Below are 112,461 nucleotides of genomic sequence, written 5' to 3'. Positions count from 1 at the left end.
GCCATGTGTGCACCATCAACGAGCCCAACATGATCGCCGTCATGGCGGGCCTCGCCAAGCGCGGCGAGCAGGGCTTCCCGCCCGCCGGGCTGCCGTTCCCCGACCTGGAGACCACCGAAGCGGTGATCGCCGCACACCACGCCGCGGTCAAGGTGGTGCGGGCCGTCAACGCGGACATCCAGGTCGGCTGGACCATCGCCAACCAGGTCTACCAGGCGCTGCCCGGCGCCGAGGAGGTCACCGCCGCCTATCGCCGCCCCCGCGAGGACGTCTTCATCGAGGCGGCCCGCGGCGACGACTTCATCGGCGTCCAGTCCTACACGCGCACCAAGGTCGGCCAGGACGGTCCGGTCACCGCGCCCGAGGACGCCGAGCGCACCCTGACGCAGTGGGAGTACTACCCGGCCGCCGTGGGCGAGGCGCTGCGCCACACCGCCGACGTCATCGGCCGCGACATGCCCCTGATCGTGACCGAGAACGGCATCGCGACCGACGACGACACACGTCGTATCGACTACTACACGGGTGCACTCGCGGCCGTCGCCTCCGCCGTCGAGGACGGCCTCGACGTCCATGGCTATCTGGCCTGGAGCGCCCTGGACAACTACGAATGGGGCTCCTACACCCCCACGTTCGGCCTCATCGCCGTCGACCCCGTGACCTTCGAGCGCACGCCCAAGCCGTCCGCCGAGTGGCTCGGCGGCCTCGGCCGCACCCGCCTGCTCCCGCGTACCGCCTCCTGACCGCGCCACCCCGCCCGACGCGCCTCCGCGTCTCCCCCGTGCCCGGGAGCCGGTGGGCCCCTGACACCCACCGGCTCCCGTTCCGTCGTCCCCCTTCGAGGAGTTGATCCCGTATGAACCGTCGCCGGTTCCTCACGGCCGCCACCGCATCGGCAGCGGCCGTCTGCGCCACCGGACCCTCCGCCTTCGCCGCCACCGCCTCCCGTGCCCGCACCCCCTCGGACACCCAGCTGCTGCGCACCTGGTTCGAGGCGACCTACCGTTCGATCACGGCGATGACCACGGAACTCGGTCTGGCCGCCGACAAGATCGACGTCAGCGGCGCCAGCACGCCCGTCCCCTCGCCGCAGACCTCCCCGACCAACATCGGCTGCGGCTTGTGGTCCACGGTGGCCGCCGCCGGCCTCGGGGTCATCTCCGGCTCGCTCATGCACGAGCGGCTCGGCCGCGCGGTGGCGGCGGTGGAGAGACTGGAGCGCGCGCACGGCTTCTGGTTCAACTGGTACGACGCCCACGACGGTTCGGTGTTGACGACGTGGCCGGAGAGCGGGGACGCCGTCCGGCCCTTCCTGTCCACCGTCGACAACGCCTGGCTGGTCACCGGCCTCAGGATCGCGGCCGACGCCGACCCCGCACTGCGCCCGCGCATCGCCCGGCTGCTGGCGGGAGTCGACTGGTCGTACTTCTACACCCCCTACGACGCGGCCGACCCGGTCGCAGGGCCCGGTCAACTCCTCGGCGGCTACTGGCCCGACAAGCCCGGCAAGGGCGAACCCACCGGATTCCACTACGGAGCCCTCAACACCGAGCCGCGCATGGCCAGTTACCACGGCATCGCCGACGGCACCCTGCCCACCGACCACTACTGGCACCTCTTCCGCACCCTTCTGCCTGGCATGGGGCAGGAGCAGGAGCCCGAGGGCGGATACGTCACCGTGGACGGCGTACGGGTCTGGCAGGGCCACTACACCTACCGCGGCCGTAAACTCGTCCCCACCTGGGGCGGCTCGATGTTCGAGGCCCTGATGGTCCCCCTGTTCGTGCCCGAACCGGAGTGGTCGCCGCACTCGTGGGGCACCTCGCACCGGCGCTACATCCGCAGCCAGATCGAGCACGGCCTGATCGAGGAGAAGTACGGGTATTGGGGCTTCTCCCCCGCGAGCATCCCCGAAGGCGGCTACCGCGAGTACGGCGTCGACGGGATCGGCATGCAGGAGGACGGCTACAACAGCCTGGGCGTGGTCACGCCCCACGCCTCATTCCTGGCCCTGCCTCTCGTGCCGGACGAGGCCGTCGCCAACCTCAAGGCGCTCGACCGGAACCTCGGCGCGTACGACGACCGCTACGGCTTCCGTGACTCCGTCGACGTCACGACGGGCCGCGTCAGTGATGTCGTCCTCGCCCTGGACCAGGGAATGATCACCGCCGCCCTGGCCCAGCACCTGTCCCCCGGACTGCTCCAACGCCCCTTCCGCACCGGCGGGTTCCGCTCCCGGGTGCGTCCGCTGCTGGGCAAGGAGCGCTTCAGCATCTGACCGGTCGGCGTGCACGGTCGCACGGGTCCCGTCCCTTGCCCGGTTCAGGGGGCGGGACCTAAAATGAATGCGCTTACAGTCGTATGCCTGTGCATACCCGTCGCTTCGGGAGTCCCTTTTCGTGAGCACTGCCCCCACGGTGTACGACGTCGCCGAGCGGTCCGGGGTCTCCATCGCGACCGTGTCCCGGGTCTACCGCAATCCCGACTCCGTCCGCGCCGAGACGCGTGAACGCGTGCTGGCGGCGGCGCGTGAGCTCGGGTACGTGCCGAGCGGCAACGCCCGCGGGCTCGCCAGCCGTTCCACGGGCGTCCTCGGTCTCTGCTTCCCCGACTACTCCGACCCGGACGCCGAGGCGGAGGCGACCGAGGCCGAGGAGGAGGACGCGGCGACGCTCTACGCGGACCAGATCATCCGCGGCATGGAACGGGCCGCACGCCGCCACGGCTACGCCCTGCTGATCGCCGCGTCCCTCAAGGGCGGGCCGGAGAGCCTGGTGGCCAAGGTCGCCGGGCGCGTCGACGGCTTCGCCGTGCTGGCCCGGACCGTGCCGACACAGGAGTTGGAGGTGATCTCCCGCCGGCAGCCCGTGGTGATGCTCGCAGGACCCCGCGAGGGCACCGATCACCTGGACCATCTGGACCACATCGAGGTCGCCAACTTCGACGGCCAGCACGAACTGACCCGGCATCTCATCGAGGACCACGGCCTGCGTCGCCTCGCCTACATCGGGTCCGCGGAGGAGTCACCGGACGTGGAGGCCCGTTTTCGCGGATATCTCGCCGCGTGCCGTACGGGCGGGGTGCGCGTGAGCGACGAGCCCGATCTGCGGGTGGCGATGATGACCCAGGCCGAGGGGGAACGCGCCGTGGACGTCCTGCTCGCGCGGGAGGGCGAGCGCCCCGACGCCCTGGTGTTCGCCAACGACCAGCTGGCCGTCGGCGCGCTGCACGCGCTGCAGCAGCAGGGGCTGCGCGTCCCGGACGACGTGGTGGTGACGGGCTTCGACGGCATTCCGCTCAGCCGCCTGGTGCGCCCGGCGCTGACCACCGTGCGCCAGCCGATGCTGCGCATGGGAGAGGAGGCGGTCGAGCTGCTGATCAAACGCCTGACCGGCACCCGCGACACCGAGCCCGTGTCCCTGATGCTCCCCGTGACGGTCGTGCGCCGGGCCAGCTGCGGGTGCGGCAAGGCGGACGACGCGGGGCCGGAGCGCCGCTGAGCCCTCTCCCCCGTCCATTCCCCGGTCCGTGCTCGCCCGCTGCAGGTTTGACGCATGCCCATATAGGCATATGATGGAGCCATGGCACGAGCGGCGACGACCTCGGACACGTTCAACGCGATCGCCGAGCTGCAGCGGCGGGAGATCCTGGTGCTGCTGCGGAGCGGCGAGCGGCCGGTGACCGAACTGGCCCGGGACCTGGGCATGACCCAGCCGCAGGCGTCCAAGCACCTGCGGGTCCTCCGCGAGGTGGGACTGGTGCAGGTCCGCGGAATGGGCAAGCAGCGGCTGTACGCCCTGGACGCCCGCGGGCTGCGGCCGGTCCACGAATGGCTGGGCGGCTTCGAGCAGTTCTGGAACGAGAGCTTCGACCGACTGGACGAGTACGTGCAGGAGTTGAAGCGGACAAGGCAGACGGGACCACGCGATGGCGACGAGCAGTAGCGGCAGCACTCCTGCACACACGACCACGGACCGCGAGATCGTGATCTCCCGGCTGATCGACGCCGAGCCGTCGGTGGTGTTCGAGGCGTTCACACGGGTCCGGCATCTGTCGCGGTGGTGGGGCCCGGAAGGGTTCACGACCACGACACGGTCCTTCGACTTCCGCATCGGCGGCACATGGGACTTCGTGATGCACGGGCCGGACGGGACCGACTACCAGGAGTGGATCACCTGGCAGGAGATCGTTCCGCCGGAGCGGATCGCGCTGCTGCACGGCGAGCACCGCGACGACCCCAACGCCTTCGAGTCCGTCCTGACCTTCGAGCCCACGGGCGAGCAGACCCGGATCGTGATGCGCACGGTGTTCCCCACGAAGGAACTCCGCGACGAGGCAGTCGAGAAGTACCACGCGGTCGAGGGCGGCGAGCAGACACTGCGCAACCTGGCCGACTACGTCGCCGAACTCACCCGGGACGACGCCGGCCGGAACGGGACCACGCCGAAGGAGGCGAAGAACTGATGGCCGGGAAGGTGTTCTTCAGTGTGACGATGTCGCTCGACGGCTTCATGGCCCCCGAGGCGGTTTCTGTCGAGTACGCCTTCTCGTCCGAGGGCCGCAACGACCCGAGGGCCCGGCGCTGGATGACGCAATGGATGGAGCTGCAGGCGTGGCTGTTCCCGCAGCGGTTCTTCAGGGAGAACCTCAAGCTCGGCGAGGGCGGCGAGGAAGGGCTCGACAACGACATCGCCCGAGCGACGTACGAGCGCACCGGCGCGAGCGTCATGGGCAAGCGGATGTTCGACGGCGGCGAGCTGTCATGGCCGGAGGACGCGCCGTTCCACACCCCGGTGTTCGTCGTCACCCACACCGAGCGTGAGCCGTGGGAGCGGCCGGGCGGCACCGTTTTCCACTTCGTGAACGACGGGATCGAGAGCGCTCTGCTCCAGGCCCGTGAGGCCGCCGGCGACCGCGACGTCCGTATCGGGGGCGGCGCCGAGACGATCCAGCAGTACCTGGACAGCGGCCTGATCGACGAGTTCTCGATCACCCTCGCGCCGGTGCTGTTCGGGAACGGCATCCGCCTGTTCGACTGCGTGGACCCCGACCGACTCGCACTGGACCAGGTCCGCTCGGACGCATCATCCCGCGTGACCCACCTGACCTACACCGTCGCGAAGCGCTAGCTGCGGCGGATCCTGGCTGTGGGTGGCCGACAGCCGCCTGCGTCACGGCTCCGTGGTCTCGGCTTCGAGCGACGCGCGGGTCGCCACCCCGTAGACGCCCGACTCGTCCTTGAGGATGACGCGGGTGAGCTGGTAGCCGCGGACCGCGCTCTCCACGTCGCGGTCGTAGTCGCCGTCGGCGTCCCCGCGGTAGTAGCCGATCTGCCGCAGCCGCAGCTGGAGTTCGACGACTTCGGGTCCCTTGTCGCCGTAGCGGAGGACCGGGTCCCGGCCGCCCGAGGCGCTGGGTACCGGCGCACCGGGGGCAGTGGTGGTGGCCGTGGCCGCGGGTGCGCTGCCGCTCGGTCCGTCGGTCCCTGTCGGGGCGCCGCGGTCGTCGGCCGAGGTCGCGCCGGGTGAGGAGGACGTGGTCGCGGACGACTGCGCCGAGGACGACGGGGTGAGGGACGCGCCGCTGGACGACGGGTCATGTCCTGAGGGCCGCGTCTGTGGCAGCCCGGCCCGGACGCCGCCCGACACGGACCCCTCCCGCGATGGACCGTCGTACCAGAACAGGCCCCCGACGATGCCGCCCGCCACCACAACGGCCGCGGCGGCTGCGGCGCCGGTCACCAGCAGCGCCCGGGGCCGCCGCCGCCGGACGGACGTGCCGTCGGCCCGGGGAGGCGTGAGTAGGTCACCGTCGGATAAGGAGGCAGGGCCGTCCTGTACGACGGTCGTCGGCGCGTCCGCCAACTCCCCTGCGCCGTCCGGCTGTTGTGGCTCGTCGGCGTCCTTCGCCGCACCGGCATCCGTACCGGCCGCTTCGGTTTCCGCAGCTGCGCCCTCGGCCTCGGCGCTGGGCGTGGAGCCCTCCTCCGCACCGGCGTTGGCATCGATGTCGACGAACGGCCGTATGCGCACCGGATCGAAGTCCTCCGCGGCCGCCGCCTCGGCCGTACGGGACTGCCGGTGGACGTCGGACGCGCGGCGCGCGCAGGAGCAGGTCGGGGTGCCGTCCGCCCCTCGGGGCTTGCCGCACTCCGGACAGCTGGGGCCTGCCAGTTCACTCACGCGCGCTCCTCTCCGTACAGAATCCAGATCTTAAACATCTTTTCCGCACAGGATCTTCATGATCCCTGGGAATTCGGAACTGGAACGTCCGGAGGGTGTGGAGGAGGGTGGGAAGCAGTCATCGCGCGTAGGGAACCGGCCAGCAGTTACGGCCTCGAACCCGTGAGGCGGAACACCGTGTCGCTCAGGCCGCCCCGGCCGGCTGCCGCAAGTACCGTGGCCGCAGCGCCCGTTCCGAGGACGGCGCCCGCGATGACGTCGCCCGGATAGTGCACGCCGGTGTGGACCCGTGAGTAGCCCACGGCACAGGCCAGCAGGCCGAGGGGCACCGTGGCGGCCGGGAAGGCGGGGCCGACGGCGGCGGCGAAGGCCACCGCCGACGCCGTATGGCCCGAGGGGAAGGAGGCCGACTGCGGCATGGGCACATGCCGTCCGGGGAAGGGCGAGTCGACATCGCGGCGCGGGCGTGGGCGTCGTACGAGACGCTTGCCGAGCAGATTGGCCGTCGCCGAGGCCACACCGATCGCCGCGACCCCGAGAGCCGCCGCGCGGCGTGATCGCCCCGGCCACACCGCCAGGGCACCGGCGACCGCGAACGAGATCTTCGAGTGGTCCGCCGCCGCGGACAGCCGTCGCAGCGCGGAGTCCAGCGTGGGCGTACTGGTGACCGTCACGGCCTCGTACAGCGCCTGGTCGAGGGCGACGAGGTCGCGCATCAGACCTCGAGGTACTCGCTGGTTGCGAGGCGTGGCGTCAGTCATCGCTCTGCTCCTGGTTGCTCGCCGGGGTGCGGTCGTTCTCGCTGGAGTGCGGTCGTTCTAGCTGGAGGCCTGGTCGTTCGGGGTGGAGGACTAATCGTTCTCGCTCAGGGCCTGGTGGTTCTCGTCGGAAGCCTGGTTCTTCTTGTGCAGGCCGGGTGTTCGGGCGAAGGCGAGCCGGACGATGCGCCGCCAGTCGACCGACGGCGCCACATACGGCGCACCCGGACGGTGTTTGGGCACCCGTACCCGCAGCACACCCGGCCGTACCGTGCAGACGACGGGTGTGGGAAGGGTGAGCGCCTCACCATCCACGGCCACGGGTATCTGCTCCTCCTCCGACTCGACCACGACCCGACGGCACGTCAACGACGTGATGCCACTGGCCCGTTCGCCCAGCAGCGCGAGTTCGGCCGCCTGCGCCGCGCCGCCCACCTTGACCCCGATCACGCCGAGCCTGCCGGTGTCCAGCCGCGGCCGCCGCCCGCCGCCGAGCGGGTCCGCCCGCGCGTAGGGGTTGTTGCTCACCAGCAGCGTCTGCGGCTCCTCCAGGGGCTCCTCGTCGGCCCGCGCGGTCAGCGGGGCGCCCGCGTCGCCCGCCAGCAGGTCCGGCAGCTGGTCCAGGGTCGTGGCCGCTTTGGCGTCCCGGTACTCGGGGCTCTGGACTATCTCCGCGTACGCCCCGAAGGACGCCGTGTTGACGAACGGCCGGCCGCCCACCTCACCGAGGTCGACGCGGAGTTCCACTCCGTCGGTGAGGGCGTCCAGGCTCCGCGCAGGATCGTCGCGGTCCAGGCCGAGATCCATGGCGAAGTGGTTGCGGGTTCCGGCGGTCACGACCATGAACGGCAGACCGTGCTCGGCGGCCACCTGCGCCACCAGCGCCTGTGTGCCGTCGCCACCGGCCACCCCCAGCAGATCCGCGCCCTCGGCCACGGCCTGGCGGGCCAGCGCCACCGGGTCGGGATCGGCGTCCAGGTCGAGCAGGATCACCCGCGCGCCCAGCTTCTCGGCCTTCTCCACCAGCCCGTGTTCGACCACCTTGCCGCCGCCCGACCGCGGATTCATGATCAGTACGGCCCGGCGGGGCGGCCTGGTCGAGCGTGAGCGCATGCCGCGCGGCTTGCGCAGTCGCCGCAGCGCGCTGCGGGCACAGGCCAGCGCGACGGTCCACGACGCGAGCGCGGCCACCGCCACGACCCACAGGCCCGAGGCCGCGTACAGCACCAGCACTCCGACGGGCGCGGCGACGGCCAGCAGAGCGCCGAGGAGACGGGTGACCCCCCGGTGCGCCAGTGCCCACCAGATGCCCGCACCGGCCAGGGCGAACCCCGCCAGGCCCAGCAGCAGGAACAGCCACTGGCCGGCGCCCGCCGCCACGGCCGCGACGCCTCCGGCGACGCAGAGCAGGGACAGGCGGGCCATTGCCCGCGCCGGCCGCACACCTGTGCCGGAGCCCTCCGGCTCCGCCGCGCTCGTCGTTCGCGTCGAGTTCAATGTCGGGTCCCCGGTCACAGTCGTAGCGGACAGAACAGTTTTGACGGCGTTGCGGATGTGCGTGTCCGGAGCGCGTGCGCTGTCTGCCGGCTACCGAATTTTAGAGCGAGGACGTGCCACCACCGTCCCCCTGCCTCGGCCGTTTTCAATACCTCGGAAGCGCTCATGAAGAGGCGCCGATAGGCTGATGCCCGCTCGGCGCGTTTTCGTGCACCCGCTCGCACCCCCTGCACTCAGCCGGAACCCCAGCGATCACAGCACGGGAGGAATCGTGTCCGGTCAGTTCGAGGCGACAGCCGAGATCAACCGTCCCATCGAGGAGGTCTTCGCCTTCCTCGCCGAGGGGACGAACGACTCCAAGTTCAGCCCGAGGGTCCAGGCCATCACGAAGACCCCGGAAGGGCCGACGGTGGTGGGCACGGTCTTCACGAGCACGGTCAAGGACGCCGGCATGAAGACCGGCCGCAAGTTCCGGATCACCGAACTCGAAGCTCCGCACCGCATCCGCTGGGCGGAGATCTCCAAGAACACCGTGACGGCGGACGAAGGCGGCTACGACCTGGAGTCCACCGGCCCGGGCACCACCAAGGTACGGATCTTCAATGTGCTCGAAGGCCACGGCATCGGAAAGCTGCTGGTGGGGCTCGCGCTGCGTGCGGCACGCAAGGATGCGCCCGCCTTCGGACAACGGATCAAGACGGCCGTCGAGGCGTCCTGAGCGGCCGAACCCGCGCCCCCACCCTTCACCCGCAGGCCATGAGCCCGTTCGGGGCGTTGCACGCGTGAACAGTGCTCTGCTGGGCATCCGTTGTTTCACGCATCGGTCGTCCGTCCGCCACCGGAGGCGGACGACCGGATGTGCGGCGATACGACCGATCGAGCAAGGTGGCGCTGGTAGTGAATGCGAGCCCCAGGGATCCACGGTCCGGCTCTCCCGGCGGAGAGCGGCCGCGGGAGCGCGTGGCGGACCTGCCGCGGCAGGTCCGCGACGAACTGACCCGCCGACTCCGCCGCAGCAGGCGTGCCCTGCGGAAGGAGGACGTCCAGGTCGTCGAGCCGCCGCTGCTGCGGCGCGCGGTCGGCGCCTCCGCGCTCGGCAACTGCATGGAATGGTTCGACTTCGGCGTCTACAGCTATCTCGCCGCCACGATCGGCAAGGTGTTCTTCCCCGGAGCCTCACCCGCGGCCCAGGTCATCTCCTCCTTCGCGACGTTCGCCGCCGCATTCGTGGTGCGCCCGCTCGGCGGCCTGGTCTTCGGGCCGCTCGGTGACCGTCTGGGCCGGCAGAAGGTGCTCGCCACCACCATGATCCTGATGGCGATCGGCACCTTCGCCATCGGTCTGATCCCCAGTTACGCGACCATCGGCATCGCCGCGCCGATCCTCCTGCTGCTCGCCCGCATGCTGCAGGGCTTCTCCACCGGCGGGGAGTACGGCGGTGCCACCACCTTCGTGGCCGAGTACTCCCCCGACCGCCGCCGCGGCTTCCTCTCCAGCTGGCTCGACTTCGGCACGTTCGTCGGCTACGCGCTCGGTTCCGCCCTGGTCACCCTGCTGAACCTCGCGCTGAGCGACGACCAGATGCTCGCGTGGGGCTGGCGCATCCCGTTCCTGATCGCGGGGCCGCTGGGCGCCATCGGCCTGTACATGCGGCTGAAGCTGGAGGAGTCGCCCGCCTTCCAGCAGCAGCTCGACGAGCACGAGAAGAGCCTCGCCCAGACGTCGGCCGGCAGCGAGTTCAGGACCATCGTCAAGGACCACTGGCCCGCCCTGCTGATCTGCATGGGGCTCGTGCTGCTGTACAACGTCACCAACTACATGGTGACCGGCTATCTGCCCACCTATCAGACCGAGACCCTGAACCGCTCCAGCGCCTCCGCCGATGTGCTGGTCCTCATCGGCATGGTGTGGATCGTGCTGCTGATCACCTTCATCGGCCGCCTCAGCGACCATGTGGGACGGCGGCCCGTCTACGCCGTGTCGGCGGCGGCGATGATCGTCCTGGCGGTCCCGTCCTTCCAGCTGATCAAGATGCACGGCACCTGGCCGCCGATCTTCGGCGTGCTGATCCTGTCGACGCTGCTGGCGTGCTTCGCCGCACCGAGTGCCGCCACACTGCCCGCGCTCTTCCCCACCGCCGTGCGCTACGCGGCCATGGGCATCGGCTTCAACTTCGCCGTGGCCGCGTTCGGCGGCACCACTCCACTGGTCACCGCCGCCCTGGTGAGCGTCACCGGCGACGATCTGATGCCCGCCTACTACCTCATGCTGGCCGGAGTCATCGGGCTGATCACGGTCAAGTTCCTGCCGGAGAGCGCACAGGTGCCCCTCAACGGCTCGCAGCCGATGGTGGGTTCGGAGGAGGAGCAGCGCGAACTGCTCTCCACCTCCGAAGAGCTGTACCGCTCGGCCCGGCAGAAGGTCTGAGCGGTACGGGGCGTCCCTGAACGATCCGCGTCCACGATGCAGCGCGCCCCGATGGTGGTCAGCGCACGAGGACCGGCTCGGCGACCGCCTGCTGCGGCGTCCGGCGGTGGGCCGCCCGCCGCGCCACCGGCCCCATCGCATACGCCGCGACCGCCATCAGCACGCCCAGCACCAGCCAGCCTGCCGTTCCCCACCCCAACAGCAGCCAGATCACCACCAGGGGTCCCGCAGTGCGGGCGACGGTCACGCCGGTGCCGAACAGTCCCTGGTACTCCCCCATGCGGTCGGCGGGCGCCAGGTCGAACGACAGCTGCCACGACCCGGCCGACTGCTGCATCTCCGCCACGACCTGAAGTACCGCACCGGCGACCATGATCGCTGCCGCGAGCCAGGCCGACCGCCCCGCCGACAGGGCGAAGACCGCGCAGGAGGCGAGCATCACGAGCCCGGAACGGCGCACGATCCGGACGGCACTGCCGAGCCCGGTCACCGCCCTGGCCGTCCGCACCTGCAACATCGTCACCGCGAGCGTGTTGAGCACGAACAGCCCCGACGCCAGCCAGGCCGGTGCTCCGGTGCGCTCGGTGATCCACAGTGGCAGCGCGAGACTGAGCAGCGGCAGGCGCAACAACAGCACGGCGTTGAGCAGCGCGAGGAGGGCGTACGGCCGGTCACGGAGCACCGCGATCCGCCGGTCGCCGCCGGTCGTGCCGATGTCGGCGGGCATGGTCGCCCTCACGGCGGGCAGTCGCAGCAGGAGCAGCGCGCAGACCAGGAAGCACAGCGCGTCGAGCACGAGCACGGCACGGTAGGCGGACGCCGTCCCCACGCTCAGCGCGGCGCCGCCGAGGGCCGCGCCCACCGCCAGTCCGCCGTTCAGCGTCGACTGCAGGCGCGCCAGCAGCCGTGTGCGTTCCCCGGCCGGCACCAGCCCTGCCAGCAGCGCCTGGCGGGCCGCTGCCAGCCCCGACTGGGCGGCGGCGTAGAGGCAGGCTGTGAGCACGAACGCCGCGAAGTCCCGGACGAGGAGGAACGAGGCGATCGCCGTGGCGGTCCCGAGTGCCAGCAGCACCGATGTGCCGCGTGGTCCGCGCCGGTCCGCGAGCCGTCCGAGCGGCACCCCTACCAGCGAGCCGACACCCCAGGCGAGGGTCAGCCCGAGCCCCACGCGTGCGGGGGCGAGGTGGGCGACCTGGGTGAAGTACAGCGCCGAGGTCACGTAATAGGTGCCGTCACCAACGGAGTTGGCGAGCTGCGCGAGAGCCAGATGACGTGCCGGTCGATGGGTCATGACAGTGACGGTACGGAGTCAATGGACCGCTCATCAGACCCAATCACCATCGATAATGCTGGCCCAATTCTTAGGTGCGTGGCACGAGCCACGACGGAGCGTCGGCTGTTCCGTACCCTTGCGGCATGCGCATGCGCCCCACTCTGAGCTGGACCCCCACCGAGGATCTGCCTGAGGGCACCACGGATCTGGAGCCGGTCGCCGATGCGCTGAGCGCCGGTGGTGTGCTGGTCCTCAGCGGGGCCGGTATCTCGACGGAGTCCGGTATCCCCGACTACCGGGGCGAGGGCGGGAGCCTGAGCCGGCACACGCCGATGACCTACCAGGACTTCACCGCGAGTGCCGAGGCCCGCCGTCGGTACTGGGCGCGCAGCCATCTCGGCTGGCGCACCTTCGGCCGCGCCCGCCCCAACGCCGGGCACCGGGCCGTGGCCGCGTTCGAGCGTCACGGTCTGCTCGCGGGGGTGATCACCCAGAACGTGGACGGACTGCACCAGGCCGCCGGCAGCGAGGACGTCGTGGAGCTGCACGGCAGCCTCGACCGGGTCGGCTGTCTCTCCTGCGGCGACTCCCTCCCGCGCCGTGAACTCGCGCGCCGGCTGGAGGAGGCCAACCTGGGCTTCGAGCCGGTGGCCGCGGGCATCAACCCCGACGGCGATGCCGACCTCACCGACGAGCAGGTCGGCGACTTCCACGTGGTGCCCTGCACCATCTGCGGCGGCGTCCTCAAACCGGACGTGGTGTTCTTCGGCGAGACCGTTCCGCCGCCGCGGGTCGAGCACTGCCGCAGGCTCGTCGACGAGGCCACTTCCCTGCTGGTGCTGGGCTCCTCGCTGACGGTGATGTCCGGGCTCCGGTTCGTCCGCCAAGCCACCCAATCGGGCAAACCGGTGCTGATCATCAACCGGGACGCCACCCGCGGCGACCGGCACGCTCTCACCCGGGTCGCGCTCCCGTTGGGTACGGCCCTCACCACCGTGGCCGGTCGGCTGGGGATCCCGGTCGACGGTCACGCTACGGCCTGACGGTACGGGGGACGGCAGGTGGGGATGCATGTGGGGGCGCGCGGGGGACGCACGTGGGGGCGCGAGCGGGGAGTCGCGTCCCGTTGCCTGGCGGCCTCCCGGCTATCTGAGGGTCTCGCGGATCATCGCCAAGGTGCGCTCCTCGAGCTGCCGGCGTTCGGCCTCGGGCACGTCGCGCAACGGTCCCTGCCCGGCCAGGACCGCCATGCCGTGCACCGTGGACCAGATGGGGTATTCGAGCCCCGGCCTGCGCTTCGGATCGAGCACGCCCGCCTCGACCAACTCGTCCAGAGCGGACCGGAGTTGGCCCAGGGGGGAGCGGTCCGGGTCGGCCGTGCCGTCCGGGATCGGGTACGTGTGCTGCTGCGGCAGTGCGAACGCCACGGCGAACAGGCCCGGCTCGTCACGGGCGAACGCGAAGTAGGCCGCACCGATCGCCCGTAGCCGCTCGCCGGCGGCTGCGGGATCGCCGAAGCGGCCGGGCACGCTCGCCACGCCGTTCGCCATCCGGTCGGCCAGCTCACCGATCGCGGCGGAACACACCGCGGCAAGGAGCTCGTCGCGATTGGCGAAGTGGCGGTAGGCGGCGTTGGGCACGACACCCACGATCCGCGTCGCCTCGCGCAGCACCACGGCGTCCGGACCACCGCTCCGGGCGAGTTCGAGACCGGCGGCGACCAGCCCGTCACGTACCGCGCCGCGCGGCCTTCGCTTCGTCGCCCGTGGAGAGGCTTCCGCTGCTGGTCGGCTGGGAGTCACAGGGGCAGGATAGCAATAGTGGACGGTGTCCACTTACGTCGGTTAACGTGGACGGTGTCCACCAAAGCGTCGCGAGGCCCTGTCGGACCACAGCGCGACCGTCGTCGGCCGGAGAAGTCCCATGACCAGGTTGAGTCCCCTCCTCGAACGCAACGAGCGGTTCGCTCGTGACTACGCCCCTGTCGCGCTCGGCGTGCCCACGGCTCAGGTCGTTGTCGTCACCTGCCTCGACCACCGGATCGACCCCGCGGCCGTCCTCGGCCTGCAGCCGGGCGAGGCGCCCGTCATACGCAACGCGGGCGGACGTGTCACCGAGTCGGTGATCAACGACCTCGCGTACCTCGCCTTCCTGGCCGACGCGCTGTTCGGCGCGAGTGGACCGCTCTTCGAGGTGGCGGTCCTCCACCACACGCAGTGCGGAACAGGGTTCCTCGCCGACACCGGGTTCCTCGGTCGAGCCGTACAGGCCACCGGTATCGAGGAGACGACGCTGAAGGCCTCCGAGGTCGCCGAACCGCACAGGACGGTCCGCGAGGATGTCGCGCACCTGCTCGCCTCGCCGCTACTGTCACCCAGGATCTCCGTCTCCGGGCATGTGTATGCCATCGATACAGGGCGGGTGACGACAGTGGTCGATGTCTCGTAGCGGACTCGCCTCCGGCTGCCCGCCACGGCGCGTGTCACATACGGCGCCGCACCGTCGTCGTATCCAGAAAACTGTGAGCACAGCGGAAACGAGGAGGACGTCGTGCCGGACGAGGACAGAAAGCGAGCAGCGCACCGGGCCCTGGTGGATCGCCTGCTGAACGGCGACGGCGAGGCATCCGCGCAGGATCGGGCGCGCGCCTTCCACAACAACGGCCTCACCCCGCCACTGGACGCTCTGATCGCGAAGGTCGCCGACAGCCCGACGCAGGTCACCGCGTCCGACCTGGCCGCGGCGAAGACCTCGGGCCGCACCGAGGACCAGGTGTTCGAGCTGGTGGTCTGCGCCGCCGTCGGCAAGTCGACCCGGCTGTACGAGGCCGGACTGACGGCTCTGGCGGAAGCGATGCTCAAGGAGGGCCCCGGTCATGCGACTTGAGATCCTCAACCACGGCTACGGCCCGGGTACCAAGCTGCTGTTCGCACTCATCCGGCTGTTCTCCCGGCATCCGGTACCGGACGCGGCCAAGCTGGTCTTCTACCGCCCCGACTTCTACGGCACGCGCGCCAAGGAATTCACCCACGAGGCCATGCGCGGGCCCTCCGCCTGGTCGGTCGGCGACCGCGAGCTGATGGCGGCCCATGTGTCCAAGGTGAACGGCACGGCCTTCTGCATCGGTGCACACACCGCGACCGCGAGCCAGGCCTATCAGAACCCGTCAAAGGTCGCGGCGGTGCTGGACGACCTGGAGACGGCGTCCGTCCCGGAGACACTGCGGGCCACGCTGCGCATGCTCGGCACGCTGACCCGGGAGGGGACGGTCGGCGTGGAGGACATGCGCGAGGTGCTGGCCGCCGGCGTCACGCCTGAGCAGGTCGAGGACGCGCTGGCGGTCTGCGCCGCCTTCAACACCACCGATCGACTCGCCGACGCCTTCGGCTTCGAACTCCTCAGCGCCGAAGGCTACGCGGCGGGAGCGAAGTATCTCCTCAAACGGGGCTACCGGTAGGCGGTGGCTCACCCCGGGGTACGCTGCCGCTTCGGGCTGCACAAGGACCTGACGGAGACCCGGTGGAACGACGCCAGCTGGAATACTTCATCGCAGTGGTCGAACACGGTGGATTCACGGCCGCGGCCAATTCGCTCCATGTCGCCCAGCCTTCGCTGTCGCACGCCATCCGGTCCCTTGAACGGGAATTCGGCGGAAAGCTCTTCCACCGTCTCCCCCACGGCGTCACGCTCACCGCGGCGGGCGAGGCGCTGGTCCGCCCGGCCCAGCAGGTCCTGCGCGATCTGTCCACGGCGAGTTCGCTGGTGCGGGAGGTCCTCGGACTCAGCGGCGGCCGGCTCGACATCGTGTCGCAGACGACGCTCTCAGTCGACCCCCTGGCCGACATGCTCGGAGCCTTCCACCGCGCGTACCCGAAGGTCTCGGTGCGGGTGGTCGACCCCGAACGAGGACCCGTGGTGGCGCAGATGGTGGCGACCGGCCAGTGCGAACTCGGCCTGGTGGACGCCTCGGTGACCACGGCGGATCTGCAGGGCATCGATCTGCCCGAGCACGAGATGCATGTCGTGCTGCCCGCGGACCACCCGCACCCGGCGAAAGACACCATCACCTCGGCCGAACTCGCCGCTCTGGAACTGATCGTGACCCCACCGGGCACCGAGACGCGGACGGCGGTCGACGACGTGTGCCGGGCGCTCGGCCTCGCACCGCGGATCACGGTGGAGACGGCGCACCGCGCGATGATCGTGCCGCTCGTGCTCTCCGGCGTCGGCGCCGCCCTGCTGCCCACGGCCATGGCCCGGGACGCCGCGCTGCGCGGCGCGCGGATGCTCTCCCACAGCCCCCGGCTGCTGCGCCACGGCCGGCTGGTGTGGCGCTCGGGACCGCTCTCCCCCGCCGCCCAGGCGTTCGTGGACCTGGCCCTGCAGGTATAGAAGGCATCTATCGCCTTCATTCAAAACCGGTTCGCGGGAATGCAGGACGGCTTGTTGACCGCGCTTCGGCGCGGCTGTCATTTTTACTGCAGCGCACGCCGGTTCATTCTGGATCTCCTCAAGTCCAGCCGTATTCCTCGGCAATTAGGCCGCGCCAACAAGGTGCCCATTTCCTTCCGCATTTCCGCCGGGCTCCGAATCGGAGAATTTACATGACTGAGTTCGATGCCGGACGGCACATCCTGCCGCGGCCGGACACCCGCCGGCCCCTGACGACCGCGATGGACGTCCACGACCAGGAGACCGCCTTCACGCCCGTCGGTCCGGTGCCACCGCCCGAGGGCGCCCCGAACGTGGTGATCGTGCTCGTCGACGACCTCGGGTTCGGCACCTCCAGCGCGTTCGGCGGACCCTGCGAGATGCCGGCCGCGGAGCGGCTCGCGGACAACGGGCTGCGCTACACCCGCTTCCATGTGACGGCGCTGTGCTCGCCGACCCGGCAGGCCCTGCTGACCGGCCGCAACCACCACTCGGTCGGCATGGGCGGCACCACCGAGATGACCACCGCGGCCCCCGGCTACAACGGCTTCCGGCCGCGCAGCGCGGCCACCATCGCCCAGATCCTGCAGGGCAACGGCTACAGCACGGCCGCCTTCGGCAAGTGGCATCAGACCCCACCGCGGGAGATCAGCGCGGTCGGCCCCTTCGACCGCTGGCCGACCGGCGAGGGCTTCGACACCTTCTACGGGTTCATGGGTGCCGAGATGAACCACTGGTACCCCCTGCTCTACGACGGCACCACCCCCGTCGAGCCGGACCGCAGGCCCGAGGACGGCTACCACCTGTCCGAGGACCTCGTCGACCACGCCATCGACTGGGTGCGCACCCAGCGCACCCTCAGTCCCGACCGGCCCTTCTTCACCTACCTCGCGCTCGGAGCCGCGCACGCACCTCTGCATGTGGGCCGCGAGTGGCAGGAGAAGTACCGCGGACGGTTCGACCAAGGCTGGGACCGGCAGCGTGAGTCGACCCTTCAGCGGCAGAAGGAACTGGGCGTCGTACCGCCGGAAGCGGAGCTCGCACCCTGGGCCGAGGGCGTGCCCCACTGGGACGAACTCAGCGACAACCAGCGCCGGTTGGCGGCCAGGTTCATGGAGACGTTCGCCGCCTTCACCGAACACGCCGACGTCCAGGTCGACCGCTTCGTCGACGCCCTGCAGGAACTCGGCGAGCTGGACAACACCCTCTTCATCTACATCCTGGGGGACAACGGTGCCTCGGGCGAGGGCGGCATCGAAGGGACCGTCGTCGAGCACCGGCTGGGGCACGGCCTGGTGGACGACCCGGACGAGATGATCGACCACCTCGACGAGATCGGCGGCCCGCTCAGCTACCCGATCGCCCCGGCGGGCTGGGCGCTGGCCCTGAACACGCCCTACCAGTGGACCAAGCAGGTCGCCTCGCACTTCGGCGGCACCCGCGACGGGATGATCCTGCACTGGCCGCGGGGAGTTCCCGAACGAGGCGGTCTGCGGCACCAGTTCGCGCACGTGATCGACGTACTGCCGACGGTCCTGGACTGCGTGGGGGTCCCGGCGCCGTTCAGCGTGGACGGTGTGCCGCAGCAGCCGATCGAGGGCACCAGCATGCAGCGCACGCTCACCGACCCCCGGGCACCCGAACACCGCCGCACCCAGTACTTCGAGATGTGCGGCAACCGCGGCATCTACCACGACGGTTGGATGGCGGTCACCCGGCACGGCACCCCCTGGGAGATGGTGCCCGACAAGGACCGCCGGTTCGCCGACGACGTCTGGGAGCTGTACGACCTGCACCACGACTGGAGTCAGGCCCATGACCTGGCCGCCCAACACCCGGCGAAACTGCGCCAGTTGCAGGACCTGTTCCTGATCGAGGCGGCCAAGTACCAGGTGTTCCCCCTCGACGACCGGGTCACCGAACGGGAGAACCCCGCCATGGCCGGCCGTATCGATCTGCTCGGCGACCGCACGTCCATCACCTACCGCGCGGGCATGCGGCGGTTCACCGAGGAGACCACCCTCAACGTCAAGAACCGCTCGCACAGCATCAGTGCCGAGGTCGACCTGCCGCAGACGGCGGCCGAGGGCGTGATCATCGCGCAGGGCGGCCGGTTCGGCGGCTGGACCCTGTACTTCACCGAGGGCAGGCCGGCGTACGCGTACAACTACTTCGGCCTGAATCTGTACACCGTGCGCGGCAGGCCCCTGGCACCGGGACGGCACGAGATCCGCGTCGAGTTCGACTACGACGGCGGCGGACTCGGCAAGGGCGGCACGGCCACGCTGCTGGTGGACGGCGAGAAGCACGCGAGCGGACGGGTCGAGCGGACCATCGCGTACTACTTCTCCTTCGACGAGACCCTCGATGTCGGCGTGGACCTGAGCACGCCGGTGAGCGACGACTATCCGGCGCTCGACAACGAGTTCACCGGCACCATCCGCACGGTGCGCATCGATCTCGGTGGCCGGAGCGTCGACTCCTCCGAGTTGGACGGCGGGCTGCACCGGCGTGTGATGGGGGCCCAGTGAGCTGCTGCACGCCCTCCGGTGGACGGACCGCCGCCCGGCACGAACTCCAGTCGTCGGCCGTCGCCCAGGCGACACCCGAGGGCATGGTCACCGTCCCCGCCGGCGAGTTCCTCATGGGCAGCGAGGATCCTCACGCCTACCCCGCCGACGGCGAAGGCCCACAACGCACGGTGTACGTCGACGCGTTCCGGATCGACGCCTGCACCGTGTCCAACGCGCAGTTCGCACGCTTTGCCGCCGAGACCGGATACCGCACCTCCACCGAACGGATCGGCTGGTCGTTCGTGTTCGCCGGTCTGCTCCCGGACCACTTCCCGCCGACCCGGGGCGTGCTGAACGCGCCCTGGTGGCGGCAGGTCGAGGGCGCCGACTGGCGCCGGCCCCACGGGCCGCACTCCAGTTGGGAGGACCTGCCGGATCATCCCGTCGTCCATGTCGACTGGGACGACGCCCGCGCGTACTGCGCCTGGGCCGGCAAGCGTCTGCCCACCGAGGCGGAATGGGAACGCGCCGCCCGCGGCGGACTGCACGGCAAGGTGTTCCCCTGGGGCGACGAGTTCGAGCCGGACGGCCGCCCCCGCATGAACGTCTGGCAGGGCGACTTCCCCGACCGGCACCCGACCGCCGACGGCTGGTACGGCACCTGTCCGGTCGACGCCTACGAACCCAACGGCTTCGGCCTGTACAACACCACCGGCAACGTCTGGGAATGGTGCGAGGACGCCTTCTCGCCCTCCCGGGCCCCCGGCGGACAGGAGCGCGTCACCAAGGGTGGCTCCTATCTGTGCCACGCGTCCTACTGCCGCCGCTACCGGGTCGCCGCGCGACAGGCGCTCTTCCCGGATTCGGCGACCGGCAACGTCGGCTTCCGGTGCGCCATGGACGCCACATGACCTCGCACGCATCGATCCACGACTCGATCCACGACGGGATGCAGGACTCGACCACTCGGACCACGGCGTGCCCCGCGGTGCGCCCAAGGAGCAGGACCATGGCAGAGCGAACAGCAGTGTGGCGTCACAGCGCGGCCGCAACGGCCGTACTCGGTCTCACCCTCACGGCCTGCGGCGGCGCGAAGGTCGGCGAGGAGTCAGCGGCGGGGAGCGGTGGTTCGGGCAAGTGCGGCACGTTCAATGTGGCGGTGAGTCCGTGGGTCGGCTACGAGGCGGACGCGGCGGTCGTCGGCTATGTCGCGGAGCACGAGCTCGGCTGCAAGGTCGTCAAGAAGGATCTCAAGGCGGAGATCGGCTGGCAGGGGTTCGAGACGGGCGAGGTCGACGCCATCCTGGAGAACTGGGGCCACGACAACCTGAGAAAGAAGTACATCACCGAGCAGAAGACCGCCGTCGATCTCGGGCCGACCGGCAACAAGGGCATCATCGGCTGGTATCTGCCCCCGTGGATCGTGAAGAAGTACCCGGACATCACCGACTGGAAGAACCTCAACAAGTACGCCTCGCACTTCAGGACCTCGGAGTCGGGCGACAAGGGCCAACTCCTCGACGGTGACGCCTCGTACCAGACCAACGACGAGGCGCTGGTGAAGAACCTGAAGCTGAACTTCACCGTGGTGTACGCGGGCAGCGAGACCGCGCTCATCCAGGCCTTCCGCGACGCCGAGAAGCACAAGAAGTGGGTGATCGGCTACTTCTACGAGCCGCAGTGGTTCCTGTCCGAGGTACCGCTGAAGAAGGTGTCCCTGCCCGAGCACACCGCGGGATGTGACGCCGAAGCCGCCAAGGTGGCCTGCGACTATCCCGTGTTCGACCTGGACAAGATCGTCAGCAGCAGGTTCGCGAAGTCCGGCAGCCCGGCCTACGACCTGGTGAAGAACTTCAAGTGGACCAACGCCGACCAGAACACGGTCGCCAGATACATCGCGCTCGACAAGATGGCACCGGAGGCGGCGGCGGAGAAGTGGGTCAAGGCCCATCCCGACAAGGTCGCGGCCTGGCTCGGGTAGGTGCAGGTCACTCATGGGGATTGCTGTGCGGCAGTAACCGACATCTAACATGTACCACCAGCCGGTAAGGCGACTACGTTAGATTTCGCATACGCCGCGGGCGCGCAGCTCGCCGACGGTGACCTCAAGGAAGGGCGTGAGCACCGTGTCCGAAACGACTGCCGACACCACAGAGTTGACCTCGCAGTACAGCGCCCAGGTGGCCGGCGACCTCGAGCGCAACCTGAAGGAACAGGAGCGCCTGAGCGGTGAAATCGAGGCGCTGCAGGCGCAGTTGGCCGCCGTGCGCCACGACCACACGGTCCTGGTGAACATCCAGCAGGCCCTGGGCATCACCGCCGAACCTGTCGCCGCACCCGCCGCGACCGTCCCGTCCCCCCGCAAGAAGGCGGCCGCAACGGGCACGGGCAAGCAGACGGCGACCAAGAAGACCACGACAACAGGACGCAAGCGCACCACCAAGAAGACCGCCGCCAAGGCGCCGGCCACGTCGTCCCCCCGACCCACGCTCGTCGAACTGGTCCGCGAACACCTCGCAGCCCAGACCGAACCCCGCTCCGCCGCAGAAGTCACCACCGCCCTCGCGGAACAACACCCCGACCGCGCCATCAAAACAACCGTCGTACGCACCACCCTCGAAGGCCTGGTGGCCAAGAACCACGCCCAACGCACCAAGCAGGGCTCGTCCGTCTTCTACACCGCCCCTGACGCAGAGGAGCAACCCACCTCCGGCGAGCAGCCTGCTTGACCACGCCACGACGGCGCGCGGCACCGGTCGGTCAACGCTCCATGGGCTGATGGGGATTCAACTCCTCACGGTAAGCCGTGGATCCCTCGCGAGGTGACCTTCTCGTCCACGATGTCGAGGGGACACAGGCTCCAGCGCCGGGCGATGTCCATGACGTGGCGTTCACTGGGCATGGCGCCGTGCCAGGCCTCCCATTCGGCGTCCTCCCTTCCGTCTTCGAGCCAGCGCTGTCCGACACCGAGTTCCCTCTCCACTGCTGTGGGCTCGCCGTGGTGGAGAGGTACGTCGCCGAGCGTTCCGCTGTAGTAGTAGGCGCGGGTCAGCACACCGCCTTCGGCCCTGGCCCAGGCGTGGTCCTCACCGATGCGGTCGCTCTTGAAGAACTGCAGGTCACCGAGTCGCGTGCTCATGCTTTCGAGCCATGCGGGAAAGCGCGGGTCGGTGAGGTCGATCTCCGGCGGAAGATGGATCCTGCCGTGCGCGATCGTCCAGGCGGGTACCGGTCGGATGACGAAGACCCCCGACCGATAGGCGGCATGCGTGCCGCTCGTCCAGTCCATGTACTGCCGCTGCCGCAGGCCGAGGGCGTCACAGACGTCCTCAGGCGTCGCGTCCTGCACCGCAAGCCATGATGTCTTGTAACCGATGCCCATGACCCCTCCCGGTGTGGTGACCGAGGGATCATTGCAGAAGGCACTGACACGGTCCTCGGTCTGCGGCCGTGGGCGGTGATCGGCCAGTTGCCCCCACATCCGTGCACTCCCCGACAAGCGGTGTGCACGCGTTGCCGAGGATTCAGCCTGCCGTCGCAGGCGATCGTCGTGTCGTGACGTCCTCCCGGACGGTCCCCCTTGGGAAGGGAAGGGCATGACCGAGACCACACAACCCGCTACCAGCCCGTTCGTCGCCGGCCCGCAGGACGGCCTGGCCCTCTGGTATCTCGACGTCCTGAAGCTGGTCAAAGCGCCGGCGGCGCGCACCGGAGGGAAGATGTCTGTGGCCGAGGAGGTGCTCCCCGAGGGTTCGTCGCCGCCTCTGCATGTCCATCGCAGGGAGGACGAGGCCCTCTACCTGCTCGAAGGCCGGCTCACCTGCCAGGTGGACGACCAGGTTCTCGCGGCAACCGCGGGGTCCTTCGTGTGGTTGCCAAGGAACATCCCTCACACGTTCCGCGTGGATTCCCCTACGGCCAGGGTTCTCGTCCTGTGCGTGCCCGGCGGCTTCGAGGCGTTCTTCAGCGACATCGGTCGGCCGGCAGCTCGGCACACGCCCCCACCCCCGTCCGAGGAACCCCCCGACCCGGCGGCCATGGCCCGCCACGCCCGCACCTACGGGGTCGAGCTCCTCGGCCCGCCGATGGCCTGACGCGCTCGCAGGCCCATACCCACCCCTCGTCCTCCCGCCGGCGGGACACCCGTCCGGCCGCCCGGCCCTTGACCGGGCGGCCTAGGCTTGCATGTGCAGCCACATTCCCGCGACGAGCAACGGAGGGAGACGGCGGTGAGCGTTTCATTCAGCACCGACGACGTGTCCCCCGCGGAGCGAGACGACTACTGGCAGCACATCGCCCGCCGGTACCACGGCCACGACATCAGATTCCCGCACAGCGGCCACGACTGGTTCCGGGCGCGCTCGGTCACGAGGGATCTCGGCACAGCCACGATCACCACCGCCTCCATCACCGCCGACCCCGCCTGGACCACGCTCGAGGCCCACCGGACGCCCCGCCGCCTCCACTGGGCCGACACGGACGCCTACGAAGTCAAGCTTCTCCGCCACGGCGTGCTGTACGTCGTGGCGCAGGACGGACGCGAAGCCGCCCTGCGGCCGGGTGACTTCGCCCTCGCCGACATGGAGAGGCCGAGGGACGTGGCGATGGCCGCCGGCGGGCACCAAGAGGTGCTGACCCTGTTGGTGCCTCGTACGCAGCTTCCGTTGCCATCGTCCGAACTCGCGCTGCTGACGGCCGTACGACTGTCGGGGCAGGAGGGGTCCGGCTCGCTGATATCGGCGCTGCTACGAGGCATAGCCGCCGAACAGGACACCTATGACCCGGCGGAGTCAGTGCGTATCTCGTCCGCCGTGCTCGACCTGCTCACCGCCGCCTTGGCGGGGCGGCTCGACCGGCGCGCCTCGATACCGGACAAGGTGCATCACCGGGCGCTGGTGCAGCGGATCTATGCCTTCATGGAGAGCCACCTGGGCAACTCCGCCCTCTCGCCCCGCGCCGTCGCCGACGCCCACCACATCTCGCTGCGCTATCTGCACAAGCTGTTCGAGGCCGAGGAGTGCACGGTCGCCGAATGGATCCGCCTACGCCGGCTGGAACAGTGCCGGCGCGACCTGACCGACGTGACGCTGCTCAACCGCCCGGTGAGCGCCATCGCCGCGCGTTGGGGCTTCGCCGACACCGCACACTTCACCCGGCTCTTCCGCACCACCCACGGGATGGCACCAGGCGCGTACCGGATGCTGCACACGAGGTCGTAGCCGGAAGCCACATTGACGATCAACTGCCCTCGTCCCACCGTCCGTTGGGAGTTGCTGTCAGCCGTGGTCGTAGCGCTTTCCCAGGTCGAGTACGTCCGGTAGGCCCACGGTCGCGAAGAAGTCGTTCAGGGCGGGCATGGGCTGTACGGCGTCCGTCGGCGTACCCGCTTCGGCCAGTTCGGCGAGGACCTTTTGCACGGCGGAGGTGGCGGCGAGGAGGGTGGAGACGGGGAAGATGACGAGGCGGTAGCCGAGTTCGGTGAGGCGGGCCAGGCTGGTGGGTGGGGTCTTGCCGCCCTCGACCCAGTTGAAGAGCAGTGGGGTGTCCGGGAAGGCGGCTGCTGCCGCCTCGATCTCGGCGTCGGTCCTGAGGGCCTCCAGGAAGAGCATGTCGGCGCCGGCGTCACGGTAGCGGCGGGCCCGCTCCAGTGCGGCGTCGAAACCCTCCACGGCGCGGGCGTCGGTGCGCGCGATGATCACGAAGTCGGGGTCTTCCCGGGCTGCTACGGCCGCCTCGACCTTGCCGGCCATGGTGCCCGCCGGGATGACCTCCTTGCCCTCCATATGACCGCAGCGCTTGGGGGACGTCTGGTCCTCCAGGTGGATCGCGGCGACACCGGCGGCCTCGTACTCGCGGACGGTCCGCATGACGTTGATCGCGTTGCCGTACCCGTTGTCGGCGTCGGCGATCACCGGGATGTCGACCGCCGAGACGATGCGACGGGCGGCAGCCGTCATCTCACTCATGGTGAGCAGACCGATGTCGGGCCGGCCAAGCAGCGAGGCGGTCGTACCGAACCCAGTCATGTACACGGCCGGGAAGCCCGCCTGCTCCACGAGCAGCGCACTCATCGCGTCGTAGGCCCCCGGCGCGAGGACCGGTCCCGCCCCAAGAAGCATCTCCCGCAGCCGCCGCGCCCCACCCTCACGCCTTCCCAGCAACCCAGCCATGACCTTCCCCATCCGCCGCGCGTCCCGAGCGCCGACGGACCGCGTACCCATGACCGGCATGGACGACTCACCCGACGGCCTCCGGCCGATCACGTGCCCGGCCCGCCACCCCTGAATCGTGGCGGGCCGGGCCTCGCGCTCAGCCGGTGTGCCGAGCGGTGAAGGTGTACGTTCCCGGCGCGAGTCCCGGGATCGTGACGCGCCCGTCGACGATGCTCGCCCTGCCGTCCGAGGCGTGGCGTCCGTCCCACAGCAGGCGGTTGCGGGACCGTACCGTCATCCGGTGCCCGTTCACCGGCAGGGCGACCGTTGCCCGCGTGCCGTCGGGGACGTCGACGTCGAGCCGGAAGGTGTTCCCTGTGTTCTGCCAGGAGACGCGCAAGGCACCGTGCGGGGTGGGGAGTTGGCCCTGTGCCCAGGCGACGTCGCCGGGGTTCGGCCGCACCTCCCAGGTGGCGTAGCCGGGTGATGTCGGCCTGGCGCCCAGGAGTTGGTGGGTCAGCGCAGGCAGGACTCCGGTGGACCAGCCGTGGGCCATGCTGGTGTAGGCGTCCTCGTAGAGCGATCCGTCGGGGCCGATGCCCTCCCAGTTGGTGATGCCAGGGTCGTGGCTGTCCATCCAGCCGTACGTGCGCCGGATCTGGTCGAGCGCGGAGTCGGCGCGCCCGGCGATGAAGCGGGCCTCGATCTCGGGGTACGAGGTGAAGGCGTACACGCGCTCGGAGGCGCCGTCGAAGAGGGTGTCGTTGTCCATGAACGCGTTGCCGTACGGGAGTTGGGTGGTCCCGTCGAGATGGGCGAGGGCTGACGCCGAGCGGTCCGCGTCGGCGATGCCCGCGGTGACGGCGAGCGCGTTGCCGTCCTGTGCGTGGCGAGCGGGCCCGGTGGCGGAGTCGAGGTAGGCGCCCGCGGCGGCGTCCCACAGATGGGTGTTGATGGCCTCCGTGACCGTGTCGGCCCGTTGTGCCCAGCGTGTCGCGTCCGCCGAGTGCCCGAGCAGCCGGGCGAGTTGGGCCGCGTCCTTGAGTGCCTGGACGTACAGGGCGTTGTAGTAGGTGATTCTCCCGGTGCGCCCCAGGAAGGCGTAGTCGCCGTATCCCCCGGTGTTGTTGAGCCCCTTGCTCAGCAGCCCCGCCTCGTCCGTGACGCTCGGGTACCAGGTGTCCAGCACCTTGAGCAGGTTGGGGTAGTACTGGGCGGCGTAGGCCCGGTCCCCGGTGTAGAGCACGTAGTCCCAGCTGCAGGTCACCCACCACAGGGGGTAGTCGAACAGCGGGAGTGTGTAGGAGGAGATGGAGGCCGGTGGTATCCAGCCGTCGGCGCGCTGGTGGTCGGCGAGGTCGGCGAGCACGTTGCGCGCGGCGGCCGCCGTGTCGTCGTGGGTGAGGTACAACGTCCTTGCGGAGACGGCGAGATCGCCCACGTACGGGTCCCGGTCGCGCTTCGCCCCGTCATGCAGGACGAGCTTGCCTTCCAGTGAGGCGCTCCAGGCGTTCCTCGGGTCGACGTCGTCCTGACGGAAGGTGTCGGTGACGAGTTCGTTGGTGTAAGCGGCGCCGTACCAGTAGCGGTTGAGGTCGTCGTCGGAGCAGAGGAACCAACCGCGGTAGGTGCCGGGCGTACCCACGTACGCGGTGAAGTCCAGGCTGACGGAGTCGATCGCGACCGTCCCCCAGGGCTGGGCCGCCGGGGCGTCGGAGTCGAGGGCGTCGAGGGCGATGCGCAGATAGCGAAAGCCGTGGAGTCCGTCGGCGTAGACCTTGTCGCCTGCCTGGAAGCCCTTGTGGTCGGTCCAGTCGGCGCCCTTGGCCGGTACGGCGAACTGGTCGGTTCCCCGGCCCGCGCCGCCGGACTGGTCGGAGCGGGTGAAGTCGGAGCGTTCGGTGAGGAACTGCTGCGTCTCGGAGAACGCCACGCGCACACCGGGCGAGTTGTCCGAGGCGGAGGTGAAGCGGATGCGCGGGTAGCCCACGACGACCTTGCCGAAGTCGACCGTGACGCTGGGCGCCACGACCGGTTCGACCGGCTCGGGCCACACCTCGTTGATCCGGGTGAACGCCCCGCGCGAGGTGTCCTGCACGGCGGTCACGGTGATGCGCACCCTGTTCGTCGTCACCGATGCGGCAAAGGGCACGGCCCGTTGGATGACATCGTTGTCGGTGACTGTTGCGACGGTCTTCCAGGCGTCATTGACCCAGGCGTCGACCGTGAAGGCGGTGGGCACTCCGTCACTGTTGGAGATCACCGTGATCCCGGACAGCTGCCGGGCGTCCGGCATGGTGATGGTCAGGACGTCCGGGAAGGCGGCCAGGGTGTCGTCGTTCCAGAAGGTGTCGGGGTTGCCGTCGATGGCGTTGGCGGCGTCGTAGGTGCGCGGCTGCCCGTCATTGCCGTTGTTGCCGGCGTGGGTCGAGGACGCCTCGGCCGTGGTGCCCTCCGGCCAGCGCGGCGCGGGACTCGGCTGCGGACGTCGCAGCGTGGTTGCGGCGCCGCCGGGCTTCAGCAGCGCCGGCGGATTGCGTACGTCGCCGGTCGAGCCGAGAACTCGTACGGGCCGCACCGTCCGGGACGCGGGCCCCTGGACGTAGCGCTGCCAGCCGGTGCCCGGGCGCGGCGGTCTGGAAACGGCCGCCGCTTCGGCGTCCGCGCTCGTCACCGCGGCGGCGGGGCTTGTTCCGGGCGAACCGACGGACAGGGCCACGGCTCCGGCCCCGGCGGCCGCCATGACCGTACGGCGGCGGGGGCCAGGTTGTGCGGCACTCTGCGATGCGCTGCTCGATGTCATGGCACCTCGTTCCTGGTGATTCGTCGTGGGGATTCATGGTGGGGTTCGTCGTGACGGGTTGAAACGATTCAATGTGTTGAGGCAGGGCGACGTTATCCCAAGTCCCGGAGCGCGTACAGGGATCGCGCAATGCCCTCTGGGGCGACGAGGTCGTGCGCATTCGAGCCGGCGCCCGGTGTGCGCCATGTCACGACGGACTGGCGGACGTACGCGGAACAACTCCCAGCGGTTGACCGTTCACCTATACGTGGCTGCGGAGGGGACAGTGTCCCCGGGCCTCACCTATAGCCCGTGGGGAAGATCGTTCGGCTGAAGCCCCACGGAGCCTTTCGCCGAGAGGCGACCGCCCTCCGCACGTCACACCACAACGGCCCCGGCTGGCCTCCCCCGTCCAGTCGGGGCTCCGTGCGTTCCGGGCCGTCACTCCGAGCCCACGATGACGGCCTCGGGGTGATCGGCCAGATACTCCCGCACCACGGCCAGGAAGCTCGGATCGGGCTGGAGCGCCAGGGCGGCGGCGCGCCGGTTGTCGAAGACGGCCGGCCATGAGCCGACGATGGCCTCGACGGCGGGATCAGGTGCGACGGTCACCAGGTCGGCGGCCGTGTCACCGGCCACCTGGCGGAGTGTGGCGAGCATGTCGGCCACGGAGACGGTGAGGGCGGGCAGGTTGACGGGCAGGGGGCTGTCGAGACGCCCAAGCCCCGTCCCGCGCTCGGCCTCGGCAACGCGGATGATGCCGCGCACGGTGCGCCGTGGCGAGGACAGTGCCACCTTCAGGCCGGCGTCGACCGGGCAGATGGCGGGCAGCCCTGCCAGTGGCTCGCGGATGATGCCGGACAGGAAGCCCGAGGCGGCCGCGTTCGGCGGGCCCGGCCGCACTGCGACGGTCATCAGCCGGGCCACGCGTCCGTCGATGAAGCCGCGGCGGCTCAAGTCCGCGATCAGGTGCTCGCACATGAGCTTCTGCGTGCCGTAACTCGACCGCGGCACAGGCAGCGTCGTCTCACTGATCACAGGCGGCAGAGGAAGCGCCGGATGGGATCCGTAGACCGCGAGACTGCTGGCGAACACCACCCGCGCCACCGGTCCGCCGGCCACCGACTGCCCCTTGGCCGCCTCCAGTACGGTGCGGGTGCTGTCCACATTCGAGCGCATCCCAAGGTCGAAATCGGCCTCGCACTCGGCCGACACGGCGGCAGCCAGATGAAACAGCACATCCACCGGCTCCGCGAACACCGCCTCGACACGGTCGATCAGGTCGCCGTGCACCCACTCCACCAGCGCACCGGACGCCTGCGGCATCTCGGGCGCAACAACGCGGTCGGCGAGCACGAGCCGGGTGATCGGTCCTCCTGCGAACGTCCGCGTGTGCAGCAGACGTTCGGCCAGCAGGCGTCCCAGGAAGCCGGACGCGCCCGTGATGACGATCCTCACCGCTGTCTCCTCACCCTCGACCGGTCGGGCCCGGGGCACGATCGCACCGTGTCGCAACCCTGGTCGCCCGTCCAGTGCTCGGCCGGTTGCGACACGCGGGTCGGTCCGACAGGCAGGTCAGCGGGGCAATCCGACGGGCAGGTCAGCGGAGCAGTCCGACGGGTCGGTCAGAGAGCGGTGGTCACCGAGCCGCCTCCCACGGCTGTTCCCCGCGCACAAGAGCCGGCCCCCGGCGCCGGAGACCGTACGCCTTCGCGTCGCCGCGCCCGTCCGTCCGTCCCGCCGTTCTCCAGGTTCCGCAGCCAACGGCAGGCCATCACCAGCAGACCGGCGAAGACTGCAAGGAGCAGCAGGGACGTCCACATGGGCCGACTGCCGGGAGAGTCCCACCCCGTCCAGGCGGTCGACGCGGTCCACAACGTGACGCCTGCCGCGTAAAAGGCCCGCATACGGCGTAGTTGCCGCACGGCCGGCAGGGGCGTGGGGTGATCGGTGTGCAGTGTCATGCGGCCCTGGGTACCCCGATTCACGTCGTCAACCGGCCCGGAACGGTCCGGGGCTCCGTGGTGGGCGGGATCGCTCCGGGAGGTGGGGTTCACCGCCCGGAGCGGTTGCAGCCGCTGGAGACTTATACGGGTTGACGGGCCGTCAGCCCGTATAGGCCGCGAAGATCTTCGCGAACTCGTACGGGGACTGGGGAATGTTGGTGCACTGGTAGAGCGCGCCGGTGCAGGCGTTGCGGTCCCGGGTGGCCTCCCAGAAGGCGAGCTCCCCGAGGTGCTTGCCCTGGGCGAAGGAGACCAACTGGCGGGCGTCCGCCTGGTCGTAGATGTGGCCGTCGTCGTTCTGCCCGAGCATCGGCGTCACGCCGACCATTGCCCAGACCTGGGCGTCGGTCTTGCCGGGGTAGAGCGACTTGAGCTGCGCGAAGGTGCTCTGCGCGGCCTGGACGGCCGCGTCGCCGTAGTCGACGCTCCGGTAGTAGTCCATGGCCATCACGTTCACCACGTCCAGGTCGACCCCGGCGTCTCGCGCCGACGTCACCACGTTCAGGCCGTCCGAGGTCAGCCCCTCCGGGAGGACGGGCAGGGTCAGTGAGATCTTCAGGTCCGGGTGCGCCTGCTGCAGTCGCGCCAGGGCCTGGGAGCGCCGGGCGACGGACGTCGGGTCGGCAGAGGCCGCGCCCTCGATGTCGAAGTCGGCGTACTTCAGGTCGTAGGCGGTGACGACCGCGTTGTACTCGGCGTACAGCGCGTCCACCGAACCGCAGGCCTGGGCCAGTTCGATGCCGCTGGCGCCACCGAAGGAGATTTTGACGTCTCCCCCGCCGGCCCTGATGGCGTCGATCTGGTCCTTGGCCCAACCGTCGCGCGGGTCATAGGCGTTGAACCACATCGCCTTGCACGCGGAGGCGGTGATGAAGGCCATCGTGTAGTTCTTCAGCCCGCTCGCCGAGGCCATGTCGGGCATGCTCGGCGTGGGCCACGCCCCCATGTCGATGTACGGCGCGGTGGACAGGCCGCCACTCGGCTGCTGGCCGCCGCCGGTGGTGGTCGTACCGCTGACGGCCGTGGAGTACGCGGATACGTTGCCCGCGGCGTCGCGGGCCCGTACGCGGAACGAGTAACTGGTGCCGGACTGCAGCCCGGTGGCCGTGTACGAGGTTCCGGTCACCGTTGCCGGGGTACCCCCGTCGCGCGAGATCTCGTACCCGGCGACGAACCCCGAGTCGTCCGTCGAGGCACTCCACCGCACCGTCAGGGAGGAGCCGGTCGCGGAGCCGACGGTCACTGCGGACGGGGCGCTGGGCGGCGTGGTGTCGGTACCCGAACCTCCCGTACAGGGACCGCCGTTGAGCTTGCAGCCGGTGGGGGTGCCGGTGCCGTTGGACACCCAGCCGAAGGAGGCGGATGCGCCCGGGGCCAAACTGCCGTTGTACTCACGGTTCTTGAAGGTGTAGTGGTTGCCGCTCTGGGTGAGCAGTGCGTCCCAGTACGAGCCGACGGTGCTGCCGGAGGGCAGGTCGAACTCGACGCTCCAGCTCGACAGGCTGGTGCTTCCGCCGTTCGTGACGGTGTACGAACCCTGGTAACCGGCCTCCCACGTCGACGTCTTGGCGAAGGCGGCGCTCGGTGTGCCCGCGGCGGTCGCGGGTGGAGCCAGAACGAGCAGAAGCAGAGCGGCGAACAGGGTGAGAAGTGCCGACGGTCTTCGCATGTGCTGCCTCCACTGGGGGGTGGGCGCCGGAGCGGCGCGTGAAGCCGCGGAGTTGGTCCATACCAATCCTCTGGCATGTACATACTTAGCAGCGGCCCGGCCGTCAAGCCCCACGCCAGGAAGCCGTATCAAGCCGTATCGCCTCAAGCCGTATCGCCGAGGCTCTCCAGTACCTGCCGCAGACCCTCGGCCGTCTGCTCCACCAGCCGGCGGTCCACACCGGCGAGCAGTTCCGCGTAGGCCGCAAGATGGTCGGCGAGAGCGACCCGGATGACCTCGTGCCCATGCTCGGTGAGCCGGATCTTGACGGTGCGGCGGTCAGCCCCTTCCCGCACCCGCTCGACGAGACCCTTGGCCTCCATCCTGTCGATGCGGTTGGTGATGGCACCGGAGGTCACCATGGACGCCTTGAGGAGAGCCCCGGCCGGGAGCATGTAGGGCGGACCCGAGCGCTGCAGGATGGTGAGGACGTCGAACTCACCGTGCTCGATTCCATGAGCGGCGGCCGTGGTCTTGACGGATTTGTCGACCACCCTGGCCAGGCGCTGGACCCGGGCAAGGAGCTCGACCGGCCAGAAGTCCTCCACCACATCGGGGCGCTCCTTGGCCCACTGCCCGACGATCGCGTCCACCACATCGCCCATCTCCGCCACTCCCGTCATTGCGCATCTTCTCAGCGTGCGTCTTCTCAGCGCACATCTTCTCAACGTGCATCTTCTCAAAGTTAAGACACTTGACGCCGAGAGAACCCTGCTGCTTTTATTTCAACGTTGAGATTATCAAGGCTGAACGAAAGGGGGCGCCCGCCATGCCCGAACTCGCACCCCGCCCCGCCTTGCACACGCCCGCGACCGTTTCCGGGCAGGAGGCACGCCAAGTCCCTGTCGTATGGCTCGCGTTGCTGGCCACTCCGGTCGCGGCGAGCGCCAACGGCCCGGTCCTGATCCTCCCCGACATGGCCGGCTCGCTGGGCATCCGTACCGCGACGGCGACCTGGCTCGTCACAGCCTTCGCGTGGGCCATGGCCGTCGGCACCCCGGTGATGGCGAGCTTGCTGCGCCGTCGCGGGCTGGGCAGTGTGCTCAGGCTGTGCACGGCCCTGATCGTGGCCGGCACCGCGGTCCTCTGCGTGGCGCCCTGGTTGCCACTGGCGATGGCGGGCCGGGCGGCCCAGGCCATGGGCGGCGCGGGCCTGATCACGGCGGCGATGAGTCTCGCGGGCTCCGTCCGCCGGATGGGCGTGATCACGGCGGGCTTCGGCACGCTCGGCGCTGCCGGGCCGCTGCTCGGCTCGACGATCGCGGATGTGACCTCATGGCGGGTGTCCCTCGGCGTCGGGGCGGTCGCACTGCTCGCCCTTCCGGCGGTCGTGCGCCGTGCGGACCTGTCCGCGCCGCGGCACAACACCCCCTTCGACGGCCGCGGTTGCGTCCTTCTGGTGCTGACGGCGACGGCCTTGGTCCTCGTACCGCGTTACCCACTCCCTGCCGTCGCCGCCTCCCTGGCGGCGGCCGCGCTGCTGGCCCTGCACATCAGGTACAGGCCCGCGGGCTTCGTCCCTGCGTCGCTGCTGCGCACCCGGACGTTTGTCCTCTCCGCCCTGCTCGCCTGCACGCTCGCGACCTCGTACTTCACACTGCTCTTCACCGTCCCGCAGCTGCTGGGCGACCGTACCGGCTGGTCGACCTCCACGATCGGCACCGGCCAGCTGATCGCCCTCCTCGCAGGCTCGGCACTTTCCATGGGTCTGGCCGCGGCCTCCGCCCGTATGAGCCGTCCGCGAGTCCTGACGCTCCTGATCGCGGCCGGGGCAGCGGCCCCGCTCACCGCGGCACTGACCCCCTGGGCCCCGCTGCTCCTGCTGGTCGCGACGGTGGCCGTGTTCGCGACGAGCGGTGGCCAGGCGACGCTCGCGGTGTACGCCATCCAGGCCTCGCCGACCGCCCAACGCCCCACGGCCATCGGTCTGTTCAGCCTTTGCTACCAGCTCGGCGGAGCCTTCGGACCGGCGATCGCGGCCTTGCTCACGCTGGGCGGCTGAAGCGCCCGGCCCCCTCGCCCCACCTCGCGCCGCGCCGCGCCGCGGCAATGCATCCCCCGTACGGAATCCGCTCATTGACCCAGGAGCAACATCATGAACGAGCAGACACCCGCCGCCCCCGCACCCACCACCTCGCCCGTGCTGACCCGCCACACCGATGCCGAGACCTGCGCCGACCCGAGCAGCGTGATCACCCTGCTGGCCGAGTCGGGCGCGACCGCGGACGGTTTCACGAGCTACCGCTCCCACTTCGCGAAGGGCGGGGCGGGAGCCCCGGCCCACTTCCACACCCGCGCCACGGAATTGTTCTTCGTCATCAGCGGGTCTCTTCAGGTCCTGATCGGCGAGGAAGTCACCATCCTGAACGAAGGAGACTTCCTCGCGGTGCCTCCCCACACCCCGCACGCCTTCGCAGCCGCTCCGGGCTGCGAAGCGGACGTCCTGTTCGTCTTCACCCCCGGCATGGGCCGGTTCGACTACCTACGGCTGCTCGGCCGCGTCACGCGCGGCGAGGCAGACCCCAAGGAGATCGCCGAGTCCTCGGAGCGGTTCGACAATCACTATGTCGACAGCCCCGCGTGGCGGGCTGCGCTGGAGCGGCCTGCGTGATCGGCTCGCTGCAGTGTCACCAGTGCTTTGCACGAGCGGGGCGTTGGCCTCGAGGTCGCCGAGCAGCGAGCCGGTCTCGGTGCGCGGCAGTGACTGCTCGGTCATGTCCGTCAGCAGGTCGAGCACGAGGCTGGTGACCGTTCCTCAGCGCCGGTAGACGGTCATCTTTCCCACGTCGTCGCGGCGCGCGTGGTCAGTGAGATCCAGGTGGGCAAAGCTCTGCTCCGCCGAGGCGTCCCCAGGCGGCCTGCAGCACTGCCGCGCGCACTCGTGCCGTACGCCCTCCCGGCCGGACCACTACTCCCCGCTCGGCTGGGGGCAGCTCACCGGCAAGATCCGTCGGGTTCGGCCCCCCGGAGCCGTCGGCTGGACCCTGACCCCTGCTCGACGACACCACAGGTGCCCTCCTGCATGCCCCCGAATGGCGTCGCTCCAGGACCCTGACCTGTCATCACGATGGCGGCGGCTCAGTGTTGAGTCTGTCGGCAGGCACTCGCTCGATGCGCGTCCAGCCCTTCCAGCCCCGCTCCTCCAGAATCGCCAACAGCCGCGCGGCGTGCGGTGAGGACTCGACCATGGCCGAGTCCAGCAGGTCGACGAACTGATCGTCGATACCGTCATCGGCACCCACCTCGCCGGCCTCCATGGCGCGCACCATCAAGCGTTCCATGATGTCGGCGACCTCGACGATCCGCGGATCGTCGGCCGGCCAGTCGAGTGCCCCGCTGAGCAGGCTGTAGAGCCTCACCGTGTCGGGGTCGTCCAGCTCCTCGTGCTTCTTGGCGATCACGGCGTCGATCGAATGCGGCACCTGGGCGGCGATCATGATCCAGGCGTCCCGCTCCATCTCGATGTACCGCTCCTCAACGCCGAGACCGCGCAGCCGGTCGAGATAGTCCACAACGCTCTGCGGAAGCGCCAGGTGCTCCCCGGCGGCAAGCCTGGCGAGACGGCCGCGAGTATCCTGCAAGCGCCGGATCTCGGCGCGCAGGGCCTTGTCGATCTCCTGGACGCCGCCGGCGAACTCCTTCGTGCCGGCGTCGAGGAGCTCCTGCACCCGGGCCAGCGGCACGCCTGCGTCGGCCAGGGTGCGGATCCGGATCAGTCGTACGACCGCAACGGCGTCGTAGGTCCGGTATCCGGACCGGTCGCGTGCGGGCTCCGGCAGCAACCCGATCCGGTGATAGTGGCGTACTGCCCGCACAGTGACCCCGGCGTACGCCGCAAGCCGGCTGATGGTGAGCATGGGTCCCACCCTGCCTCAGGCGATCTTCCGGCGGTAGACGGCCATCGCGAAGACGTACGCCACGACGAGGATGCCGAGGCACCAGGCGAGGGCGGTCCAGATGTCGTCGCCGACCGACTGCCGGGCGAACAGGCTGCGGATCGTGTTGACGATCGACGTCACCGGCTGATGTTCGGCGAACCAGCGCACCGGGCCGGGCATCGTCCTGGTGGGCACGAACGCCGAGCTGACGAACGGCAGGAAGATGAGCGGGTAGGCGAACGCGCCGGCCCCCTCGACCGACGACGCGGAGAGACCGGGGATCACGGCGAGCCAGGTCAGCGCCAGGGTGAACAGGAGCAGGATGCCGGCGACCGCGAGCCATGCCGACACTCCAGCCCCTGAGCGGAAGCCCATGAGCAGAGCGACGCCGACGACGAGCACGAGCGCGATCAGGTTGGCGACCAGGGAGGTGACGACGTGGGCCCACAGCACACCCGAGCGTGCGATCGGCATGGACTGGAACCGCTCGAAGATCCCGCTCTGCACGTCGATGAACAATCGGTACGCGGTGTAGGAAATGCCCGAAGCGATGGTCATGAGAAGGATGCCGGGCAGCATGTAGTTCACGTACGAGACCGACCCGGTGTCAATGGCGCCGCCGAACACATAGACGAACATCAGCATCATGGCGACGGGCGTGATGACGGTCGTGATGATGGTGTCCATGCTGCGTGTGACGTGGCGCAGGGTCCGCCCCGTGAGCGCGGCAGTGTCGCTGAAGAAGTACGCAGTCATCCTTGTCCCCCGGCTGTCCTGCTGGTGGCTTCGCTCTTGTCGCCGCTGCCGATGACTGCGAGGAAGATCTCCTCCAGGGTCGGCTGCTTCTCGACGTACTCGACCTTGGCGGGCGGGAAGAGCTGCTTGAGCTCGCTGAGGGTGCCGTTCACGATGATCCGACCCTGGTGGAGGATCGCGATCCGGTCGGCGAGCTGCTCGGCCTCGTCCAGGTACTGCGTGGTGAGCAGCACCGTCGTGCCGTACTCGGCGAGTTCCCTTACGGCATGCCATACCCCGATGCGTGCCTCGGGGTCGAGTCCGGCCGTAGGCTCGTCCAGGAAGATCACGGATGGAGCTCCAATGAGACTCATCGCGATGTCCAGCCGGCGGCGCATTCCACCCGAATACATGGACACCTTGCGCAGGCCGGCATCGGTCAGCGAGAAACGCCTCAGCAGGTCGTCCGCGATCGCGCCCGGGTCCTTGAGGTGGCGCAGCCTGGCGACGAGGACGAGGTTCTCCCGGCCGCTGAGGATCTCGTCGACGGCCGCGAACTGCCCGGTGAGGCTGATGGACTCCCTCACATCCGCCGGTTGCTCGGCGACGTCGAAGCCGTGGACGGTTGCCGTCCCCGCGTCGGCCTTCAGGAGCGTGGCGAGGATCCGCACGGTCGTGGTCTTGCCTGCCCCGTTGGAGCCGAGTAGGGCGAAAATGGTGCCCGCGCCACCTCGAAGTCGACCCCGCGCAACACTTCCAGCTTCTCGTACGCCTTCTCCAAACCCCGCACGCGAATTACCGGGCCGGCGATCGATCGGGCCGTCATGGTCATCTGCCTCCTTCGTGGAGTCGTCCCCGGCGACTGCGAGGAAGCTCCTGCCGGAAGCTTGGAGGGTTGACCCAGCGTCAAGGTCAAGCCTGTTCCGACCATGACATCCAGATCACCGGTCGATCAGACACGTCGCAGCATGGCGGGCTGCTTGCGGCCCCTCAGCGGGCACGGCCCCGGCGCGTCAGCCCGATGATTCCCGTCACGACGGCGAGGACGAAGAGTGTCAGGCCCACGAAAACCACCGGGTTCACCCAGGCCGGCACCAGTTCGGTCCCCACGCCGTCCGAGGTGACGCACTGAGCGCTGACCGGCAGGGTCGCACGGGTCACGATGTGATCACCCCGGGCGCCGCGTGCCGCGCACATCTGGTCCGGGTCCAGGATGTAGAAGCCCGACATCACGCCCCACGCGTATGCGCCCAGCGCCGCCGCCCCGGCCAGAACGGCCACCAGCGTGCAGGTCGTACCGCTGGGCAGGCGCAGGCCGCTGATCGGCTGCCGGGTGGCGGCCCGCCGGATCAGGGCCGCACCGGCGCCCACCACCACCAACGGCATGAGGAACGGCGCGAACACCAGGATGAGAAACGCAAGACTCGCCATGTTCGCCCAGACATCATCAGGGCAAGATCGGTTCCTATGACATTTCCGCCAGGAGCGATCGGCGGGACTTGCGCGCGCCCGCCGCCGTAGAAGCCAACCTTCTCGGACCGGGCGGACGGTGGCGTGCGAGAGGACCACGAAGCTGCCGTCCGGCAGCGCGTCGCGCGGGGTGGTGACGATCCGGTCGGGCTTCTCGGCGTCGGTGAGGAAGTGGAGGACGGCCACCTCCTGTGAGCCTCTCCCCTCACCGACCGCCACGTCGCCCCTGACGCGAACGGCTGTACGGCAGCGTCTCGCATCAACATCCGTGTCACTGGCGGCCGTTGGCAGCGGTGTGCTCCAGGATCGCGGCGGCGATCGTCGTCCAGTCGGCGCGCTCGACGCCATGGCCGGCGTCCGGCAGGGTCAGCATCCTTGCGCCGGGGATGTGTTCGGCGAGGACCTCGCCGTGCCGGAGCGGGAACAGGGGATCGGCGCTGCCGTGGATCACCAGCGTGGGCGCGGCGATCGAGGACAGGGGTGCATCCGGCAGTTCGCCGTCCGGCAGTGCGTCGTGATTGCGGACCGCCATGAAGTCGTGTGCGCGCTCGACATCGCGCCGCACAAGGCTGCGCGCGGCAGCTTCGTCGAACGGGCGGCGGCCCCCGGCGAGCACGCGCGCGTACGCCACTTGGTGGTCGATCACCGAGCCGGTGTCCGACCAGTCGACGTGCGCGTCCGAGAAGAAGCGCATGAACTCCTCGGTCGGCGGGGGAAGTTCGCAATCGATCGACACGGCGCACGACGTGCTGATCAGGACGAGCGAGCTGACGCGGTCCGGGTGGTCGAGCGCGAGCAGCTGCGCGAGCGCTCCTCCGGCAGAGACACCCACGATGTGCGCCGCCGGGATCTCATGGGCGTCGAGCACTCGGGCGGCGTCAGCGACGAGGTCAGCGCCGGTGTACCCGGGTCGACCCACCTCGTACGTGACCGATCGGCCGGTGTCGCGGTGGTCGTAGCGGATCACGAAGCGACCGCCCTCGGCGAGCATCCGGCAGAAGCCGTCCTCCCACCAGAGCATCGAGGCCCCGGTGCCCATGACGAGCAGGACGGGCGGTTGCGACGGGTCGCCGAAGGACTCGACGCACAGTTCGATGCCGTCCACCTCGACAACACGCTCGGTCATCACCGCTCCCACCGCTCGCTCAGGCCGGTACCCCTTCCCCATCACAGCAGACCCACCCGGCCGGCCACCCGCACCCCCACGACCGGCGGCGCCCGCCCGCCGCACAATGGTCTACGTGGCCCCCGTACCGATCGCTCGTCATCTGCTCCGCGCCAAGGATCTCGCCGACGCGCGCTACTGCGAGGCACTCACCGTCGCCGACATGGCCGCGGCCGCCGCGCTGTCCCCGGCGCACTTCAGCCGGCGTTTCAAGGCCGCGTTCGGTGAGTCGCCGCACCAGTACCTGCTGACCCGTCGCCTGGAGCGGGCCGCGTCGCTGCTGGTGACGACCGACTGGACTGTGGCCACGATCGCGGTTGCCGTGGGTGCGCAGAGCATCGGATCGTTCACGACGAGTTTCCGCAGGATGTACGGGACGACCCCGCAGGCCTACCGGGCGGCCCATCCGCCCGCCGCGCGGCATGTGCGCATCCCCCGCTGTGTGGCCATGGCCTACGCGCGTCCGCAGAACCGCACGTTTCGAGAAGACACGTCCGCGTCCACTGCCTAGCGTCGTTCCCAGGCAAGTCGACCAAGGAGCGGCCATGACAAGCATCAAGATCGCCAATGCGCAGTTCTGGGTGCACGACCAGGACGAGGCGCTCGCCTTCTACACCGACAAGCTGGGCTGGGAGGTCCGGGCGGACGTGACCATGGAGGCATGGAGCTTCCGGTGGCTGTGCGTCGGCCCGCCCGGTGGGGACGGTCCGGCGCTGGTGCTGATGCCCGTGCCGCGGCAGCCCATGCTGGACGAGACCGCCAGTGCCCAGCTCTCCGATCTGGTGGCCAAGGGTGCGGGCGGCACACTGTTCCTGGAGACGGACGACTGCAAGGCCGCCTACGACGAGCTGTCCGCCCGCGGTGTCGAGTTCAACGACCCGCCGACGGTGCAGCCGTACGGCATCGACACGTCGTTCCGCGACCCCTCGGGCAACAACATCCGTCTCACTCAGGTGATGGAATTCGACCCGGACCGGGGCTGACCGCGTCCCGCCGGGGCCACCACGACCCACCGGGGCCACCACGACCCACGTAATGAGCGGCGCTTTCCCTCAGGGCTAAGATTTCAACACCAGATATATGCCGCGAGGGGAAGACATGGCGCAGCGCAGGTCGGCGAAGCGGCCCGACGCCGTTTCGGGGATCGTCGACGACTGGGCCCGTGAGCGGCCCGAGCTCGACACGACGCCGCTGGAGGTGCTGGCCCGGCTGCACCGCTCGTATCTGCAGTACCAGTCGCGGATGACCTCGCAGCTCGATGCGCACGGCCTGTCCGTCGCCGGGTTCGACGTGCTCACCGCGCTGCGCCGGTCGGGGGCGCCGTACCGGCTCACGGCGGGACAGCTCGCCGCCTCGGGGCTGATCTCGTCGGCCGGGGTGACCCTGCGCCTGGACCGGCTCGAGAAGGACGGGCTGCTCGTGCGGGAGCGGGACGCCGAGGACCGCCGGGTCGTGTACTCACGCCTGACCGAGGCCGGGTTGAAGAAGATCGACGAGGTCTTCGCCGCCCACCTGGAGAACGAACGCCGGATGCTCGGCGGGCTGTCACCCGCCGAGCGGCGTCAACTCGGCGGTCTGCTCTCCAAGTTGGAGCGTTCGATCGTGGAGTCCGACGAGGCGGTGACGTCCAACGAGGCCGTGGAGGCCGGGCCGAACCCGAGCTGAGCCGGTGGCCGCGGCTGACTCATACGGCCGCGCCGGCGGGCGGTACCGCCTTCGACTGCTGCCTGGCCCGCGCCTGGTAGAGACGGCGGAGGCGGACGATGCCGAGGTCGTGCTGGTAGAGGTTCTCGCGCTGGTCGGCATCGTGCGGCATGGCTTCGAGCATGACGCGGTCCTGCTCCAGGACCTCCCAGTGACGGGCCTCGATGAGGGTCTTGTAGAGGAAGCGCCAGGTGTCCCGCTGCCAGTCCCGCACCTTGCGGTAGCGCCAGAAGAAGACGCCGGTACGGCCCGCGTCCACCGGGCAGGCCATGCCGACGATGCCGAAGGGGCCGCCGGGTCCGGCCGAGGGCGGGTAGGGGATGGACAGGTCCACCCAGTCGACGCCGGTGTGGCACAGCTCGACCCAGTCGAAGTTCACACCGCGCTGGTCGGTCTTCTCGAAGAAGTAGCCGCGGTCGGTCTCCCGGATGCGGAACTTCGCCGTCGTGTCCCCGGCGAACATCGTGTGGGACTCGTTGTGCAGGAACGCGCCGTGCATCGGGTCGAGCAGGTTCTCCATGGCGTAGCGCCACGGGACGTTCCATTCGGCGTAGCAGAGGAAGGCGTCGATGCCGTCGTCGGCCAGCGGGTCCGGGAGCGTGAGGTCGACCGGTTCGGGGTGCTCCTCGTCGCCGAAGTACGCGAGGATCGCGCCGCCCACCTCGCGCACGGGCAGGGAGGTGACGAGGGTCTTGCCCTCCAGATTGCAGCCGGGCAGGCCGGGCACGGAGGTGACCTTGCCGGTGCCGTCGACCTCGACGCCGTGGTACCAGCAGGCGACCCGGTCGCCCAGGTGTTTGCCGAGCGACAGCGGGGCGCCGCGGTGCGGGCAGCGGTCGGCGAGCATCGAGAGGGTGCCGTCGGACCTGCGGAAGAGCAGCCAGTTCTCGCCGAGGGCGGTCACCTTGCGCATGCCGCCGGGCTCGACGAAGTGCGACGGCACGACGGGGTGCCACTGGTTGCGCAGGCCGTGGGCGTAGATGTGCTCGGCGGTGTCGTGGGTGGAAAGCGTCATGTCAGGCTCCCAGGCGGTGCATCTCGGCGCGGAAGGACTCCTCGGTCCAGGGTTCTCCCGTGGGGGTGTGCAGCTGACGGGAGTTGAGGCCCGCGAGCACGTCGCTGAGCTCATGGCCGTCGTTGGTGAAGATGTCCTCGAGGGTGCGCGCGAGCTTCAGCTCGTACGGGGTGGGTTCGTGGTCTCGGGTCTGGTGGGGGTCCAGGTGGGGCCAGGTGTCGGGCATCAGGTATCCGTACGGGTCTCAGAGGTCCAGAGGGGTTGCGGAGCGGTCGGGTGTCGGCGGGGTCCGGACACGCGGCGACCGAGAGAAATCAGAGGTCCAGGACCAGTCGGTCCGAGACGCAGCGCGAGACGCAGATCATCATCGTCCGGCCCGCCGCGTGCTCGGCCTCGGTGAGCAGGAAGTCGCGGTGATCGGGGGTACCGGCGAGGACGCGGGTCTCGCAGGAGCCGCAGATTCCGTCACGGCACGAGGAGTTGACGTCAAGGCCTGCGTTCTCGGCGGCCTCCAGGATGGAGGTGTCGGGGCCGACGTTCAGGGTCACCCCCGACGTACGGCATTCGACGTCGAAGGAGCTGTCGTCGGCGCCGCGTTCCACGACCGGAGCGGCGAACCGCTCGGTTCTCAACTGCGCTTCGGGGACGGCGTCTTCGACCGCCTGCAACAGTGGTTCCGGGCCGCAGCAGTACACGAGGGCGTCGGCGGGAAGGTCCGCGAGGATGCCCGCCAGATCGATGTGGCCCTGCTCGTCCTGCGGTACGAAGCCGACCTGGCCGCCGGTGAGCGCGGCGAGCTCGCTGCCGAACGCCATCGACGCCCGTGTGCGCCCTCCGTGGACCAACCGATAGGGGGTGCCGTCGCGTTGTGCCTGTCGGGCCATCGCCAGGATGGGTGTGATGCCGATGCCGCCGGCGATGAAGACGTAGGAGGCGGCGGGTTCCAGCGCGAAGTGGTTGCGCGGCCCGGCCACCCGCACAGTGTGGCCGGGCCGCAGGCTGCTGTGCACATGGCGCGAACCGCCGCGTGAGGACGGCTCGTTGAGGATGCCGAGCCGGTACACGGCGCTGTTCGCCGGGTCGCCGCACAGGCTGTACTGCCGCACGTGGCCGCCGACATGAAGGTCCAGGTGCGCGCCGGGTGTCCAGGCCGGGAGCGGTTTGCCGTCGGGGTGGGTCAGTTCGACGGAGAGGACGCCCTCGGCCTCCCAGGTCATCCGGTGGACCAGGAGGTCGAGCTCCTGCTCTTCGGTGCTGCTCATGGTGGGGCCTCCCTACGCGGTGGGGATCTTCACGGGCGGGGTGAACGGGTTCTTCATGGGGCCGAGCGCGGCGAGGTCCACCTCGACGAGCGTGGGTCCGTCATGGGCGACGGCGGCTTTGATGACGGCCGCGGCGTCGGACGCGTCGGAGATGCGCGCGTACGTCAGGCCGCAGGCGGTGGCGAGCGTGGCGAAGTCCGGGGTGAACAGGTCGACTCCGGAGCGGCGTTCGCTGTACTTGTCCTGCATGTTGCGCAGCACGCCGTAGCCGCCGTCGTTGAAGACGACGAGTGTCAGGCGCGGTCGCTCCTGGGCCAGTGTGAGCAGTTCGCCGAGGTGGACCGCGAGTCCGCCGTCGCCGGCGATGACGACGGTCGGTTCGTCCGGGCGGGCGACGGCCGCGCCGATGCCCATGCCGAGGCCCTGCCCGATGCCGCCGCCGCGCGGAAAGACGTTGGCGCGCGGATCGTGCAGCGGCAGCAGGCGGTTGCCCCAGGAGGAGGACGGGATGGTGACGTCGCGGGCGACGACGGCACCACGGGGCAGGGCGTCGGCGAGGGCGTCGCAGAGGGCGGCCTGGGGGCCGATGGTGTCGTGCAGTGTGGCGCGGACCTCTTCGCGGACGCGACGAACACGGTCCGTCCAGGCGGCGTTCGCGCGCCTGGCTGCCGTGGTGAGTTCGGGCAGGACGGCGGACGCGGCACCGTGGAGTGCGTGCCGGGCCGGGTACACGCGGCCGAGTGCGGCGGTGTCGATGTCGATCTGGATGTGGGCGGTGGGCAGTTCGAGCCCGTAGTCGGCGGTCTCGTTGGAGCGGAAGTGGGTGCCGACGGTGACGAGGACGTCGGCGTCCTTCAGCAGGGCGCGAACGGCGGGCGTGGTGGCGAAGTTGCCGATGACCTGCTCGTGGTCCTCCGGTACGGCGCCACGCCCGGAGTTGGAGGTGAGCAGACCCGCGCCGGTCGCCTCGACGAGTGCCAGGAGTTCGGCCCGCGCGGTGTTCGCGCCGCCGCCCGCCCAGATCAGCGGTTGCCGGGCGGACGCCAACAGCGCGCGTGCGGCGGCGAGTTGTGCCTTGTCGGGGACCGGGGGCTCGACGGCCTGAGGCGTGGAACCGTCGTCTTGCTGTGCCGCGTACTGCAGGTCGATCGGCCACTCGACGCTCGCGGGCCCGGCGGGAGCGGTAAGGGCGGCGGCGGACGCCTCGCGCAGGATGCGCCCCGCGTCACGGGTGGAGGTGACGGTCGCGGCGTATTTCGACACCGCGGTGAGCATCCCGAGCTGGTCCTTCGTCTCGTGGATGAAGCCCCGCCCACTGCCGAGGTACGCGGATTCGACCTGTCCCGTGATGTGCAGGACGGCCGTCCCCGCGGACAGGGACTCGACGAGGGATCCGGCCGCGTTGCCCGCGCCGGTGCCGGTCGAGGTGAGCGCGCAGCCGATGCTGCCGCGTGCGCGGCCGTACGCGTCGGCGGCGTTCACGGCGGTGGCCTCGTGGCGTACGGGTACGAAACGCAGCCCCGGGTCGGCCTCGATGGCCTCCACCAGCGGAAGGTTGTGCACGGAGACAATGCCGAAGACGGCGTCGATGCCCAGCGAGGTGAGGTGGGCGGCGAGGAGTTCGCCTCCATTGCGGTGGGTCACAGGGGTCATGGAGGGCTCCTCAGAGGATGCCGCGGCCGACTCCGCCGCAGACGTCGATGCTGGTTCCGGTGATGTACGAGGCGCGTGGGGAGAGCAGGGAGACGATGGCGTACGCGACCTCCTCGGCGCGGCCCAGCCGGCCGAGCGCGACGCCCCGGTCGGCGGCGAGCTCGGCCTGCCACTCCTCGTGGCCGAGGTCGCCGGCGGTGGCCGCGTGGCGGCGCGTCCACTGGCCGGTGTCGATGAGGCCGAGGCAGACGGAGTTGACGCGGATGCCGTCCTTGGCGAGCTCGGTGGCCAGGGACTTGGAGAGGTTGAGGATGCCGGCGCGCGCGGCGCTCGTCGTGATCAGCCGGGTCTCCGGCTGCTTGGCGAGGACGGCGTTGACGTTGACGATCGCCGCCGCGTCCGAGGCGCGCAGGTAACCGCGGGCGGCGGCAAGGGGGTTGAGCACGCCGGCGAACTTCAGCTCCAGTTCGTCGCGCCAGTCCTCGGCGGTCGTCTCGTCGAGCGGCTTCATACGGGACTGGCCCGCGTTGTTGACGAGCGCGTCGAGGCGCCCGCCGAAGCGGTCCGCCGCGCGCTCGACGAAGTCGCCCACGGCGTCGGAGTCCCGTACGTCGCACACGCTGTGGAACAGCCGGTCGGAACCGGCGCCCAGGTGCGCGGCCGCCTTGGCGAGCCGTTCGGCGTCGCGGCCGCAGGTGGCGACGTTGGCGCCTTCGTCGAGCAGGGCCCGGACGGTGGCCAGGCCGACACCCGAACTGCCCCCGGTGACCAGCACGGTGCGGTCGGCGAGGCCGAGGTCCATGAGAACTCCTTGGAAGTGGTGGTGCGGGACGCAGGGGTGGGTCAGTGCATCGTGAAGCCGCCGTTGACGGCGATCACTTGACCCGTGAGATAGCCGGACTCCGCTCCGAGGAGGAACGACACCGTCCCGACCAGGTCGTCGGCCTGCTGGGGCCGTGCGATCGCCCGGTTCTGCGCGTACAGCGCATGGCGTTCGGCGGGTACGGTCTCGGTCGCCTCGATCTCCGTCAGGCCGGGCGCCACGGCGTTCACCGTGATGCCCTCGGGGCCCAGCTCACGGGCCATCGCCCGGGTCAGCGCGATGACGGCGCCCTTGGAGGCGATGTAGTGGGCGAGCCGCGGTGAGCCGTAGAGGGCGGCGTCCGAGGCGATGTTGACGATGCGGCCGGGCCACGCCATCAGCGGGAGCAGGTGCTTGGCGACGAGCCAGGGCCCGCGCGCGTTGACCGCCATCAGCCGGTCCCACACCTCGACGTCGATGTCCTGGAAGTACTTGCCGCCGACGCCGTTGGCGAGTGCCGCGTTGTTGACCAGTCCGTGGACGGCGCCGCGAGGTGCCAGCCAGGCGGCCAGTGCCTCGACCGAGGCCGGGTCGGCGACGTCCAGTGGTACGAACTCCGCCTCGCCGCCCGCCTCTTGGACGGCCCGAGCCGTCCGTCGGCCCCACTGCTCGTTCAGCTCGGCGACGACGACCCGGTAGCCGTCCGCGCCGGCCCGGCGGGCCATGGCCTCCCCCAGACCACGGCCCCCACCGGTGACGACGACCGTTCGCGGCTGCTCAGTCACGGGTGATGCCGTACAGCGGCGAGTACTCGGGGTAGGTCGGCACCTGCGGCTTCTGCGTGCCGATGATCACGCAGAACAGTGCGTCCGTGTCGCCCTCGTTCTTCAGCGAACGGGTCACCCCGGCCGGCACCACGATCATGTCGCGGTAGCCGAGGGTGCGGTACTCGACCTCGTCCGGACCGCGGTGGATGCCGACGCGGACCTGGCCCTCCAGGACGAAGAAGGCCTCCTCGACGTCGTGGTGGGTGTGGGCCGGGCCCTCGGCGCCGGGCGGCAGCAGCATGTTGGAGAAGGTGAAGCCGCCGGAGGGGAGGATGCGGTTGTCGTTCTCGTGGTTGCCGGTGGCGCCGGAGCCGACGTAGCGGATCTGTGCGCGCTTGTACTGCGGGCCGGCCTTCTCCTGGAAGGACAGGGTGCCCCAGTCGGGCTCGCGGGAGTTCTTGGTGGCGATGAGGGCGTCGGTGTACTTGGCGAGGTCGCCGCCGTTGTCGTACTCGGTGGTGGTGATCGGCATGGTGGTCATCCCTTGCTGGTCCGGGAGTTGGTGACGATGTGCAGGTGGGACAGCAGCCAGGCGTTGAAGTGCTCGGGCTGCTCCTGGTTGGCCAGGTGACCGGCGTCCTTGACGATCACGTACGCGGTCCTGTGCAGACCGCCGGCCAGGACCTGTGAGGCTTCGGGACCGGTGACGCGGTCCTGGTCGCCGCACAGGACGAGGGTGGGCGCGGTGACCCGGGCGAGTTCTCCGCGCAGGTCGGTGGTGGCCATGGACTCGGCCGCGTATCCGTAGCCGGGCAGGCGGATCGAGTCGGCCATGGTGTCGACGACGCGCCGGAGAAGCTCGTTCGGCGCTCCGGCGGAGAGCAGGCGGGGGCCGCGCCGCTCGGCGAAGGCGCGCGGTCCGAGCTCGGCGAGTTCGGCGATGCGGGCGCGCATCCCAGCGGCCTTCTCTGGGGTCGTGCCGGAACCGGGGGTGGAGTCGGCGATCGTCAGCGAGGCGACGAGGTCCGGGTGGCGGGTGGCGAGCCGCAGCGCGATCACGCCGCCCCAGGAGACGCCGAGGACATGTGCGCCACCGCCGCCGTCATGTGCGCGGATGACCGCGGCCGCGGCGTCGGCGTAGTCGTCGAGGCTCAACTCCCTTTCCGGGTCCGCCGACTTGGCGTAACCCGGCGCATCCCACGCAAGCACCCTGAAGTTGCCCGCAAGCGCCTGTAGTTGGGGCGAAAAGGCGGCGGAGGACGACCCGATGCCGTGCAGGCACAGCACCAGCGGTCCACCGGCGCCCGCCTGTTCGAGGTGCAGCCCGGCGATGCCATACGCCGTCACAGGATCTGCCCCGAACGCCCGGCGAGTGCCGCGAGGGAGCGCAGGACCGCGTACGGAACGACCTGGCTGGTGGCGGGGTTGGCCGGGTCCGGCTGGTGCCTGACCTCGAAGCGGTACGAGCCCTGCGGTCCGTTCGCCTCGATGACGTGCGAGGTGTGCACGGCGGCCGGGTCGGCGACGACGCTGACCCGCACCGCGTCGAGGTCCCCTACCGCGAGCGCCACGGAGGCGGCGACGTTGGTCGACTTCGGGAACCTGACCGGCACCTCGCGCGCGGTGCCGCGCATCACCTCGACAGGCCCGGTCGCGGTCCGCATCGCGGTCAGCAACTGCTCGTCCATCCACGGCTGTTCGAGCGTCGAGGGCAGCTTGGTGGTGGTCAGCCTGATCTCGCTCAGCGGCCCCATGGCGCGGACCGCCTGGAGCACGTCGAGTCCGCCGACCGCTCCCCCGGTGAAATACACCCGCCCGGGTCCGGTGGTCAGCAGCTTCTTCGACAGCTCCTCGTCGGTCAGGGCTCCCGTGGACGCCACGAGGAGGTCGGTGCCGGAGGCGAGGATGGTCTCGCCCCAGCCCCGTACGACACCCTGACCGGCCGCCTCGACGATCAAGTCGCAGTGTTCGACGACCTGTTCCACGGTCATCTGCGGTGCGGGGACCGCGTCTCCGAGGGGCCGGTTGTCGACGACGGCCACCAGTTCGGCGCCCGGCACGCCACCGGCGGCGACGGCCCCTCCGACCACGCGGCCGATGGCTCCCCAGCCGATGAGACCGACCTTGCGCACCCTGCTCATGCTGCGACTCCTTCGGCGTCGACGGGCGGGACGACGGGGCTGCCGTCGGATGTGCCCACCATGTGGGCGCGGATCAGCTTCGAGGGCAGGCCCGCGGTGCCCCAGGTGTCGGACAGTTCAGGGGTCCGCCGCCAGGTACGGCAGATCCACGCGTCCTCGACGATCTGCGCGACCTCGGACGTGTACTCGCACACCAGACCCGTCGGGTCGGTGAAGTAGGAGAAGGTGTTGTTGCCGGGGCCGTGCCGGCCGGGGCCCCACTCCGGAGTGATGCCGTGGTGCCGGAGCCGGCCGAGTCCGCGCATGAAGTGGTCGAGCGAACTCATCTCGTACGCCACGTGGTTGAGGGAGACCCAGGGCGCCTGGTTGAAGGCGATGCAGTGGTGGTCGGTGTTGCAGCGCAGGAACGCCATCTGGTGCTCGGACCAGTCCGAGACCCGCATGCCGAGCACATCGCGGTAGAAGGCGACGGCCGCGTCGATGTCCGTGGTGTTGAGGACCGCGTGCGTGACGCCGACGGGCAGCGCCTCGTCCCGGCCGCGCGCGGCGACCGCCCAGGTGTCGGCGGAGAGTTCGACGAGGCGTCCGTCGAGGTCGTGGAAGCGCAGCCCGTAGCCGCCGCCGACCTGGTCGAGGGGGCCGAGCTCGGTGACGAGAGTGATGCCGCGTGCCTCCAGTCGGCGTGCGGCCTCGTCCACCTCGGCGGGTGTGCCGACGGCGAAGGCGAGGCGGCCGAGGCCGATCTTCTCGGAGCGGGTCAGCTGGAGGGCGTGGTGCTCGGTGCCGGTGCCGCGCAGCCAGCTCGCACTGTGCCCGGCCTCGACGACCTCCAGGCCCCACGCCTCCTCGTAGAAGCCGGCGGCCTCGGCGAAGTTCGGGGTGAGCAGCTCGACCGAGCGCAGCGCGCGCAGCCGGGCGATCGGGGGGTGGTTCATGTGCAATCTCCCAGACGAGAGGGTCAGTTGGCCCAGGGCAGCGGTGTGGAGTCGGTGCTCCAGTACAGGGACTTCTGCCGCTGGTAGGCGCGGATCAGCTCGCGTCCCTTCTCGGTGCCGAGTCCGGAGTCCTTCATCCCCGCGAAGGGGGTGGAGATGGAGAACTGCTTGTACGTGTTGATCCAGACGGTCCCGGCGTCGATCCGCCGCCCGAGCCGCCAGGCGGCACGCGCGTCCCGGGTCCAGATGCCGCAGGCGAGCCCGAAGTCGGAGTCGTTGGCCTGTGCGACGAGTTCGTCCTCGTCGTCGTAGCGAAGTGCCACGAGTACGGGGCCGAAGATCTCCTCCTGGCAGGTGCGCGCGGTGTTCGGCAGTCCGCCGATCACGGTGGGCAGGTAGTAGGCGCCCTTCGCGTACGCCTCCCCCTCCGGTGCGGCGCCGCCGCAGAGCACCCGGCCACCTTCCTCGCGCGCCAGGTCCACGTACGCGGCGACCGCGTCGCGGTGCCTGTGGTGCACGAGCGGGGCCACCTGCGTGTCGGGCGAGGTGCCCGGACCGACTCTCAACTTCCTTACGCGGTCGACAAGCTCACCGACGAAGGTGTCGTAGAGGCCGGCCTGGACGAAGAGGCGCGATCCGGCGATGCAGGACTGGCCGCTGGAGGAGAAGATCCCGTACATCACACCCGAGAGGGCCTGTTCGACGTCGGCGTCCTCGCGCACGATCGTCGGCGACTTGCCGCCGAGTTCGAGCGAGGCGGGGATGAGCTTGTCGGCGGCCACGTGGGCGATGCCGCGTCCGGTGCCCGTGCCGCCGGTGAAGCCGATGCGGCCGACGAGCGGGTGCCGGACGATCGCGTCGCCCACGATGCTGCCCTTGCCCGGCAGCACCGCGAGCAGCGCGGTCGGCAGCCCGGCCCCTGCCAGCACCCGGTGGACGATGCGGCCGAGGGCGAGGGAGACCAGCGGTGTCCACTCGGCGGGTTTGAGCAGGACCGCGTTCCCGCCGGCCAGTGCGGGCGCGACCTTCTGCGCGTCGGAGGCGATCGGCGAGTTCCAGGGGTTGATGGCGCCGACGACGCCGATCGGCTCGTGGACGCTCATCGTCAGATACGGGCCGCGTGACGGCGTGAGCGCATCCTCGGCGGTCTCCAACGCCGCCGCCGTGTACCGGAAGGTGCCCGCGGCGCTCAGCGCGAGGGCGCGGGTCTCGCCGAGGGTCTTGCCGGTGTCGGCGGTCTGCAACGCGGACAGTTCCTCTGCGTGCTCCTCGATGGCGTCGCCGATCCGGTGCAGGACACGCGCCCGTTCGTGCGGCAGCAGATCGCGCCATTCGGGCGCGGCGGCGGCCCCGGCGGCGGCATGCGCGGCCTCCTCCACGTCCTCGACGGAGGCGGCGTGGACGGTGGTGAGAACGGTGCCATCGGCCGGGTCCGCGGTGTGGATGGGCACACCGCGACCGCGACGCCAGCGGCCCGCGATGAGGATCTCGTCGGCGGGGATGCGCGGCATGGGGACCTCCGGATGAGGCGTCGAGTGCGGTGTCGAAGTGCTAGAAATCTAAGGGCTTAACTATTTCGACCGCAAGGGGGTGCCGTCCGGGAAATTTTCACGAGGTCAGGGCTAAGGCTTGCCTAACCTCGGAGGGATACCGGTAGAACTTTAAGCGCTGAGATGTTCAGCACCTATGGAATTGGGGCCCGCCGTCCCAGCCCCAGCCCTCACAGCCGCCCGGTACCGGGATACCGTCGTACCCTCGCGGCCCGAACCCTCCCGTGCGGTCCCGTCCCCCAAACCGTGCCGCACGGATCCGGAGGCCATCCATGACGATCGACGCTCAACGCGCCGCCGCCGAGCGACCCGGCGACACACCGGCGCTCGCGGCCGCCATCGGCGCCCGCTTCGAACGCCTGCCGCTGTGCCGCTGGCAGGTGATGGTCCGGCTCGTCGTCGGCACCGCCACGTTCTTCGAGGCCTTCGACCAGCTCCTGATCGCGTACGCGCTCCCCCAGCTGCGCACCGAGTGGAACCTCGACACCGGCCACACCACCGCTCTGATGACCGTCGGCTCGGTCGGCATGCTGGGCGGTGCGCTGGTCTCGGGACGGCTCGCCGACCGGGTCGGCCGCGTCAAGGTGATCGCGGGCTGCATCGCTCTTGCCAGTCTGTGCAATCTGCTGCTAACGCTGTGCACCTCGCCCGAGCCGTTCATGGCGGTCCGCTTCGTGCAGGGCATGGCCATCGGCGGTGAGGTGCCGATCGCCGCCACGTTCATCGCGGAGATCACCCGCGCCCACCAGCGCGGCCGGTTCGTGCTCCTCTTCGAGCTCGTCTTCCCGGTCGGCCTGACCGCGGGCGCGCTGGTCGCCTACTGGCTGGTGCCGCTGCTCGGCTGGCGCTGGATGTTCGGTCTCGCGGCCCTGCCGGTCGTCCTGAGTCTCGTGGTCCTGCGCTACGTGCCCGAATCGCCGCGCTGGCTCGCGGACCACGGCCGGCACGAGCAGGCGCTCGCCACGATGGCGTCGATCGAGACGAAGGTCGAGAGGATCACGGGCGCCCCGCTGCCCCCGCCGGAGCCGACGCCGTCCGTCGTGCCGCCCCAGGGCAAGGGCTGGCCGCAGGGCAAGGGCGGACTGCGCGAGCTGTTCGGCGACCGCTACCGCAAGCGCATGATCGTCGTCGGACTCCTCTGGTTCACCGGCTACTTCGCGAACTACGGCATCACGTCCTGGCTGCCGACCATCTACAAGTCCCACTTCCACCTGGACTTGTCGACGGCCCTCCTCTACTCGACCGTCACCAGCTGCACGGGACTCCTCGGCTGTCTGATCGTCGCGCTCACGGTGGACCGGGTCGGCCGCCGCAACACGGTGATCTGGTGCTTCGCGGCCGCCGCGCTCTGCCTGCTCGTCCTCGGCCTGTCGGCGACCGGCACCGCCGTAGGCGTCCTGATCTGGACGTCCCTGGCCGCGGTCTTCCTCTTCGGCTGCAACATCTGCCTCTACCTCTACACGCCCGAACTCTTCCCCACCCGGATCCGGGCGCTGGGCGCCAGCATGGGCGGCGCCATGAACCGCCTGGGCATCGTCCTCGGACCGATCGTGGTGGGTGCTGTCTACGCGGGCGGCGCGATCGGCACGGTCTTCGTGACCCTCGCCGCCGTCGCCCTCATCGGCTCGCTCACGGCCACGGCCGGGGCGGAGGAGACCAGCGGGCGCAGCCTGGAGGACGTGGCGCCGTAGGACCGCAGGGTGCGTCCGGGTGGGCGCGCCCTCGGCCAGACATCAGGGACGCGATCCGGGGGTACCCCCTCTGTGGAGGTTCATGATGTTCGAGGCAGGCGATATTCGCGAGTGGCGTGGGCACGACGTGGTCGACTCCGAGGGTCACAAGATCGGCGTTCTGGAGGCGATCTATGTCGACACCGCGACGGACCAGCCCTTCTTCGCGACGGTGACCGTGGGTCTTCCCACCCGCCGGCGGCTGGTGTTCGCGCCGCTGACCGGCGCGACCGTAGGACCGGGCTATCTCAAGATCACCCAGCCCAAGGACGTGGTCAAGAAGGCCCCCGCGATCGACGTCGACGGGGAGCTGCCGGCCGAGGACGAGCCGGAGATCTTCGCCCACTACGAACTCGACTACAAGTCCGGTGCCGGCGGTGAACGCCGGCTCGGCCGACGCTGAGCCGCCGACGAAACCGGCGACACCAGCCGACCGACGACACCAGCCGACCGACGACACCGGCCGTCCGACGACACCGGCACCACCGACGACACCGAAGTGACCGAAGCCTCTGGGAGGGCCGATGAGCCTGTTTCTGTTCCTCGTCCTCGTGGCCGTCGTGCTGGGCATCATCGGATTCGCCGCGGAGGGGCTCTTCTATCTGCTGATCATCGGCGCCGTCGTCCTGCTCGTCGCTCTCGCGTACGCGGCCGTGCGCTTCCGGCGTGGTGGCCGGAAGCACCGCGTGGCCCGCTGAGTCCGCCGCCGATCACACCTCGCCGAGGCGGCGGACGTCCTCCTCGTCCCACGTCCGGGTGTCGCGCGGCTGGGTATAGGGCTCGGCCTCGGGCGGGTGCCCGCCCGCGATGGCCCGCTGGCGCACGCTCTCCGCGTCGAACTCCAGGCCCAGCAGGATCGCGAGGTTGCTGATCCACAGCCAGACGAGGAAGACGATGACGCCCGCCATGGTGCCGTAGGTCTTGTTGTACGAGGCGAAGTTGGCGACGTAGAAGGCGAACCCGGCGGAGGCGAGCAGCCAGATCACCAGGGCCAGCAAACTGCCCGGGGTGATCCACCTGAAGCCCTTGACCTTGGCGTTCGGGGTGGCCCAGTAGAGGATCGCGATCATGACGGTGACCAGGAGCACCAGGACCGGCCACTTGGCGATCGACCACACCGTCAGCGCGGTGTCCCCGACCCCGAGTGCCTGCCCGGTCTGCCGGGCGAGGCCGCCGGTGAAGACCACGATCAGCGAGCTGAGCACCGCGAGCACCATGAGGACCACGGTCACTCCCACCCGCACCGGCAGGATCTTCCACCCCGGCCGGCCCTCCGGCATGTCGTAGACGGCGTTCGCGGAACGGATGAACGCGGCCACATAACCGGACGCCGACCACACCGCGAGGACGATGCCCAGCAGGGCCATCAGCGAGCCGGTACCGGAGTTGTTCTGCAGTTGTTCGACGGCCCTCGTGATGATGTCGCGCGCGGAGCCCGGAGTCAGCTGCTGCAAGTTGTCCAGCACCTTGTCGGTGGCCGACTTGCCGGCGACCCCCAGAAGGGAGACCAGCACCAGCAGCGCCGGGAACAGGGACAGCACGCCGTAGTAGGTCAGCGCCGCGGCCCGGTCCGTCAGCTCGTCGTCCTTGAACTCCTTGAGGCTGCCCTTGAGCACGGCGACCCAGGCGCCCTTGGGCAGCTTGATCGGCGTGTCCGGAGCGGCCTGTTCGACCTCCTGGTCCGGCCCCACCTCCTCCGGCGACGGCACCCGGGCCTCCGGGTCCTCGTCGCGGTCGTGTTCACGATGCCGTCCTGGAAGATGAAGCTTTGCCATATCCGCCGGGTATCCCGACCGAACGCACTCAAGCCCGCGCCTACGACCGACCGTCTCGCGCCGTCACTGCGGGTCCAGCGTGAAGACGGTGAGCCACTCGGCGTCGGCGGCGTGGTAGCCCAGGCCGGACAGGGCCTCGGAGGCGGCGCGCATGTGCCTGGCGCCGTAGACGACGGCGATGGTGAACGTGCCGGTCCGTCCTGTGTATCCCCGGTGGAAATCGGTCAGGGTCCTGATCAGCAGGCGGTCGCGGCGCCGCAGCACCAGGTCGTCGAGGCCCGGCCAGAAGTCGGCCGCGGCCTCCTCGCCCTCACTCACCAGGTCCTCCAGCTCCAGATGCCGGGCGAGCCAGCGGCGCGTCCCCACCAGCCCCATGGCGGCCGTCATGGCCGGGACGACCGTGGCCACCAACGCGCGCTCCTTGAGAGGCAGTTGGCGAAATCCCGCCTCGAACTGCGCACCGCTCATGTCCGGGCACACCACGGGCAGTCCGAGCGCCGCGTAGTCGATGTCCTGCACCACCAACCCCAGGCGTTCATGCCCCTCCAGCCGCCGGTACGACGCCACCAGCGCCTCGGCGCCGGGCGAGCCCTCCCCGACCCCCTCGGCGACCACCAGGTCGCAGCTGCTGCGCAGGCGTGCCTCCACTTCGGCGTAGAAGGCCGCCTCCGCCAGATGGATCATGGGGAAGAGCATGAACGCCAGGCCCGTCCCCGGCCGGGTGAACCGGATGACGGACGATCGCACCCCGGCAAGGCCGGTGACCTCGATGAACTGCACACCCGCTCCCCCCTGCGCGGCCGCACCTCTCCCCCACCATCACGCCTGTGCCCCCTCCGGCAGTTGCGTGCGTTTGTTCATCAGCAGTGCGGGTTCGGCGTCTGCTGCGTGGCAGGTGCGGCCGGACACGGTCCTGGCGGTGCTGCGCGGGCATCTGGCACAGCTGTCCGAAGGCTTTCGGCCCGGACCCGCCGGACCCCGTCCGAGGCGGAGCTACGTCAGCGGCCGTGTCCGTCGGGTCGGGCCGCCTCCGCGTGGGCCGCGTCCAGCGGCGTCTCCATGGACGACGTGATCACCTCGGAGCGTCGGCTGCCGCGGTCCATGAGGCCGCCCGTGAAGGCGAGCCCGAGACCCGCGACGGCGAGCGCGGCCCCGACGAGGTCGGGCGAGGCCCAGCCCCAGCCCGCGGAGATGGCCAGCCCTCCGAGCCAGGCGCCGCCCGCGTTGGCCAGGTTGAACGCGGAGTGGTTGGAGGCCGCGGCCATGGTCGGCGCGTTCTTCGCCTTGGCCATCAGCAGCATCTGCACGGGCGTGGTGACGAAAGCACCCATCGCACCGATGAAGGTGATCGTCAGCAGGGCCGGAACGGTGCTGTGCACGGTGAAGTAGAACGTCACCAGTCCCGCAGCGAGCAGGGCGAGGCCCGCGTAGAGCGTCGGGCGCAGCGCACGGTCCGTGAGGGGGCCGGCGATCAGCGTGCCGGCCGTCATGCCGACGCCGTACAGGGCCAGGACCAGGGTGGTCGAGGAGTCGGAGAGGCCCGTGAGGTGCGTCAGCATCGGCACCAGGTAGCTGTAGACGGCGAAGAACCCGCCGAAGCCGACCACCGCCGTGGCCAGACCGATCGCGACCTGCCGGTTGCCCATGGCCCGCAGTTCGTGCCGGATGCCGGACTGCCGGCCGCGCGGCTGGTGCGGGACGAAACGGGCCAGCGCGGCCAGGGCGACCAGGCCGATGACGGCGACGGCGCCGTACGCGGCCCGCCAGCCCAGCTGCTGCCCGAGGGCGGTGCCGGCCGGAACGCCGACGATGTTGGCGACCGTCAGTCCGAGGAACATCTTCGAGACGGCGCGCGCGGCCCGTTCGGGGGCGACCAGGCGGGAGGCGACGACCGCGCCCACGCCGAAGAGCGCGCCGTGCGGAAGGCCCGCCAGAAAGCGCGCGGCGAACAGCAGGCCGAAGCCGGGGGCGAAGGCGGACGCGAGGTTGCCGACCACGAACAGTCCCGACAGCAGGAGCAGGAGCCGTTTGTGCGGGACGCGTGCGCCGATGCCGGTCAGCAGCGGGGCGCCGACCACCACGCCGAGCGCGTACGCCGAGACGAGGTTGCCCGCGTGGGGCACCGACACGCCGACCCCGTCTGCGATCTGGGGCAGCAGCCCCATCGTGGCGAACTCGGTGGTGCCGATGCCGAACGCGACGACAGCCAGGGCCAGCAGAGCCAGAGGCATGGTGCGGGGGAACCTTTCAACGAAAGCAGTACAACAACGGGGACAAGGGAGCGGTCCCGGGCCGAGGTCGTCGAGATCCTCCGGCCGGCCGCGTCGAGCACCATTGCCCGCGCACCCCCAAGCAGGGCGAACCCACCAACAGTGCAGCACGGACAGGGCGCCGCGCATTCCAAGATCGACCCGCGGATTGACGTGATCTACGTCATGCCGGAAAGGGTTCCTCCGGGCATCCCATGAGTGCTCCGTACAACTTCTGCACTTCGAGGGGTGCCGGAGGCCCGATCCCTGGGAAGGCTTAGGAGCGGCCGCCGCCTGTTGTCGGCGAAGGCGACGGCCGCTGTGCGCGAGGGCTCGCGCCGTCCCCCGGCGCGAGGACCCCGCGCGGGTACGTCCTGGCGGCTCTGGGGCCTGCGGGAGTGAGCCCCAGCTCGAGTCAGCCGCGAGGACGAAGGCCGGGGCCCGCTGAAGGCTCATGTGCGGGACGAGGTGGGCTCCGGCCGCCCGATGCGCGCGGTGTTTTGGGCATGCCCGAGGACTGGGGGCGCAGGAGGTGTGGACTCCCCTCCTGCCCGCAGCCTAGAACGACCGGGCTCTCCTGCGACAGCCCGCGATTCGGTCTGCCGTGGCCGAGTCCGCCGTGGTCGGCCGGTCGACCGGCGTTCGCGCGGTGGTCGAGGGAGCGCCGATTGCCGGGACGTACCGCTCCCTGCGCTCAGGACGTGCCGCGCCCTGCGACCGTCAATGCACCGTCCGGGTCCTCGAACGACGCCGAGGACAACGGGATCGGTGTGAACATGGGGGGCTCCTCGTCCGGGGTCAGCGCGGTGGGGCCGTACACCCAGTCGGTGAAGCTGTAGTCGTACGCGTCGCGCTGGCGCATGAGGGCGTTGCGCTGCAGTCGGCGTACCCCGTCGACGTGCCACAGCTCGCCCCAGGCGCGGGCCGTGTTCTGCACCCGGCGGCAGTGTTCGACGCGGACCGCCTCGTATGCGGCGAGGACGGCGTCCCAGTCCGGCGCGCCGCCCGCTCCGGCTGCCGCGGCCCGGCGGGCGTGGTGGCGGGCGTGGTGGCGGGCGAGCACCCAGCCGTCCTCGATGGCCATGATCGCGCCCTGCGCCATGTACTGCAGCGGCGGATGGGCCGCGTCGCCGAGCAGGACGATGCGGCCGTGCACCCAGTTCTCCACCGGGTCGCGGTCGAGCATCTGCCACCAGCGGTCCCGCCACATCAGCGCAACGCCTCTGCGCACCGGGTCGCAGGCCGGCGCGAACGCCGCGTCCAGCTCGTCCGGCGTGCCCCAATCGGCGTGTCCGGCAAGGGCTTTGGGCGAGCGGAACACGGCGACCTGGTTGAACATGTCGCCGCGGCGCAGGGCGTACTGGACGAAGTGGCAGTGGGGGCCGATGTAGACGGTGACGTCCCGCTCGGAGATGCCGTTGTCCCGCACCTGCTCGATGGGCACGGCCGCGCGGTAGGCGACGTAGTCGGAGCTGACCAGGTCGTCGCCCACCAGCAGGCGGCGGGCCACCGAGTGCAGTCCGTCGGCGGCAACCACGAGCGGTGCAAACTCAGACCGGCCGTTGCGCAGCAGGACCCTGGCACCGCCCTCGGTGTTCTCGTAGCCGACGACGTCCTGGTCGGTCAGCAGCTCGACACCGGCGTGTTCGCAGGCGCGCAGGAAGATCGCGTGCAGATCGGTGCGGTGGATGACCATGTACGGGAAGCCGTAGCGGCGTTCGAGGTCGCGCAGGTCGAGCCTGGTCAGCTCCCGGGAGTCCAGCGCGTCGCGCATGACCATGTGCTCGGGGACGACGCCGAGGGATCTGGCTTCCTCCAGCAGGCCGTACTCGGCGAGGATGCGCGTGCAGTTGGGCGCGATCTGCAGTCCGGCGCCCACCTCGCCGAACTCCTTGGTGCGTTCGAGGACCCGTACCCGTAGTCCTTGGCGGGCCAGGGCGCAGGCGGCGCTGAGACCGCCGATGCCGCCGCCGACCACGAGGACGTCGGGCTGCCGGGCGGTCGTGGCTGCAGAGTTCATGATCGGCTCCTTCGGTCGCGGGACGTGCCCGGCTCAGAGCCAGGCGCCCAGCGGGGGTGCGGGCGCGCCGTCGGCGGTGTGCGGGTCGGCGCTCCGCCCGGTGAGGTAGGCCGCGATGTCCGTCAACTCGCCTGCGACCAGGGCGGTTTCGCCGTGGCCGGGCAGTTTCCAGGCGGCTCGGGCGGACGGTGCCCGCAGGGTCACGGCAGGGCCCGGGGCCGCGGCGCGCTTGGCGGCCACGTCGTCGCACAGGGCGGTGAGGAAGTCGGTGGGCAGGTCGGCGAAGGAGACGTCGGCGGCGAGGTCGACGGCGTGCACGCACACTTCACGGGCCCGCATCCACGGCAGTTCGCTCGCCGGGACGGTACGCCCCTGGGCGGTCACCACGGGCGCCCGCCACCGCGGTTCGTCGAGCGCGTCCATGGACGCGGCGAGTGCGTCGGCGGACCGGCGCAGCCATGCCGTGAGTTCGGCCGCCGGCAGCCGGGCGCCGCTCTCGATCCCGGCGGCGCGTTCCTCGGGCGAGGAGTACATCGGGGTCGGCTCGCCGGTCGCGGCCCAGTGCACTAGGTTGCCCAACGCGTCGGCGTTGGCGGCCACATGGGCGATCACATGTCCACGACTCCAGCCGGGCAGGGCGCTGGGGCCGTCCTGGCCGGCCTCGGTCGCCTTGAGGAACAGCTCGGTGCCGAGACGCGTCCAGCGCCGGGAGTCGTCGAAGGTCCGGCGCGTCATGACGTGTTCTCCTTGACGACCCGGTTCTCCAGACGGCCCACGCCCTGGATCTCGGCGACGACGGTCTCGCCGCCGGAGAGGTAGCGCTCGGGCCTGCGGGCGTGGCCCACGCCTCCGGGGGTGCCGGTGGCGATGATGTCGCCCGGGTTGAGGCGGACGATCGTGGAGACGTACTCGACCAGGTCGACCGGGTCGAAGAGCAGGTCGCCGGTGGACGCGGACTGCATCACCTCGCCGTCGACACTCAGGCGTACGTCGAGGGCGGGGCGCACTCCGCCGGGCAGTTCGTCGGGGGTGACGAGGCAGGGGCCGACCGGTGTGCTGGAGTCCCACGTCTTGCCCTGCAGCCATTCGCGGGTACGGAACTGCCAGTCGCGGCACGTGATGTCGTTCAGGACGCAGAACCCGGCGATCGCGGCCTCCGCCTCGGCGCCCCGGGCCCGGCGCACCTGTGTGCCGACGACCACGGCCAGTTCGACCTCCCAGTCCAACTGCTCGGTCTCCTCGGGCCGGACGACGGCGTCGTACGCGCCGATCAGACAGTCGGCGAACTTGGCGAACAGCGTCGGGTGTTCGGGCAGCTCGCGACCCAACTCCTCGATGTGACTGCGGTAGTTGAGGCCGACGCACACCACCTTCGAGGGGGCGGGGACGACCGGCGCGAAGTCGGCGTCCGCCGCCGCAAGCTCCGTACCTGTCGCCGATGCGGCCGACTCCGCCCAGCCGTCCTGTTTCAGCAGGGTGCCCACGTCGGGCAGGCCCAGATCGACCAGGACCTCGCCGTCGAGCCGTACGGCCCGGGTCGTCCCGTCGGTCCGGATGGTCGCGAGCTTCATCGGGTGGTTCCTTCCACCTGGGTGCGACCGAGTCCGAGGGCCTCGAAGACCGGGGAATCGCTGAAACGGAAGAGGTCCAGGGCGCCCGAGTCGGAGTCGGTGGCGCCGGCCTCGGAGCGCACGGACAGCGGCTGCCAGGAGGGCACGGCGAACAGGTCGCCGCGCGTGACCGTCCAGCTGCGGTCGCCGACGGTGACCCGGCCCGAGCCGTCGAAGACCTGGTAGACGGACGAGCCGGTCTCCTGGACGGGAGCGGTCTCGGCGTCGCGTGCGATCCGGTGCATCTCGGCGCGCAGGGTGGGCAGGACATCGGCACCGGTCGCCGGGTCGCTGAAGCGTACGGCGGCGTGTCCGGGCTCGACCGCGGCGCCGAATCCCTCGGCTTCGAGGGCGAGTTGGTCGTTCAGGGCCCGGTCGGTGTGCTCCCAGCGGTAGGCCAGCAGCGGCGAACCGGGCCCGGTGGCGGTGGCGGAGACCGGGCGCAGTCCGGGGTGGCCCCACAGTCGCTCGGAGCGCGAGCGGTCGGGAGTGGCACGCTCGGCGTCACCGATCTCGTCGCGTCCGAACTCGAAGAACTGCGCCTCGGTGACGTACTGGAACGGGATGTCCAGTCCGTCGATCCAGGCCATCGGCGCGGCGGTGGCGTTGTGGTGGGCGTGCCAGTTCCAGCCCGCCTGCGGCAGGAAGTCGCCGCGCCGCATGGCAACGGGGTCACCGCCCACGACGGTCCACACTCCTTCGCCCTCGACGACGAACCGGAAGGCGTGCTGGGTGTGGCGATGCTCCGGGGCGTCCTCGCCGGGCATCAGATACTGGACGGCGGCCCACAGGGTCGGCGTGGCGAACGGCCTCCCCCCGAGGGAGGGGTTGGCCAGCGCGATGGCGCGCCGCTCGCCGCCGCGGCCGACCGGGACCAACTCGCCTGCCTGCGCGGCCAGTTCCCGCAGGCGCTCCCAGCGCCAGACATGCGGCACGGCGCGTGAGCGGGGGTGGGCGGGCATCAGGTCGCCGATCTCGGTCCACAGCGGGACGAGGAGTTCCCGTTCGAAGCCCCGGTACAGCTCTTGCAGTGCCGGGGTGACCTCGGGCTGCCCCGCGGCGGAGACGGCCCGCAGCCGGACCGGGGAGCCCTGGGCGGTGTCATGGGCGAGGGAGGACTGCGTCACGTTTCTCAGCGTGCTACGCGTCCGGCAGGGGGACGGGTAGATTCTGGAGAGCAGAATGTCGAGGGACGTGCCATGGACAAGCCGCTCAGGACTCCGCCGCCGTATCCGATCGCCAGTGTGGACCACGCGCTGCGAGCGGCGACCATCCTGCAGATGGAGGGCGGAGCGACGGTGTCGCAGATCGCCGAGCGGCTGGGCGTGGCCCGGTCGACCGCGCACCGGCTGCTGGCGATGCTCGTCCACCGGGACTTCGCCGTGCAGGACGAGGGCCGCGTCTACCGGCCGGGGCCCGTGCTGGAGCCCGCCGCGCAGTCGCCGTCCCTGGTGTCACGGCTGCGTACGACGGCCCTGCCCCATTTGCAGCGGATCGTCGATCTGCTGGACGAGACCACGAACCTGATCGTGCGGACCCGCGACACGGCCCGGTTCATCGCCAGCGTCGAATGCCGGCAGGCGCTGCGGGTCGGCTCCCGCGAGGGCATGGTCTTCCCGGCCCACCGCACGACGGCGGGCCTGTTGCTGCTCGCCGAGCTCACCGACGAGGAGCTGGACGCCGCCTACGCCCCTGAGCGGTACCGTGACCGTCCGGCCGACCGGCCGGATCTCGCCCGGCTGCGCACGGAGCTGAAGCGGCTGCGCCGCACCGGGTTCGCGGTCAACAAGGAGCGGTCCGAGCGTGGTCTCGTGGCCGTCGGCGTGCTCGTGCGCGACCCGGACGGCACCGCGCTGGCCGGCCTGTCCGTGTCCATGCCCAGCATGCGCTACGACCCGCACCACCTCCAGTCGCTGGTCGCGACCCTGGACGCCACGGCGCGGGCCCTGGAGAAGGATCTGGCCGAACAAGGCCCACGCCCACGTGAGACACAGGAGGCCGAGATGGCCGGGACAGCGCTGACCGGGACGACGGTCGCCGAGGTGATGGCCGAGCTGGCCACCTTGGAGGACCCGAAGATCCGTGCGGTGAACGAGCGCCACGGTGACGATCACGGTGTGAACCTCTCCAAGCTGCGGGCCCTCGCGAAGCGGCTGAAGACGCAGCAGGACCTCGCGCGTCGGCTCTGGGAGACGGACGACACCGCGGCACGTCTGCTGGCGCTTCTGATCTGCCGCCCGAAGGCGTTCGCACGTGACGAGCTGGACGTCATGCTGCGGCAGGCGCGCTCACCCAAGGTGCACGACTGGCTCGTCAACTACGTGGTGAAGAAGAACCCGCACGCCGAAGAGCTGCGCCTTGCCTGGTCGGACGACCCGGACCCCGTGGTCGCCAGTGCCGGCTGGGCCCTGACCACCGAACGCGTCGCGAAGAAGCCCGAGGGCCTCGACCTCCCGGGTCTGCTCGACGTCATCGAGGCGGAGATGAAGGACGCCCCGGACCGGCTGCAGTGGGCGATGAACCACTGCCTGGCGCAGATCGGCATCTCCCACGCCGAGTACCGCACCCGTGCCATCGCGATCGGTGAGCGCCTGGAAGTCCTCAAGGACTACCCGACGTCCCCCGGCTGCACATCCCCCTTCGCGCCGACCTGGATCACCGAGATGGTGCGCCGGCAGGGCGACCAGTCGTAGGCCTCGGCGCAGGTCGGGGCCGCGCACACCGTCCGCTCACAGCAGCGACACGTCCGTCCGCCGACGGTCCGGCTTGAAGGGCAGTGGGGTCACTGTCGCGCGGACCTCGCGCTGGGGGGTGTCCGAGCGCCCCCACAGCACCACCACGTCGCGTCCGGGGGTGGCGTGGGCCTCGTCGATCACGCAGAGGGAGATGGTCGCGCGCAGGTTCACGCTGAGGGTGCGGCCGGTGGACACGCCCGACTGCCGCCCGTCGACGAGTACTTGATCGAAGGCCGGTCCGCGGCCGCGCGGGACTTCCATGGCGTCGGGCAGCTCGCCCTCACCGAGGTGTGCGGTGAGGATGCCGGCGACGTCCTCCGCGTTCCAGCGCAGGCCCACCAGCGTCCGACCGGGGCCTCCCCCGGCGGCATCGGCGGCCAGCGCCTCCCGGCCCAGGAAGTCACGGTCGGGCACCGCCTTGCGAAAGCCCCAGCCCAACTCGCCGGGCTTGCGGAAGTAGTCCGAGATGCCGTTGTCCGGTACGTAGCTGCCGCCGGGCCTGCCCCTCCTGAACTGTGTCGGCGCGCCCGGCGTCAGGATCGATGCGGGCAGGTAGTCGAGGCCGTTGGTGGCGATGCCCGCCTCGATGTGCTGCACGGGCTGTGATCTGAGGCCGAGCTGGCGGATCCCGAACGGCCCGCCGCACTCGACGGTGGCCGACCAGATCTCGTTGGCGTACGCGGCAAAACCGTGCAGCTCGTAGCCGAGCTCGCCCGAGATGCCCGTGCGCAGGACCCGTACGGGGATCCCGGCGACACGGGACATCCGGCTCCGGCTGAAGGCGATGTCGCGCAGGCTCTCCCCCGTCAGCTTCTCCAGCGTGTCCAGGGCCGCGGGTCCCTGCACTCCGAAGATGAACCGGTCGGGGCTGACGTCCACCGCCTGTGCGTCCCAACTCCCTTGACCCAACTGCCAGATCAGCCAGTCCCCGCTGCCGGCCGTATAGAGGAACTCCTCCTCGCCCAGCCTGCAGAGGACTCCCTCGGACGCCACCCAGCCGTTGGCGTCGAGCTGCACATGGTGCTTGATCTGCCCGAGTTCGAAGCGGGACAGATCCCTCATGCCCAGCCAGGCGAGGAAGTCCCGGGCCTCCCGGCCCCGCACGAGGACCTTGTGCAGACTGGACCAGTCGCCGATGTAGCAGGCGGTGACATGCGCGGCGCACTCCTCGGCCCAGTTGGTGTACTCGAGGGGGAGCAGGGTCTGGGCGAAGTGGGCGAAGGACCCTTGGTCGTTGCTCCTGTCCTGGGCCGCCGCGGCCGGGCTGAAGTAGGCGGGCCGCTCGGCGACGAAGGGTGCGTCCCTCAGCCGCTGAACCGCTTCGTATGTGCTGCGCTGCGCCTCGGCCCTGTCCACGGAGGTCCTCCTGATCCTGCGCACCTGCGATCCGTCGCCGCCCCGCCGAACGGTCACGAACGCGCAACTAGATCGGTTAAGTGAACCGTAGCAGACCGTCCCGACGGCGCTTGCGGATACGGCGAAGACCGTTCTCTACGGCGCCTCATGACCCTCGACGGACGAGGCGGTCGGGGCGGACGAGGCGGACGCGTACGTCGATTCGTGGTGGATCAGGATCGACAGCAACTCCGCGACCGTGGCCGGGGCGTCCGCGGGATGGCGCAGTCGCTTGTCGGTCGCCACGCTGTAGACGTTGGAGCGGCCCTCCCGGACATGGGTGAGGTAACCGCCCCCCTCCAGGTCGGCGATGATCTTCTGCACGGCCCGTTCGGTGAGTCGGCAGCGGGCCGCGATGTCACGGACACGGGTGGTGCGGTCGTCGGCGATGGCAGCCAGCACACGGGAGTGGTTGGTCAGGAACGTCCAGCCTGCATGCGATTCCGGCGCTCGGTCCATGAAGGACATCATACGGCCAACAGTTCACGCATCCCGAAGAACGAATCCCTTTTCGTGTGCTGGTTGACGTTGAACGCACCGGGGAGCGATGCTGGGAGGCAGTCGAGAAGACGGTATGTGCCGGGAGCATCCATGTCCCATCACACGGCCCTTCCCCACGGCGACGAGCCCTGCCCCGAGTGCGGCACGGCGGCCTGGCCGACGCAGTTGCCCGCGCCGGTGACGCTGAGCCTCGACATGTCCGGGGACCGGCTCGTGGTCACGGTCTCAGGCGAACTCGACCTGGAGAGCGACCAACTGCTCCAGCAGACGTTGAACGATGCGCTCGACCGTACCTCCGGGGGTCTCGAACTGGACCTCGCCGGCGTCGACTTCTGCGACTGCGCGGCCCTCAACGTGCTGCTGGACGTGCACGACCGGGCGCGCGCGAGCGCCAAGCGCTTCGTGCTGCGGACCACCAGCCCGGCCGTTCAACGTCTGCTCGCCCTGACCGGCGTTCTCCCCCTCTTCGCGGCCGGAGCTGCGGACTCCGGGCCGCCGGCGATCGGAACGACGCGCGAGGCGGACCCGCCCGGCGCCGACATCGCGGCCGAGAACGCCCAGCTGCACCAGGCGTTGGAGAGCCACGCGGCGATCGACCTGGCCCGGGGCATGCTCATGGCGTCGTTCCGGCTGAACGCCCAGCAGTCCTGGGAGGTGCTCGTGACCGTGTCCCAGCACAGCAACACGAAACTGCGCCTGATCGCCGACGCCCTCCTGCGGACCACCGACGGCAGCGCGCTGCCCGCACCCCTTGCCGACCATCTGGCCACGGCCGTACGGGTGCACGGCAGTTCAGCGGGGTAAGGGGTCAGCAGCGTAGGGGCGGAGGGCCGCGGTTTTTAGCGCAACAGGAGCCGCAGCACGCTCACCATCCGTCGTCCGCCCGTGAGTTGGCGTCCGGTATGCCGAGGGCGAGCAGGGCGGTGTCGTCGTCGAGGCCGTCGCCGAAGCTGTCCAGCAGGTCCGTCAGGGCCTTGATCACGGCGCTCGGAGGCTCTCCGGCGCGCTCCGTGACAAAGGCCAACAGGGCGTCCTCCCCGTACAGGGAGGTGCGGTCTTCGCCGGTGCGGGCCTCGGTGAGGCCGTCGGTGTAGAGCAGGAGGGTGTCGCCGGGGGCGAGAACCGTCATGGCGGTGGCGAAGGTCGCGGAGGGCAGGACGCCGACCAGGAGGCCGCCGGGCGTCGGTAGGAAGGCGGCCGTGCCGTCGGCACGCAGCACCAGGGCCGGGGGGTGACCGCCCGAGGCGAGGTGGACGCCGACCCGGCCCGTCACCGGGTCCGGTTCGAGCGTCCCGAAGACGACGGTGCAGTGGCGGGGGTCACCGCTGCCGGTGTAGCGCTCGTGCAGCACCGTGTTGAGGGTGGCGAGGGCCTTCACGGGGTCGGCGTCGTGCAGTGCGGCCGCCCGCAGCGTGTAGCGGGTCAGCGAGGTGACGGCGGCGGCCTGGGGTCCCTTGCCACAGACATCTCCGAGGAAGAAGGCGTAGCGCTTGTCGTCGAGCGGGAAGAGGTCGTAGAAGTCGCCGCCGAGCCGGTCGGGAGAGGCCGTGTGGTAGTGGGCCGCCGTCTCCAGTCCGGGCACCCGCACCAGCGTGTCCGGCAGCAGTGACCGCTGGAGGACGGCGAGGGCGTCCTGCAGCCTGGCACGGTCGACCTCCGCCCGCATGCGCGCCTCGTCGGCCAGTTTGCGGCGTCGTAGGAGCTCCTCCTCGTACGCACGGCGGTCCCGGGCGTCGAAGAGCGTGGTGCGGATGAGCAGGGGCTCGCCGTCGGTGGCACGCTTGACCACCGAGGAGACCAGCACTGGCATCCGGCCGCCGTCCGCCTGCTTGATCTCGAAGGCGATGCCGCTGATCTCGCCCTGAAGTTGCAGCAGTGGCGCGAAGTGCGTCTCGTGGTACAGCTTTCCGCCCACGCTCAGCATGTCGCTGAACCGCATCCGGCCCACCACCGCCGCACGTTCCAAGCCGAGCCAGCCCAGCAGCGTGGCATTGATCTTCGCGACGGTGCCGTCCATCAGGGTGGACAGGTACCCGCACGGGGCGCTCTCGTACAGCTCCTCGGCACTGTCCTCCAGCAGTGCGGCGAATGCCGCGTCCGCCATCCGGTCGCCGTCGGCGTCGGACGGGTCGGAGTGCCCGGAGCGGCAGGTCATCGCAGGTCCGCGAGAAAGGCGCGTAGGGCCTCGTTGGCCGCTTCGGGTGCCGACAGGTGCGGACAGTGGCCGGTCGCGTCCAGCGTGACGAGCGTCGATCCGGGGATCGCCCGGCTGACGAACGCGCCGACCTCACGGGGAGCGATGGCGTCGTGGGTGCAGTCCAGCACCAGCGTGGGGACGTTCACACGCTTCAGATCGTCTCGCGAGTCCGAGAGGAACGTGGTCCGCGCGAAGACGCGCGCCATGTCGGGGTCGGTGGCGCAGAAGCTGTTCTTGAGCTCCTCGCCGAGTTCGGGCCGGTCCGCGTTGCCCATGATCACCGGTGCCATGGCCGCCGACCAGCCCAGGTAGTTCGACTCCAGGGACTGCAGCAGTTCCTCGATGTCGTCGGCTCCGAAACCGCCGCGGTAGCCGTCGTCATCTATGTAGCGCGGGGAGGGGGCGATCATCACCAGTGCGCCGATCCGCTCCGGAGCCAGGTCGGCGGCCAGCACCCCGATCATCGCGCTCACCGAGTGGCCCACGAACACCGCCTCGCGAAGGTCGAGCGCCTCGCACACCTCCACGACGTCCCGGGCGTATCCCTCCAGGGAGGAGTACCGCTCCGCCGAGAACGCGGCGGGGTCCGAGCGGCCCGAGCCCACGTAGTCGAACAGCACCACACGGTGGTCCTCGGTCAGCGCGGGCACCGTCAGCCGCCACATGTTCTGATCACATCCGAACCCGTGCGCGAGCACCACGGTGGGTCCCTGCGGGTTGCCGGTGACGGTGATGTTGTTCCGCCGAGCGATATCCATGGTTCACAGTCTCACAGGGCCGCCCCAACGCCCCCATCCGCTGCTGAACCACCTTGCGTCACCGACGGTCGCCCTGTGTGGCCCCGCGGGCGGAGGGCACACCGCGGCAGCGGTACGCCCTCCGCCCGTCGGGCCGGCCGTTCAGCTCGCGCCCGGCTCCGGGCCGTAGAGCGCGGCGATGTCCTGGGAGCGCGGCCACCGGCTGTAGGTGGGCGACTGCGGCCAGCCCTCGGGAGAGTCCTGCCATTCCTCCTGCCGGCCGAACGGCAGCGTGTCGATCAGTGCGAAAGTGTGGCTGAGCTGCTCGGTTCCCCTGCCATTGGTGTGCCAGGTGCGATAGACCCTGTCGCCGTCCCGCAGAAACACATTGACCGCGAATCCACCGTCGGGCGGTGCGCCGACGTCGGTTCCGAACGAGCTGTTCGCCGTCGAATACCAGGTCATGCGGTTGCCGACGCGCTCCTTGTAGGCGAGCGCTTCCTTGATCGGCCCCTGAGTGACGATCACGAAGCGCGCGTCGTAGCTGTCCAGGAACTCCAGCCGGGTGAACTGCGAGGTGAATCCCGTACAGCCCGGGCACTGCCATTCCTTGCCGGCGAACCACATGTGGTTGTAGACGATCAATTGGCTCTTGCCCTCGAAGATCTCCGCCAGCCGGACCGGGCCGTCCTCGCCCTCCAGGACGTAGTCGGGCATCTCCACCATGGGCAGGCGGCGGCGCTCGGCCGCGATGGCGTCGAGCTCCCGTGTGGCGGCCTTCTCGCGGGCGCGCAGCGCTTCGAGCCGGCGCTCCCAGGTCGCGGCGTCGACGACGGGTGGTAGTGCGTGGGTGGTCATGATCCCTCACAGAATTCGTGCGCAGCTGTCCCTTGTACTGCCCTTGTACTGAGGTAGACCGCGCCCGGCTCCGGAACTCATCGCCCGCCGGCATATTCCGCCACCGCTAGCACAAACAGCAGTGCGTTGGCTGTGCGCCACGTAAATTCCCGGAGACATCTCGTACAACCTTTCGTCACGCGCGTCGGTCTGGATATCGCAGGTACGTACAGGAGTTGGTGAAGAGGAGCTCAAAAGGTGACCGTGCGCTCTTTTGCCCGGCGGATGCGCCCACGAGTCGAGCGGAAGGCCGCCGAGAGGGTGTGGCAGTTGCGCACCATGCGGCGCCGTCGGCGGGCCGCGGTCACCGACCCGGTGCTGCGCCCGGTGGCCGTGCGCGGCCAGTGGTTCTACGGACGCGTGGTGACCGGCTTCAGCGCGGCCGAGGCCGCCGCCTCGAATCTCGGTCTGGTCGTGGCCGCCCTGGAGCAGGAGGGAATCCCCCATTTCCTGGTGCCGGGCTCTCGTACGCGGCACACGGTCGGCGTCAACGCCGTCGACCGGGAGCGGTTCCTCACCGCGCTGGAGGCTCAGAACGCGGGCAAGGCCGTGTTCATCGGCAGGCCGCTGCCCGGCGGAAAGCTGCTGCACCCCGCACTGTTCATGGACGGCGTGCTGCCCGCCGCCCTGCGCACGGCGCCCACGCTGCGGATCGGCGAGAACCACCTGGGGCCCGCGGGCCAGTTGCTCGCCGGGCCCGAACTCGCCTGTGACATCGAGTTCTGGGAGGACGGGGCCGCGCTCATGGCCTCGGAGGAAGGACCGCGCCGACTGGCCAAGGTCCAGCCGCAGGCCTCCGCCGACATCTTCGCCGAATCCCTGATCGCGCCCCGGAACAACGGCGTCACCGACGTGCTTCCCGCTTCCGAGCAGAAGCCGGCCACCGTGCAGGTCGGCGACCGTGAGCTGCCGAGCTTCGTGCCGTTCACCCGGCCGACGGTGAACGACGTGACCTTCCCCGTCGACGTCGTCTACACCTGGGTGGACGGCGAGCAGCCCGAGATGCGCGCCAAGCGGGCCCGCTACCAGGGGCGGGGCACCGCCGAGATCCTGGACAAGGAGACCAACGCCTCCCGCTACACCAGCCATGACGAACTGAAGTACTCGCTGCGCTCGCTGGCGATGTACGCGGACTTCGTCCGGCACATCTACCTCGTCACCGACGGGCAGAAGCCGCACTGGCTCGACGACGAGGCCCCCGGCATCACCGTCGTCGACCACCGCGACATCTTCCCGGCGGACGTGCTGCCGGTCTTCAACTCGCATGCCATCGAGACCCGGTTGCACCACATCGAGGGTCTGTCGGACCACTATCTGTACTTCAACGACGACGTGTTCGTGGGCCGTCGGGTCACCGCGGAGCACTTCTTCCACGGCAGCGGGCTCATGAAGGTGCCGGTGTCCCCCCTCAAGATCGGCATCGGCAAGCCGCACGCCGAGGAGACGGCCACCAACTCCGCCAGCAAGAACGTCCGTCGGCTGCTGTGGGAGAAGTTCGGGCGGATGACCACGAACAACTTCATGCACACTCCGCTGCCGCAGCAGCGCGAGACGCTGCTGGCGCTGGAGGAGCTCTTCGCGGAGGACATCCGCCGGACCACCGCGTCCCGTTTCCGCTCCCCGCAGGACGTGGCGATGACGGCGCCGCTGCTCTACCAGTACGCGCTGATGACCGGCCGTGGCGTGCCGGGCAGCTTCAGCTTCCGGTACGTCAACATCAGCCGCCCGGACGCCGAGAAGCGCCTGCACGATCTGCGCCGGACCCGCCGCTTCGACTTCTTCTGCCTCAACGACGTCGATGTGCCGCCGGAGGAACGGGAGTTGGTCGGCGCCCGGATGAACGACTTCCTCGAACACTACTTCCCGTTCCCGAGTCCCTTCGAGAAGCGGAACTGACGGGGCCGCGTCCATGGACATCCGCCACCGCCCCGCGATGCCCGCGGGCCTGCGAGCCGGTCGGGATCTGCTGGTGCGCTTCCGGCTCGCACTGTGGGCCCGGTTCTGGACAGTGCGCAGCATGCGGGCCAGACGACGCCTGAGGGCCGCGGTCCCCGGGCTGCGCCCGGTCGCGTTCGGGCCGGTACGGCTGTACGGGCCGACGGTCGCCGCCTACACCGCCGCGGACGCCGACGAGGCCGACCTCGAGCGGGTCTGCACCCTGCTGGAGGCGGTCGGAGTGCCGTACTTCCAGGTCCCTTCCGACCAGAGCGACGGCACGCCCCGGCCCCCTGTCGTCGGTGTCGAGGAGTCGTACCGCGAGACGGTCCTCGCCCGCGCCGCGCAGCGCTTCGCCCGGACGCCCGAGTACGTCGGGGCCGTCGGACCGGACGGCGCCGTGACGCGTGCGGTGCTGTGGGCCGACGGAAGCCTGCCGCGGGCGGTGGGGCAGGCGTCGGTGCTCCGGACCGGGGTGGTGCGCCTGGGCCCCGCGGGGCAGGTGCTGAGCGGGACCGAGGCCGGCTGTGACATCGAGTTCTGGCGGCACGGCAGGGACCTGGGCACCGCGCCGGGGACCGATCCCTCCTGGTTCACCGTGCCCGGCAGCCAGTTGGGGGACGTCTACGGCCCGGCGCTCGTCGCCCCGCGCCGCAACGCCGTCTCCGAGGTGCTCCCCGCGGTGGCGCAGCAGCCCGCCGCGGTGACCGGGCCGCGGCGCCGTGTGCCGACGTTCGCGCCGTTCGCCGAGTCCACCGTCGACGAGGTGCGGTTCCCCGTCGACGTGGTCTTCACCTGGGTCGACGGGGACGACCCCACCATGGCCGCCAAACGCCGTGCGCATCAGCGGATCTACGACTACGACAACGCCATCGCCCCGCGCGAGACCGGTGCCTCGCGCTACACGAGTCATGACGAACTCAAGTACGCGCTGCGCTCGTTGGACATGTACGCCGGGTTCGTGCGGCACGTGTACCTCGTGACCGACTCCCAGATCCCGGCCTGGCTGAACCCGGACGCGGCGGGCCTGACGGTCGTCGACCACCAGGACATCCTCCCGGCCGCCGCGCTCCCCGTCTTCAACTCCCATGCGATCGAGAGCAGTCTGCACCACATACCGGGGCTGTCGAGCCACTACCTCTACTTCAACGACGACGTCTTCATCAACCGGCCGGTGCGGGCAGAGCACTTCTTCCACGGCAACGGCATCGCACGTATCCCGCTCTCGCCTCTGAAGCTCGGTCTCGGGGCCCCGCATTCCCTGGAGCCCGCCCCCAACTCCGCGGGCAAGAACGCCCGCGAGGTGATCAGGCGCTTCCACGGCCGGTACGTCACGCACAAGTCGCTGCACACCCCGCACCCCCAACTGCTGTCGGTCATGCAGGAGATGGAGAGCCTCGGCATCGACGAACTGGAGCGCACCTCCTACTCGCGCTTCCGCTCCACCTCCGACGTCGCGCCCGCCTCCACGCTCCACCATCACTGGGCCATCGCGACCGGCCGCGCCGTCCCGGCCCACTACCGCTTCCGCTACGTACAGTTGGGCACCCCGGACATGCGGCGCCGCCTGGCCCGGCTGACCGCCGGTGAGGACATCGACTTCTTCTGCCTCAACGACGTGGACACTCCTCCGGAGGCGCGAGCGGAGGCGCAGGCCGCCATCCACGGTTTCCTGGAGCGCAAGTTCCCCTTCCCGAGCCGCTTCGAGGGGACCACGACACGACCGGTCTCCCACCCGGCCGCCCCCCGAATGACGAAGCTCCCCCAACAAGTGACCCTCGGTGAAGTCCGGCAGCACAACGGAGGAGTCCAGCACGAGGGCCACAGCCAATAGCCCTGCCCGGCATGGCGGTTCAGGGCCAGGCCGACATCGCGGCACCTACCAGAACGACGCCCACCGCCAGCTGCAGGGCCCCGATGCCCCGGCTTCCACCCCGCAGGAAGAGCAGGCCGGTCACTCCTGCCGCCACTCCCAGAACCCCCCACCCCAGCACGGGCGTCCAGTCCACGGGCGGCGGCCCGGACGGCGGCTGCCCGGCACCGGCGTCCATCCGGCCCAGCCCCCGTACGGCGAGCACGATGAGGACGAGCAGCCCGGCGAACACGTCCGCCATCAACACGAGCACCAGGACGCAACCGGTCGCAAAGGCGCCCGCCGCTCGGGAGGACGGCTCGTCGGAAGGTGATGGCATGCTTCTACGGTCGTACGGAATGCGTTTCCTCAAACGGGCCGTCGCCGACTCGCAACTCGGGTGTAGTGCGGGCTTGATGACCAGCAAGGCCTACGTGCACACGAGCCCTCTCCTACGAAAGGCGGTGCTCACGTCAGTGTGCGCTGCGGCGCTGTTCGTCGGATCGGTAGCGGCCCGGTGTGGTGCCGATGATGTGGTTGAAGGCGGCGATGAAGCTGCTGGGGTTCGACCAGCCGCAGGCGTGGGCGACGTGGGTGGTGTCGTGGTCGTCGGCGAGGAGTACGAGGGCGTGGTGGATGCGGAGTTGAGTGCGCCATTCGTAGAAGGTCATGCCGAGTTCGTCGTGGAACAGCCGGCTGAGCGTGCGGGCGCCGGCTCCGGTCCTGCGCCCCAGTTCCGCCAGTGAGGAATTGTCCGCGGGCTGTTCGTACAGGATCCGTGCGACGGCCTGCAGGCGATCGTCGCGTGGTTCGGGCAGCTGCAGTGGCTGCTCGTGCGCCTCGCGGAGTTCGTCGACGAGTGCGCGACGGAGCCGGGCGTGGGCGGCGCGGTCGTACCTGTCCGCCGTCGGGTCGTAGTTGCGCGGGCCCGTGAGGGCGAGCAGCATCTCGCGGGCGAGGTCGGAGACCAGGAACACGGCGGGACGGCTGGGTACGAGCCGGGCCAGGGACGCGGGCAGGAACAGGATCCGCATATCGGTGTGCCCGTGCGCGCGGTGGTAGTGCGTGAACCCGGCGGGGGTCCACGCCACGCGGTTGGCGGGAACGATCGACGTGCCGCTCTCGGTGTGCACCGACAGGACGCCCCCGGCCGCGTACACCAGATGTCCGCGGGGGTGGGACTGCACCGACGTCGTCGCCCCCGATGGCCATTGATGCGCCCCTCCGGACGGCCACAGGAGGGATGTCGTCGCGCCGGGTCCTGGAGTGTGGCGGCCTACGGGCATGACGTGGCAGTCTACCGGTGGCCCGCCGCACCGCCTCGCGACGACGTCCGCAGGGACCACCGGGCAGGACCGTCAGTCGTGCAGCGCCCCCCGCATCTTCCGTGCCGTGGCAGTGGCGTCGTAGTCGTCCGGGACGCCCGGTACCAGGATGATGTCCCCGTCGATGTGCCGTGAGCGCAAGGGGGCGATCTCCTGGTAGGGGGCCGAATCCCACCAGGCCTGTGCGTCCGTCATCGACGGAAAGCCGATCACTACGACGTGCCCGGGCCATGCGCCCTCCTTCACCTCGTGCTGGGCGCCGTGCACGAGGAACCGGCCGCCGTAGGGGGCGAAGGTCGCCGTGATGCGCTCGATGTAGTCGGCGATCTCCGGGTGCGGGGCGGCTTCCTGCAGATGAGCAATCGCGTAGGCGGACATGACGTCCCCTTCCGAGAAGAGCCGGACTGGTTACGCCGATGATCCTGGCAGTGGGCCGGAGGACCGTCGATTACCCCACGAGTAATAGCCCGCCGCCGCTCCGGATAGCCGCCGGCGACTCGGCTCAGATCAGCCGGGCCAGCGCCGCCGCGGACGCGCTCCCCGGGGCCGCCTGGTACACGATGATCACCTGTTGTTCCGCGCCGCCGACGGTCAGGGCCTGCCGCCGCAGGGCGAGATCCCCGACGACCGGGTGTGCGAACCGCTTGAGCTCGTCGCGGGAGGGCCGTACGTCGTGCCGGGCCCACAGGTCACGGAAGTCGTCGTCCGTCCGAAGCTCCTCGATCAGGTGCGCGGTGCCGGGATCGCGCGGGTCGGCCTCGGCGCGCAGGGCCGCGGCGGTCTGGGCGGCGATCTGACGCCAGTCGGGGAAGAGGCGCCGTGCCGCGGGGTCGCGGAAGACGTCCTGGGCCAGGTTGTGCCCGGGCTCGTACATCGGGGCGAGTGCGCGCGCCCACTTGTTCGCGGCCAGTACCTCGAAGCGGCGGTCGCGCACATACGCCGGGGTGCCGACCCATGCGTCGAGCAGCTGGTGCACATCCGCGGTGACCTCGGTCCGCGACGGTCCCACGGGTTCGGGGGCGGCGAGAGCGAACAGATGCGCCGCACCGTCGGCGTCGAGTTCCAGGGCCTGTGCGAGCGCCCGCAGCACCTGCGGTGAGGGATGCCGGTCGACGCCCTGTTCCAGCCGGACGAGATACGGCTCGCTGATGCCCGCCAGTCGGGCCAGCTCCTCGCGCCGCAGTCCCGCGACCCGGCGCCTTCCCGGGGCCGGAAGTGCCACGCGGGAGGGCGGGATCCGTCCCCGCCGGGCCTTGATGAACTCGCCCAGGGCGTTGTCGGTCGCCATGGACTGAAGGGTAACCCTCCGGGGGTGCTGGCTGCCGGTCCGCGCATCGCGGAGGGTCGAGGCATGAAGACCTGGTTCATCACCGGCGCGTCCCGCGGCTTCGGCCGGACCTGGGCCACCGCCGCCCTCTCCCGCGGCGACCGCGTCGCCGCCACCGCACGCCGCCCCGAACTGCTGCAACCCCTCGTGGACAGCTACGGCGACCGCGTACTGCCGCTGCGTCTCGACGTCACCGACCGGGCCGCGGCCACCGCCGCCGTCCAGCGGGCCGCGGATGCCTTCGGCCGCCTCGACGTCGTCGTCAACAACGCGGGCTACGGCCTGTTCGGCATGGTCGAGGAGACCACCGAGGAGCAGGCGCGCGCCCAGCTCGACACCAATCTGCTCGGCCCGCTGTGGGTGACTCAGGCGGCACTGCCGATCCTGCGCGCCCAGCGCAGCGGGCACATCGTGCAGGTCTCCAGCCTCGGCGGCCTCGCCGCCTTCCCCACTCTCGGGCTGTACAACGCCTCCAAGTGGGCGCTCGAAGGCATGAGCGAGGCCCTCGCCCAGGAGGTCGGCCCCCTCGGCATCCATGTCACCATCGTCGAACCGGGCCCCTACGGCACCGACTGGTCCGGTACGTCCGCGGAGCACACTGAGCCGATCGCCGCGTACGAGCCCGTCCGCGAGGCCCGCCGGGCCGGTGCCGCGGCGCGTGCCCCGCAGGATCCGCAGGTCACCGCCGAGGTTCTCCTCGAACTGGTCGACCTCGACGAACCGCCCCTGCGGCTCTTCCTCGGCGCCTACCCCTACCCCGTCGTGGAGGCCGCCTACCGGCAGCGTCTCGACACCTGGAACGCCTGGCGGCCGCTCGCCACCAAGGCCTGACCGGGAGAGCGCGGCCCCCTCCCCAACGGTCCCCTTCCAACGGTCCCCCTCCAACAGTCCCCTTCGCAGCGGACAGCCCCAGTGCTACGGTTAGGGCGAACGACCAAGGTGATTGACCTAGGCGATCGCCCAAACCCATGTCGAGCGCTTACTGCGGCGCATCGCGTACGGCGGGAAGGGACAGGCGGAATGGCGGACGTGAGAGCGTTCAGGGTCCCGGCGCCGCGCGGCGGGGTCCGTCTGCGCGGCGTCACCAAGACGTACGGCACCGGCGATGCGAGGCTCAACGCGCTCGACGGCGTGGACCTGGACATCGAACCGGGCGAGCTGGTGGTGGTGCTCGGCCCCAGCGGCTCGGGCAAGACCACGCTCCTCAACGTGATCGGCGGCATCGAGTGCCCCGACGGCGGTGAACTGACCGTCGCGGGAACCACGTTGACCGGCCGGGCGCCCAGGGAACTCGTCGCCTTCCGCCGTGACCGCGTGGGCTTCGTGTTCCAGTTCTTCAATTTGGTCCCGACCCTGACGGCGCGTGAGAACGTCGAAGTGATCGTCGAGTTGACCGGCCGCGGGCAACGGGCCGAGGTGCCAGGGCTGTTGGAGCAGGTCGGGCTCGCCGACCGCATGGACCACTTCCCCGCCCAGCTCTCCGGCGGTCAGCAGCAGCGGGTCTCCATCGCCCGCGCCCTGGCCACTGATCCCGACCTGCTGCTCGCCGACGAACCGACCGGCGCCCTGGACGTGGCCACCGGCAAGACCGTCCTCAACCTCCTCCAGGAGGCCAACCGTCAGGGCCGTGGCGTGCTGATGGTCACGCACAACGCGTCCATCGCCTCGATGGCGCACCGCGTCATCACCATGCGCGACGGCCGCGTCCAGTCCATGGAGCGCAACGCCGAGCCCGCCGACGCGGCAGCCGTGAGCTGGTGAGGGCATGCACCGCATCCTGCTCACCAAGACCCGCCGCGACCTGCGCCGCCGGCTCCCCCAGTTCGCCGCCGTCGCCGTGACCGTGATGGTCGGCGTCGTGCTGTTCATCTCCAGCTACGAGGCCTACCAGAACCTCCGCGCCTCCTACGACCGCACCTACGCCCGTCTGCACTTCGCCGACGTCACGGCGACCGGCGGCGACCCCCGGCAGGTCGCGGCGGCCGCCCGGCACATGTCCGGAGTGTCGGCCGTGAGCAGCCGTACGCAGGGTGATCTGCCACTGCGCATCGGGGGCGACAAGCTGCTGGGCCGGGTCGTCGGGCTGCCCGCCGGCGCCCAGCCCGCGGTCGACCGGGTCGACGTCACCTCCGGCCGCTACCTCGATCCCGGCGACCCGACCGGCGTCCTGGTCGAGAGCCACGCCGCCAAGACCTTCGCGCTGTCACCGGGCGACCGGCTGCGCGCCTTCGACGGCTCGGCCTGGCGCACCGTCACCGTGCGGGGCATCGTCGACTCGGCCGAGTACCTCTGGCCCGCCCGCAGCAGGCAGGACTCCCTCGACGACCCGCACTCGTTCGCCGTGATCTTCGCCCCCGAGGCCACCGCCCGCAGCCTGGCCGGGCCCGGCGCCACGAGCCAGACTCTCGTGCGGTTCACCGACGACGCCCGCGGCAGCGCCACCACGAAGCGGGCGGCGGATCTGCGCAAGGCGGGTGCCGTCGACGTCACCCCCCGTTCCGAACAGGCCTCGGTCGCCACCCTCAAGGAGGATCTGACCGGATTCCAGCAACTTGGCCTGACGTTCCCGCTGTTGTTCCTGGCGGCGGCCGCGGTCGCGGCGTATGTGCTCATCACCCGTCTCGTCCTGTCCGAGCGCAAGGTGATCGCCACGTTCCTCGCGGCCGGTGCCCCGCGCAGGCTCGTCGTCCGGCACTACCTCAGTCACGGCACCCTGGCCGGAACCGCCGGCGCGGTCGCGGGACTCGTGCTCGGCACCCTGTCCACCGACGCCGTCACCCGCGCCTACACCAGCGCGCTCAAGGTCCCGGACACCGTCATCGAGCACCGCTGGCCCGTCGCCGTGGCCGGTCTGGTCTTCGGCCTGCTGGTCGGCCTGGCCGGTGGCATCGCCCCCGCCCTGGCGGCATCCCGCGAGGCGCCGGCCGAGGCCATGCGCGGCGACGGCGGCACCCTCAAGCCGCCCGGGCCGTGGAGCCGTACGGTCGCCCGGGCCCACGGGCTCCCCGTCGTCGCCCGGCTGACGCTGCGTGAGCTGACCCGCAGCCGGCGCCGCACGCTGGCCACCATGACCGGCACCGTGCTCTCGCTCGTCCTCGTGCTCGCCTCCGTCGGGATGATCACCAGCATGCGGTCGCTGGTGAGCGTGCAGTACGGCACGGTGCAGCAGGAGGACGCCACGATCACCGCGGACATCCACGCGTCCGGCCTGGAGAGCAGCCTGCGCAAGGTCCCCGGGGTCGCCCGCGTCGAACCGGTCACCACGGTCGCGGTGATCGTCTCGGCCCACGGTCGCTCCTACGGCACCTCGCTCACCGGATACCGGCAGGACACCGTCATGCACGGCTTCCTTACACCCGGCGGCGGCACCACGAACCTGCCCGCTCGGGGCGTGCTCGCGGGCCGGGCGATCGCGAGCCGACTGGACGTGCGGGTCGGCGACACGGTGACCGTCGCCTCCCCCGGCGGAGTGAGCAGACAGGCCCGTCTCGCCGGTCTGCTGGACGAGCCGATCGGCACGTCCGTCTACGCCACGGACGCCACCACGCACGCCCTCACCGGCGCCGGCGTCAACTCCTACCAGCTGCGCTTCGACCGCTCCCTGCCCGAGCACGCCCGCGACGACGCCCGTGCCACGATCAGCACCATGCACGGCGTGGTCGCCTACACCGACGCCAAGGCCCTGCAGAGCCAGTTCGACAAATACCTCGGTCTGTTCTGGCTCTTCGCCGGCGCCATGCTCGTCCTCGGCGCGATCCTCGCCCTCACCGTCATCTATGTGACGATGACCGTCAATGTCGCCGAACGCACCGGTGAACTGGCCACGTTGCGCGCGGCGGGTGTTCCGCTGCGTCGCATCGCGGGCATCCTCGCGACGGAGAACCTCACCGCCACCCTCCTCGCCGTGCCCGTGGGACTGGTGGCGGGAGCCGCCGCGGCGTGGGAGGCACTGGAGTCCTTCAGCAGCGACATGTTCCACATGGAACTCACCCTGGACTGGGGCACGTTGGCCTCCGCCGTCGTCGCCGTCCTCGCGGCATCGCTGCTGTCACAGATTCCCGCGATCCGCATGGTCCGCGGCCTGGACATCGCCCGGGTCGTACGGGAACGGGCTCAATAGCACGGGCCCAATAGCTCAGAACGGGACCCGGGTCCTTCTGTGTTAAATTGGACATACGTCCAAGACGATCGTCCTGTGCGTTCGACCGGAAAGGAGACCGGGCCACCGTGACCCCGACCTCCGCCGAGCGCGGCAAGGAGACCCGCGTACGGCTGCTCGACGCCGCCTCCCGGCTCATCGCGGAAGAAGGCTGGGGCGCCGTGACGACGCGCAAGGTGGCGGAGCGGGCCGGTCTGCGTCCCGGCCTCGTCCACTACCACTTCAGCACGGTGACCGACCTGCTCGTCGAGGCGTCCCTCGGAGAGGTGCGCCGTGAGGTGGAAAGGTCCCTCGCGGCGCTGCGCCAGGAGATCGACCCGGCCGCCGGTGTGGAGCAGGTGCTCGCGATGGCCGAGGCGTACACCCCGGACGACCAGTTGACGGTCCTGTTCACCGAGGTGCTGCTCGCGGCCACGCGCCACGAGCGGCTCCGCGCCGAACTGGCCGTTCTGATCCGCGAGTTCCGCGCCGCCCTGGCCGACTGGCTGCGCGCCAGTGCCGGCCTGGACGACGCGGAGGCCACCGCGGTCGTCTTCAGCGCCCTGCTGGACGGCCTGGTGCTGCACCGCCTGGTCGACCCCTCCCTCACGGCCCAGCCGATCACCGGACCGCTGAGGCGTCTCGTCGGAGCCAAGGAGGCTACGGGAGCGACGGACGCCGGGCGGAGCTGAGCGAGGTCCGGTTCCCGGCAGGGCGCGTGCGGTTCGTCAGGGTCGGGCCGTCCGGTAGGTGCGTACGTAGTCGAACTGCGCTGTCGCTCCGGCCGTGTTCATCGACACCAGGCCGATCCGCAGGGCCTGTTCGGCGGGCAGGGTCCATGCACCGGTCCAGGTCCAGTGCTTCCCGTCCGTGCTACTGGCCGCGCGCACCTCGTGTTCGGCGCCGGACGTGTCGTGGTGGTACGACAGCCGCAGCCACAGCGTGTCGGCGGCCGGTCCGCCGAACATGGGGCCGTACGCCACCGCCGTCGGCGGCGTGGTCGTGGGCCGTGCTCCCTCCTTGCCGAACTCCGTGACATGGGTGACCTTCCCGTCCGTGTGGCTGAGCGGCAGAACGGAGTGGACGAGCTTGAAGTACCGGTCGTCGTTGCCGTACAGCACGAGCCCTGCCTGCTGGTTGCCGGGCCCGTTGGCCAGGTGGAGCTTGGTCTCCACGATGAAGTCGCCCTGCGGTGCCGGTCTGGTCAGCACGGACGCCGTGTTGGTGTCGAGGTAGAGCTCGGCGTTCTGGGTCGGCCAGGACAGGGTGCCGCCGCCGAGGCCGGCTCCGGTCGCCGGGCCGCGGACCCAGGACCACTGCGGTGAGAGCGTGTCGCCCGTGAACTCGTCGCTGTAGGCGGGCAGTTCGGCTCCGGTGGCGGGGGCCGGGACCCGGGTGGTGACCGGTGTGTACAGGCGTGCGGCGCCCACGTTGTCCGCCTGCGCCCCCGCTCCCCGGGCCGCGACGCCGACGCTTCCCGCATGGACGGCGGCTGCGGGCAGCGTACGTTGCTGCACGGCCACGGGGTCGTGCAGCCGGTCGGCGCTGATCTCCACGGTCAGCCGGGTGCCGCGCACTTCGGCCGAGACATTGCGCCAGGCGCCCCACTGGAAACCGGACGGCAGCGGCGTGGACCGCTCCCCCATGCTGACGCCCTTCACCCGTACGTCGGTCACCAGCGCCTGCCGGTCGCGGTCCAGCCAGGCGACGACCTGGTTGTCCGGGCCCTTGCCCGCGATCACGAGTCCGGCAGCCGATCCGGCCGAGGTGACGCGCAGATCCGCCTCGGCACGCACCTGGGCCGGGGCTGCCGCCGCCGTCACCAGATAGGCCGGGTCGCTGGATGTGGTGCGGTGGGTGACGTATCCGCCCGAGTCCTGGTCGGTGGCGGTGGCCCAGTCGCCCCCACCCTCGGCCCGCCAGCCGGACAGCGAGCCGTCGTTGAAGGTGCCGCCCGCGCTCCACGTGGTGACAGGCGCCTGCTGGTCACCCTCGGAGGGGCCCGCGCCGGCGCGGACGACGGGCCAGCCGTTGATCCAGTCGAGCCGGTCGACGAGCATCGGGCGGGTGCTGAGCGTGCGGTCGATGCCGGGCACGGGATCGAGGTCGGGGTGCTCGGCGGGGATCGCGTGGTAGACGAGCCAGTCCTGTCCGGACAGGTCGGTCTGCAAGGCGTTGTGCCCGGGGCCGATCCACTTGCCGTCGCCCGCGACGACCACCCCGCCCTTGCTGGTCGGGGCCATCAGGTCGACGCCCTGGTCGTCGGTGAACGGACCCGTAGGGCTGGTGGCTCGGCCGACCTTGACCTGGTAGCCGCTGAAGGCGCCGTCGCAGCATCCGGCGTCCGAGTAGAAGAGGTAGTAGTGGCCGCCGCGGTGGACGACGAAGCCGCCCTCCATGCGTCGGCCCTGGGCGACCTCGGTGACCGGGCCCTCGATCCGGGTACGGTCGCCGTTCATTTTGGCCACGCAGATGGTGTCGTAGCTGCCCCAGTACAGATACGGCTGTCCGCCCACGTCCGTGAACTGGGCCTCGTCGATGTCGCCGGTGGCGCAGCCGCTGTCCGCGGGCATCACGGCCCCCTCGTCGTGCCACGGGCCGGTGGGGGTCGGAGCGGTGGCCACGCCCACGGTGTCCTTGCCGGGCACCGAGTAGAAGAGGTTGTAGTGGCCGTTCGTGTACCGGATGTCGGGGGCCCAGAGCCGGGAGCCGTCGTGCCAGGCGGGCTGGGTCTCGGGCGTGAACACCTGCCCGGCGTACTCCCAGTGCGTCATGTCCGGCGAGCGCAGGATGGGCAGCATGCGTTCGCCGCTCTCCCCCTTGCTCTGGAAGACGGGGTTCTGGGTGCCGTAGGCGTACCAGTAGCCGTCCTTGCCGCGGATCATTGTGGGGTCGGGGAAGGTGTCCACGGTGCCGGCGGTCACCGGATTGCGGTACGTCGGTGACGGCGCGGCGGCGGCCGCTGGGTGCGACGGCGGCAGCAGCGCCGCGAGGAGCAGGCCGGTCAGCGCGGCGAGGGTGCCATGGATGCGTCTGCGGCTCATGACGGCGACGGGCCTTTCTGTTCGAAGGAGCTCAGCGTGGGGTCGTAGTCGGAGGTGCCGATGTCGTACATCGGCGTCATCCAGTGGTAGAAGTTGTCGCCCCGCTCCCTCAGCAGGTCGTACATGCGGCGCATCAACCGGCGTCGTACGGAGGCGAGTTCGGGGTGTTCGTAGCGGTTGGACAGTTCGTGCGGGTCGGCGGTGAGGTCGTAGAGCTCGTTGACGGACTCCGGGTTGACGACGAGCTTGTAGCGCTCGTCGCGGAGCATCCGCTGCGGGTAGGGGAAGTGGTGGCCGTGGAACTCCGCAAGCAACTCCCCTGGCCAGTCGGGGTGTTCACCCCGTACGAGCGGGAGCAGGCTGCGGCTGTCGGTGGCCGGTCGGGTGTCACTGCCGGCGAGTTCGAGGAGGGTGGCCGTGCAGTCGGTGAGGGTCACGAACTCCTCGCGCACCTGCGGGGGTTGGTCGGGCACCCGGATGATTCCGGGGATGCGGTAGATGTCCTCGTACATCGCGGGGCCCTTGTCGTGCAGACGGTGGGCGCCGGTGAACTCGCCATGGTCGGCCGTGAAGAAGACGGCGGTGTCGTCGGTGAGGCCGAGTTCGTCCATGCGGGCGAGGATGCGGCCGATCTGTTCGTCGACGAGCGTGACGTATCCCCAGTAGACCGCGATGAGTTTGCGGGTGACGTCGAGCGGCATGGTGTCGAAGGCCCAGTGGGCGCTGTAGTTGCGCTGCACGGGTGGTTTGCCCTCGAAGGTCTCGGCGATCGACGGTGGCAGGTCGACGAGTTCGGGGTCGTACAGGTCGTAGTAGGCGTCGGGCAGCAGATAGGGCAGATGAGGGCCGAAGAAGTGGGTGGCCAGGAAGAAGGGCCGGCCGTCCGCCGCGTACTTGTCCAGTTGCTCGATGGCGCGGGTGGCCAGGTAGTACTCGAAGGTGGCTTCCACGGGCTGCTGCAGGCGGGCGGCGAGGAGGTTGCCGGGGTTACCGTTGGGGGTGGTGCCGCGTACCGGCTCGGTGATGCGGTACGGCGGCAGTCCGCGCTCCTCCAGGTAGGCGAGGTAGTCGGGGTGGTCCACCGGGTTGTGCCAGCCGGGCAGGTCGGGGCCCTCGAAGCCGTACGAGGCGGCGTTGCGGTGGGTGCCGACGTGCCACTTGCCGATCAGGCCGAGCTGGTAGTCGCGTTCGGCGAGGGCTGCGGGGAAGGTGAAGGCGTCCTCGCGCAGGTCCTCCAGGTAGCCGACGTTGCGCTCGTGGTTGGCGAGCAGCCGGTGGCGGAACGGGGCCTGGCCGGTGAGCAGGCTGGCGCGGGCCGGGGTGCAGATGGCGGTGGGGGTGTAGAAGCGGTCGAAGCGGGTTCCGGTGGCCGCGAGCCGGTCCAAATTGGGGGTGGCCACGTGCGGGTTGCCGTAACAGCCCAGGGTGTCGACCCGGTGCTGATCGGTCATCAGGAAGAGGAGGTTCACCCGGCCGCCTTCGTGTAGACGTCGGCGTCGTAGAAGGTATCCGCGGCGGGGGCCTTCTTCAGCTGTCCGGTGCCGACGAAGAAGTCGCTCATGCCGTCGAGCCACTTGGCGACGGTGCCGTCCTTGGTCTTGGCGACGAGGTCGGCGGTCGTCATCTGCTTCACATGGCTCGCGTCGGACGCGACCTTGTCCTCGGGGATCTTGAGCAGTTTCGAGGCGAGCGCGACCGACTCCTTCGGATGCGCGGCCCGCCAGTCGTTGGCCTCCTGAAGGACCTTGACGACCTTCTCGTTGGTGGCGGGTGCGACCTTGTCACCGGCGACAAACGCGGTGGGGAAGTCTCCGCCGATCTCCTGGGTGCCGGCCACCTCGACCAGCTTCGGCAACTTCTGCTTGATCGTGTCGATCAGCGGATACCAGATGCCGGCGCCGTCGATCTGCCCGGACGCGAACGCGGAGACGACGGTGGCCGGCTCCATCGCGACCTTCTTGATGTCGTCCATGCTCATCCCGGCCTTCTGCAGCGCCAGATGGAGCACCATCTCACCGGACGTCCCCTCGGGCACGCCGACCTTCTTGCCCTTCAAGCCGGCGATGGAGGTGATGCCGGGCTGGGCGATGACCCGGTCCGCGAAGGTCAGGGTGTCGATCGCGACGATCTTCGACTTGCCGGAGGCGGGCAGCCACATGGCGCCCGGGCCGATGTAGCCGTAGTCGAGGTTGTGGGTGCCGAGGGCCTGGATCTGGATGGGGCCGTTGACGAACACCTTGTACGAGGCGGAGACGCCGTGCTTCTTCCACAGGCCCCGCTCGTCGGCGATGGCCAGCAGGCTCGCGCCGTTGTAGTCGGCGATGTACCCGAACCGGACGCTGCTGCCGCCGCTGCCGCTGCCGGAGGAGCCGCATGCGGCGAGCGGCAGGGAGAGGGAGGTGGCGGACAGGGCCGTGATGAAGCCGCGTCGAGACATGCTCATGACATACGTTCCTTAGAAGTGCCGTGCGAGTGAGGGAGGTCAGGCGGCCGAGCCCGCCGGTGTCTGGTGGTAGACGGAGTGCCAGACCTCGTTGCGGATCCGTGCGAACTCCGGTGACAGGCGCAGCTCTTCGGTCCGCGGGTAGGGCAGGTCGACGTCGATGATCCGGTGGATGCGGCCCGGTCGGGCGGCCATCACGACGACGCGCCGCGCGAGGTAGACGGCCTCGTCGACGTCGTGGGTGATGAACACGACCGTGCGCTTGCGGCGGCTCCAGGTGTCCAGGAGCTGATCCTGCAGCTGCACCCGGGTCAGGGCGTCGAGCGCGCCGAACGGCTCATCCATGAGCAGGACTTCGGGGTCGACGGCGTAGGCCCGGGCGATCGCGCAGCGCTGCTTCATGCCACCGGAGAGCGTCTTGGGCAGTGCGTCGGCGAAGTCGGACAGTCCGACCAGGTCGATGGCCTGCTCGGCCCGGCGCCGGCGCTCGTCCGCGGCGAGGGAGGTGAGCTTCAGCCCGAACTCGACGTTGCCGCGCACGGTCAGCCACGGGAAGAGGGCGTACTGCTGGAAGATGACGCCCCGTTCGGGGCCGGGTCCGGCCACCCGCCTGCCGTCGACGAGCACCTCTCCCGAGGTCGGCTCCACCAGTCCGGCGGCCAGGTTGAGCAGGGTCGACTTGCCGCAGCCCGAGGGCCCGACGACGGTGACGAACTCCCTCTCCCCCACGTCCAGCGACACCCGGTCCAGGGCGGTGAACTCGCCGCCCTTCATCGGGAACGTCCTGACCACGTCCCGGAACGAGATCTTCGCGTCGGCCCGGCCGGGTGCCGGGTCCGCCCTGTCGAGGTCCGTGCTCATCGGCGCTCCTGCCATCCGGTCAACCGCCGTTCCGCGAGGAGCAGCAGACGGTCCATCACCAGGCCGATCACTCCGATCGTGATGAGGCCCACGAAGATCGTGGGGATGTCGTAGTAGGTCTGGGCGTGCGTCATCTCGTAGCCCAACCCCTTGTCCGCGGCGATGAGTTCGGCCGCCACCACGGTCGCCCAGGCGGAGCCGAGGCCGATCCGCATGCCGACGAGCAGGAACGGCGTGGCCGCGGGGATGACCACCTTGAGGAAGATGACGCGGTCCGGGGCGCCCAGCACCCGGGCCGCGTTGATCAGGGTGCTGTCCACGCCGACCACGCCCTGGAACGCGGCCACCACGCAGGACAGGAACGCCGCGAGGAAGATGACGAAGACCTTCGGCGTCTCCCCGATGCCCATCAGCACGATCGCCAGCGGGATGATCGCGAGGGGTGGGATGGTGCGGAAGAACTGGACGTACGGCTCCAGCAGGCCGCGCGCGAGCGGGTACCAGCCCATCAGGAAGCCGACCGGCACGGCGAGCAGCGTGCCGAGCGCGAAGCCGAGGAAGACGCGGCGCAGACTGGCCAGCGCGTCGTCGACCAGCGTGCCGTCCTCGATCAGGTCGAGCGCCCGGGAGGAGACGGACAACGGGCCGGGCACGTCGGCGAGTTGGGCCGAGGCGATCAGGGCCCAGGCCGCGACGCCGACGACCAGGGCGATCAGATTGAGCAGCAGCGCGGGCACCCGCCGCCGGCTGCGGCGGGGCGTGGAGGTCGTGGGTGTCTTGTCGGGGGCGGTGATCACTGCCATGGCGGCCTCGCCCGGTGCGCGGGTGTCATGTGTGCTCCTCGGAGTCGGGGGATGCGGGGTAGCGGGCGAGCAGGGGCGACTCGTGCAGGACCAGGGCGATGGCACCGAGCGCACCGGCGGCTTCGCCGAGGGCGGCCGGTCGCAGATCGACGCGGTTGCGTGAGATCGGCATGAGGTCGGCGGCCAGGGCCCGGCCCACACCGCCGAACAACGCCTCGCCCGCTTCGGCGAGTTCGCCGCCGATGACGACGACGCCGGGACCGATCGCGTTGCACACGGCGGCCAGTACGGTGCCGACCTTGGCACCGACACCGTCCAGCAGGGTGGCCGCGGCGGGGTCGGCGAGGAGGGTGGGCAGATCGTCCGCCCCGTCATGGGCCTCGAGCACGGCCCCGACGGAGGCGACCGTCTCCAGACACCCTCGCCCGCCGCACGAACATCGGCGCCCGTCCGGCTCGACGGTGATGTGCCCGAACTCCCCCGACAGCCCGTAGGCGCCGCGGTGCAGCGAGCCGCCCACGACCAGCCCTCCGCCGACTCCGTGCGAGAGCCGCAGATACAGCACGTCCTGATCGCCCGCGGCGGCTCCCCAGGTCGCCTCGGCGAGCGCGGCGAGGCGGGTGTTGTTGTCGACGAGGACGGGGACGCCGAACCTCTTGCGCAGCAGCAGCGGGAGGTCGCGGCGGGGCTCGGTGCCGTCGTGCTCCTCGGCCGCCGTGTCCTGCACCGGGCCGACGACACCGACGCCGATCGCTCCCAGCGAGCCCAGCCGCAGGGTGCCACCGGCCAGTGAGCCGACGAGCCGTTCGGCGACGTCCACTCGCTCCTGCCAGGGCAGGTCGGGCTCATGGGCCTCGCCGGCCGAACCCATCACCTCGTGGGCGACGTTGATCGCGGCCACGTGCACCGCGCGCCGGGCGAAGTCGATGCCGATCACCTGGCCCGCCTCGGGGTGCAGCGTCAGCGTCTCCACCGGCCGCCCGCGCCTGCGCTCCCCCGCTGCGGGCGCCGTGGCGACGACCGCGCCGCTGTCGACGAGCGCGCCGACGATGTCGTAGAGCGTCGTCCGGGACAGTCCGCTGTGGCGGCCCAACTCGGCGCGGCTGAGCGGGCCGTGCTTGCGCAGCAGCCCGAGTACGAGCTCTTCGTGGCCGCGGCGCAGCCGCGCCAGCGGGCCGTCGTGGTGCAGTGGCATGGGCCACAGCATGGGGACGCTCGTATTTTTTCGTCAACAGCCCGGAAAAAATAAAATTGGCGGGCCCCCTCCCCGAACACGCGCAAAGGCGCAGGTCAAGTGGGCTTCCGCGAGCTGCACATGGGCGGAGGATTTTTATACGCCCGCAACAGTGAGCGGCGCGCGCCGGGCCGCAGCGACTGCGCGCCGGGCCGGTTCACGCGTCGCGGACGGTGCGGAACCCCAGGTTCCCGGTGCTGCTGTCCGGGGTGTTGGAGGTGCGGGCGGCCACGCGGTAGCGGTTGCAGTAGGAGCGGTGGCACAGATACGAACCGCCGCGCATGACCCGGGACGTGCCACGCTCCGGGCCCTTCGGGTTCGTGCGCGGACGGCCGCCGTGGGCGGTGCCCCACCGGTCGGCGCACCACTCCCAGACGTTGCCGGACATGTTGTGCAGACCGAAGCCGTTGGGCTCGTAGGCGTCGACGGGCGCGGTGCCGCGATAACCGTCCTCCGCCGTGTTCTTGGTGGGGAAGTGCCCCTGCCAGATGTTGCAGCGGTGCTCGCCGCCCGGCGTCAGTTCGTCGCCCCACGGATAGCGGCGCTGGTCGAGCCCGCCCCGGGCGGCGTACTCCCACTCGGCCTCGGTGGGCAGCCGGGTTCCGGCCCAGCGGCAGTACTCCAGCGCGTCGTGCCACGAGACATGGACCACCGGGTGGTCACCGCGGTCCGCCAACGCGCTGCCGGGCCCTTCCGGCGCCCGCCAGTACGCCCCTTCCACCCCGCACCACCAGGGCGTCTGCTCGGGGCGCGCCGCTCCGCGCCGCAGCGCGGCCGGCAGGAACCCCGCGAACACGAACGACCAGCCGAACCGCTCGGCCTCGGTGACATACCCGGTCGCGTCCACGAAGGCGGCGAACCGCTCATTGGTCACGGCGTGGACGTCGATCCAGAAGGGCGACACCGTGATGTCGCGAACGGGCCCTTCCGCGTCCTCGCGGAAGCCGTCCGGGTCCTCGGTGCCCATGCGGAAAGTGCCGCCCGGCAGCAGCACCATGCCGTCGGTCGCACCCGTGCGCCCGTCGGCCGCCACCACCGGCCCGGGGGACTCCGCCCGCCCCGCACGTCCCGGCGTACAACAGCTCCCGGACTCCGTCTCGGACCCCGCCATACGACCTCCCGCCTCGTGATCCCTCAGCTGCCGAGGCTACGACATGCTCCGAAGCCGCCGATGCGACAGCCACCGCAACTGACGGGCGCCGTAGAGAGTCAGGCGGCAAAGCCGATGGTGGTGACGTACTCGTACTCGCCCCACTGGCTGCCCAGGTCCACCGTGGCGTCGTTCACCCAGGCGTCGTCCAGAGCGGCGTCGTCGTCCTCGGCCCAGGCCTGGACGATGCGGTCCCAGTGGCGGACGTTGAGGGTGCGGTATTCGATCACGCGCTGGCGGGGCCTGGGCACCTGGCTCTGGTTGAGCGGGTGGAACTCGACGCGCGTGCCCCGTCCTTCGCGGTTGAGCCGGGCGAGCAGATAGCGGGAGACGTTGTGGCGGCGCACGGTCCGATAGGCGGATTCGATGTTCCGCAGGTTCTTCCGCGACGGGCTGCGGCGGCCCTCCAGCCATGCCCTGAGCGTGCGGTCGGTGACGGTCAGTCCGGCCGCCCGGGCGGCCCGGCGGGAGTGCTCGGTCCGGGTGAGGTAGTGCAGACGGGCGAGCAGGCCACGCTGCGTCGTGACAGGGGTGGCGATGAAGCCGGCGAGCGCGTCGAGCCGTCGGGCGACGGCCTCGTGTCCTTTGACGCCACGAGCTCCGTACGCACCGAACTCGATGTTTCTCTCCGGCACCTTCGTCCCCTCGCCCGGCGGTGAGTGACAGACCCTCACGAGCGTTGATCCACCGCACGCCGATGCTACAGCGGGGCGGTGGCCCGCGGAACGTCCGCCTCGGCCGTGCCCGTGTCCCGGGGAAGGCGTGTGGCGGCGACGAGGCCGACGACTCCGATCACGGCCAGGCAGGACATCGCCGCGGCGTAGGCGCCCTTGGTCAGCCCGGACACGAGGATGGTCCCGGCGATGGCCGTGCCGAACGACGAGCCGAGGTTCGACACGCTGCGGGACAGGCCCGAGATCTCCCCCTGCTGCTCCTCCGGGAAGCTCGACTGCACCACGTTGACCGACGGGGTCAGCATCATGCCGAGGCCCAGTCCGATCAGCACCAGTCCCGGGACGAAGGCCCAGGCGGTGGTGAAGGCGCCGGCCAGGACGATCAGGACGACGATGCCCGCGATGGCGACGGCGAATCCGGTCGTGATGAGCAGGCGTTGGGAGCACCGTCTCGCCATGCGCTCGGCCGCCAGGGACGTGAACAGCAGTCCCAGGGTGGCCGCGGTGAAGATGACCCCGGTCTCTATGGCGTCGTATCCGCGGACGACCTGGAGGTAGGCCGCCACCGTGAAGGAGGTGCCCATGAGCATCAGCCACTGCACGTTCTGGGTGACCAGCCCGAGATTGGACGTGCGGTTGCGGAACAGGCTGCGCGGCAGCAGTGGTTCCTGTCCGGCGGTCTCCTTGGCGCGGACGTGGTGGAAGAACCACCCCAGAACGAGTGCGCCGAGGACCATGAGGCCGATCATCAGCCAGATGTTGTCGTCGGCGGCGAGGATGCCCAGGACGACGAGGACGAGGCCTACGGCGGCGAGCACCGCTCCGAAGGTGTCGAAGGAGGAGGTCGGATCGGGTGGCAGCGGATCGGTCATGCGCAGGCTGAGGAGCACGATCACCCCGATGACCAGGGCCTGGAAGACGAAGGCCGCCCTCCAGCTGATGCCCGAGGTGATGAGCCCGCCGATCAGCGGTCCGGCCGCGGCACCGAGACCGCCCAGCGCCATGATCACCCCGAAGGCGCGGGCACGGGAGGTCACGTCCGGGTACGTGAGCGTGGCGAGGATGTACACGGGCGGGATGAGCAGGGCGGTCCCGACGCCCTCCAGGAGGGAGTTGCCGAGGATCAGCACACCCAGTCCCGGAGCGGCCGCGCACAGCAGGGCACCGACGGCGTAGACGACCAGACCGAGCAGGAAGCAGCGTTTGCGTCCGTAGCGCTCGGTGAGCTTGCCGCCGGGGATCATCAGCGCCGCCATCACCAGCAGGAAGAGGGTGATGGCCACCTGCACGCCCTGGACGGTGGTGTCCAGGTCCTTGCTGATGTCGTTGATCATCACGTTCATGTTGGAGCCGGCGAAGCTGCAGATGAACTGGGCGAGGGCCAGGGCGGCCAGGACGCGTCCGCTTCCCGCCGTCTGCTTCCGCTCGGCCGTCTCGACCACTGCTGTCGCCCCCTGGAGCGCCTTCGGCATCGGACGCAAGCCCGGACAGGGGCCCGTCACCGCCTGCCCTCGTCCAGGGTTCGGCAGCGCCCGGGGCACTGCCTCACCCTCCGGGGGTGAAGCCCTCCCGGTGCGGGGTTGCCACGTTGGGCGGAGGTGGGCGGCGCGGTCGCGGCACGCGGGTGCCCGGGGGCGCGCGGCGGGAAGGAGAACCTGTCATGCGACGCTATGCCCCGATCGAGAACCACGGGCTGGTGGGAGACCTGCAGACGGCGGCACTGGTCTCGTCGGAGGGAACCGTCGACTGGCTGTGCGCGCCGCGGTTCGACTCGCCCAGCGTGTTCGCGTCGATCCTCGATCACGAGCACGGCGGGTACTTCGGCGTCACCGCCGACAGCACAGGGCCCCCGGTCCAGCTGTATCTGCAGGACACGGCGATCCTCGTGACCCGCTTCCTCGCCGAGGAGGGCGTGGGCGAGGTGATCGACTTCATGCCGGTGGACCGCCCCGAACAGGCCGCGGACACGCACCGTCTCGTCAGGGTCTTCCGGGTGGCGCGGGGCCGGGTGCGCTTCTCGCTCGAGTGCCGCCCCCGCTTCGACTACGGGCGTGCCGCGCACCGCCTGGACATGGGCGAGGACGCGATCCGCTTCGAGAGCACCGGCGCCCGCGCCGTGCTGCAGAGCGCGGGTCCGCTGCGATGGAGCAGGGACGGCGACGACGTGACCGGTGAACTCACGCTCGGCCAGGACGAGTTGGCCGCCGTGGTGCTGACGCTCGGGACCTCGCAGGACCTGCGGGTCGCTCCGGTCGGGGCGGGGCAGATCAGGGAACTGTTCGAGCGGACCCGGGACTTCTGGCACGGCTGGATGCGCCGCAGCACCTATGACGGACGCTGGCAGGACATGGTGAACCGGTCGGCCATCACCCTGAAGCTGCTCACCTACGCGCCCACCGGGGCGCCCGTCGCGGCGGCCACCATGGGTCTGCCCGAGCAGATCGGCGGCGGGCGCAACTGGGACTACCGCTACACCTGGGTGCGCGACGGTTCCCTGTCGGTGGGCGCCCTGCTCGGGCTCGGCCACGTCGACGAAGCGGTGGCCTTCCGCCGGTGGCTGGGCGACCGGATCCGGGCGGGCCGCACGGTCAGCGGTGAGCCGCTGCAGATCATGTACCGGATCGACGGCGACCCGGAACTGCCGGAGGAAGTCCTCGACCACTTCGAGGGCTACCGCGGCTCGGCGCCGGTGCGCGTCGGCAACGGCGCCGCCGGTCAGCTCCAGCTCGACATCTACGGCGAGGCGGCGCTGGCGCTCGCCCAGTCCGTGGACGACGTCGCCGACGTGCCGCCGTACGACGGCTGGCAGGCCCTGGCGGGGGTGCTGGACTGGCTGGTGAAGGCCTGGGACCGGCCCGACGAGGGGATCTGGGAGACCCGCGGCGGCCAGAAGGACTTCACCTACAGCCGGCTGATGTGCTGGGCAGCCTTCGACCGGGGGGTGCGGATGGCCCAGCGGTACGCCAGGCCCGCCGACACCGCGCAGTGGATCACGGCCCGCGACGACATCCTGCGGCAGGTGATGGAACGGGGCTGGAGTCCGAAGCGCCAGGCCTTCGTCCAGCAGTACGACGACACCACCCTGGACGCCTCCCTGCTGCTCATGCCCCAGGTCGGGTTCGTCTCGGCGAACGACCCCCGCTGGCTGTCCACGCTGCAGGCCATGGAGCAGGAGCTGGTCTCGGACAGTCTGGTCCACCGCTACGACCCGGCGGCCTCCCCGGACGGGCTGCGCGGCAGCGAGGGCACGTTCTCGCTGTGCAGCTTCCTGTACGTCGACGCGCTCGCGCGGTCGGGGCAGCTGGGACCGGCGCGGTACGCCTTCGACAAGATGCTGACGTACGCGAACCACGCGGGTCTGTTCGCGGAGGAGATCGGTCCGACGGGAGAACAGCTCGGCAACTTCCCGCAGGCCTTCACCCACCTCGCCCTGATCACCGCCGCGCTCTCCCTGGACCGGCAGATGAACCGGGCCACCCGGGTCGCGGCGTAGGCCGTTGGGCCCATCGGCCCCTCGATGAGGGCCGGTCGGCCGGGTGGAGGGACCACCGGACCACCTGTGCCGGGCGCGTGCGCGCGAACAATGGGACTCTGAGCGCAGGGAAGCGCCGCCCGAGGCCTGTCACACAGTGGTGGTGGTGAGTGCCATGGAGAGCAGTCCGACATCGGCCGAACACCGTGTCGATCCGCTCGGGGACCCTTTTCTGCGCACCTGTTTCGCCCTGCCGGCCAGACCCGTGACCTTCCTGCGGCGGCCACGGCTGACCAGGCACCTCGACCAGGCGCTGCGGACACCGCTGACGATGGTCAACGGCGCGGCGGGGGCGGGAAAGACGCTGCTGGTCGCCGACTGGGCGGCGGGCCTGGCGCAGCCGCCGGCCTGGCTCACCATGGAGGCGGAGGAGGAGCGGCCCGGGATGTTCTGGGCGTACTTCCTGCACGCCCTGCGGGCGTGGGGCAGCCCGATCTCCGAACAGGTCGGCGGGCCGGCCGACGCGAATCATGTGAACCGCCGGGTGCTGTCGGCGATCGCCGAGGATCTTCAGGCCCGCAGCCCGGCCGTGACCGTCGTGCTCGACGAGTACGACCGGGTGACCGTGCCGGAGGTCGCGGAGCAGCTGGACTTCGTGCTGCAGCATGCCGGTCAGGGACTGCGTCTGGTCCTGGTGACCCGTACGGAACCGATGCTGTCGCTGCACCGGTACCGGGCGGCCGGAGCGTTGACCGAGATCCGCAACGCCGAGCTGGCCTTCACGCCCGAGGAGGCGGCGGCGCTGCTGGAGGGGCACGGGCTGAGCCTGCCCGTCGGCACGGCACGCGCCCTCGTGGACCGCACCCGCGGCTGGGCCGCCGGGCTGCGGCTGAGCGCGCTCGCCGCACAGCAGAGCCCGGACCCGGAGACGTATCTCAAGGAGTTCGAGGCGAGCCGGAGCACCGTCGCCGACTTCCTGCTGGCCGAGGTGCTCAAGCGGCAGCCGGAGCAGACCCAGGACCTGCTGCTGCGCGTCAGCGTCCTGGACCGCCTCTGCCCGGACCTGGTGAACGCGCTGACCGGGCGTACCGATGCCGAACGCATCCTGTCCGAGCTGTGTCGCGGCAACGCGTTCGTCGAACAGCTCGGGCACTCCTGGTACCGCCTGCACCCGCTGTTCGGCGAGATACTCCGCGCTCATCTGCGGGTGCGCCGCCCCGGTCTGGAGCCCGAGCTGCACCGGCGGGCCGCGCGGTGGCTGCGGCGGGCCGGTTCGCTGCCGGAGACGCTCAGCCATGGCGCCGCGGCGGGCGACTGGGAGTTCACCGCCGGTGCCCTGGTGGACGACCTGGCGATCGGGCAGTTCTTCACGGGCCTGCGCTCCGACGACCTGGCCCGGCTGTTCTCCCGGATGGATCCCGGCGCCACCAGTCCGGCGACCGACCTGGTGCGGGCGGCCCGTGAGCTGTCGCAGAGCGATCTCGGCCGCGGCACGGCCCATCTGCGGCACGCCGAGGCCCGGCTCGCCACCGGCAGGGCCGATCCGGCGGCCGCGCAGCTGTGCTGCGCGCTGCTGGAGGCGCTGGCCGCCCGGCTGAGCGGCTCCCCCGCGCGCGCGGAACGGGCCGCCGAATCGGCCGACGAGGTACAGCCGGAGGTCCCGGCGCACCTGTTGGACCGGCACCCCGAACTGCCCGCGCTGCTGCTGACGCATCTCGGCTCCGCACAGGTGTGGGCCGGGCGCTTCGAGGACGCCCGCGTCTCCCTGTCCAGGGTGGCCGACTCCCCCGGCCGGGCCGCCACCCTGCTCGCACGCGAGGAGTCCATGGGCCATCTGGCCCTGATCGACTATCTGAACGGATGGACGGGCAGGGCGGAGCACCAGGCCCTGGAGTCGGTGAACGGGACCGAGCAGTGCGGCCCCTTCGGGCCGGGCGGCTCGGGCATCGGGCGGGTGGTCCTGGCCGCCGTGGCCGTGGACCGCAACGAGCTGGCCCGGGCCGAGGCCCTGCTGGACGAGACGGACGGGCCGCCCGCCTCGCTGCACGATCCGGTGACGGCCGCCGGGCGGGCCATGGTGACGGCCCGGCTGCAGCTGGCCCGGGGCAACACACGCGCCGCCGTCGAGGCGGCGGACCCGGCCGTCGCGGCCGACGTCGCCTCTCCCTGGGCGGACAGCCACGAGACGCTGGTGACGTCGGCCGCCCATCTGGCCGAGGGCCGGTACGAGAGCGCCGCCGAGGTCCTGCGGCAGCTGGGCGACGGTCAGCCGGTGTGTGCCGTGGAAGCCGCCCGTATCCAGCTCGCCGTGGGCGATGCGGGGGCCGCGATCGACCTCCTCGACAGCGTTCCCGGCGCGCACCCCGCCGCGGGCCCCGCGGTGACCGTCCGGGCGATGCTGGTGCGCGCCCAGGCCGCGGATGCCGCGGGGGACGCGGCCGGGGCGCGCAGGCTGGTCGCGCTGGCCCTGCATGAGGCGCGGCGCGAGCGGCTGCGGCGGCCCTTCCTCGACGCAGGCCGGTGGCTGCGGCCGCTGCTGGTCACGGCTCCGCTGCACCAGCTGGCGGCGGGGTGGCTGAGGCCCGATTCCTCGTCGTACGGCGCACCGGGCGGGCCCGGCGGTCCGCCCTGGCCGATCGTGGTGGAGGAGCTGAGCACCCGCGAGCAGGACGTCCTGGAGCGGCTGGCCCAGATGATGTCGACGCAGGAGATCGCCGCGGATCTGTTCGTGTCGGTGAACACGGTGAAGACCCACCTCAAGAGCCTGTACCGCAAGCTCGGCGTGAACCGCCGCAGCGACGCCGCGCGCCGCGGGCGCGACCTGCGGCTGCTGTGACCGCTGCGGGCCTCGCCCGCGACGGGTGAGGCGCCGTCGCTCCGCCTCCGGTGCGATCGAAGGGGCTGACCACAGGGGGCGCGATGTCCAGGACCGACCCCACCACCGTCCACGAGCGCACGGCCGAGCGCCGGGCCCACGCGGACTACACCGGAGGCGTCTACGGATCCATGCTCGCCGCCTCGGTGGTGATCGGGGCGGGCGCTCTCGGCTCGTTCCCGCGTCTGGAGCTGGTGCTGCTGTTGCTGCTGACCGGCGTGGTGTTCTGGATCGCGCACGTGCACGCCCAGTTGTTCGGTGCGCGCCTGGCGCAACGGCCGCTCGACCGCCGCGCGGTGTTCCATGTGCTGCGGGACGAGTGGCCGATCGTCAAGGCGGCCGTTCCGCCGGCCGTCGCGGTGGCCGTCAGCCCGCTGCTGGGCCTGGATGTGCAGGGGGCCGTCTGGCTGGCGCTGTCCGTGGCGGTGGCCGGGCAGGTGGGGTGGTCCGTCGCCGCGGCCCGCCGGGCCGGTGCCTCCTGGCGGCTGATGGCGACGACCGCAGCGGTGAATCTGGCGCTCGGCCTGCTGATCATCTCCTTCAAGCTGTTCCTGAAGCACTGACGTTCCCGCAGTAGGGGCGGCTCACCTGCACCGGGTGAGGCCCGGTGCACCGGCCGGGCGCACGATCACAGAACGGGGCGCAGAACCCGCCTCCCCCCGGCCCCCGCGGGAGCACAGCTCATGCGCTACGAGATCCGAGTCGACGGACTGATGTCGGACACCCTGGCCAAGGCCTTCCCGGAACTCGACCACGTGGTGATGTCCGGTCAGACGGTCCTGTTCGGGTCCGTCGTCGACGAGGCCCATCTCTACGGACTGCTGGCGCGCTGCCAGTCGCTCGGCCTGCACGTCCTGGAGATGCGCCAGGTCCCGGAGTGACCGGAAGAACGCTCGCGGACCCGGTGCGCTCACATCTCCCGGACGTCGACCCGGCCGGAGCGGGAGGCGGTGGCCAGCGCCTCGAAGTCCCGTTCGTTCTGGTCGGCGTAGGACTGCGCGAACTCGGTGAGGGCGCGGTCGAAGCGGTCGCTGCCGCCCAGGTAGGCGGCGATGGCGATCGGATCGCCGGAGCGGGCGTGGGCCCGGGCCAGACAGGCGCCGCACAACCGCGCGAACAGGCCCAGCAGCTCCGGGCCCATGGTCTCGGGGCGGGCGATGCCCTTCCAGTCGCGCAGCTGTCGTACGTAGAAGTCGCGTTCATTGCCGTCGATGCCCACCACATGCGTCCAGCCGAGGAAGATGTCGCTGGTGGTCTGGATCAGGCGCTGGCCCGTGACGACCCGGCGGCCCTGGTTGTCGAAGCGGTCGCCGCCTGTCTGGGCGGACAGGACCGACTCCTGGGCCTCCTTGGCCTGCAGCAGCAACGGATCGTCGTCGTTCCTGCCGAGCAGGAGCAGGATCCAGCAGCGGGTGCCGACGCTGCCGACGCCCACCACCTTCCGGGCCATGTCGACCAGGTGGTAGTGGCGCAGCAGATGGCGGCGCTCGGACGACAGGGTCGGCGCGTAGCCCTCCAGCACGGTCCGCAGAGCCTTCTCCTCGTCCGCCGAACCGGTCACGAGATCACCGAGCGGAATGATCAGAGGGGGGTCCGGTGTGATCCGGCGGCCCTCGGCGGTGGTGCGGGTCAGCTTCTCGAACGCCTGCAATCCGGTGCGGGTGCGGGCCTGTGCGGTGGCGCGGGCGGCGCGGCGCCTGGCCTCCTTGTTCATCGACGAGGCCATCAGTTCGCGCAGACCGTCCATGTCGTCCTGGGCGTACCAGATGTCCAGGGTGCGCATGCCGGCGAAGGCACGCATCCGCTCCCGGTAGGCCCGTACACAGGTCCGTACGGCGGCGTTCTGCTGTTTGACGGAGAAGCCGTTGGCCCGGCCGGCGATCGCGAAGCTCGTCGTCAGCCGCTTCACGTCCCACTCGAAGGGACCGGGCAGGGTCTCGTCGAAGTCGTTGATGTCGAAGACGAGGTGCCGCTCCGGTGAGGCGAGCAGCCGGAAGTTCAGCAGGTGGGCGTCTCCGCACAGTTGCACGCGCAGGCCGGTGTTCGGGGTGGGGCCGAGATCCGCGGCCATGACGGCGGCCGCGCCGCGGTAGAAGCGGAACGGCGACTCCAGCATGCGGCCGTAACGGATCGGCACGAGTTCCGGTACCCGGGTGGCCGACTGACGGTCTATCACCTCGACCGGGTCGAAGCGGTCCTCGCCCGCCTCGAACCATCCGTGGCACGAACGCGACGCACGGACCCGGGCGCTGCGGCCGATCTGCGCACGCTCGGCGGGCGACAGGGTCGCGGTGAAGGAGTGCGGAACGGTCATCACGGTCATCTCAACCTCCTGGTCCGGAGCGGCAGTGGCCTGGAGACCGCTCGTCCCGCCTCGCTCCACGCGACGTCTCCGGGTCAAGCCCATCGGGGCGGCGGTCCGCACGGATCACCCGGGACGGGTGACCCGGCCGGCGGTGCCCGGAGGGACGCTGGCGTCGTCAGGTCCCCCGCACACGGCCCCGCCGAGCGGTCCGGATCCGATCCGCTCGTCCAGCGAGGAGGAGCCATGACCATTCCGCGCGGTCCGGCATCGCGTACCGGACCGGAGCACAGCCCCGACGGTGCGGTGCCCGGCCGGGCACCGGGTCAGGCGGGTGGTGCCGCGCAGGCGCTGGAGCAGCTCGGCCGCTCCTGGACCTGGGTGCTGGCCTCGTCGATCATGACGCTCGTGCCGGGCGTCCTGGTGCTGGTCTGGCCGGACGAGACCCTGCACGTCCTGGCCGTTCTGATCGGCCTGTACCTACTGGTGAACGGGGCGTTCCGGTTCGTCGCGGTCTTCGCCGGCAGCGGGGTCGAACGCGTCGTCCCGCTGATCATGTCCGTCCTGTTCGTCCTGGCCGGAGTGCTGTGCCTGCGCAATCCGCTGCAGACCATCGCCGCGCTCTCGCTGATCGTGGGCGTGGTCTGGCTGGTGACCGGGATCCTCACCCTCTACACGGCGATCGCCGCCGAGGACATGCCGCACCGCGGCTTCGTGGTGGGCGCCGCGGTGATCGGCATCGTCGCCGGGATCGTCGTCCTGGCCATGCCGTCCGAGTCGGCACGGGCGCTGACCCGGCTGCTCGGACTCTGGCTCGTCCTGCTGGGACTCGCCGAGCTGGTGCTCGCCTTCGCCTGGCGGGCCGCACTGCGCCGGTCCGGTCTCACCGGCGACAGGGGTGCCCCCGCGACCGACGGCGCCACCTCCCCCGGCTGACCGGGACCGCGCCGGACCGCTGCCGGGTGCGGGCACGACGAGGGAGACCCCATGCATCCCCCTTCGACCTCTCTGACACCGGGCTCCGGCGCGACCGCCGGGGCCCCGCGTGAGATGACCGCCACGGAGCACGAGGAGTACCTGCGACTGCGGCACGCCGCAGCGGTACGTCACCGGCGGACCCGCCGGTCGGGTGCCGTAGTCCTGCTGGTGCTGACGATGCTGCTGGTCCCTCTGGCGCTCGTCGCGGCCTGGGTGCACGACGAGGTCGCCGACACGGGCCGCTATGTGCAGACCGTCAGACCGCTGGCCTCGGACCCTGCCGTCCAGAAGGTCCTCGTCGACCGGCTCACCGACCGCGTCGTGGCCAACGTGGACGTGGACGCGGTGACGAACGCGCTCACCGACACCCTGGAGAAGAACGGGGCGCGACCGCGCGTGGTGGAGGCCTCCGAGGCGCTCGCCGGGCCCCTGCGGTCCGCGGTGCACACGGTCGTGGAGCGCAATGTGAGCCGCGTGATCACCAGCGAGGTGTTCCGGGAGGCCTGGGTGGGGGCCAACCGCCAGGCACACGCGGCTGTGGTGAACATGCTCACCGGATCGCACCAGGGAGCGCTCCGGGCCACCGGCGACAGGGTGCAACTGGACCTCGGAACCGTCATCGACCAGGTACGCCAACGCCTGGTCGACGCGGGTTTCCAGAAGGCCTCCGCCATCCCCGACGTGAACCGCACGATCACGCTGTTCAGGACCGAGCAACTGCGCAAGGCGCAGGACGGGATGCGGCTGCTGGACATCGTCGGCACCTGGCTGCCCGTCCTGACCCTGGTCTTCGCGGGACTGACCGTGTGGGTCGCGCCCAACCACCGGCTGATGGTGATCGTCGTCGGCATCGCCGTCGCCGTCATGGCCGCACTGCTGCTGGTCGCCCTCGCCGTCGTACGACGGTTCTACCTCGACTCCGTCCCCCCGGCGACGCTGCCGCCCGACGCCGCCGCGGTCATCTACGACACCTTCCTCCGCTTCCTGCGCTCGAGCGCCCGTACCCTGCTCGTCGTCTCCCTGCTCGCGGCGCTCACCGCCTTCCTCTACGGCCCCGGCCGGGTGGCCCGCGGCGTGCGGGGCCTGGCCGGGCGCGGAGCCACGGCTGCCGGCAAGGGGCTGCGGCGCACCGGGCTGAACAGCGGCCTGACGGGACGCTGGCTGACCGCCCACGCGTCCTGGACCGTCGGTGTGACCATCGGGGCGGGCGCCCTGGCCCTCGCCCTATGGAACCGTCCCACCGTCGGCGCGGTCGTCCTGGTGCTCGTCCTGGTCCTGGTCGTGCTGGCGATCACCGCCGTGCTCGCCGCCGCGGGCCCGGCCCCCGACGCCGCCGACGAACCGGGGCCCGCGGTCACGTGAGCCATGACCGGACGGACCGCACCGGCCACCACCCGCAGGCAGCGCGCGGCCCGGGCGGCGGCGGGCCTACGGACCGGCCCGCTGGGGCGGCTGCTGCCCCGGCTGGCCGCGCTCAACCTCGTGGAGGGTGCCATGAGGCTGGCCGCACAGGCCTTCCTGGCGGCGCTCCCCCTGCTGATGACCGTGGCGGCGTTCGCGCCGGCCGGATTGAAGAACCTGCTGCTGGACTCCCTCGGCTCCGTCCTGGGAGTGCATGGCGAGGCCCTCGACGACGTCAGACACGTCTACTCCGCCGGCGCCTCCGCCCGGCAGTCCGTCGGTGCCCTGGGAGCGCTTCTGACCCTCGCGTCGGCCACCGCGTTCAGCCGGGCCCTGCAGGCGGTGTGCGAACGCTGCTGGCGGCTGCCCCGGGCGCCGATGCGGTCGGCGGCCTGGCGCTGGCTCATCTGGCTGGTGGTGTGGCTGGCGTTCATGCTCGTCCAGGCCCCGCTACGACGGGGGTTCGGCATCGGCCCGGCCACCGGACTCGCGCTGTCCCTGGCGGGGTCCGTGCTGCTGTGGTGGTGGTCGCAGCATCTGCTGCTGGGCGGCAGGATCGGCTGGCTGAGCCTGCTGCCCGGTGCGGTTCTGGCGGGAGCGGGCACGATCACGCTGAGCTGGGCGGGCCATCTGCTCCTGTCGCAGGCCATGCGGCGCGGTTTCGAGGAGTTCGGCCCCCTCGGACCGGTCTTCACGCTCCTGTCCTGGCTGATCGGCATCTTCCTCGTCGCCATCGCGGGCATGGCCCTCGGCGAGGCCGTCGCCACCAGCACCTGGTACCGCGCCGCCGTCCTCGTCCCGGGCGAGGAGAAGACGCCGCGCTGACGGCTCCTGCGGCCGCTCACCCGTGCCGGGTGAGGCGCCCGGTCCTTGCCGTGCGCACGCTGAGAACGCAGAAGCAGCCTCCCGGGCGCACGTCCGGGGCGGAGGGAGAGAGATGAGCGCGCCGACGTATCTCGCGTACGACTATCCGATGCTGAGCGTCTTCTGGTCCATGCTGGTGTTCTTCCTGTGGATCATGTGGTTCGTCCTGCTCTTCCGGATCATCGTCGACATCTTCCGTGACGACGCCATGAGCGGATGGGCCAAGGGCGGCTGGCTGGCGTTCGTGATCATCCTGCCCTTCCTGGGTGTCTTCGTCTATGTGATCGCGCGCGGCAAGAACATGGGCCGGCGGGAGGTGGCGCAGGCACAGGAGCAGCAACGGGCCTTCGACTCGTACGTGCGGGAGACCGCCAAGGGGGCCACCGCACCCAGCAGCGCCGACGAGCTCGTCAAGCTGTCCGAGATCCGCGCCCGCGGCGACATCACCGACGAGGAGTTCGCCAGGGCGAAGGAGCTGGTCCTCAGCGGCCACGGGGCGGGGACTTCTTCCGGTGCGACCGCCGCTGCCGGGCGCTGAGCACGCCGCAGTGATCGAAACGAGGTATCCAGGATGACCGCCACACACACCACACAGACGAGTCCCGCGAAGCAGTCGTGGGCCGCCGGCCTGATGACCTTCGGCGCCGTCATGCTGACGGTCGCCGGGCTGCTCGCCATCTTCCGCGGCATCATGGCGATCGCCGAGGACGATGTGTTCGTCACGACGCCCGACTACGTCTTCGAATTCGACCTGACCAGTTGGGGCTGGATCCATCTCGTGCTCGGCGTGGTCGCCGTGTTCATCAGCTTCGGCCTCTTCCAGGCGGCCACCTGGGCGCGCGTCGCCGGAGTGGCGATCGGCGGGCTGATCATCATCGCCAACTTCCTCTCGCTGCCGGAGTACCCGGTGTGGTCCGTCGTGATGATCGCGTTCTCCGCGCTCATCATCTGGGCCCTGTGCGTGGTCCGGCGCGACGAGTCCTTCTAGCGGTTCGAACGCCCGGGACGCAGCATCTGAGGAGGGGTCACGTACCGGCCTGGGCCGACCTAGGCCGACAGGTCGACGGCGAGGATGCCCTCGCGGGTGCCCACGTACGCGTATTCGGTGTCCGCTTGCGTGAGGACGGGGGCGGTAGGCGCTGCGGCTCTGGAGCAGGCGCTGCGCGCCGCGGTCGCTGGCTGCCGCCGCGGCGGCGCGGCGGGTGACTGCGCCTCGGCCGAGTGGATGACTCGGCCGAGGCTGCGGCGGTTCAGGGGGTGAGGAGGCGGTCCTGTTCGATCGGGGGTGTGCCGTCGTGCCAGGGCAGGGGCTTGCCGAAGCGGATCAACTCGCCGTAGAGGGCGGGGTCGACGGGTTCGGTGAAGATCAGGTCGAGTACGGCGCGGGCGGCGTCGGTGGGCGACTGGGCGTGGCTGTAGTCGCTGAACCAGGGCCGTGAGGTGGCGGTGTCGACCATGCCGGGGCACACCGAGGCGATCAGAACGTCGTCGGCGAGGTCGCGCTCGCGGCGTTCGGCGGCGAGCGCGCGGACGGCGGCGACCTGGGCCACCTTGGAGGGCACGTTGAGCCAGCGGGGCCAACCGGCCTCCTGGGCGGTCTTGTTGTGGACGGCGGTGCGCCAGGACTCGACGGCGTCCTCCACCTGGTCCAGGTCGGCACCGTCGAACAGATGGTGCAGCCGCGGATCGAGGTGGCCGAGGGTGCCCAGGCTGCTGGCCACGACGAGCAGCCGGCCACCGGGCCGCAGAACCGGTCCGAAGCTGCGCAGGATCGCGTGGGTGGCGGTGTTGGAGACGTCGATGAACTCGTCGGCGCGGGCGGACTGCGACTCGTCGGGCAGCACACGGGCCACCGCGTTGGAGATCACGACGTCCAACCCGCCGTGACGCATGCGCAGTTCGTCGGCGAGGCGGCCGATGGCGCCGGAGTCGGTGACGTCCAGGACCCGGCCCTCGACACGGGCGCGGCTCCCGGGCAGCTGCGCCACCTCGTGGGCGGCCTCGGACACCCGCTGCGGGTTGCGGCCGGTGAGCAGGACCAGATCGTCCGGCTGCATCCGGGCGGCGAGTCCTTCCACGAGTGCGCGTCCGAGGCCCTGGTTGGCGCCGGTGACGAGGGCGATACGTGAAGCGGTCATGGCTTCCACGCTAGGAACGCGACATGCATGCGTCCAACGAGAGTTTGGAACAAGCAGTATGCGTATTCGTCATGGACTGGTCGAGTGTGTTCGTTCATGGACATGAACATCTGTCACGTGCCTGTACAGCCCTGCGTCACATGTGCAACGCTCGGCCAACTTCTCTCATTTCTTGACCAGTTGGAGGGACAGGCATGACTGTTTCCCGGCGTGCGGTACTGACCACGGCGGCCGGTGCCGCTGCGGGATGGGGGGCCGCGGCACCGGCCGTGGCCGACACGCAGGCGCACGCGAAGGCACCGGCGGCGAGCCTGCGTGCGCTCGATGCCGCGGCCGACTACGCCGTCGAGAAGGTGCGCAGCGTTGCGCCGGGGGTGACCGCCTTCCCCGTCGGGACGAAATTCGAGAAGTGGACGTATTCGCAGAACGGCGACTGGGTCGGCGGGTTCTGGCCGGGAACGCTGTGGATGGCGTGGCTGCGCAGCAAGGACGACGCCTTCCGCACCTGGGCCCTGGAGTCTGCGCAGAAGCTGGCCCCCCGGCAGTCCGACACCAGCACCCACGACCTCGGGTTCCTCTTCTACCCGTCGTGGGTCACCGCCTGGCGGCTGACCGGCGACGAAGCGTGGCGCACCGGCGCGGTCAGGGCGGCCGACTCCCTGATCAAGCGCTACAACCCGCGCGGCCACTTCATCCGGGCGTGGGGCGCGCTGAACGATCCGGCGAACGCGGGCCGGGTCATCATGGACACCATCATGAACCTGGACCTGCTGGCGTTCGCGAGCAAGCAGACCGGCGACGCCAAGTACCTGGACATCGCGGTCGAGCACGCGAAGACCGCGCAGAAGGTGTTCCCGCGGCCGGACGGATCCACCCCGCACGTCTACGACTTCGATCCGGACAGCGGCGCCCCCATCGGCCCGAACACCGTGCAGGGGTACAGCCCCACCTCGTGCTGGTCACGCGGACAGGCATGGGGGGTCTACGGGTTCACGACGATGTACCGGCGCACCGGCGACACCGAGTTCCTGGCCACCGCGCGCAGACTCGCGGACTTCGCGGTGGGCGCGCTGACCGCGGACCACGTGCCGGTGTGGGACTACTTCGCGCCGCAGCAGCCGTACGACATCAAGGACGCGTCGGCCGGCGCGATCACGGCCTGCGGGCTTCTCGATCTGGCCGCGGCCACCGGGCGGCAGTCCTACCGCGACGTGGCGCTGCGCATGCTGACCGCGCTGGCGCAGACCTGCCTGACGAGGAACTCGGCCCGGGCGGATGCGGTCGTCGCGCGCGGCACCCGCAACCGCCCGGCCGAGGACGGCGTCGAGATCTCCCTCCCGTACGCCGACTACTACCTGCTGGAGGGCATCCTGCGGGTGCTCCAGCCGCAGGACGTCGACCGGGCGATCGACCTCTCCACTGTCTGACCTGCGCGCCTGACGCGCAGGTCAGCCGTCCGACTCCGGCGACGGCAGATAGGCGCCGGGTACGTCGTTCGGCGCGTAGATCCTGCTGTCACCGGGGTACGGCTTGGTCCAGTTGTGTGTCTCGTACCAGGTGAGACGGTTCATCTGGACGGGGTTCGCGTAGTCGGGCACGGCGTGCGGGCCGGTCAGCCGCTGGTGCGACTCCCAGGTCTTCCACTGGGCCGCCAGCTTCTGCTTGTCCGCCGGCACCTTCGCCGTGGTCGGCGCGGGCGACGCCTTGGCGTCCTGCGGTGCCGGGGTGTCCGCGCCGCAGGGCGGCAGGGTGCTCAGACCGTCGGTCAGCGAGGTCCGGTTGGGCTGCGCCGTGAACGGGGTGTTGTCCGCCTTGCGGCTGAAGGCGCCGTACATGGGGGTGGCCGCGCTGTCCTTCTGGTTCATCGGGTGGATCCCGAGGATCTGCTCGATGGTGCGGATCATCGTGATCTGCGTGTAGTAGTGGCTGTCGACCGTGCCGTGCTGCGCCCAGGGGCTGATGACCTGGACCGGGGCGCGGTGGCCGTCGACGTGGTCGAGGCCGGCCTGCGAGTCGTCCTCGACGACGAAGATCGCCGAGTCCTTCCAGTACTTGCTGTGCGAGATCTCGTCGACCATCCTGCCGACCGCGAGGTCGTTGTCCGCGACCTCGGCGGCCGGGCTCGGTGGACCGCCGGTGTGGTCGTTGGAGAACCAGAACATGTTGAGGTTCGCCGGGCCGTTCTTCTCGAAGTCCTGCTTCCAGATCTGGTACTTGTACACGTCCGGGACGTCGAGGTCGAACAGCGGGAAGCCGGGCACCGACACCTTGTTGAGCGAGGGGATCGCCGAACCGGTCTGGATCGGGTACGCCGTCTTCGCCCCGGTCGCGTCCATGGTCCTGGCGTCGCAGTACAGGTTCTGCCAAGTGGCGCCGGCCGGCTTGCTCTCGACCGACTGGAACTCGCCGTAGTCCTTCACGGACTTGCCGGCCGCCTGCGCGCCGGACCAGATGAAGCCGCTCTTCTGGTGGCCGAGGACGTCGTTCTCGGTGTCGTAACTGCGGGTGTACTCACCGGCTGACGACTCGGTGTACTCCGGGTTGTCGGACTGCATCAGCCAGTTGTGGCCCTCGGCGGAGTTCGTGCCGATGTCGTAGAAGTTGTCGTAGAGCCCGAACTGCTGGGCCAGCGCGTGCTGGTTGGGCGTCACGTTCTCGCCGAACTGCGTGTACGCCGAGTCGCCGTTGCCCTGCGGCATGTCGCCGAAGACCTGGTCGTAGGTCCGGTTCTCCTTGACGAGCAGGAAGACGTGCTTGATCGTCGAGGGGTCGCCGAGACGCACCGGGACGGGCACGGGTCTGGCGTGGCTCTTGCCCTTGGACGTCGTGACCGAGCCGGGCGTCCAGCCGTTCTGCTTGAAGACCTTGGCCGTCTGGGACCTGATGACGCGTTCGTCCGGCAGCGTGAACTGCGTCAGGCTCGACGTCGTGTCGTGGGTGCCGTGGGCGCCGCTGGTGGAGGGGCGGCGGGCGTCGATGCCGCGGGTGTTGGAGACGACCACCTTCCGGCCCACGGTCGTGATCTCGGCGGGGAAGTAGTCCGTCGGGAGCAGACCTATGTAACTCGCGGGCTCCTGGGGGGACTTGTACCGGTAGACGGCGACCGCGTTCGCGCGGCCCAGCGTCACCAGCAGACGGCCGTCGTCGGTGAGCGTCACCGCGTCGGGTTCGTAGCCGACCTTGGCCTCGGGCCACGGCTGGGTGGCGATGGTCTGGACGACCCGGTCCTTGCGGCTGTCGATGACCGACACGCTGTTGTCGGCGGTGTTGGTGACGAACACCGCGCCCTTCTTCGCGTACACCGCGGTCGGGTGCAGTCCGACGTCGATGCTGCGGACGGCGGCGGAGGGGTCCGCGACGTCGATGACGCTGACCGTGCCGGTGGTGCTGGCGCCGCTGTCCGGGTCGGCGACCACCTCGGTGCCGTAGGAGTTGATGGTGGTGTCGCCGGGCCTGGCCGGACGTCCGCCCTCGTTGCTGACGTAGAGCTTGCCGCCCACCAGGGCGACACCACGCGGGGCGTTCCCAACGGCCCAGCTCTGCTTGACGGTTCCGGTGGCCGCGTCGATGGCGACGACCCGGTTCTGGCCGTTGACGGCGGAGTAGACGGTGGAGCCGTCGGCGGAGAACACGGCCGCGCCCACGAGTGCGTGCTTGGTGCCGTCGGCCGGGATCGCTACGGTGACCGGGTCGGAGAGGGTGCCGTCCGCGCCGACGGTGAACTTGGTGTAGCCGTCCGCCTGTCCGAGCCACAGCTGGGTGCCGTCGGGCGAGTAGGTCGGGCCTTCCTGGCCGACGGCGGCGGTCTTGATCCGCAGGTCGTCCGCCGCGTTGGTGCCGACCTTCTGCTTCACCTGCCCGGTCCCCAGGTCCATGACGACGAGCGAGGCGTCGCCGTCGGTCACCGAGGCCGCCAGATGCGTGCCGTCCGGGCTGACCGCCGAGGACATGATCTTGCCGTCGTTGATGACGGTGCGGCTGCCGTACGGGTCGATGTACTGGTCGCTGGAGATGACCTGGCCGTTGGCGGTGGTCTGGGCGACCTGCTGGGTGCCGAACTGGTAGGTCGAGGCGACCGCGGTGCCCGTGACGCCGAGGGCGACGGCGATACCCGTCGTCACCAGCAAGGTCCGTCGGCCGATGCGTCTGCCGAAGAGGTCGACGTGCCCCTTCTCGCTGGTGCGACGCTGCCGTGTTACCTGCATGATCATCCCTTCGGGGTGGTGTCGAGCAGGTCGACGTTGCCGTCGAACTGCCACAGCGGGTTCGGTGCGTCCCCGACCGGGGTGCGCACGAGGAAGTAGCCGTTCACTTCCTTCGGCCCGTCGCCGTCGGCGACGAACCGCCCGTCGGCGGTGAAGTCGAGCTGGTAGATGGCCTGTCCCGTGGTCTGGACGCCGGGCAGATGCCACGACACGACGCACCGCCAGTCGTTGCCCGGCCCCTCGGCGGCGAGCCGGCCCGCGCCCTTGTTGCACGCGGCCGTTGCCCTCAACTGCGCCTCGGTGACGGCCGGGCGGTGCAGTTGCTCGGTCTGCAGGCGGTAGAGATGCGCGAACGCCGTGGCGACCGACCGCTGCACCTCGTCCTGCCGGATGCCCGAACCCGTCGAGGGGGTCGCCACGGTGACGACCGCGATCGTGACGGCGAGCAGTCCGGCCAGCGGCAGCGCTCCGGCGGTGATCGCGCGGCGTCCGGAGCCGTCGTAGGTGAGATTGGTGAAGTCCCGCCGCAGGAAAAGGAGATGGGCGAGAACGGTCGCGAGCACCGCCCACACCAGGCTGACGGCGATACCGATCAGCAGGGGGCCCGTCTGCGCAGGGGTGGTGAACAGGCCGTTCCAGGAGATGAACGCGTACCCGGGCAGGGCGAGGCGTACGGCGACGGGCAGCGGGAGCATCTGCGCCAGCTGCATCGCGAGCGCGACCAGGGCCGGCAGGAGCAGTCCCATCGGGGACCGGCCCAGCGCCACCGACCCGAGCAGTCCGATCGCGGCGAGGGCCAGCGTCGGGGCGAGGACGCAGAGCCAGGCGAGCAGCACGTTCCAGGCGGCGTCCGAGGGGGCCAGCAGATGGCCGTCGAGACCGACCAGCGGCTGGTTGCCGACCGTCACGAGTCCACCGACCGTGCTGGAGCAGGCCAGTCCGGCGACGAGCAGCAGGATGACGGTCAGGCTGGCCAGCGCCTTCGCCACGAAGATCCGGCGCGGCGAGCGGACCGCCACGAGCAGATGGCGCCAGGTGCCGAGCCGGTCCTCGGAGGCGAACACGTCGCCGGCGACCAGCGAGGTCAGCAGGGGCAGCGCCCAGGTGCCCGCGAAACCGAGCATCACCAGCGGGGCGGCCCAGCCCGTGGCGAGCATCCAGCGGCCGAACAGAGTGTCGCTGGGCAGGGTGCTCTGCTGACTCACGCCGACGACGAAGAGCGCGGGTGCGATCCAGCAGGCGAGGACCAGCAGCCGGATCCGCCACTGCGAGACGACCTTGACCAGCTCGAAGCGGTAGCCGCGCGGCACCGAGACCGGTCGTGCGACGGCGGTACGGTCGTGGACTGCGGTCGCGGTCATCTGCCCGCCTCCTGCTGTTCGGTGAGGGCGAGGAACGCGGCCTCGAGCGGTGACACGACGGGCGTGAGCTCCCGCAGCGCGACGCCCGCGTGGACGAGTTGGACCACCAGTTCGTCGAGGGCGGGTACCAGCGCGCGCACGACGAGCACGTCGCCGTCGGTGCGGGTCCGGGCGTCGTCGATGACCTGGATCCCGGCCGTGTCCGTGGCCACGCGGCGGGCGGCATCGGGGTCGGAGGTGCTCAGCCTGTAGTCGAGTTCGCGGTTCTCCGTGGCGAGTTTGCCGAGCGGACCGGAGAAGACGACCCGTCCGGTGGCGAGGATGGTGACCTCGGAGCAGAGGGCTTCGAGGTCGTCCATACGGTGGCTGGAGAGCACCACGGCGGTGCCCTGTTCGGCGAGCCGGTTGAGGACGTCGTGCACATGCTTCTTGCCCGCCGGGTCGAGCCCGTTGGCGGGTTCGTCGAGGACGAGCAGCCGCGGCCCGGTGAGCAGGGCGGCGGCGAGCCCGAGCCGTTGGCGCATGCCGAGCGAGAAGCCTCGCGTCCTGTCGTCGGCGACATCGGTGAGCCCGACCTCGGCGAGCACGTCGTCGATGTCCGTCGTCTGCCCGTCCTCGCCGCGCAGTGCGGCCAGTGCGGCGAGGTTCTGCCGGGCGGTGAGCGAGGGATAGAGGCCGGGTCCGTCCACGAAGCCGGTGACGCCGTCGGGAGCGGCGAGTGCCCGTCCGACCGGTGCGCCCAGGATCTCCAGGTCGCCGCTGTCGGCGACGGCGAGACCCAGCAGAAGACCGAGCAGGGTCGTCTTGCCCGCGCCGTTCGGTCCGACCAGTCCATGGATCTGACCTTGCGTCACATCCAGATCTATGCCGTCGAGCGCGACGACGTCCCCGAAGCTCTTGGTGATACCGCGAGCCCGGACTGCGTGGAGTGTGCCCATGAGCCCCCTCTTTCCAGGTCCGCAGGGACGTTAGGGGCGACACACAACGCGCACACAGGCGACTTGTTGAACGCTCAGGGAACGGATCGTCAAGCAGTGGGCAAGTCGGGTGGACCAATCGCCGACATTGAACGAGATTCAGGAAAATCCGGGCACCGCTCACAGGTCCAGGACGAGCCGCGCCGACAGGGCGCGGGAGACGCACGCGTACATACGGCCCTCGGGGGCGCCGATGTCGTCCCGGTGCTCCGGCTCGCCGTCCAGGACGGTGAGTTCGCAGCTCCCGCAGACGCCTTCGCGGCAGCCGGACGGCACGGGCAGTCCGGCGTGGTTGAGAGCGTCGAGCAGGGATTCGCCGGCGGGGACCTCGACGGTTCTGCCGGACCGTGAACACACCGCTGTGAACGGCGTGTTGGCGGCGAACGTCCGGACCTGCGGGCGAAACCGCTCGGCATGCAGCTGTTCGGCGGGGAAGGCCTCCTCGGCGGCGGCGAGCATCGGCGCCGGGCCGCAGCAGTAGACCAGGGCACCGGGGCCCAGTGCGGAGGCGAGGGCGGCGAGGTCCGGTCTGCCGTCGTGTCGTGTGGCGACGACGCGCACTCGGTCGCCGTGACGGGCGCGCAGTTCGTCCAGGAACGGCATGGTCCCGCGCGACGGGCCCACGTACACGAGCGAGGCCGGGACGCCGGATGCGACCGCCGCTCGCAGCATCGGAAGGAGCGGGGTGATGCCGATCCCGCCGGCCAGGAAGAGGTACTCCGGGGCGGGCAGCAGCGGGAAGTGGTTGCGCGGCAGGGACACGTCGAGCGAACGTCCCTCGCGCAGGAAGCGGTGGATGTACTCCGATCCCCCGCGGCTGAGGGCGTCGTGGCGCACCGCGATGCGGTAGTGCTCCCGGTCGGCCGGGTCTCCGCACAGGGAGTACTGACGCGTCAGCCAGTTGGGCAGTCTCAGGTCGATGTGTGCCCCCGGCTCCCAGGGCGCCAGCGGTTCGGTGGCTGCGCGCAGGGTGACGGAGACGACGTCCTCGGCGGCCGGTTCGATCCGGTCGACGACGGTGGTCTGCTGCATCGGTGATTCACCTTGGGGCGTGGTCGGTTCGCGGGGTGGTCAGTAGAGCTGCCGGTAGCCCTCTTCGAGGGCGTGGTCGAGGATCTCGGGAGCGATGTCGAGTCCGAGCTGGGCGGCGAACATCTCCCCCGCGGAGGGGAGTTCGTCGGCGAGGGCCTGGCTCGCGGGATCCCACAGCCGCGACCGCAGGACGGCCCGGCCGCAGTGGCCGTAAGCCTCCTCCACCTCGACGACGATGGCCAGCTCCGGTGTTCTGGCCTCGGTCTGCATCCGGGCGAGGACGTCGGGTTCGTCGGTGACATACGCCCGGCCGTTGACCCGCAGCGTCTCCCGCAGGCCGGGGACGAGGAAGAGCAGGCCGATGCCGTCGTTCTCGGCGAGGTTGCGGAAGGAATCGGCGATCCGGTTGCCGGGGCGGTCGGGGAGGGCGAGCGTGTGGTCGTCGAGGACCTTCACGAACCCCGGGTAGTCGCCGCGGGGCGAGCAGTCGGCGCGGCCTGCCGCGTCCGCGGTGGCCATGGTCAGGAACGGCGAGTGCGCGATGAAACGGCGGAACTCGTCATCGATGCGATCCATGATCTTGCCCTTGACCATGGCGTCGGGCTCGCCGAGGCGGGCGCGTACCTCGTCCATCGACACCGGCCGAGGGCGTGCGGGGGTGTGCGTCACGAAGGCTCCTTCCGGATACGGGTGGGGCGCGCCGGGCGATCGGGAACGCCCGCGCGCGAGGGCCCCGCCCTGCTGCCGTCGGCGGGCGCTCACCGCTCCGCCGCAGCTCATGGGCCTATTGTGAGCAATAATTCAGGTCTTACGCTACTCGCATTCGAGGCGCTGCCCAGGGGGTGCCATGTCGTCCGGTCGTCGGGGACTTCAGCCACGTAAACAGCCACGCCAGGTCCGCGCCGAGCTCACTCGGCAGCGCATCCTGACGGCCGCTGCTCACGTTTTCGCCGAGCACGGCTATGCCGCCGGGACCACCAACCGCATCGCGGAACGCGCACGGGTGTCGATCGGCTCGCTGTACCAGTACTACCCGAACAAGGACGCGATCCTGCTGGAGCTGCTGACGCGGCACCTCGACACCGGGATGGCGAGCACCAGGCAGCAGCGTGAGAGCGGGCCGCCCGACTCCATCGAGGACATCATCCGCAGACAGGTGCGGGTCGTGATCGAGAACCATCGGGAGGACCCGCACCTGCTCCGCGTCATGTTCGAGCAGACGCCCCGCTCCCCCGAGCTGTTCCAGCGGATCGCGCAGTACGAGCGCGAACACATCGCCTACGCACAGGAGTTGCTCGACGGCCATCCCGAAGTCCGCGTCGCGGACACCTACCTCGCCGCCCGGCTCGTCGTGGCCACGGTCGAGCTCGTCGTCCACCAGCTCATCGCCGAGCCCGACCCCGTCGACGTACGACGCC

General features: G+C 70.5%; 105 protein-coding genes and 2 pseudogenes (2 of these 107 running past the window's edge). 47 read left to right on the top strand and 60 right to left on the bottom strand.

Annotation, left to right across the window (positions count from 1 at the left end):
- The 6 genes from MQN93_RS27730 to MQN93_RS27705 form a co-directional block, all read left to right on the top strand.
- A protein-coding gene (locus tag MQN93_RS27730; protein ID WP_242711704.1) for a glycoside hydrolase family 1 protein crosses the window boundary here: on the top strand, positions 1-743 show its 3' portion. It extends 460 nt beyond the left edge of the window; only the last 743 of its 1,203 coding nucleotides appear in the window; the start codon falls outside the window, past its left edge; it ends in the stop codon at positions 741-743.
- A gap of 113 nt (positions 744-856) precedes the next feature.
- The gene (locus MQN93_RS27725) at positions 857-2,278 is read left to right on the top strand and encodes a glucoamylase family protein (protein WP_242711703.1); all 1,422 of its coding nucleotides are present in this window, start codon (positions 857-859) and stop codon (positions 2,276-2,278) included.
- Positions 2,279-2,345: 67 nt separating this feature from the next.
- A complete protein-coding gene (locus MQN93_RS27720) occupies positions 2,346-3,500 on the top strand; it encodes a LacI family DNA-binding transcriptional regulator (RefSeq protein WP_278191220.1) in 1,155 nt (384 codons plus the stop codon).
- A gap of 81 nt (positions 3,501-3,581) precedes the next feature.
- Positions 3,582-3,944: an ArsR/SmtB family transcription factor gene (locus MQN93_RS27715; protein WP_242711701.1), complete on the top strand. Its 363-nt coding sequence runs from the start codon at positions 3,582-3,584 to the stop codon at positions 3,942-3,944.
- The gene (locus tag MQN93_RS27710; protein ID WP_242711700.1) at positions 3,928-4,464 is read left to right on the top strand and encodes an SRPBCC family protein; all 537 of its coding nucleotides are present in this window, start codon (positions 3,928-3,930) and stop codon (positions 4,462-4,464) included. Before MQN93_RS27715 ends, MQN93_RS27710 begins: the two co-directional genes overlap by 17 nt.
- Positions 4,464-5,129, top strand: coding sequence for a dihydrofolate reductase family protein (locus tag MQN93_RS27705; RefSeq protein WP_242711699.1), 666 nt, complete (start codon positions 4,464-4,466; stop codon positions 5,127-5,129). The genes MQN93_RS27710 and MQN93_RS27705 overlap by 1 nt, the downstream gene beginning before the upstream one ends.
- A gap of 42 nt (positions 5,130-5,171) precedes the next feature.
- Here MQN93_RS27705 and MQN93_RS27700 read toward each other — a convergent pair whose 3' ends face one another.
- From MQN93_RS27700 to MQN93_RS27690, 3 genes are all read right to left on the bottom strand, one after another.
- Positions 5,172-6,182 carry a peptidoglycan-binding domain-containing protein gene (locus MQN93_RS27700; protein WP_242711698.1) on the bottom strand — a complete coding sequence of 337 codons (1,011 nt, stop codon included), beginning with the start codon at positions 6,180-6,182 and terminating at the stop codon, positions 5,172-5,174.
- Positions 6,183-6,328: 146 nt separating this feature from the next.
- Positions 6,329-6,943 carry a phosphatase PAP2 family protein gene (locus tag MQN93_RS27695; protein WP_016432892.1) on the bottom strand — a complete coding sequence of 205 codons (615 nt, stop codon included), beginning with the start codon at positions 6,941-6,943 and terminating at the stop codon, positions 6,329-6,331.
- Between the two features lie 90 nt (positions 6,944-7,033).
- Entirely contained in the window at positions 7,034-8,437 is a 1,404-nt protein-coding gene (locus MQN93_RS27690) for a diacylglycerol/lipid kinase family protein (protein ID WP_372504466.1), read from the bottom strand.
- 271 nt (positions 8,438-8,708) lie between these two features.
- Between MQN93_RS27690 and MQN93_RS27685 the strand changes: the two genes are divergently transcribed.
- Positions 8,709-9,155 (top strand): SRPBCC family protein, encoded by a 447-nt coding sequence (locus MQN93_RS27685; RefSeq protein ID WP_242711697.1) that lies wholly within the window; start codon positions 8,709-8,711, stop codon positions 9,153-9,155.
- Between the two features lie 179 nt (positions 9,156-9,334).
- Positions 9,335-10,864, top strand: coding sequence for an MFS transporter (locus tag MQN93_RS27680; RefSeq protein WP_016432895.1), 1,530 nt, complete (start codon positions 9,335-9,337; stop codon positions 10,862-10,864).
- Between the two features lie 58 nt (positions 10,865-10,922).
- Here MQN93_RS27680 and MQN93_RS27675 read toward each other — a convergent pair whose 3' ends face one another.
- Complete coding sequence (locus MQN93_RS27675) at positions 10,923-12,155, bottom strand: MFS transporter (protein ID WP_242711696.1); 1,233 nt, start codon at positions 12,153-12,155, stop codon at positions 10,923-10,925.
- 125 nt (positions 12,156-12,280) lie between these two features.
- Here MQN93_RS27675 and MQN93_RS27670 point away from each other — a divergent pair, with 125 nt between their 5' ends.
- A complete protein-coding gene (locus MQN93_RS27670) occupies positions 12,281-13,180 on the top strand; it encodes an NAD-dependent protein deacetylase (RefSeq protein WP_242711695.1) in 900 nt (299 codons plus the stop codon).
- A 102-nt stretch (positions 13,181-13,282) separates the two neighbouring features.
- Here the strand turns inward: MQN93_RS27670 and MQN93_RS27665 are convergent, their stop codons facing one another.
- Positions 13,283-13,939 (bottom strand): TetR/AcrR family transcriptional regulator, encoded by a 657-nt coding sequence (locus MQN93_RS27665; protein WP_242711694.1) that lies wholly within the window; start codon positions 13,937-13,939, stop codon positions 13,283-13,285.
- 121 nt (positions 13,940-14,060) lie between these two features.
- Between MQN93_RS27665 and MQN93_RS27660 the strand changes: the two genes are divergently transcribed.
- The 8 genes from MQN93_RS27660 to MQN93_RS27625 all read left to right on the top strand — a co-directional run bounded on the left by MQN93_RS27660 (position 14,061) and on the right by MQN93_RS27625 (position 21,810).
- On the top strand, positions 14,061-14,585 hold the full coding sequence (locus MQN93_RS27660; RefSeq protein ID WP_242711693.1) for a carbonic anhydrase: 525 nt from the start codon (positions 14,061-14,063) through the stop codon (positions 14,583-14,585).
- A gap of 102 nt (positions 14,586-14,687) precedes the next feature.
- Positions 14,688-15,023, top strand: a complete 336-nt coding sequence (locus MQN93_RS27655) for a hypothetical protein (RefSeq protein ID WP_242711692.1) — start codon at positions 14,688-14,690, stop codon at positions 15,021-15,023.
- Positions 15,013-15,594: a carboxymuconolactone decarboxylase family protein gene (locus MQN93_RS27650; RefSeq protein ID WP_242711691.1), complete on the top strand. Its 582-nt coding sequence runs from the start codon at positions 15,013-15,015 to the stop codon at positions 15,592-15,594. The genes MQN93_RS27655 and MQN93_RS27650 overlap by 11 nt, the downstream gene beginning before the upstream one ends.
- Before the next feature lie 62 nt (positions 15,595-15,656).
- On the top strand, positions 15,657-16,529 hold the full coding sequence (locus MQN93_RS27645; protein ID WP_016432902.1) for a LysR family transcriptional regulator: 873 nt from the start codon (positions 15,657-15,659) through the stop codon (positions 16,527-16,529).
- Positions 16,530-16,741: 212 nt separating this feature from the next.
- The gene (locus MQN93_RS27640) at positions 16,742-19,099 is read left to right on the top strand and encodes an arylsulfatase (protein WP_242711690.1); all 2,358 of its coding nucleotides are present in this window, start codon (positions 16,742-16,744) and stop codon (positions 19,097-19,099) included.
- An 83-nt stretch (positions 19,100-19,182) separates the two neighbouring features.
- Positions 19,183-19,992 (top strand): formylglycine-generating enzyme family protein, encoded by an 810-nt coding sequence (locus MQN93_RS27635; RefSeq protein WP_242711736.1) that lies wholly within the window; start codon positions 19,183-19,185, stop codon positions 19,990-19,992.
- Between the two features lie 98 nt (positions 19,993-20,090).
- Positions 20,091-21,062: an ABC transporter substrate-binding protein gene (locus tag MQN93_RS27630; RefSeq protein ID WP_242711689.1), complete on the top strand. Its 972-nt coding sequence runs from the start codon at positions 20,091-20,093 to the stop codon at positions 21,060-21,062.
- A gap of 145 nt (positions 21,063-21,207) precedes the next feature.
- On the top strand, positions 21,208-21,810 hold the full coding sequence (locus tag MQN93_RS27625) for a BlaI/MecI/CopY family transcriptional regulator (RefSeq protein WP_037781811.1): 603 nt from the start codon (positions 21,208-21,210) through the stop codon (positions 21,808-21,810).
- A 65-nt stretch (positions 21,811-21,875) separates the two neighbouring features.
- Here MQN93_RS27625 and MQN93_RS27620 read toward each other — a convergent pair whose 3' ends face one another.
- On the bottom strand, positions 21,876-22,463 hold the full coding sequence (locus MQN93_RS27620) for a hypothetical protein (RefSeq protein ID WP_242711688.1): 588 nt from the start codon (positions 22,461-22,463) through the stop codon (positions 21,876-21,878).
- 214 nt (positions 22,464-22,677) lie between these two features.
- Between MQN93_RS27620 and MQN93_RS27615 the strand changes: the two genes are divergently transcribed.
- Together MQN93_RS27615 and MQN93_RS27610 are read left to right on the top strand one after the other, a co-directional pair.
- The gene (locus tag MQN93_RS27615) at positions 22,678-23,175 is read left to right on the top strand and encodes a quercetin 2,3-dioxygenase (protein ID WP_016432908.1); all 498 of its coding nucleotides are present in this window, start codon (positions 22,678-22,680) and stop codon (positions 23,173-23,175) included.
- A 135-nt stretch (positions 23,176-23,310) separates the two neighbouring features.
- Positions 23,311-24,300 (top strand): helix-turn-helix domain-containing protein, encoded by a 990-nt coding sequence (locus MQN93_RS27610; protein WP_016432909.1) that lies wholly within the window; start codon positions 23,311-23,313, stop codon positions 24,298-24,300.
- A gap of 57 nt (positions 24,301-24,357) precedes the next feature.
- On the opposite strand, the gene MQN93_RS27605 is transcribed toward MQN93_RS27610, so the two are convergent.
- The 5 genes from MQN93_RS27605 to MQN93_RS27580 all read right to left on the bottom strand — a co-directional run bounded on the left by MQN93_RS27605 (position 24,358) and on the right by MQN93_RS27580 (position 32,352).
- Positions 24,358-25,251: an isocitrate lyase/PEP mutase family protein gene (locus MQN93_RS27605; protein WP_242711687.1), complete on the bottom strand. Its 894-nt coding sequence runs from the start codon at positions 25,249-25,251 to the stop codon at positions 24,358-24,360.
- A 139-nt stretch (positions 25,252-25,390) separates the two neighbouring features.
- Positions 25,391-28,036 (bottom strand): alpha-L-rhamnosidase-related protein, encoded by a 2,646-nt coding sequence (locus tag MQN93_RS27600; protein ID WP_242711686.1) that lies wholly within the window; start codon positions 28,034-28,036, stop codon positions 25,391-25,393.
- Positions 28,037-28,456: 420 nt separating this feature from the next.
- Positions 28,457-29,473: a D-erythronate dehydrogenase gene (gene denD, locus MQN93_RS27595; RefSeq protein WP_242711685.1), complete on the bottom strand. Its 1,017-nt coding sequence runs from the start codon at positions 29,471-29,473 to the stop codon at positions 28,457-28,459.
- 648 nt (positions 29,474-30,121) lie between these two features.
- Complete coding sequence (locus MQN93_RS27585) at positions 30,122-31,690, bottom strand: cellulose binding domain-containing protein (RefSeq protein WP_242711683.1); 1,569 nt, start codon at positions 31,688-31,690, stop codon at positions 30,122-30,124.
- 143 nt (positions 31,691-31,833) lie between these two features.
- Positions 31,834-32,352 (bottom strand): MarR family winged helix-turn-helix transcriptional regulator, encoded by a 519-nt coding sequence (locus MQN93_RS27580; protein WP_308404417.1) that lies wholly within the window; start codon positions 32,350-32,352, stop codon positions 31,834-31,836.
- 146 nt (positions 32,353-32,498) lie between these two features.
- Here MQN93_RS27580 and MQN93_RS27575 point away from each other — a divergent pair, with 146 nt between their 5' ends.
- Positions 32,499-33,731, top strand: coding sequence for an MFS transporter (locus MQN93_RS27575; RefSeq protein ID WP_242711682.1), 1,233 nt, complete (start codon positions 32,499-32,501; stop codon positions 33,729-33,731).
- Between the two features lie 93 nt (positions 33,732-33,824).
- Positions 33,825-34,340 carry a cupin domain-containing protein gene (locus MQN93_RS27570; RefSeq protein ID WP_242711681.1) on the top strand — a complete coding sequence of 172 codons (516 nt, stop codon included), beginning with the start codon at positions 33,825-33,827 and terminating at the stop codon, positions 34,338-34,340.
- 21 nt (positions 34,341-34,361) lie between these two features.
- On the opposite strand, the pseudogene MQN93_RS27565 reads toward MQN93_RS27570, so the two are convergent.
- From MQN93_RS27565 to MQN93_RS27540, 6 genes and pseudogenes are all read right to left on the bottom strand, one after another.
- Positions 34,362-34,662: pseudogene (locus MQN93_RS27565) on the bottom strand (TetR family transcriptional regulator); the annotation flags it as partial.
- Between the two features lie 129 nt (positions 34,663-34,791).
- Positions 34,792-35,586 carry a MerR family transcriptional regulator gene (locus tag MQN93_RS27560; protein WP_242711680.1) on the bottom strand — a complete coding sequence of 265 codons (795 nt, stop codon included), beginning with the start codon at positions 35,584-35,586 and terminating at the stop codon, positions 34,792-34,794.
- Between the two features lie 15 nt (positions 35,587-35,601).
- Positions 35,602-36,363: an ABC transporter permease gene (locus MQN93_RS27555; RefSeq protein ID WP_242711679.1), complete on the bottom strand. Its 762-nt coding sequence runs from the start codon at positions 36,361-36,363 to the stop codon at positions 35,602-35,604.
- Positions 36,360-37,013 (bottom strand): ABC transporter ATP-binding protein, encoded by a 654-nt coding sequence (locus MQN93_RS27550; protein WP_443744617.1) that lies wholly within the window; start codon positions 37,011-37,013, stop codon positions 36,360-36,362. The genes MQN93_RS27555 and MQN93_RS27550 overlap by 4 nt, the downstream gene beginning before the upstream one ends.
- A gap of 319 nt (positions 37,014-37,332) precedes the next feature.
- Positions 37,333-37,998, bottom strand: a complete 666-nt coding sequence (locus MQN93_RS44410; RefSeq protein ID WP_372504464.1) for an SAM-dependent methyltransferase — start codon at positions 37,996-37,998, stop codon at positions 37,333-37,335.
- An 85-nt stretch (positions 37,999-38,083) separates the two neighbouring features.
- The gene (locus MQN93_RS27540) at positions 38,084-38,938 is read right to left on the bottom strand and encodes an alpha/beta fold hydrolase (RefSeq protein ID WP_242711678.1); all 855 of its coding nucleotides are present in this window, start codon (positions 38,936-38,938) and stop codon (positions 38,084-38,086) included.
- A 106-nt stretch (positions 38,939-39,044) separates the two neighbouring features.
- Between MQN93_RS27540 and MQN93_RS27535 the strand changes: the two genes are divergently transcribed.
- From MQN93_RS27535 to MQN93_RS27525, 3 genes are all read left to right on the top strand, one after another.
- Positions 39,045-39,488, top strand: coding sequence for a helix-turn-helix domain-containing protein (locus MQN93_RS27535; protein ID WP_242711677.1), 444 nt, complete (start codon positions 39,045-39,047; stop codon positions 39,486-39,488).
- A gap of 34 nt (positions 39,489-39,522) precedes the next feature.
- Positions 39,523-39,960: a VOC family protein gene (locus MQN93_RS27530; protein ID WP_242711676.1), complete on the top strand. Its 438-nt coding sequence runs from the start codon at positions 39,523-39,525 to the stop codon at positions 39,958-39,960.
- Positions 39,961-40,075: 115 nt separating this feature from the next.
- Positions 40,076-40,642 (top strand): MarR family winged helix-turn-helix transcriptional regulator, encoded by a 567-nt coding sequence (locus MQN93_RS27525; RefSeq protein WP_242711675.1) that lies wholly within the window; start codon positions 40,076-40,078, stop codon positions 40,640-40,642.
- A 19-nt stretch (positions 40,643-40,661) separates the two neighbouring features.
- On the opposite strand, the gene MQN93_RS27520 is transcribed toward MQN93_RS27525, so the two are convergent.
- The 11 genes from MQN93_RS27520 to MQN93_RS27470 form a co-directional block, all read right to left on the bottom strand.
- On the bottom strand, positions 40,662-41,696 hold the full coding sequence (locus MQN93_RS27520) for a Rieske 2Fe-2S domain-containing protein (RefSeq protein WP_242711674.1): 1,035 nt from the start codon (positions 41,694-41,696) through the stop codon (positions 40,662-40,664).
- A gap of 1 nt (position 41,697) precedes the next feature.
- The gene (locus MQN93_RS27515; protein WP_016432928.1) at positions 41,698-41,922 is read right to left on the bottom strand and encodes a recombinase-like helix-turn-helix domain-containing protein; all 225 of its coding nucleotides are present in this window, start codon (positions 41,920-41,922) and stop codon (positions 41,698-41,700) included.
- 88 nt (positions 41,923-42,010) lie between these two features.
- Complete coding sequence (locus tag MQN93_RS27510; protein ID WP_242711673.1) at positions 42,011-42,958, bottom strand: PDR/VanB family oxidoreductase; 948 nt, start codon at positions 42,956-42,958, stop codon at positions 42,011-42,013.
- Between the two features lie 12 nt (positions 42,959-42,970).
- Positions 42,971-44,611 carry a thiamine pyrophosphate-binding protein gene (locus MQN93_RS27505; RefSeq protein WP_278191218.1) on the bottom strand — a complete coding sequence of 547 codons (1,641 nt, stop codon included), beginning with the start codon at positions 44,609-44,611 and terminating at the stop codon, positions 42,971-42,973.
- A gap of 10 nt (positions 44,612-44,621) precedes the next feature.
- Entirely contained in the window at positions 44,622-45,413 is a 792-nt protein-coding gene (locus MQN93_RS27500) for an SDR family oxidoreductase (RefSeq protein WP_242711672.1), read from the bottom strand.
- 41 nt (positions 45,414-45,454) lie between these two features.
- Positions 45,455-46,198 carry an SDR family oxidoreductase gene (locus MQN93_RS27495; protein WP_308404416.1) on the bottom strand — a complete coding sequence of 248 codons (744 nt, stop codon included), beginning with the start codon at positions 46,196-46,198 and terminating at the stop codon, positions 45,455-45,457.
- On the bottom strand, positions 46,191-46,712 hold the full coding sequence (locus tag MQN93_RS27490) for a cupin domain-containing protein (protein WP_242711671.1): 522 nt from the start codon (positions 46,710-46,712) through the stop codon (positions 46,191-46,193). The genes MQN93_RS27495 and MQN93_RS27490 overlap by 8 nt, the downstream gene beginning before the upstream one ends.
- A 5-nt stretch (positions 46,713-46,717) precedes the next feature.
- Entirely contained in the window at positions 46,718-47,527 is an 810-nt protein-coding gene (locus MQN93_RS27485; RefSeq protein WP_242711670.1) for an alpha/beta fold hydrolase, read from the bottom strand.
- The gene (locus MQN93_RS27480) at positions 47,524-48,321 is read right to left on the bottom strand and encodes an aspartate dehydrogenase domain-containing protein (RefSeq protein WP_242711669.1); all 798 of its coding nucleotides are present in this window, start codon (positions 48,319-48,321) and stop codon (positions 47,524-47,526) included. Before MQN93_RS27480 ends, MQN93_RS27485 begins: the two co-directional genes overlap by 4 nt.
- Positions 48,318-49,256, bottom strand: a complete 939-nt coding sequence (locus tag MQN93_RS27475) for a VOC family protein (protein ID WP_242711668.1) — start codon at positions 49,254-49,256, stop codon at positions 48,318-48,320. The genes MQN93_RS27480 and MQN93_RS27475 overlap by 4 nt, the downstream gene beginning before the upstream one ends.
- 23 nt (positions 49,257-49,279) lie before the next feature.
- Positions 49,280-50,767 (bottom strand): aldehyde dehydrogenase family protein, encoded by a 1,488-nt coding sequence (locus tag MQN93_RS27470; protein WP_242711667.1) that lies wholly within the window; start codon positions 50,765-50,767, stop codon positions 49,280-49,282.
- 311 nt (positions 50,768-51,078) lie between these two features.
- Here MQN93_RS27470 and MQN93_RS27465 point away from each other — a divergent pair, with 311 nt between their 5' ends.
- The 3 genes from MQN93_RS27465 to MQN93_RS27455 all read left to right on the top strand — a co-directional run bounded on the left by MQN93_RS27465 (position 51,079) and on the right by MQN93_RS27455 (position 53,234).
- The gene (locus MQN93_RS27465; RefSeq protein WP_242711666.1) at positions 51,079-52,497 is read left to right on the top strand and encodes an MFS transporter; all 1,419 of its coding nucleotides are present in this window, start codon (positions 51,079-51,081) and stop codon (positions 52,495-52,497) included.
- A gap of 85 nt (positions 52,498-52,582) precedes the next feature.
- Positions 52,583-52,939 (top strand): PRC-barrel domain-containing protein, encoded by a 357-nt coding sequence (locus MQN93_RS27460; RefSeq protein ID WP_016432939.1) that lies wholly within the window; start codon positions 52,583-52,585, stop codon positions 52,937-52,939.
- Between the two features lie 121 nt (positions 52,940-53,060).
- On the top strand, positions 53,061-53,234 hold the full coding sequence (locus MQN93_RS27455) for a hypothetical protein (protein WP_016432940.1): 174 nt from the start codon (positions 53,061-53,063) through the stop codon (positions 53,232-53,234).
- A 12-nt stretch (positions 53,235-53,246) separates the two neighbouring features.
- On the opposite strand, the gene MQN93_RS27450 is transcribed toward MQN93_RS27455, so the two are convergent.
- The 7 genes from MQN93_RS27450 to MQN93_RS27420 all read right to left on the bottom strand — a co-directional run bounded on the left by MQN93_RS27450 (position 53,247) and on the right by MQN93_RS27420 (position 61,317).
- Positions 53,247-54,311 (bottom strand): YihY/virulence factor BrkB family protein, encoded by a 1,065-nt coding sequence (locus MQN93_RS27450; protein ID WP_242711665.1) that lies wholly within the window; start codon positions 54,309-54,311, stop codon positions 53,247-53,249.
- Positions 54,312-54,374: 63 nt separating this feature from the next.
- Complete coding sequence (locus MQN93_RS27445; protein ID WP_242711664.1) at positions 54,375-55,091, bottom strand: hypothetical protein; 717 nt, start codon at positions 55,089-55,091, stop codon at positions 54,375-54,377.
- 218 nt (positions 55,092-55,309) lie between these two features.
- A complete protein-coding gene (locus MQN93_RS27440) occupies positions 55,310-56,542 on the bottom strand; it encodes an MFS transporter (protein ID WP_242711663.1) in 1,233 nt (410 codons plus the stop codon).
- A 712-nt stretch (positions 56,543-57,254) separates the two neighbouring features.
- The gene (locus MQN93_RS27435; RefSeq protein WP_242711662.1) at positions 57,255-58,580 is read right to left on the bottom strand and encodes an FAD-dependent oxidoreductase; all 1,326 of its coding nucleotides are present in this window, start codon (positions 58,578-58,580) and stop codon (positions 57,255-57,257) included.
- A gap of 33 nt (positions 58,581-58,613) precedes the next feature.
- Positions 58,614-59,315, bottom strand: a complete 702-nt coding sequence (locus MQN93_RS27430) for a maleylpyruvate isomerase family mycothiol-dependent enzyme (RefSeq protein ID WP_242711661.1) — start codon at positions 59,313-59,315, stop codon at positions 58,614-58,616.
- Positions 59,312-60,151, bottom strand: coding sequence for a fumarylacetoacetate hydrolase family protein (locus MQN93_RS27425; RefSeq protein ID WP_242711660.1), 840 nt, complete (start codon positions 60,149-60,151; stop codon positions 59,312-59,314). The genes MQN93_RS27430 and MQN93_RS27425 overlap by 4 nt, the downstream gene beginning before the upstream one ends.
- Positions 60,148-61,317: a cupin domain-containing protein gene (locus MQN93_RS27420; RefSeq protein WP_242711659.1), complete on the bottom strand. Its 1,170-nt coding sequence runs from the start codon at positions 61,315-61,317 to the stop codon at positions 60,148-60,150. Before MQN93_RS27420 ends, MQN93_RS27425 begins: the two co-directional genes overlap by 4 nt.
- 72 nt (positions 61,318-61,389) lie before the next feature.
- On the opposite strand from MQN93_RS27420, the pseudogene MQN93_RS27415 reads away from it, so the two are divergent.
- Positions 61,390-62,157 (top strand): annotated as a pseudogene (locus MQN93_RS27415) (IclR family transcriptional regulator); the annotation flags it as partial.
- Positions 62,158-62,193: 36 nt separating this feature from the next.
- Complete coding sequence (locus MQN93_RS27410) at positions 62,194-62,883, top strand: DNA alkylation repair protein (protein ID WP_242711732.1); 690 nt, start codon at positions 62,194-62,196, stop codon at positions 62,881-62,883.
- Positions 62,884-62,919: 36 nt separating this feature from the next.
- Here the strand turns inward: MQN93_RS27410 and MQN93_RS27405 are convergent, their stop codons facing one another.
- Together MQN93_RS27405 and MQN93_RS27400 are read right to left on the bottom strand one after the other, a co-directional pair.
- The gene (locus MQN93_RS27405) at positions 62,920-64,281 is read right to left on the bottom strand and encodes an aminomethyl transferase family protein (RefSeq protein WP_242711658.1); all 1,362 of its coding nucleotides are present in this window, start codon (positions 64,279-64,281) and stop codon (positions 62,920-62,922) included.
- Positions 64,282-64,416: 135 nt separating this feature from the next.
- On the bottom strand, positions 64,417-64,779 hold the full coding sequence (locus tag MQN93_RS27400) for a winged helix-turn-helix domain-containing protein (RefSeq protein WP_242711657.1): 363 nt from the start codon (positions 64,777-64,779) through the stop codon (positions 64,417-64,419).
- A 132-nt stretch (positions 64,780-64,911) separates the two neighbouring features.
- On the opposite strand from MQN93_RS27400, the gene MQN93_RS27395 reads away from it, so the two are divergent.
- Positions 64,912-65,625 carry an anti-sigma factor antagonist gene (locus MQN93_RS27395; protein ID WP_016432951.1) on the top strand — a complete coding sequence of 238 codons (714 nt, stop codon included), beginning with the start codon at positions 64,912-64,914 and terminating at the stop codon, positions 65,623-65,625.
- Between the two features lie 61 nt (positions 65,626-65,686).
- Here the strand turns inward: MQN93_RS27395 and MQN93_RS27390 are convergent, their stop codons facing one another.
- The 3 genes from MQN93_RS27390 to MQN93_RS27380 all read right to left on the bottom strand — a co-directional run bounded on the left by MQN93_RS27390 (position 65,687) and on the right by MQN93_RS27380 (position 68,613).
- Positions 65,687-66,976 carry a PP2C family protein-serine/threonine phosphatase gene (locus tag MQN93_RS27390; RefSeq protein ID WP_242711656.1) on the bottom strand — a complete coding sequence of 430 codons (1,290 nt, stop codon included), beginning with the start codon at positions 66,974-66,976 and terminating at the stop codon, positions 65,687-65,689.
- Positions 66,973-67,776 carry an alpha/beta fold hydrolase gene (locus MQN93_RS27385; protein ID WP_242711655.1) on the bottom strand — a complete coding sequence of 268 codons (804 nt, stop codon included), beginning with the start codon at positions 67,774-67,776 and terminating at the stop codon, positions 66,973-66,975. The genes MQN93_RS27390 and MQN93_RS27385 overlap by 4 nt, the downstream gene beginning before the upstream one ends.
- Positions 67,777-67,917: 141 nt before the next feature.
- Positions 67,918-68,613, bottom strand: coding sequence for a DUF899 domain-containing protein (locus tag MQN93_RS27380; RefSeq protein WP_016432954.1), 696 nt, complete (start codon positions 68,611-68,613; stop codon positions 67,918-67,920).
- Between the two features lie 237 nt (positions 68,614-68,850).
- Between MQN93_RS27380 and MQN93_RS27375 the strand changes: the two genes are divergently transcribed.
- Together MQN93_RS27375 and MQN93_RS27370 are read left to right on the top strand one after the other, a co-directional pair.
- Complete coding sequence (locus MQN93_RS27375) at positions 68,851-70,548, top strand: stealth family protein (protein ID WP_242711654.1); 1,698 nt, start codon at positions 68,851-68,853, stop codon at positions 70,546-70,548.
- 13 nt (positions 70,549-70,561) lie between these two features.
- Positions 70,562-72,421: a stealth family protein gene (locus tag MQN93_RS27370; protein ID WP_242711653.1), complete on the top strand. Its 1,860-nt coding sequence runs from the start codon at positions 70,562-70,564 to the stop codon at positions 72,419-72,421.
- A gap of 19 nt (positions 72,422-72,440) precedes the next feature.
- On the opposite strand, the gene MQN93_RS27365 is transcribed toward MQN93_RS27370, so the two are convergent.
- The 4 genes from MQN93_RS27365 to MQN93_RS27350 form a co-directional block, all read right to left on the bottom strand.
- Complete coding sequence (locus MQN93_RS27365) at positions 72,441-72,779, bottom strand: inner-membrane translocator (RefSeq protein WP_242711652.1); 339 nt, start codon at positions 72,777-72,779, stop codon at positions 72,441-72,443.
- Between the two features lie 133 nt (positions 72,780-72,912).
- Complete coding sequence (locus MQN93_RS27360) at positions 72,913-73,626, bottom strand: AraC family transcriptional regulator (RefSeq protein WP_242711651.1); 714 nt, start codon at positions 73,624-73,626, stop codon at positions 72,913-72,915.
- A gap of 171 nt (positions 73,627-73,797) precedes the next feature.
- A complete protein-coding gene (locus MQN93_RS27355; RefSeq protein WP_242711650.1) occupies positions 73,798-74,142 on the bottom strand; it encodes a DUF1330 domain-containing protein in 345 nt (114 codons plus the stop codon).
- A 124-nt stretch (positions 74,143-74,266) separates the two neighbouring features.
- A complete protein-coding gene (locus tag MQN93_RS27350; protein ID WP_242711649.1) occupies positions 74,267-75,052 on the bottom strand; it encodes a helix-turn-helix domain-containing protein in 786 nt (261 codons plus the stop codon).
- A 63-nt stretch (positions 75,053-75,115) separates the two neighbouring features.
- Here MQN93_RS27350 and MQN93_RS27345 point away from each other — a divergent pair, with 63 nt between their 5' ends.
- The 4 genes from MQN93_RS27345 (at position 75,116) to MQN93_RS27330 (ending at position 79,921) form a co-directional block, all read left to right on the top strand.
- Entirely contained in the window at positions 75,116-75,922 is an 807-nt protein-coding gene (locus MQN93_RS27345) for an SDR family NAD(P)-dependent oxidoreductase (protein WP_242711648.1), read from the top strand.
- Positions 75,923-76,111: 189 nt separating this feature from the next.
- On the top strand, positions 76,112-76,852 hold the full coding sequence (locus tag MQN93_RS27340) for an ABC transporter ATP-binding protein (RefSeq protein ID WP_242711647.1): 741 nt from the start codon (positions 76,112-76,114) through the stop codon (positions 76,850-76,852).
- Between the two features lie 4 nt (positions 76,853-76,856).
- The gene (locus MQN93_RS27335) at positions 76,857-79,211 is read left to right on the top strand and encodes an ABC transporter permease (RefSeq protein WP_242711646.1); all 2,355 of its coding nucleotides are present in this window, start codon (positions 76,857-76,859) and stop codon (positions 79,209-79,211) included.
- Between the two features lie 107 nt (positions 79,212-79,318).
- Positions 79,319-79,921, top strand: coding sequence for a TetR/AcrR family transcriptional regulator (locus MQN93_RS27330; protein ID WP_016432964.1), 603 nt, complete (start codon positions 79,319-79,321; stop codon positions 79,919-79,921).
- Between the two features lie 36 nt (positions 79,922-79,957).
- Here the strand turns inward: MQN93_RS27330 and MQN93_RS27325 are convergent, their stop codons facing one another.
- The 9 genes from MQN93_RS27325 to MQN93_RS27285 form a co-directional block, all read right to left on the bottom strand.
- Positions 79,958-82,273, bottom strand: a complete 2,316-nt coding sequence (locus MQN93_RS27325) for a family 43 glycosylhydrolase (protein WP_242711645.1) — start codon at positions 82,271-82,273, stop codon at positions 79,958-79,960.
- Positions 82,270-83,742: a sulfatase family protein gene (locus tag MQN93_RS27320; protein WP_242711644.1), complete on the bottom strand. Its 1,473-nt coding sequence runs from the start codon at positions 83,740-83,742 to the stop codon at positions 82,270-82,272. The genes MQN93_RS27325 and MQN93_RS27320 overlap by 4 nt, the downstream gene beginning before the upstream one ends.
- Positions 83,739-84,716 carry an aliphatic sulfonate ABC transporter substrate-binding protein gene (locus MQN93_RS27315; protein ID WP_242711643.1) on the bottom strand — a complete coding sequence of 326 codons (978 nt, stop codon included), beginning with the start codon at positions 84,714-84,716 and terminating at the stop codon, positions 83,739-83,741. The genes MQN93_RS27320 and MQN93_RS27315 overlap by 4 nt, the downstream gene beginning before the upstream one ends.
- Positions 84,717-84,755: 39 nt before the next feature.
- Positions 84,756-85,577: an ABC transporter ATP-binding protein gene (locus MQN93_RS27310; protein ID WP_242711642.1), complete on the bottom strand. Its 822-nt coding sequence runs from the start codon at positions 85,575-85,577 to the stop codon at positions 84,756-84,758.
- Positions 85,574-86,380 (bottom strand): ABC transporter permease, encoded by an 807-nt coding sequence (locus MQN93_RS27305; RefSeq protein ID WP_016432969.1) that lies wholly within the window; start codon positions 86,378-86,380, stop codon positions 85,574-85,576. Before MQN93_RS27305 ends, MQN93_RS27310 begins: the two co-directional genes overlap by 4 nt.
- Before the next feature lie 25 nt (positions 86,381-86,405).
- A complete protein-coding gene (locus tag MQN93_RS27300; protein ID WP_242711641.1) occupies positions 86,406-87,575 on the bottom strand; it encodes an ROK family transcriptional regulator in 1,170 nt (389 codons plus the stop codon).
- Between the two features lie 196 nt (positions 87,576-87,771).
- Positions 87,772-88,725 (bottom strand): formylglycine-generating enzyme family protein, encoded by a 954-nt coding sequence (locus MQN93_RS27295; protein WP_372504463.1) that lies wholly within the window; start codon positions 88,723-88,725, stop codon positions 87,772-87,774.
- Between the two features lie 98 nt (positions 88,726-88,823).
- A complete protein-coding gene (locus MQN93_RS27290) occupies positions 88,824-89,399 on the bottom strand; it encodes a transcriptional regulator (protein ID WP_242711640.1) in 576 nt (191 codons plus the stop codon).
- 65 nt (positions 89,400-89,464) lie between these two features.
- Complete coding sequence (locus tag MQN93_RS27285; RefSeq protein WP_242711639.1) at positions 89,465-90,910, bottom strand: MFS transporter; 1,446 nt, start codon at positions 90,908-90,910, stop codon at positions 89,465-89,467.
- A gap of 188 nt (positions 90,911-91,098) precedes the next feature.
- Between MQN93_RS27285 and MQN93_RS27280 the strand changes: the two genes are divergently transcribed.
- The 4 genes from MQN93_RS27280 to MQN93_RS27265 all read left to right on the top strand — a co-directional run bounded on the left by MQN93_RS27280 (position 91,099) and on the right by MQN93_RS27265 (position 96,666).
- Positions 91,099-92,931: a glycoside hydrolase family 15 protein gene (locus MQN93_RS27280; RefSeq protein ID WP_242711638.1), complete on the top strand. Its 1,833-nt coding sequence runs from the start codon at positions 91,099-91,101 to the stop codon at positions 92,929-92,931.
- A gap of 154 nt (positions 92,932-93,085) precedes the next feature.
- Complete coding sequence (locus tag MQN93_RS27275) at positions 93,086-95,746, top strand: helix-turn-helix transcriptional regulator (RefSeq protein ID WP_242711637.1); 2,661 nt, start codon at positions 93,086-93,088, stop codon at positions 95,744-95,746.
- 83 nt (positions 95,747-95,829) lie between these two features.
- The gene (locus MQN93_RS27270; protein WP_242711636.1) at positions 95,830-96,348 is read left to right on the top strand and encodes a hypothetical protein; all 519 of its coding nucleotides are present in this window, start codon (positions 95,830-95,832) and stop codon (positions 96,346-96,348) included.
- Between the two features lie 120 nt (positions 96,349-96,468).
- Positions 96,469-96,666 carry a DUF8691 family protein gene (locus MQN93_RS27265; protein ID WP_016432977.1) on the top strand — a complete coding sequence of 66 codons (198 nt, stop codon included), beginning with the start codon at positions 96,469-96,471 and terminating at the stop codon, positions 96,664-96,666.
- Between the two features lie 29 nt (positions 96,667-96,695).
- On the opposite strand, the gene MQN93_RS27260 is transcribed toward MQN93_RS27265, so the two are convergent.
- Positions 96,696-98,099 (bottom strand): DUF2252 domain-containing protein, encoded by a 1,404-nt coding sequence (locus MQN93_RS27260; RefSeq protein ID WP_242711730.1) that lies wholly within the window; start codon positions 98,097-98,099, stop codon positions 96,696-96,698.
- 234 nt (positions 98,100-98,333) lie between these two features.
- On the opposite strand from MQN93_RS27260, the gene MQN93_RS27255 reads away from it, so the two are divergent.
- From MQN93_RS27255 to MQN93_RS27235, 5 genes are all read left to right on the top strand, one after another.
- Complete coding sequence (locus MQN93_RS27255; protein ID WP_016432979.1) at positions 98,334-99,023, top strand: HdeD family acid-resistance protein; 690 nt, start codon at positions 98,334-98,336, stop codon at positions 99,021-99,023.
- A gap of 51 nt (positions 99,024-99,074) precedes the next feature.
- Positions 99,075-100,427: a hypothetical protein gene (locus tag MQN93_RS27250; RefSeq protein ID WP_242711635.1), complete on the top strand. Its 1,353-nt coding sequence runs from the start codon at positions 99,075-99,077 to the stop codon at positions 100,425-100,427.
- A gap of 3 nt (positions 100,428-100,430) precedes the next feature.
- The gene (locus tag MQN93_RS27245) at positions 100,431-101,291 is read left to right on the top strand and encodes a YhjD/YihY/BrkB family envelope integrity protein (RefSeq protein WP_242711634.1); all 861 of its coding nucleotides are present in this window, start codon (positions 100,431-100,433) and stop codon (positions 101,289-101,291) included.
- Between the two features lie 112 nt (positions 101,292-101,403).
- Positions 101,404-101,868, top strand: coding sequence for an SHOCT domain-containing protein (locus tag MQN93_RS27240; RefSeq protein ID WP_242711633.1), 465 nt, complete (start codon positions 101,404-101,406; stop codon positions 101,866-101,868).
- 33 nt (positions 101,869-101,901) lie between these two features.
- On the top strand, positions 101,902-102,318 hold the full coding sequence (locus MQN93_RS27235) for a DUF7144 family membrane protein (protein ID WP_016432983.1): 417 nt from the start codon (positions 101,902-101,904) through the stop codon (positions 102,316-102,318).
- A 262-nt stretch (positions 102,319-102,580) separates the two neighbouring features.
- On the opposite strand, the gene MQN93_RS27230 is transcribed toward MQN93_RS27235, so the two are convergent.
- On the bottom strand, positions 102,581-103,468 hold the full coding sequence (locus MQN93_RS27230) for an SDR family NAD(P)-dependent oxidoreductase (protein WP_242711632.1): 888 nt from the start codon (positions 103,466-103,468) through the stop codon (positions 102,581-102,583).
- A gap of 194 nt (positions 103,469-103,662) precedes the next feature.
- On the opposite strand from MQN93_RS27230, the gene MQN93_RS27225 reads away from it, so the two are divergent.
- Positions 103,663-104,895 carry a glycoside hydrolase family 88 protein gene (locus MQN93_RS27225; RefSeq protein WP_242711631.1) on the top strand — a complete coding sequence of 411 codons (1,233 nt, stop codon included), beginning with the start codon at positions 103,663-103,665 and terminating at the stop codon, positions 104,893-104,895.
- Positions 104,896-104,916: 21 nt separating this feature from the next.
- On the opposite strand, the gene MQN93_RS27220 is transcribed toward MQN93_RS27225, so the two are convergent.
- The 5 genes from MQN93_RS27220 to MQN93_RS27200 all read right to left on the bottom strand — a co-directional run bounded on the left by MQN93_RS27220 (position 104,917) and on the right by MQN93_RS27200 (position 111,712).
- A complete protein-coding gene (locus MQN93_RS27220) occupies positions 104,917-107,673 on the bottom strand; it encodes an alkaline phosphatase family protein (RefSeq protein WP_242711630.1) in 2,757 nt (918 codons plus the stop codon).
- 2 nt (positions 107,674-107,675) lie between these two features.
- On the bottom strand, positions 107,676-109,034 hold the full coding sequence (locus tag MQN93_RS27215; protein WP_242711629.1) for an ABC-2 transporter permease family protein: 1,359 nt from the start codon (positions 109,032-109,034) through the stop codon (positions 107,676-107,678).
- Positions 109,031-109,972 (bottom strand): ABC transporter ATP-binding protein, encoded by a 942-nt coding sequence (locus tag MQN93_RS27210; protein ID WP_242711628.1) that lies wholly within the window; start codon positions 109,970-109,972, stop codon positions 109,031-109,033. The genes MQN93_RS27215 and MQN93_RS27210 overlap by 4 nt, the downstream gene beginning before the upstream one ends.
- A gap of 159 nt (positions 109,973-110,131) precedes the next feature.
- Positions 110,132-111,043, bottom strand: coding sequence for a PDR/VanB family oxidoreductase (locus tag MQN93_RS27205; protein WP_242711627.1), 912 nt, complete (start codon positions 111,041-111,043; stop codon positions 110,132-110,134).
- A gap of 39 nt (positions 111,044-111,082) precedes the next feature.
- A complete protein-coding gene (locus tag MQN93_RS27200; RefSeq protein ID WP_242711626.1) occupies positions 111,083-111,712 on the bottom strand; it encodes an MSMEG_1061 family FMN-dependent PPOX-type flavoprotein in 630 nt (209 codons plus the stop codon).
- Positions 111,713-111,890: 178 nt separating this feature from the next.
- Between MQN93_RS27200 and MQN93_RS27195 the strand changes: the two genes are divergently transcribed.
- Positions 111,891-112,461 carry the 5' portion of a TetR/AcrR family transcriptional regulator gene (locus MQN93_RS27195; RefSeq protein ID WP_242711625.1) on the top strand. Its footprint extends 65 nt past the window's final position, so only the first 571 of its 636 coding nucleotides appear in the window; its start codon is at positions 111,891-111,893; the stop codon falls past the right edge of the window.

Source organism: Streptomyces spinosisporus, assembly GCF_022698145.1.
Classification (GTDB): domain Bacteria; phylum Actinomycetota; class Actinomycetes; order Streptomycetales; family Streptomycetaceae; genus Streptomyces; species Streptomyces spinosisporus.
The sequence above is the reverse complement of the archived record's forward strand: the minus strand, read 5'-3'. Positions and strand labels throughout refer to the sequence as shown.

Coding starts and splice junctions, on each gene's coding strand:
- MQN93_RS27230 (WP_242711632.1), bottom strand. CDS start 103,468: ATGACCGCTTCACGTATCGCCCTCGTCACCGGCGCCAACCAGGGCCTC.
- MQN93_RS27660 (WP_242711693.1), top strand. CDS start 14,061: ATGACCAGGTTGAGTCCCCTCCTCGAACGCAACGAGCGGTTCGCTCGT.
- MQN93_RS27490 (WP_242711671.1), bottom strand. CDS start 46,712: ATGCCGATCACCACCACCGAGTACGACAACGGCGGCGACCTCGCCAAG.
- MQN93_RS27620 (WP_242711688.1), bottom strand. CDS start 22,463: ATGGGCATCGGTTACAAGACATCATGGCTTGCGGTGCAGGACGCGACG.
- MQN93_RS27515 (WP_016432928.1), bottom strand. CDS start 41,922: ATGCCCGACACCTGGCCCCACCTGGACCCCCACCAGACCCGAGACCAC.
- MQN93_RS27440 (WP_242711663.1), bottom strand. CDS start 56,542: ATGCCTCTGGCTCTGCTGGCCCTGGCTGTCGTCGCGTTCGGCATCGGC.
- MQN93_RS27455 (WP_016432940.1), top strand. CDS start 53,061: ATGAGCCTGTTTCTGTTCCTCGTCCTCGTGGCCGTCGTGCTGGGCATC.
- MQN93_RS27725 (WP_242711703.1), top strand. CDS start 857: ATGAACCGTCGCCGGTTCCTCACGGCCGCCACCGCATCGGCAGCGGCC.
- MQN93_RS27385 (WP_242711655.1), bottom strand. CDS start 67,776: ATGGATATCGCTCGGCGGAACAACATCACCGTCACCGGCAACCCGCAG.
- MQN93_RS27520 (WP_242711674.1), bottom strand. CDS start 41,696: ATGACGCTTTCCACCCACGACACCGCCGAGCACATCTACGCCCACGGC.
- MQN93_RS27465 (WP_242711666.1), top strand. CDS start 51,079: ATGACGATCGACGCTCAACGCGCCGCCGCCGAGCGACCCGGCGACACA.
- MQN93_RS27600 (WP_242711686.1), bottom strand. CDS start 28,036: ATGACATCGAGCAGCGCATCGCAGAGTGCCGCACAACCTGGCCCCCGC.
- MQN93_RS27275 (WP_242711637.1), top strand. CDS start 93,086: ATGGAGAGCAGTCCGACATCGGCCGAACACCGTGTCGATCCGCTCGGG.
- MQN93_RS27675 (WP_242711696.1), bottom strand. CDS start 12,155: ATGACCCATCGACCGGCACGTCATCTGGCTCTCGCGCAGCTCGCCAAC.
- MQN93_RS27315 (WP_242711643.1), bottom strand. CDS start 84,716: ATGAGCATGTCTCGACGCGGCTTCATCACGGCCCTGTCCGCCACCTCC.
- MQN93_RS27555 (WP_242711679.1), bottom strand. CDS start 36,363: ATGACTGCGTACTTCTTCAGCGACACTGCCGCGCTCACGGGGCGGACC.
- MQN93_RS27205 (WP_242711627.1), bottom strand. CDS start 111,043: ATGCAGCAGACCACCGTCGTCGACCGGATCGAACCGGCCGCCGAGGAC.
- MQN93_RS27365 (WP_242711652.1), bottom strand. CDS start 72,779: ATGCCATCACCTTCCGACGAGCCGTCCTCCCGAGCGGCGGGCGCCTTT.
- MQN93_RS27720 (WP_278191220.1), top strand. CDS start 2,346: ATGCGCTTACAGTCGTATGCCTGTGCATACCCGTCGCTTCGGGAGTCC.
- MQN93_RS27460 (WP_016432939.1), top strand. CDS start 52,583: ATGTTCGAGGCAGGCGATATTCGCGAGTGGCGTGGGCACGACGTGGTC.
- MQN93_RS27215 (WP_242711629.1), bottom strand. CDS start 109,034: ATGACCGCGACCGCAGTCCACGACCGTACCGCCGTCGCACGACCGGTC.
- MQN93_RS27535 (WP_242711677.1), top strand. CDS start 39,045: ATGGTCTACGTGGCCCCCGTACCGATCGCTCGTCATCTGCTCCGCGCC.
- MQN93_RS27300 (WP_242711641.1), bottom strand. CDS start 87,575: ATGCCACTGCACCACGACGGCCCGCTGGCGCGGCTGCGCCGCGGCCAC.
- MQN93_RS27715 (WP_242711701.1), top strand. CDS start 3,582: ATGGCACGAGCGGCGACGACCTCGGACACGTTCAACGCGATCGCCGAG.
- MQN93_RS27395 (WP_016432951.1), top strand. CDS start 64,912: ATGTCCCATCACACGGCCCTTCCCCACGGCGACGAGCCCTGCCCCGAG.
- MQN93_RS27540 (WP_242711678.1), bottom strand. CDS start 38,938: ATGACCGAGCGTGTTGTCGAGGTGGACGGCATCGAACTGTGCGTCGAG.
- MQN93_RS27340 (WP_242711647.1), top strand. CDS start 76,112: ATGGCGGACGTGAGAGCGTTCAGGGTCCCGGCGCCGCGCGGCGGGGTC.
- MQN93_RS27630 (WP_242711689.1), top strand. CDS start 20,091: ATGGCAGAGCGAACAGCAGTGTGGCGTCACAGCGCGGCCGCAACGGCC.
- MQN93_RS27510 (WP_242711673.1), bottom strand. CDS start 42,958: ATGAGCAGCACCGAAGAGCAGGAGCTCGACCTCCTGGTCCACCGGATG.
- MQN93_RS27225 (WP_242711631.1), top strand. CDS start 103,663: ATGACTGTTTCCCGGCGTGCGGTACTGACCACGGCGGCCGGTGCCGCT.
- MQN93_RS27285 (WP_242711639.1), bottom strand. CDS start 90,910: ATGCCGAAGGCGCTCCAGGGGGCGACAGCAGTGGTCGAGACGGCCGAG.
- MQN93_RS27635 (WP_242711736.1), top strand. CDS start 19,183: ATGGTCACCGTCCCCGCCGGCGAGTTCCTCATGGGCAGCGAGGATCCT.
- MQN93_RS27470 (WP_242711667.1), bottom strand. CDS start 50,767: ATGCCGCGCATCCCCGCCGACGAGATCCTCATCGCGGGCCGCTGGCGT.
- MQN93_RS27430 (WP_242711661.1), bottom strand. CDS start 59,315: ATGACGCGCCGGACCTTCGACGACTCCCGGCGCTGGACGCGTCTCGGC.
- MQN93_RS27280 (WP_242711638.1), top strand. CDS start 91,099: ATGCGACGCTATGCCCCGATCGAGAACCACGGGCTGGTGGGAGACCTG.
- MQN93_RS27530 (WP_242711676.1), top strand. CDS start 39,523: ATGACAAGCATCAAGATCGCCAATGCGCAGTTCTGGGTGCACGACCAG.
- MQN93_RS27325 (WP_242711645.1), bottom strand. CDS start 82,273: ATGAGCCGCAGACGCATCCATGGCACCCTCGCCGCGCTGACCGGCCTG.
- MQN93_RS27560 (WP_242711680.1), bottom strand. CDS start 35,586: ATGCTCACCATCAGCCGGCTTGCGGCGTACGCCGGGGTCACTGTGCGG.
- MQN93_RS27615 (WP_016432908.1), top strand. CDS start 22,678: ATGACCGAGACCACACAACCCGCTACCAGCCCGTTCGTCGCCGGCCCG.
- MQN93_RS27525 (WP_242711675.1), top strand. CDS start 40,076: ATGGCGCAGCGCAGGTCGGCGAAGCGGCCCGACGCCGTTTCGGGGATC.
- MQN93_RS27210 (WP_242711628.1), bottom strand. CDS start 109,972: ATGGGCACACTCCACGCAGTCCGGGCTCGCGGTATCACCAAGAGCTTC.
- MQN93_RS27250 (WP_242711635.1), top strand. CDS start 99,075: ATGCATCCCCCTTCGACCTCTCTGACACCGGGCTCCGGCGCGACCGCC.
- MQN93_RS27380 (WP_016432954.1), bottom strand. CDS start 68,613: ATGACCACCCACGCACTACCACCCGTCGTCGACGCCGCGACCTGGGAG.
- MQN93_RS27355 (WP_242711650.1), bottom strand. CDS start 74,142: ATGTCCGCCTACGCGATTGCTCATCTGCAGGAAGCCGCCCCGCACCCG.
- MQN93_RS27335 (WP_242711646.1), top strand. CDS start 76,857: ATGCACCGCATCCTGCTCACCAAGACCCGCCGCGACCTGCGCCGCCGG.
- MQN93_RS27505 (WP_278191218.1), bottom strand. CDS start 44,611: ATGACCCCTGTGACCCACCGCAATGGAGGCGAACTCCTCGCCGCCCAC.
- MQN93_RS27710 (WP_242711700.1), top strand. CDS start 3,928: ATGGCGACGAGCAGTAGCGGCAGCACTCCTGCACACACGACCACGGAC.
- MQN93_RS27605 (WP_242711687.1), bottom strand. CDS start 25,251: ATGGCTGGGTTGCTGGGAAGGCGTGAGGGTGGGGCGCGGCGGCTGCGG.
- MQN93_RS27575 (WP_242711682.1), top strand. CDS start 32,499: ATGCCCGAACTCGCACCCCGCCCCGCCTTGCACACGCCCGCGACCGTT.
- MQN93_RS27245 (WP_242711634.1), top strand. CDS start 100,431: ATGACCGGACGGACCGCACCGGCCACCACCCGCAGGCAGCGCGCGGCC.
- MQN93_RS27500 (WP_242711672.1), bottom strand. CDS start 45,413: ATGGACCTCGGCCTCGCCGACCGCACCGTGCTGGTCACCGGGGGCAGT.
- MQN93_RS27370 (WP_242711653.1), top strand. CDS start 70,562: ATGGACATCCGCCACCGCCCCGCGATGCCCGCGGGCCTGCGAGCCGGT.
- MQN93_RS27390 (WP_242711656.1), bottom strand. CDS start 66,976: ATGACCTGCCGCTCCGGGCACTCCGACCCGTCCGACGCCGACGGCGAC.
- MQN93_RS27425 (WP_242711660.1), bottom strand. CDS start 60,151: ATGAAGCTCGCGACCATCCGGACCGACGGGACGACCCGGGCCGTACGG.
- MQN93_RS27265 (WP_016432977.1), top strand. CDS start 96,469: ATGCGCTACGAGATCCGAGTCGACGGACTGATGTCGGACACCCTGGCC.
- MQN93_RS27260 (WP_242711730.1), bottom strand. CDS start 98,099: ATGACCGTTCCGCACTCCTTCACCGCGACCCTGTCGCCCGCCGAGCGT.
- MQN93_RS27305 (WP_016432969.1), bottom strand. CDS start 86,380: ATGGCAGTGATCACCGCCCCCGACAAGACACCCACGACCTCCACGCCC.
- MQN93_RS27220 (WP_242711630.1), bottom strand. CDS start 107,673: ATGCAGGTAACACGGCAGCGTCGCACCAGCGAGAAGGGGCACGTCGAC.
- MQN93_RS27235 (WP_016432983.1), top strand. CDS start 101,902: ATGACCGCCACACACACCACACAGACGAGTCCCGCGAAGCAGTCGTGG.
- MQN93_RS27585 (WP_242711683.1), bottom strand. CDS start 31,690: ATGCGAAGACCGTCGGCACTTCTCACCCTGTTCGCCGCTCTGCTTCTG.
- MQN93_RS27410 (WP_242711732.1), top strand. CDS start 62,194: ATGGCCGGGACAGCGCTGACCGGGACGACGGTCGCCGAGGTGATGGCC.
- MQN93_RS27640 (WP_242711690.1), top strand. CDS start 16,742: ATGACTGAGTTCGATGCCGGACGGCACATCCTGCCGCGGCCGGACACC.
- MQN93_RS27255 (WP_016432979.1), top strand. CDS start 98,334: ATGACCATTCCGCGCGGTCCGGCATCGCGTACCGGACCGGAGCACAGC.
- MQN93_RS27450 (WP_242711665.1), bottom strand. CDS start 54,311: ATGGCAAAGCTTCATCTTCCAGGACGGCATCGTGAACACGACCGCGAC.
- MQN93_RS27270 (WP_242711636.1), top strand. CDS start 95,830: ATGTCCAGGACCGACCCCACCACCGTCCACGAGCGCACGGCCGAGCGC.
- MQN93_RS27345 (WP_242711648.1), top strand. CDS start 75,116: ATGAAGACCTGGTTCATCACCGGCGCGTCCCGCGGCTTCGGCCGGACC.
- MQN93_RS27650 (WP_242711691.1), top strand. CDS start 15,013: ATGCGACTTGAGATCCTCAACCACGGCTACGGCCCGGGTACCAAGCTG.
- MQN93_RS27310 (WP_242711642.1), bottom strand. CDS start 85,577: ATGAGCACGGACCTCGACAGGGCGGACCCGGCACCCGGCCGGGCCGAC.
- MQN93_RS27240 (WP_242711633.1), top strand. CDS start 101,404: ATGAGCGCGCCGACGTATCTCGCGTACGACTATCCGATGCTGAGCGTC.
- MQN93_RS27350 (WP_242711649.1), bottom strand. CDS start 75,052: ATGGCGACCGACAACGCCCTGGGCGAGTTCATCAAGGCCCGGCGGGGA.
- MQN93_RS27480 (WP_242711669.1), bottom strand. CDS start 48,321: ATGAGCAGGGTGCGCAAGGTCGGTCTCATCGGCTGGGGAGCCATCGGC.
- MQN93_RS27295 (WP_372504463.1), bottom strand. CDS start 88,725: ATGGCGGGGTCCGAGACGGAGTCCGGGAGCTGTTGTACGCCGGGACGT.
- MQN93_RS27400 (WP_242711657.1), bottom strand. CDS start 64,779: ATGGACCGAGCGCCGGAATCGCATGCAGGCTGGACGTTCCTGACCAAC.
- MQN93_RS27475 (WP_242711668.1), bottom strand. CDS start 49,256: ATGAACCACCCCCCGATCGCCCGGCTGCGCGCGCTGCGCTCGGTCGAG.
- MQN93_RS27435 (WP_242711662.1), bottom strand. CDS start 58,580: ATGAACTCTGCAGCCACGACCGCCCGGCAGCCCGACGTCCTCGTGGTC.
- MQN93_RS27695 (WP_016432892.1), bottom strand. CDS start 6,943: ATGACTGACGCCACGCCTCGCAACCAGCGAGTACCTCGAGGTCTGATG.
- MQN93_RS27705 (WP_242711699.1), top strand. CDS start 4,464: ATGGCCGGGAAGGTGTTCTTCAGTGTGACGATGTCGCTCGACGGCTTC.
- MQN93_RS27580 (WP_308404417.1), bottom strand. CDS start 32,352: ATGACGGGAGTGGCGGAGATGGGCGATGTGGTGGACGCGATCGTCGGG.
- MQN93_RS27570 (WP_242711681.1), top strand. CDS start 33,825: ATGAACGAGCAGACACCCGCCGCCCCCGCACCCACCACCTCGCCCGTG.
- MQN93_RS27670 (WP_242711695.1), top strand. CDS start 12,281: ATGCGCATGCGCCCCACTCTGAGCTGGACCCCCACCGAGGATCTGCCT.